Annotated in this window: 104 protein-coding genes and 1 other RNA gene (2 of these 105 cut by a window edge); 67 read left to right on the top strand and 38 right to left on the bottom strand. The window is 66.3% G+C overall.

Annotation, left to right across the window (positions count from 1 at the left end; translation table 11 throughout):
- Nucleotides 1-499: the 3' portion of a ZIP family metal transporter gene (locus tag AC0ZJQ_RS12795; RefSeq protein WP_458988541.1), read on the top strand. It extends 431 nt beyond the left edge of the window; only the last 499 of its 930 coding nucleotides appear in the window; its start codon lies beyond the left edge, outside the window; it ends in the stop codon at nucleotides 497-499.
- Nucleotides 500-508: 9 nt separating this feature from the next.
- On the opposite strand, the gene AC0ZJQ_RS12790 is transcribed toward AC0ZJQ_RS12795, so the two are convergent.
- The 3 genes from AC0ZJQ_RS12790 to AC0ZJQ_RS12780 form a co-directional block, all read right to left on the bottom strand.
- Entirely contained in the window at nucleotides 509-1,234 is a 726-nt protein-coding gene (locus AC0ZJQ_RS12790; RefSeq protein ID WP_237263189.1) for an OmpA family protein, read from the bottom strand.
- 1 nt (nucleotide 1,235) lies between these two features.
- Entirely contained in the window at nucleotides 1,236-2,045 is an 810-nt protein-coding gene (locus tag AC0ZJQ_RS12785) for a motility protein A (RefSeq protein ID WP_008570430.1), read from the bottom strand.
- Nucleotides 2,046-2,157: 112 nt separating this feature from the next.
- Nucleotides 2,158-3,144 (bottom strand): NAD(P)/FAD-dependent oxidoreductase, encoded by a 987-nt coding sequence (locus AC0ZJQ_RS12780; protein ID WP_102828934.1) that lies wholly within the window; start codon nucleotides 3,142-3,144, stop codon nucleotides 2,158-2,160.
- Nucleotides 3,145-3,461: 317 nt separating this feature from the next.
- Here AC0ZJQ_RS12780 and ffs point away from each other — a divergent pair.
- From ffs to efp, 3 genes are all read left to right on the top strand, one after another.
- Nucleotides 3,462-3,558, top strand: an RNA gene (ffs, locus tag AC0ZJQ_RS12775) — signal recognition particle sRNA small type.
- Between the two features lie 207 nt (nucleotides 3,559-3,765).
- The gene (gene earP, locus AC0ZJQ_RS12770; RefSeq protein ID WP_102828935.1) at nucleotides 3,766-4,905 is read left to right on the top strand and encodes an elongation factor P maturation arginine rhamnosyltransferase EarP; all 1,140 of its coding nucleotides are present in this window, start codon (nucleotides 3,766-3,768) and stop codon (nucleotides 4,903-4,905) included.
- 43 nt (nucleotides 4,906-4,948) lie between these two features.
- Complete coding sequence (efp, locus tag AC0ZJQ_RS12765) at nucleotides 4,949-5,515, top strand: elongation factor P (RefSeq protein ID WP_003289309.1); 567 nt, start codon at nucleotides 4,949-4,951, stop codon at nucleotides 5,513-5,515.
- 93 nt (nucleotides 5,516-5,608) lie between these two features.
- Here the strand turns inward: efp and AC0ZJQ_RS12760 are convergent, their stop codons facing one another.
- Entirely contained in the window at nucleotides 5,609-6,958 is a 1,350-nt protein-coding gene (locus AC0ZJQ_RS12760; protein WP_155550373.1) for a class II 3-deoxy-7-phosphoheptulonate synthase, read from the bottom strand.
- A 114-nt stretch (nucleotides 6,959-7,072) separates the two neighbouring features.
- Here AC0ZJQ_RS12760 and AC0ZJQ_RS12755 point away from each other — a divergent pair, with 114 nt between their 5' ends.
- On the top strand, nucleotides 7,073-7,822 hold the full coding sequence (locus AC0ZJQ_RS12755) for a spermidine synthase (RefSeq protein WP_008570423.1): 750 nt from the start codon (nucleotides 7,073-7,075) through the stop codon (nucleotides 7,820-7,822).
- A 297-nt stretch (nucleotides 7,823-8,119) separates the two neighbouring features.
- Nucleotides 8,120-9,790, top strand: coding sequence for a DEAD/DEAH box helicase (locus AC0ZJQ_RS12750; protein ID WP_155550374.1), 1,671 nt, complete (start codon nucleotides 8,120-8,122; stop codon nucleotides 9,788-9,790).
- Nucleotides 9,791-9,901: 111 nt separating this feature from the next.
- On the opposite strand, the gene xseA is transcribed toward AC0ZJQ_RS12750, so the two are convergent.
- Nucleotides 9,902-11,278: an exodeoxyribonuclease VII large subunit gene (gene xseA / locus AC0ZJQ_RS12745; protein ID WP_167137032.1), complete on the bottom strand. Its 1,377-nt coding sequence runs from the start codon at nucleotides 11,276-11,278 to the stop codon at nucleotides 9,902-9,904.
- A gap of 117 nt (nucleotides 11,279-11,395) precedes the next feature.
- Here xseA and AC0ZJQ_RS12740 point away from each other — a divergent pair, with 117 nt between their 5' ends.
- The 5 genes from AC0ZJQ_RS12740 (at nucleotide 11,396) to tadA (ending at nucleotide 17,437) form a co-directional block, all read left to right on the top strand.
- A complete protein-coding gene (locus tag AC0ZJQ_RS12740) occupies nucleotides 11,396-11,947 on the top strand; it encodes a sugar ABC transporter ATPase (protein WP_237263198.1) in 552 nt (183 codons plus the stop codon).
- Between the two features lie 125 nt (nucleotides 11,948-12,072).
- Complete coding sequence (guaB, locus tag AC0ZJQ_RS12735) at nucleotides 12,073-13,542, top strand: IMP dehydrogenase (protein WP_476476773.1); 1,470 nt, start codon at nucleotides 12,073-12,075, stop codon at nucleotides 13,540-13,542.
- A 94-nt stretch (nucleotides 13,543-13,636) separates the two neighbouring features.
- Nucleotides 13,637-15,217, top strand: a complete 1,581-nt coding sequence (guaA, locus tag AC0ZJQ_RS12730) for a glutamine-hydrolyzing GMP synthase (protein ID WP_476476772.1) — start codon at nucleotides 13,637-13,639, stop codon at nucleotides 15,215-15,217.
- Between the two features lie 347 nt (nucleotides 15,218-15,564).
- Nucleotides 15,565-16,935, top strand: coding sequence for a multicopper oxidase family protein (locus tag AC0ZJQ_RS12725; protein ID WP_155550378.1), 1,371 nt, complete (start codon nucleotides 15,565-15,567; stop codon nucleotides 16,933-16,935).
- 22 nt (nucleotides 16,936-16,957) lie between these two features.
- On the top strand, nucleotides 16,958-17,437 hold the full coding sequence (gene tadA / locus AC0ZJQ_RS12720; RefSeq protein WP_102829643.1) for a tRNA adenosine(34) deaminase TadA: 480 nt from the start codon (nucleotides 16,958-16,960) through the stop codon (nucleotides 17,435-17,437).
- 66 nt (nucleotides 17,438-17,503) lie between these two features.
- Here the strand turns inward: tadA and AC0ZJQ_RS12715 are convergent, their stop codons facing one another.
- The gene (locus AC0ZJQ_RS12715; RefSeq protein WP_314019248.1) at nucleotides 17,504-18,598 is read right to left on the bottom strand and encodes an ABC transporter ATP-binding protein; all 1,095 of its coding nucleotides are present in this window, start codon (nucleotides 18,596-18,598) and stop codon (nucleotides 17,504-17,506) included.
- Entirely contained in the window at nucleotides 18,595-19,515 is a 921-nt protein-coding gene (gene argF / locus AC0ZJQ_RS12710) for an ornithine carbamoyltransferase (protein ID WP_155550379.1), read from the bottom strand. The genes AC0ZJQ_RS12715 and argF overlap by 4 nt, the downstream gene beginning before the upstream one ends.
- A 264-nt stretch (nucleotides 19,516-19,779) precedes the next feature.
- Between argF and grxD the strand changes: the two genes are divergently transcribed.
- Entirely contained in the window at nucleotides 19,780-20,106 is a 327-nt protein-coding gene (grxD, locus tag AC0ZJQ_RS12705) for a Grx4 family monothiol glutaredoxin (RefSeq protein WP_008570413.1), read from the top strand.
- A gap of 118 nt (nucleotides 20,107-20,224) precedes the next feature.
- Here the strand turns inward: grxD and bfr are convergent, their stop codons facing one another.
- Entirely contained in the window at nucleotides 20,225-20,695 is a 471-nt protein-coding gene (bfr, locus tag AC0ZJQ_RS12700) for a bacterioferritin (protein WP_008570412.1), read from the bottom strand.
- A 195-nt stretch (nucleotides 20,696-20,890) separates the two neighbouring features.
- Nucleotides 20,891-21,109 carry a bacterioferritin-associated ferredoxin gene (locus AC0ZJQ_RS12695; RefSeq protein WP_008570411.1) on the bottom strand — a complete coding sequence of 73 codons (219 nt, stop codon included), beginning with the start codon at nucleotides 21,107-21,109 and terminating at the stop codon, nucleotides 20,891-20,893.
- A gap of 168 nt (nucleotides 21,110-21,277) precedes the next feature.
- On the opposite strand from AC0ZJQ_RS12695, the gene AC0ZJQ_RS12690 reads away from it, so the two are divergent.
- From AC0ZJQ_RS12690 to AC0ZJQ_RS12640, 11 genes are all read left to right on the top strand, one after another.
- Entirely contained in the window at nucleotides 21,278-21,817 is a 540-nt protein-coding gene (locus AC0ZJQ_RS12690; RefSeq protein WP_003289283.1) for a YaeQ family protein, read from the top strand.
- A 116-nt stretch (nucleotides 21,818-21,933) separates the two neighbouring features.
- Nucleotides 21,934-23,649, top strand: a complete 1,716-nt coding sequence (recJ, locus tag AC0ZJQ_RS12685; RefSeq protein WP_165594726.1) for a single-stranded-DNA-specific exonuclease RecJ — start codon at nucleotides 21,934-21,936, stop codon at nucleotides 23,647-23,649.
- A gap of 124 nt (nucleotides 23,650-23,773) precedes the next feature.
- Complete coding sequence (locus tag AC0ZJQ_RS12680; RefSeq protein ID WP_301618426.1) at nucleotides 23,774-25,867, top strand: molybdopterin oxidoreductase family protein; 2,094 nt, start codon at nucleotides 23,774-23,776, stop codon at nucleotides 25,865-25,867.
- Between the two features lie 95 nt (nucleotides 25,868-25,962).
- Nucleotides 25,963-27,072: an NADH:flavin oxidoreductase/NADH oxidase gene (locus AC0ZJQ_RS12675; protein ID WP_008570407.1), complete on the top strand. Its 1,110-nt coding sequence runs from the start codon at nucleotides 25,963-25,965 to the stop codon at nucleotides 27,070-27,072.
- 44 nt (nucleotides 27,073-27,116) lie between these two features.
- Nucleotides 27,117-27,839, top strand: a complete 723-nt coding sequence (locus AC0ZJQ_RS12670; protein ID WP_314019240.1) for a tellurite resistance TerB family protein — start codon at nucleotides 27,117-27,119, stop codon at nucleotides 27,837-27,839.
- A gap of 128 nt (nucleotides 27,840-27,967) precedes the next feature.
- Nucleotides 27,968-29,063, top strand: a protein-coding gene (gene prfB, locus AC0ZJQ_RS12665) for a peptide chain release factor 2 (RefSeq protein WP_213663758.1) whose coding sequence is annotated in 2 segments (ribosomal slippage) — nucleotides 27,968-28,039 and nucleotides 28,041-29,063 — 1,095 coding nt in all. Because the reading frame shifts where the segments join, the coding sequence is not laid out codon by codon here.
- A 63-nt stretch (nucleotides 29,064-29,126) separates the two neighbouring features.
- Nucleotides 29,127-30,629: a lysine--tRNA ligase gene (gene lysS, locus AC0ZJQ_RS12660; RefSeq protein WP_213663757.1), complete on the top strand. Its 1,503-nt coding sequence runs from the start codon at nucleotides 29,127-29,129 to the stop codon at nucleotides 30,627-30,629.
- A 122-nt stretch (nucleotides 30,630-30,751) separates the two neighbouring features.
- Nucleotides 30,752-32,047 (top strand): flavohemoglobin expression-modulating QEGLA motif protein, encoded by a 1,296-nt coding sequence (locus AC0ZJQ_RS12655; RefSeq protein ID WP_008570402.1) that lies wholly within the window; start codon nucleotides 30,752-30,754, stop codon nucleotides 32,045-32,047.
- 80 nt (nucleotides 32,048-32,127) lie between these two features.
- A complete protein-coding gene (locus AC0ZJQ_RS12650; RefSeq protein ID WP_102829634.1) occupies nucleotides 32,128-32,874 on the top strand; it encodes a TIGR00266 family protein in 747 nt (248 codons plus the stop codon).
- Between the two features lie 60 nt (nucleotides 32,875-32,934).
- Nucleotides 32,935-33,261, top strand: a complete 327-nt coding sequence (locus AC0ZJQ_RS12645) for a PA3694 family proteiin (protein ID WP_037020796.1) — start codon at nucleotides 32,935-32,937, stop codon at nucleotides 33,259-33,261.
- Nucleotides 33,258-33,761 carry an O-acetyl-ADP-ribose deacetylase gene (locus tag AC0ZJQ_RS12640; protein WP_008570398.1) on the top strand — a complete coding sequence of 168 codons (504 nt, stop codon included), beginning with the start codon at nucleotides 33,258-33,260 and terminating at the stop codon, nucleotides 33,759-33,761. The genes AC0ZJQ_RS12645 and AC0ZJQ_RS12640 overlap by 4 nt, the downstream gene beginning before the upstream one ends.
- Nucleotides 33,762-33,802: 41 nt before the next feature.
- Here AC0ZJQ_RS12640 and lptF read toward each other — a convergent pair whose 3' ends face one another.
- The 3 genes from lptF to AC0ZJQ_RS12625 form a co-directional block, all read right to left on the bottom strand.
- Nucleotides 33,803-34,585 carry a lipotoxin F family OmpA-related lipoprotein LptF gene (gene lptF / locus AC0ZJQ_RS12635; protein ID WP_043297258.1) on the bottom strand — a complete coding sequence of 261 codons (783 nt, stop codon included), beginning with the start codon at nucleotides 34,583-34,585 and terminating at the stop codon, nucleotides 33,803-33,805.
- A 48-nt stretch (nucleotides 34,586-34,633) separates the two neighbouring features.
- Nucleotides 34,634-35,026 carry a DUF4398 domain-containing protein gene (locus AC0ZJQ_RS12630; RefSeq protein ID WP_037020793.1) on the bottom strand — a complete coding sequence of 131 codons (393 nt, stop codon included), beginning with the start codon at nucleotides 35,024-35,026 and terminating at the stop codon, nucleotides 34,634-34,636.
- 196 nt (nucleotides 35,027-35,222) lie between these two features.
- Nucleotides 35,223-35,567, bottom strand: a complete 345-nt coding sequence (locus AC0ZJQ_RS12625) for a hypothetical protein (protein ID WP_008570395.1) — start codon at nucleotides 35,565-35,567, stop codon at nucleotides 35,223-35,225.
- Nucleotides 35,568-35,741: 174 nt separating this feature from the next.
- On the opposite strand from AC0ZJQ_RS12625, the gene ppc reads away from it, so the two are divergent.
- The gene (ppc, locus tag AC0ZJQ_RS12620; protein ID WP_476476771.1) at nucleotides 35,742-38,378 is read left to right on the top strand and encodes a phosphoenolpyruvate carboxylase; all 2,637 of its coding nucleotides are present in this window, start codon (nucleotides 35,742-35,744) and stop codon (nucleotides 38,376-38,378) included.
- Between the two features lie 17 nt (nucleotides 38,379-38,395).
- On the opposite strand, the gene AC0ZJQ_RS12615 is transcribed toward ppc, so the two are convergent.
- Nucleotides 38,396-38,626, bottom strand: a complete 231-nt coding sequence (locus tag AC0ZJQ_RS12615; protein WP_152414122.1) for a hypothetical protein — start codon at nucleotides 38,624-38,626, stop codon at nucleotides 38,396-38,398.
- On the opposite strand from AC0ZJQ_RS12615, the gene adk reads away from it, so the two are divergent.
- The 6 genes from adk (at nucleotide 38,625) to AC0ZJQ_RS12585 (ending at nucleotide 43,024) form a co-directional block, all read left to right on the top strand.
- Nucleotides 38,625-39,272 carry an adenylate kinase gene (gene adk / locus AC0ZJQ_RS12610; protein ID WP_008570394.1) on the top strand — a complete coding sequence of 216 codons (648 nt, stop codon included), beginning with the start codon at nucleotides 38,625-38,627 and terminating at the stop codon, nucleotides 39,270-39,272. The two genes, AC0ZJQ_RS12615 and adk, sit on opposite strands and share 2 nt — an antisense overlap.
- 163 nt (nucleotides 39,273-39,435) lie before the next feature.
- Nucleotides 39,436-40,113, top strand: a complete 678-nt coding sequence (gene tsaB / locus AC0ZJQ_RS12605) for a tRNA (adenosine(37)-N6)-threonylcarbamoyltransferase complex dimerization subunit type 1 TsaB (RefSeq protein ID WP_213663753.1) — start codon at nucleotides 39,436-39,438, stop codon at nucleotides 40,111-40,113.
- 88 nt (nucleotides 40,114-40,201) lie between these two features.
- Entirely contained in the window at nucleotides 40,202-40,549 is a 348-nt protein-coding gene (locus AC0ZJQ_RS12600) for a hypothetical protein (protein ID WP_037020791.1), read from the top strand.
- Between the two features lie 75 nt (nucleotides 40,550-40,624).
- Entirely contained in the window at nucleotides 40,625-41,422 is a 798-nt protein-coding gene (locus AC0ZJQ_RS12595; protein WP_256663180.1) for a DUF72 domain-containing protein, read from the top strand.
- Between the two features lie 62 nt (nucleotides 41,423-41,484).
- On the top strand, nucleotides 41,485-42,177 hold the full coding sequence (locus tag AC0ZJQ_RS12590) for an extensin-like domain-containing protein (protein ID WP_476476770.1): 693 nt from the start codon (nucleotides 41,485-41,487) through the stop codon (nucleotides 42,175-42,177).
- 73 nt (nucleotides 42,178-42,250) lie between these two features.
- Entirely contained in the window at nucleotides 42,251-43,024 is a 774-nt protein-coding gene (locus tag AC0ZJQ_RS12585) for a class I SAM-dependent methyltransferase (protein WP_476476769.1), read from the top strand.
- A 3-nt stretch (nucleotides 43,025-43,027) separates the two neighbouring features.
- Here AC0ZJQ_RS12585 and AC0ZJQ_RS12580 read toward each other — a convergent pair whose 3' ends face one another.
- Nucleotides 43,028-43,669 (bottom strand): TetR/AcrR family transcriptional regulator, encoded by a 642-nt coding sequence (locus AC0ZJQ_RS12580; protein ID WP_476476768.1) that lies wholly within the window; start codon nucleotides 43,667-43,669, stop codon nucleotides 43,028-43,030.
- A 95-nt stretch (nucleotides 43,670-43,764) separates the two neighbouring features.
- On the opposite strand from AC0ZJQ_RS12580, the gene AC0ZJQ_RS12575 reads away from it, so the two are divergent.
- Nucleotides 43,765-44,862 (top strand): efflux RND transporter periplasmic adaptor subunit, encoded by a 1,098-nt coding sequence (locus AC0ZJQ_RS12575; RefSeq protein ID WP_102829624.1) that lies wholly within the window; start codon nucleotides 43,765-43,767, stop codon nucleotides 44,860-44,862.
- A 5-nt stretch (nucleotides 44,863-44,867) separates the two neighbouring features.
- Nucleotides 44,868-47,948, top strand: a complete 3,081-nt coding sequence (locus tag AC0ZJQ_RS12570) for an efflux RND transporter permease subunit (protein ID WP_476476767.1) — start codon at nucleotides 44,868-44,870, stop codon at nucleotides 47,946-47,948.
- Nucleotide 47,949: 1 nt separating this feature from the next.
- Here the strand turns inward: AC0ZJQ_RS12570 and AC0ZJQ_RS12565 are convergent, their stop codons facing one another.
- On the bottom strand, nucleotides 47,950-48,522 hold the full coding sequence (locus tag AC0ZJQ_RS12565) for a TetR/AcrR family transcriptional regulator (protein WP_155550393.1): 573 nt from the start codon (nucleotides 48,520-48,522) through the stop codon (nucleotides 47,950-47,952).
- Between the two features lie 139 nt (nucleotides 48,523-48,661).
- Here AC0ZJQ_RS12565 and AC0ZJQ_RS12560 point away from each other — a divergent pair, with 139 nt between their 5' ends.
- The 3 genes from AC0ZJQ_RS12560 (at nucleotide 48,662) to AC0ZJQ_RS12550 (ending at nucleotide 51,552) form a co-directional block, all read left to right on the top strand.
- Complete coding sequence (locus AC0ZJQ_RS12560) at nucleotides 48,662-49,258, top strand: glutathione S-transferase family protein (protein WP_155550621.1); 597 nt, start codon at nucleotides 48,662-48,664, stop codon at nucleotides 49,256-49,258.
- 91 nt (nucleotides 49,259-49,349) lie between these two features.
- Nucleotides 49,350-50,066, top strand: coding sequence for an MBL fold metallo-hydrolase (locus AC0ZJQ_RS12555; RefSeq protein ID WP_155550622.1), 717 nt, complete (start codon nucleotides 49,350-49,352; stop codon nucleotides 50,064-50,066).
- Nucleotides 50,067-50,214: 148 nt separating this feature from the next.
- Complete coding sequence (locus tag AC0ZJQ_RS12550; protein WP_155550394.1) at nucleotides 50,215-51,552, top strand: GGDEF domain-containing protein; 1,338 nt, start codon at nucleotides 50,215-50,217, stop codon at nucleotides 51,550-51,552.
- 1 nt (nucleotide 51,553) lies between these two features.
- Here AC0ZJQ_RS12550 and AC0ZJQ_RS12545 read toward each other — a convergent pair whose 3' ends face one another.
- The 3 genes from AC0ZJQ_RS12545 to ccoG form a co-directional block, all read right to left on the bottom strand.
- Complete coding sequence (locus AC0ZJQ_RS12545) at nucleotides 51,554-51,895, bottom strand: FKBP-type peptidyl-prolyl cis-trans isomerase (RefSeq protein ID WP_054093294.1); 342 nt, start codon at nucleotides 51,893-51,895, stop codon at nucleotides 51,554-51,556.
- 75 nt (nucleotides 51,896-51,970) lie between these two features.
- Nucleotides 51,971-53,380 carry a GntR family transcriptional regulator MpaR gene (mapR, locus tag AC0ZJQ_RS12540; protein ID WP_155550395.1) on the bottom strand — a complete coding sequence of 470 codons (1,410 nt, stop codon included), beginning with the start codon at nucleotides 53,378-53,380 and terminating at the stop codon, nucleotides 51,971-51,973.
- Nucleotides 53,381-53,414: 34 nt separating this feature from the next.
- Entirely contained in the window at nucleotides 53,415-54,833 is a 1,419-nt protein-coding gene (gene ccoG / locus AC0ZJQ_RS12535; protein ID WP_476476766.1) for a cytochrome c oxidase accessory protein CcoG, read from the bottom strand.
- 298 nt (nucleotides 54,834-55,131) lie between these two features.
- Here ccoG and AC0ZJQ_RS12530 point away from each other — a divergent pair, with 298 nt between their 5' ends.
- The 8 genes from AC0ZJQ_RS12530 (at nucleotide 55,132) to mdoH (ending at nucleotide 65,299) form a co-directional block, all read left to right on the top strand.
- Nucleotides 55,132-55,497 carry a CidA/LrgA family protein gene (locus AC0ZJQ_RS12530; RefSeq protein ID WP_476476765.1) on the top strand — a complete coding sequence of 122 codons (366 nt, stop codon included), beginning with the start codon at nucleotides 55,132-55,134 and terminating at the stop codon, nucleotides 55,495-55,497.
- Nucleotides 55,494-56,204 (top strand): LrgB family protein, encoded by a 711-nt coding sequence (locus AC0ZJQ_RS12525; protein ID WP_043297239.1) that lies wholly within the window; start codon nucleotides 55,494-55,496, stop codon nucleotides 56,202-56,204. The genes AC0ZJQ_RS12530 and AC0ZJQ_RS12525 overlap by 4 nt, the downstream gene beginning before the upstream one ends.
- 72 nt (nucleotides 56,205-56,276) lie before the next feature.
- Entirely contained in the window at nucleotides 56,277-56,819 is a 543-nt protein-coding gene (locus AC0ZJQ_RS12520; RefSeq protein ID WP_476476764.1) for a DUF3087 domain-containing protein, read from the top strand.
- Between the two features lie 146 nt (nucleotides 56,820-56,965).
- Entirely contained in the window at nucleotides 56,966-57,664 is a 699-nt protein-coding gene (locus AC0ZJQ_RS12515) for a pirin family protein (protein ID WP_008570369.1), read from the top strand.
- Nucleotides 57,665-57,762: 98 nt separating this feature from the next.
- Nucleotides 57,763-58,362: an NAD(P)H:quinone oxidoreductase gene (gene wrbA / locus AC0ZJQ_RS12510; RefSeq protein ID WP_155550400.1), complete on the top strand. Its 600-nt coding sequence runs from the start codon at nucleotides 57,763-57,765 to the stop codon at nucleotides 58,360-58,362.
- Between the two features lie 297 nt (nucleotides 58,363-58,659).
- Nucleotides 58,660-60,948 (top strand): beta-glucosidase BglX, encoded by a 2,289-nt coding sequence (bglX, locus tag AC0ZJQ_RS12505; protein ID WP_237263620.1) that lies wholly within the window; start codon nucleotides 58,660-58,662, stop codon nucleotides 60,946-60,948.
- A 285-nt stretch (nucleotides 60,949-61,233) separates the two neighbouring features.
- A complete protein-coding gene (locus AC0ZJQ_RS12500) occupies nucleotides 61,234-62,751 on the top strand; it encodes a glucan biosynthesis protein G (RefSeq protein WP_476477779.1) in 1,518 nt (505 codons plus the stop codon).
- Nucleotides 62,744-65,299, top strand: coding sequence for a glucans biosynthesis glucosyltransferase MdoH (gene mdoH / locus AC0ZJQ_RS12495; protein ID WP_476476763.1), 2,556 nt, complete (start codon nucleotides 62,744-62,746; stop codon nucleotides 65,297-65,299). The genes AC0ZJQ_RS12500 and mdoH overlap by 8 nt, the downstream gene beginning before the upstream one ends.
- A gap of 114 nt (nucleotides 65,300-65,413) precedes the next feature.
- Here mdoH and AC0ZJQ_RS12490 read toward each other — a convergent pair whose 3' ends face one another.
- The 9 genes from AC0ZJQ_RS12490 to AC0ZJQ_RS12450 all read right to left on the bottom strand — a co-directional run bounded on the left by AC0ZJQ_RS12490 (nucleotide 65,414) and on the right by AC0ZJQ_RS12450 (nucleotide 73,061).
- Entirely contained in the window at nucleotides 65,414-66,088 is a 675-nt protein-coding gene (locus AC0ZJQ_RS12490) for a c-type cytochrome (RefSeq protein ID WP_155550403.1), read from the bottom strand.
- Between the two features lie 15 nt (nucleotides 66,089-66,103).
- Nucleotides 66,104-66,925: a copper resistance protein B gene (locus AC0ZJQ_RS12485; protein ID WP_165594746.1), complete on the bottom strand. Its 822-nt coding sequence runs from the start codon at nucleotides 66,923-66,925 to the stop codon at nucleotides 66,104-66,106.
- Between the two features lie 94 nt (nucleotides 66,926-67,019).
- Nucleotides 67,020-67,391: a hypothetical protein gene (locus tag AC0ZJQ_RS12480; protein WP_155550404.1), complete on the bottom strand. Its 372-nt coding sequence runs from the start codon at nucleotides 67,389-67,391 to the stop codon at nucleotides 67,020-67,022.
- Between the two features lie 11 nt (nucleotides 67,392-67,402).
- Nucleotides 67,403-69,163: a copper resistance system multicopper oxidase gene (locus AC0ZJQ_RS12475; protein ID WP_008570360.1), complete on the bottom strand. Its 1,761-nt coding sequence runs from the start codon at nucleotides 69,161-69,163 to the stop codon at nucleotides 67,403-67,405.
- A gap of 145 nt (nucleotides 69,164-69,308) precedes the next feature.
- Nucleotides 69,309-69,659 carry a DUF3147 family protein gene (locus AC0ZJQ_RS12470; RefSeq protein WP_008570359.1) on the bottom strand — a complete coding sequence of 117 codons (351 nt, stop codon included), beginning with the start codon at nucleotides 69,657-69,659 and terminating at the stop codon, nucleotides 69,309-69,311.
- 30 nt (nucleotides 69,660-69,689) lie between these two features.
- Nucleotides 69,690-70,136, bottom strand: coding sequence for a DUF411 domain-containing protein (locus AC0ZJQ_RS12465; RefSeq protein ID WP_008570358.1), 447 nt, complete (start codon nucleotides 70,134-70,136; stop codon nucleotides 69,690-69,692).
- 20 nt (nucleotides 70,137-70,156) lie between these two features.
- Entirely contained in the window at nucleotides 70,157-70,423 is a 267-nt protein-coding gene (locus tag AC0ZJQ_RS12460; protein WP_008570357.1) for a CopZ family metallochaperone, read from the bottom strand.
- A 63-nt stretch (nucleotides 70,424-70,486) separates the two neighbouring features.
- Nucleotides 70,487-72,754, bottom strand: a complete 2,268-nt coding sequence (locus AC0ZJQ_RS12455) for a heavy metal translocating P-type ATPase (protein WP_155550625.1) — start codon at nucleotides 72,752-72,754, stop codon at nucleotides 70,487-70,489.
- A gap of 103 nt (nucleotides 72,755-72,857) precedes the next feature.
- Nucleotides 72,858-73,061, bottom strand: coding sequence for a DUF2933 domain-containing protein (locus tag AC0ZJQ_RS12450; protein WP_314019202.1), 204 nt, complete (start codon nucleotides 73,059-73,061; stop codon nucleotides 72,858-72,860).
- A gap of 145 nt (nucleotides 73,062-73,206) precedes the next feature.
- Between AC0ZJQ_RS12450 and AC0ZJQ_RS12445 the strand changes: the two genes are divergently transcribed.
- Both AC0ZJQ_RS12445 and AC0ZJQ_RS12440 read left to right on the top strand, forming a co-directional pair.
- Nucleotides 73,207-73,890 (top strand): heavy metal response regulator transcription factor, encoded by a 684-nt coding sequence (locus tag AC0ZJQ_RS12445; RefSeq protein WP_003289221.1) that lies wholly within the window; start codon nucleotides 73,207-73,209, stop codon nucleotides 73,888-73,890.
- Nucleotides 73,887-75,251 (top strand): heavy metal sensor histidine kinase, encoded by a 1,365-nt coding sequence (locus AC0ZJQ_RS12440; RefSeq protein ID WP_476476762.1) that lies wholly within the window; start codon nucleotides 73,887-73,889, stop codon nucleotides 75,249-75,251. Before AC0ZJQ_RS12445 ends, AC0ZJQ_RS12440 begins: the two co-directional genes overlap by 4 nt.
- On the opposite strand, the gene AC0ZJQ_RS12435 is transcribed toward AC0ZJQ_RS12440, so the two are convergent.
- Together AC0ZJQ_RS12435 and AC0ZJQ_RS12430 are read right to left on the bottom strand one after the other, a co-directional pair.
- Complete coding sequence (locus AC0ZJQ_RS12435) at nucleotides 75,252-76,574, bottom strand: ATP-binding protein (RefSeq protein WP_476476761.1); 1,323 nt, start codon at nucleotides 76,572-76,574, stop codon at nucleotides 75,252-75,254.
- Nucleotides 76,571-77,248 carry a response regulator gene (locus tag AC0ZJQ_RS12430; RefSeq protein WP_476476760.1) on the bottom strand — a complete coding sequence of 226 codons (678 nt, stop codon included), beginning with the start codon at nucleotides 77,246-77,248 and terminating at the stop codon, nucleotides 76,571-76,573. Before AC0ZJQ_RS12430 ends, AC0ZJQ_RS12435 begins: the two co-directional genes overlap by 4 nt.
- Nucleotides 77,249-77,387: 139 nt before the next feature.
- Here AC0ZJQ_RS12430 and dsbD point away from each other — a divergent pair, with 139 nt between their 5' ends.
- The 3 genes from dsbD to dsbG are packed head-to-tail and all read left to right on the top strand — an operon-like array spanning nucleotide 77,388 to nucleotide 80,703.
- Entirely contained in the window at nucleotides 77,388-79,124 is a 1,737-nt protein-coding gene (gene dsbD / locus AC0ZJQ_RS12425) for a protein-disulfide reductase DsbD (protein ID WP_155550408.1), read from the top strand.
- Nucleotides 79,124-79,939: a TlpA family protein disulfide reductase gene (locus AC0ZJQ_RS12420; RefSeq protein ID WP_155550409.1), complete on the top strand. Its 816-nt coding sequence runs from the start codon at nucleotides 79,124-79,126 to the stop codon at nucleotides 79,937-79,939. The genes dsbD and AC0ZJQ_RS12420 overlap by 1 nt, the downstream gene beginning before the upstream one ends.
- The gene (gene dsbG, locus AC0ZJQ_RS12415) at nucleotides 79,936-80,703 is read left to right on the top strand and encodes a thiol:disulfide interchange protein DsbG (protein WP_476476759.1); all 768 of its coding nucleotides are present in this window, start codon (nucleotides 79,936-79,938) and stop codon (nucleotides 80,701-80,703) included. Before AC0ZJQ_RS12420 ends, dsbG begins: the two co-directional genes overlap by 4 nt.
- Before the next feature lie 119 nt (nucleotides 80,704-80,822).
- On the opposite strand, the gene AC0ZJQ_RS12410 is transcribed toward dsbG, so the two are convergent.
- On the bottom strand, nucleotides 80,823-81,494 hold the full coding sequence (locus AC0ZJQ_RS12410) for a DUF4197 domain-containing protein (protein ID WP_008570347.1): 672 nt from the start codon (nucleotides 81,492-81,494) through the stop codon (nucleotides 80,823-80,825).
- A 61-nt stretch (nucleotides 81,495-81,555) separates the two neighbouring features.
- Nucleotides 81,556-82,560 (bottom strand): AraC family transcriptional regulator, encoded by a 1,005-nt coding sequence (locus tag AC0ZJQ_RS12405; protein WP_476476758.1) that lies wholly within the window; start codon nucleotides 82,558-82,560, stop codon nucleotides 81,556-81,558.
- Between the two features lie 142 nt (nucleotides 82,561-82,702).
- Between AC0ZJQ_RS12405 and AC0ZJQ_RS12400 the strand changes: the two genes are divergently transcribed.
- From AC0ZJQ_RS12400 to AC0ZJQ_RS12390, 3 genes are read left to right on the top strand one after another with little or no spacing between them, the layout of a single operon-like run.
- On the top strand, nucleotides 82,703-84,304 hold the full coding sequence (locus tag AC0ZJQ_RS12400; RefSeq protein WP_476476757.1) for an FAD-dependent oxidoreductase: 1,602 nt from the start codon (nucleotides 82,703-82,705) through the stop codon (nucleotides 84,302-84,304).
- Between the two features lie 36 nt (nucleotides 84,305-84,340).
- On the top strand, nucleotides 84,341-86,071 hold the full coding sequence (locus AC0ZJQ_RS12395) for a thiamine pyrophosphate-binding protein (RefSeq protein ID WP_476476756.1): 1,731 nt from the start codon (nucleotides 84,341-84,343) through the stop codon (nucleotides 86,069-86,071).
- A gap of 10 nt (nucleotides 86,072-86,081) precedes the next feature.
- Nucleotides 86,082-87,245, top strand: coding sequence for an L-lactate dehydrogenase (locus AC0ZJQ_RS12390; RefSeq protein ID WP_476476755.1), 1,164 nt, complete (start codon nucleotides 86,082-86,084; stop codon nucleotides 87,243-87,245).
- A 1-nt stretch (nucleotide 87,246) separates the two neighbouring features.
- Here AC0ZJQ_RS12390 and plsB read toward each other — a convergent pair whose 3' ends face one another.
- Entirely contained in the window at nucleotides 87,247-89,751 is a 2,505-nt protein-coding gene (plsB, locus tag AC0ZJQ_RS12385) for a glycerol-3-phosphate 1-O-acyltransferase PlsB (protein ID WP_476476754.1), read from the bottom strand.
- A gap of 279 nt (nucleotides 89,752-90,030) precedes the next feature.
- Here plsB and edd point away from each other — a divergent pair, with 279 nt between their 5' ends.
- The 14 genes from edd to rluB all read left to right on the top strand — a co-directional run bounded on the left by edd (nucleotide 90,031) and on the right by rluB (nucleotide 105,407).
- Nucleotides 90,031-91,860: a phosphogluconate dehydratase gene (gene edd / locus AC0ZJQ_RS12380; protein ID WP_476476753.1), complete on the top strand. Its 1,830-nt coding sequence runs from the start codon at nucleotides 90,031-90,033 to the stop codon at nucleotides 91,858-91,860.
- A complete protein-coding gene (locus AC0ZJQ_RS12375) occupies nucleotides 91,857-92,819 on the top strand; it encodes a glucokinase (protein ID WP_476476752.1) in 963 nt (320 codons plus the stop codon). The genes edd and AC0ZJQ_RS12375 overlap by 4 nt, the downstream gene beginning before the upstream one ends.
- 58 nt (nucleotides 92,820-92,877) lie before the next feature.
- Nucleotides 92,878-93,600: a response regulator gene (locus tag AC0ZJQ_RS12370; protein ID WP_008570338.1), complete on the top strand. Its 723-nt coding sequence runs from the start codon at nucleotides 92,878-92,880 to the stop codon at nucleotides 93,598-93,600.
- Entirely contained in the window at nucleotides 93,597-95,066 is a 1,470-nt protein-coding gene (locus AC0ZJQ_RS12365; protein WP_043297214.1) for an ATP-binding protein, read from the top strand. The genes AC0ZJQ_RS12370 and AC0ZJQ_RS12365 overlap by 4 nt, the downstream gene beginning before the upstream one ends.
- A gap of 161 nt (nucleotides 95,067-95,227) precedes the next feature.
- Nucleotides 95,228-96,475 carry an ABC transporter substrate-binding protein gene (locus AC0ZJQ_RS12360; protein WP_213663723.1) on the top strand — a complete coding sequence of 416 codons (1,248 nt, stop codon included), beginning with the start codon at nucleotides 95,228-95,230 and terminating at the stop codon, nucleotides 96,473-96,475.
- 109 nt (nucleotides 96,476-96,584) lie between these two features.
- On the top strand, nucleotides 96,585-97,502 hold the full coding sequence (locus AC0ZJQ_RS12355; RefSeq protein ID WP_008570335.1) for a carbohydrate ABC transporter permease: 918 nt from the start codon (nucleotides 96,585-96,587) through the stop codon (nucleotides 97,500-97,502).
- Entirely contained in the window at nucleotides 97,495-98,337 is an 843-nt protein-coding gene (locus AC0ZJQ_RS12350) for a carbohydrate ABC transporter permease (protein WP_155550418.1), read from the top strand. The genes AC0ZJQ_RS12355 and AC0ZJQ_RS12350 overlap by 8 nt, the downstream gene beginning before the upstream one ends.
- A gap of 13 nt (nucleotides 98,338-98,350) precedes the next feature.
- On the top strand, nucleotides 98,351-99,574 hold the full coding sequence (locus tag AC0ZJQ_RS12345; protein ID WP_476476751.1) for an ABC transporter ATP-binding protein: 1,224 nt from the start codon (nucleotides 98,351-98,353) through the stop codon (nucleotides 99,572-99,574).
- A 111-nt stretch (nucleotides 99,575-99,685) separates the two neighbouring features.
- A complete protein-coding gene (locus AC0ZJQ_RS12340; RefSeq protein ID WP_476477778.1) occupies nucleotides 99,686-100,891 on the top strand; it encodes a carbohydrate porin in 1,206 nt (401 codons plus the stop codon).
- Nucleotides 100,892-100,963: 72 nt separating this feature from the next.
- A complete protein-coding gene (locus tag AC0ZJQ_RS12335; RefSeq protein ID WP_314019171.1) occupies nucleotides 100,964-101,155 on the top strand; it encodes a DUF1289 domain-containing protein in 192 nt (63 codons plus the stop codon).
- Nucleotides 101,156-101,339: 184 nt separating this feature from the next.
- The gene (gene zwf / locus AC0ZJQ_RS12330) at nucleotides 101,340-102,809 is read left to right on the top strand and encodes a glucose-6-phosphate dehydrogenase (RefSeq protein ID WP_008570328.1); all 1,470 of its coding nucleotides are present in this window, start codon (nucleotides 101,340-101,342) and stop codon (nucleotides 102,807-102,809) included.
- Entirely contained in the window at nucleotides 102,796-103,509 is a 714-nt protein-coding gene (gene pgl / locus AC0ZJQ_RS12325) for a 6-phosphogluconolactonase (RefSeq protein WP_008570327.1), read from the top strand. The genes zwf and pgl overlap by 14 nt, the downstream gene beginning before the upstream one ends.
- Before the next feature lie 17 nt (nucleotides 103,510-103,526).
- On the top strand, nucleotides 103,527-104,171 hold the full coding sequence (locus AC0ZJQ_RS12320; RefSeq protein WP_476476750.1) for a bifunctional 4-hydroxy-2-oxoglutarate aldolase/2-dehydro-3-deoxy-phosphogluconate aldolase: 645 nt from the start codon (nucleotides 103,527-103,529) through the stop codon (nucleotides 104,169-104,171).
- A 99-nt stretch (nucleotides 104,172-104,270) separates the two neighbouring features.
- Nucleotides 104,271-105,407 (top strand): 23S rRNA pseudouridine(2605) synthase RluB, encoded by a 1,137-nt coding sequence (gene rluB / locus AC0ZJQ_RS12315; RefSeq protein ID WP_476476749.1) that lies wholly within the window; start codon nucleotides 104,271-104,273, stop codon nucleotides 105,405-105,407.
- 79 nt (nucleotides 105,408-105,486) lie between these two features.
- Here rluB and AC0ZJQ_RS12310 read toward each other — a convergent pair whose 3' ends face one another.
- Together AC0ZJQ_RS12310 and AC0ZJQ_RS12305 are read right to left on the bottom strand one after the other, a co-directional pair.
- Nucleotides 105,487-105,933, bottom strand: a complete 447-nt coding sequence (locus tag AC0ZJQ_RS12310; RefSeq protein ID WP_476476748.1) for a DUF3597 domain-containing protein — start codon at nucleotides 105,931-105,933, stop codon at nucleotides 105,487-105,489.
- A 112-nt stretch (nucleotides 105,934-106,045) separates the two neighbouring features.
- The gene (locus tag AC0ZJQ_RS12305) at nucleotides 106,046-106,327 is read right to left on the bottom strand and encodes a peptidylprolyl isomerase (protein WP_476476747.1); all 282 of its coding nucleotides are present in this window, start codon (nucleotides 106,325-106,327) and stop codon (nucleotides 106,046-106,048) included.
- A 161-nt stretch (nucleotides 106,328-106,488) separates the two neighbouring features.
- Here AC0ZJQ_RS12305 and AC0ZJQ_RS12300 point away from each other — a divergent pair, with 161 nt between their 5' ends.
- Both AC0ZJQ_RS12300 and AC0ZJQ_RS12295 read left to right on the top strand, forming a co-directional pair.
- Nucleotides 106,489-106,716: a hypothetical protein gene (locus tag AC0ZJQ_RS12300; protein WP_476476746.1), complete on the top strand. Its 228-nt coding sequence runs from the start codon at nucleotides 106,489-106,491 to the stop codon at nucleotides 106,714-106,716.
- Nucleotides 106,713-106,994, top strand: coding sequence for a cell division protein ZapA (locus tag AC0ZJQ_RS12295; RefSeq protein WP_476476745.1), 282 nt, complete (start codon nucleotides 106,713-106,715; stop codon nucleotides 106,992-106,994). The genes AC0ZJQ_RS12300 and AC0ZJQ_RS12295 overlap by 4 nt, the downstream gene beginning before the upstream one ends.
- Here the strand turns inward: AC0ZJQ_RS12295 and glpD are convergent.
- The 4 genes from glpD to AC0ZJQ_RS12275 form a co-directional block, all read right to left on the bottom strand.
- Entirely contained in the window at nucleotides 106,975-108,525 is a 1,551-nt protein-coding gene (gene glpD, locus AC0ZJQ_RS12290; protein ID WP_476476744.1) for a glycerol-3-phosphate dehydrogenase, read from the bottom strand. The two genes, AC0ZJQ_RS12295 and glpD, sit on opposite strands and share 20 nt — an antisense overlap.
- 165 nt (nucleotides 108,526-108,690) lie before the next feature.
- On the bottom strand, nucleotides 108,691-109,449 hold the full coding sequence (locus tag AC0ZJQ_RS12285; RefSeq protein ID WP_008570320.1) for a DeoR family transcriptional regulator: 759 nt from the start codon (nucleotides 109,447-109,449) through the stop codon (nucleotides 108,691-108,693).
- Nucleotides 109,450-109,580: 131 nt separating this feature from the next.
- Nucleotides 109,581-111,089 carry a glycerol kinase GlpK gene (glpK, locus tag AC0ZJQ_RS12280; protein ID WP_476476743.1) on the bottom strand — a complete coding sequence of 503 codons (1,509 nt, stop codon included), beginning with the start codon at nucleotides 111,087-111,089 and terminating at the stop codon, nucleotides 109,581-109,583.
- Nucleotides 111,090-111,101: 12 nt separating this feature from the next.
- Nucleotides 111,102-111,392, bottom strand: the final stretch of a protein-coding gene (locus AC0ZJQ_RS12275; RefSeq protein WP_213663714.1) for an MIP/aquaporin family protein. The gene runs 591 nt beyond the window's last position; only the last 291 of its 882 coding nucleotides appear in the window; its start codon lies off the right edge, out of view — the gene reads right to left on this strand; its stop codon occupies nucleotides 111,102-111,104.

Raw genomic sequence — 111,392 nt, 5'->3', positions numbered from 1 at the left:
TTACTTCACCCCGCACGAGCACGAAAGCACGGGGCCCTGCGGGCCGGATTGCGAGCGGTTGAATCGCGTCTGGTTGTTCGTGCTGGCCATCGCCCTGCACAACATTCCCGAGGGCATGGCGATTGGCGTGAGTTTCGCCAATGGCGACCTCGGCGTGGGCGTGCCGCTGACCACGGCGATTTCCATCCAGGACATCCCCGAAGGCTTGGCCGTGGCGCTGGCGCTGCGTACCACCGGCCTGTCCGCGCTGGCCTCGGCGCTGGTCGCCGCGGCTTCCGGCCTGATGGAGCCGCTCGGTGCGCTGGTCGGTCTGGGCCTGTCCAGCGGTTTCGCCGTTGCCTATCCGGTCAGCATGGGGCTGGCGGCCGGCGCGATGATCTTCGTGGTGTCCCACGAGGTGATCCCCGAGACACACCGTAACGGCCACCAGACGCCGGCGACCATCGGCCTGATGATCGGCTTTGCGGTGATGATGTTCCTCGACACGGCGCTCGGCTGAGCGCCGCGCTCAGGGTGCGGACGGCTGGGTCTGCATCACCAGTTCGACCCGTCGGTTGCCGGCGCGGCCCTGGTCGCTGGTGTTGTCGCGTAGCGGGCGGGTTTCGGCGTAGCCGGTCGCACTCATCCGGCTGGCGGCGATGCCGCTGAACTGCAGGTAGCGCACCACGCTGCTCGCGCGGCTGGCGGACAATTCCCAGTTGGACGGAAAGCGCGTCGTCTGGATCGGCAGGTCGTCGGTGTGGCCTTCGACGATGATCCGGTGCGAGGTGGCGGCGAGTGTCGGGATCAGCCGGTCGAGCACGGCAAACCCGGCCTCCTCGAGTTCGGCCTGGCCGGAGCCGAACAGGATTTCGCTGCTGATGCGAAAGCTGATGCTGCCCTCGTTGACGATCACTTCGATGTCCTCGCCCAGGTCCGGCAGCGTCGGTGCCGGTTCGCGCGTCTGCTCCGGCAACGGCGGCGCGGGGGCAATCGCGGCAATCGCCTGCACTCCATCAGATGGCTGCGGCGTGCCGATAACGAGCGGTGCCTGCCCATCGGCAGCCTGTGCTGCGCTGGATTGCTGCGTCGCGCCGTCGCCCTGGCCGGCGAAGGCGAGCATCACCACCAGCATCACCAGCAGCAGGGTGATCATGTCCAGGTAGGTGAGCAGCCAGCCTTCCTGTTCTTCTTCGCCGCGAGGCTCGACGTGCCACCTGGCGAAGCGGCCGTTGCGTTGTGCGGAACCGTTCATTTCAGACGTCCGGCTGCGCGGCGCGTGGTTTGCGCGGGTTGCCGTCGCGAATCTCGTCGTCGTGATGGGCAATGAAGGACTTCAGCGTCTCGCGCATGTAGGCCGGGCTGCGCTTGTTGCACATCATCGCGATGCCCTGCATCACCAGGTTCATCAGCGCGACGCGCTGCTCGGTGCGCCGCTCCAGCTTCACCGCGACCGGCTTGAGCAGCAGGTTGGCCAGTAGCACGCCATAGAAGGTGGTCATCAGCGCGACCGCCAGGCTGCGGCCGATCTGCTGCATGTCGCCGCTGCCGAGCAGGAACATCAGGTTGATCAGCCCGACCAGCGTGCCGATCATGCCGAACGCCGGCGCGTAGCTGGCCATCGTGCGGAACAGCTGCGCCTCGGCGTTCTCGCGTGCGCGCAGCCGGGCGATGCGCCACTGCAGCAGGTCGATGATGTCTTCTTCGGGGGTGTTGTCGATCACCAGTTGCACGCCGGTGCGCAGGAACGGGTTCTTCACCTGCTCGACGGCCCGTTCCACGGCCGGCAGCTCGCCTGCGATCCACAGCCGGGAGATCTGCACCAGCTCTTCCAGGTCCTGGCGGGTGTACAGCCGTTCGTTGCGCAGCACCGTGCCGATCAGGCCGAACACACGCATTACCTCGCGCAGCGGGTAACTGATGAAGGTCGCGGCCAGCGTACCCACCAGCACGATGCCCAGACTGGGCAGGTCGAGATACAGCGCGGGATCGTGCGCGGCGAACAGCATGACCACCGCAAGCAGCGCGATGCTCGCGACGATACCGATCAGGGTTGAGGGGTTCATCGAAACTCCCGAGAGACAAAGACGTGCCGACCAAGGCGCGGCGTTCAATCGGGAGATTCGGCCGTTGCCGGCGCAACTTTAGCGAGCCGCGTGCCGACTCGCGCAGTCGTCGCTACAGATGCTCGAGCAGACGTCGGGCCGCTTCCTGACCGCTGAGCCAGGCGCCTTCGACCCGCCCGGAGAGACACCAGTCGCCACAGGCGTACAAACCCAGCCCCGCATCGGCGAGCGCGCCCCATTCATGCGGCTGCGCCGGGCGTGCGTATAGCCAGCGATGCGCCAGAGTGAACTCGGGAGCTGGCACGACACAGTCGATCAGCTCGGCGAACGCACCGAGCAACTGCTCGCTGACGGCCTCCTTGGACAGATCGAGGTGCTGGCGACTCCAGCTGTTGGTGGCATGCAGCACCCAGGTGTCCAGGTGTCCGTTGCGCCCGGGTTTGCTGCGCTCGCGTGCCAGCCAATCGAGGGCGTCGTCCTGTACGAAGCAACCTTCCACCTGGGTGGGCAGCGGCGTGGCGAAGCCCAGGGCGACGGCCCAGGTCGGTTCCATTGCGACGCTGGCGGCGACGGCCGCGAGCTTCGGTGCGGCAGCCAGCAGTGCACTGGCTTGCGGCGCCGGGGTGGCGACGATCACGTGGCTGAAGGGGCCATGACTGGCGCCGTCGGCATCCACCAGGGTCCAGAGTTCCTCGCCGCGAAACGCTTCGGTGATGCGGCAGCTGAACGTCACCGGCAGATCGCCGAGCAACGCCCGGGCGATCGACGCCATCTGCGGTGTGCCGACCCAGCGCGCCTGTTCGTCGGTCGATGGTTCCAGCTGGCCGGCGCGGGAAAGGTAGAGGTTGGGCGACCAGGGTGCGGCCCAGCCTTCCTCCTGCCAGTGCTGCAGTGCTTCGCGAAAGCGCCGATCGCGCGCGGTGAAATACTGGGCGCCGAGATCGAACGAGCCACTCTCGATCTGCTTGCTGGCCGTGCGCCCGCCGCAGCGGCGGCTCTTGTCGAACAGCTGGACGGCCTGACCCGCCGTGTGCAATGCCTGAGCCGCGGACAGCCCGGCGATACCGGTACCGATGATGGCGATGGGAGCCTTGCTCATGATTACCTCATTGCTGTTGCCATCCGCCGCGCCGCTATGAAGGGTTTCGCCGGCGCAGCATGTTTGCGTGACAGGCGTTCTACTCCAGCCGCGCACTTTCATCCTCGAACAGACGACCGGCTTTGGCTAGGGGCAATTCGTGCCATGCGGCTAACGGATGGCGCGCCTGATCCCTTGACTGACCGACGGTAGCGGCTGGCGTTCGCCACAGATGCGATCTTCTGCCCTGGCACCGCAGCTAGACAGCGGTTGTAACTTGTCGATAAGCCGGTACAATGGCGCCGCTCGCCGCCAGGCGGGTTCGTCATGGTGGGCTCTGTCGGTCCCCCCGCAACGATCAGCCGTGAACCCGGTCAGGCCCGGAAGGGAGCAGCCGCAGCGGTGACATTGTGTGCCGGGGTGTGGCTGGCAGGGCTCACCTCCATGACGCCTTCTCGCAGTTTCCTCCTTTGCCTTCCTGTCTGATTACGGCCTTTGTGTCGGGCATCCGCGTGCGTGGCGTTAGCCTCAGCGATAGATCAGCGACCGATTTGCAGGGCCGCCAATGATCCGTATCCTGCCCCGATTGGTTTGCGATGGGCGCCATGCACGGTGGCCAGCCTGCGTTCGAAGGAGTTCGGTTTGTCAGTGAAAGTTGCCTGGGACATCTTCTGTGTCGTGGTGGACAACTACGGCGATATCGGCGTGACCTGGCGCCTGGCGCGCCAGCTGGCCGCCGAGCATGGCCAGCGAGTGCGGCTCTGGGTCGACGATCTCGAGACGTTCGCCCGCCTGTGTCCCGGCACCAGCGCGAGCGCGGCGCAGCAGTGGCACGAGGGTGTCGACGTGCGCCATTGGTCGCGCGAGTGGGGCGGCGCCGAGCCGGCCGATGTGGTCATCGAGGCGTTCGCCTGCGAGCTGCCACCTGCCTATATAAATGCAATGGCCGCGAGCAGCCGGCGCATTCTTTGGCTGAACCTGGAATACCTCAGTGCCGAGGATTGGATCGTCGGCTGCCATGCGTTGCCGTCGCTGCAGTCCAGCGGGCTGCAGAAGTACTTTTTCTTCCCCGGTTTCGAGGCGAAAACCGGCGGGCTGATTCGCGAGGCGGACCTCGTTTCGCGCCGCGAAGCGTTCCAGGCCGATCCGGCACGCCGCGAGGATTTCCTTGCCAGTCTGGGTGTGGTGTTGCAACCCGGCGCGCGGCTGCTGTCGTTGTTTGCCTACGAGAATGCCGCCGTAGCTGGCTGGCTCGATGCGCTGGCCGCCGATACCCGGCCGAACCAGCTGCTGGTGCCTGAAGGTCGCGTGCTGGCGGATGTTGCAGCATGGCTCGGCGTACCGTCGCTGCAGCCGAGCGAACGCCATCAGCGAGGCGCGCTGCAGATCGCCGTGGTGCCGTTCATGACGCAGGACGAGTACGACCTGCTGCTGTGGAGCTGCGATTTCAACGCGGTGCGCGGCGAGGAATCGTTCATTCGCGCGCAGTGGGCGGGGCGTCCGCTGGTGTGGCACATCTATCCGCAGGAAGACGATGCGCACTGGGACAAACTGCATGCCTTCCTCGATCTGTACAGCCACGATCTGGCACCAGCCGCACGCGGCGCGCTGCAGGACTTCTGGCGGGCATGGAATGCCGGGGAGGGCGCCGGGCCCGCCTGGAGCGCGCTGCTGGATGAATATCCGGCGCTGCTGGCGCATGCCGAGGCCTGGCTGCACAAACAGGTGGCGAATGGCGATCTGGCTGGAAAGCTGGTGTTTTTTTACACAGATTGGCTATGATACGCCGCCTGTTTTTTGTCTCTAATTCCTATCGGATGTTCGTATGAAAACCGCACAAGAGTTCCGTGCCGGCCAGGTGGCCATCATCAACGGCGCACCCTGGGTCATCCAGAAAGCCGAGTTCAACAAGTCCGGCCGCAACAGTGCCGTGGTCAAGATGAAGCTGAAGAACCTGCTCAACGGTTCGGCGACCGAGACCGTATACAAGGCCGATGACAAGCTGGAGCCGGTAATTCTCGAGCGCAAGGAAGTGACCTACTCCTACTTCGCCGATCCGCTGTATGTCTTCATGGACGACGAATTCAACCAGTACGAGATCGAGAAGGCCGACCTCGAAGGCGTCATGACCTTCATCGAAGACGGCATGACCGACGTCTGCGAAGCCGTGTTCTACAACGACAAGGTGATCTCGGTCGAACTGCCGACCACCATCGTTCGTGAAATCGTCTACACCGAGCCGTCGGTTCGTGGCGATACCTCCGGCAAGGTGATGAAGACTGCCCGTCTGAAGAACGGTGCCGAGCTGCAGGTTTCCGCCTTCTGCGAAATCGGCGACTCGATCGAGATCGATACCCGCACCGGCGAGTACAAGTCCCGCGTCAAGGCCTGATCGCCTCCTCGCAGACTCGCAACGAAAAGCCCGGCCAAGTGCCGGGCTTTGTCGTTTCTGCGGTCTGTCGAACGACCGATCGTGTTCGCGCGCTCAGTTCTGACGCAGCTGTTTCAGCGTCTCGGCGATCATGAACGCCATCTCCAGCGACTGGTCGGCATTCAGGCGTGGGTCGCAGTGAGTGTGGTAGCGGTCGCTGAGCCCGGCTTCGGTGATCGCGCGCGAGCCGCCGATGCACTCGGTGACGTTCTGCCCGGTCATCTCGATGTGGATACCGCCCGGGTAGCTGCCCTCGGCCCGATGCACGTCGAAGAATTGCCGAACCTCGGCCAATACCCGCTCGAAATCGCGGGTCTTGTAGCCGCTTGAGGCCTTCATGGTGTTGCCGTGCATGGGGTCGCAGCTCCACAGCACCTGGCGTCCCTCCTGTTGCACCGCGCGGATCAGACGCGGCAGGCCGGCTTCGACCTTGTCGGCGCCCATGCGCACGATGAGGTTGAGGCGGCCGGGATCGTTCTGCGGGTTGAGGAGATCGATCAGACGGATCAGCTCTTCGCTGTCCATGCTCGGCCCGACCTTGACGCCGATCGGGTTGCCGACACCGCGCAGAAACTCCACATGCGCGCCGTCGAGCTGGCGGGTGCGGTCGCCGATCCACAGCATGTGCGCCGAGCAGTCGTACCAGCCGCCGGTGAGGCTGTCCTGACGCACGAAGGCTTCCTCGTAGTTCAGCAGCAGCGCCTCGTGAGCGGTGAAGAAGCTGGTTTCGCGCAGCTGCGGGGCGTCGCTCAGGCCGCAGGCACGCATGAAGCGCAGCGTTTCATCGATGCGCGCCCCAAGCTGGTGATACTTCTCGGCTAGCAGCGAGTTGGCGATGAAGTCCAGATTCCACTGGTGCACCTGGTGCAGGTCGGCAAAACCACCCTGGGCGAAGGCGCGCAGCAGGTTGAGGCTGGCAGTGGACTGGTGGTACGCCTGCAGCAGGCGCTCCGGGTCCGGCACGCGGCTCTTTTCGTCGAAGCCGATGCCGTTGACGATGTCGCCGCGGTAGGCCGGCAGCGTCACGCCGTCGATGGTTTCGTCGCCGGCCGAGCGTGGCTTGGCGAACTGCCCGGCCATGCGACCGACTTTCACTACCGGGCAACCGGCGGCGAAGGTCATGACGATGGCCATCTGCAGCAGCACCTTGAAGGTGTCGCGAATCTTGGTGGCGGAGAACTCGGCGAAGCTCTCGGCACAATCGCCGCCCTGCAGCAGGAACGCACGGCCCTGGGTGACTTCGGCGAACTGGCGCCGCAGTTCGCGCGCCTCGCCGGCGAACACCAGTGGCGGAAGGCCGGCCAGGGTACGCTCGACGCGGCCAAGGTGGTCGGCATCGGGGTATTCGGGTTGCTGCTGAATCGGTTTGCTACGCCAGCTCGACGGGCTCCAGGCGGTGGTCATGAGTGGGTATTCCATTCGCGAAAAAGTGCGGCGATGTTACCGCAAGCGCTGGCCGATGACTGATAGCGAGCGTCAATCGGCTGGTAAGATGCGCGCCTTCCGCGGGAGGGCGCAATGCAAGACGAAGAACGGCTGCTGGCCGAGGTGCAAGATGAGTTCGGTCTGATCCGGGTGTACGAGGTTGGCGACTATCGCTTCCTCGAATTCGGTGCGGCGGTGGAGCAGAGCTGTGTCTTCACGCCCGCTCCGAGCTGGCTGGAGTACGACTACACGCGTGCCATGCTGATTGGCGCGCTGTGCCATCCGGCACCGGAAACCGCGTTGTTCCTCGGACTGGGCGCGGGGACGCTGACCCAGGCCTGCCTGGAGTTCCTGCCGCTGGAGGATGTCGAGGCCATCGAGCTGCGCCCCGCGGTACCCGAGCTGGCGATGCGCTACCTGGGCCTGCAGAACGATGTGCGTCTGTACATTCGCATCGGCGATGCCGTGGAGCTGCTGGAGTCGGCGGAGTCGGCCGATCTGGTGTTCGTCGACCTGTATACCGATGTCGGTCCGGCGGCGGCGCACCTGGCCTGGAATTTCCTGAAGCGCTGTCAGGAGAAGCTCAATCCCGGTGGCTGGCTGGTCATCAATCAGTGGGGGACCGACGAGGGCAAGCCGTTGGGCGCGGCATTGTTGCGTGGATTGTTCCACCGCCATTACTGGGAGTGCTCGGTGAAGGAGGGTAACGTGGTGTTGCTGGTGCCGGCGGATCTCGACCAGGAGCTGGATTTCGACGGTCTGCGCCAGCGCGCCGAAACGCTGGCGCCACGTCTGGGCTATTCGCTCGACTACCTGATCGCGGCACTGCGTCCGGCGAGCTGATGGCGGTAGCCGTCGATCCGACGAGCCCCGGCGGTAAACCTTAATATGCAAAATTCACGCACAGCGGCCGTTATTCCGGTATAGTACGCGCCGGCTGAAACCCAGCCTGCGTTCAGGTACCGCAACACACGAAGCGCTGCTTCGGCTGCTGTCCGCTTCGAGCGGACTATCCTTGACGATTCATCATTCATACGTTTTCGCAACCCCGCCGACCAGGCTGCCAGGGTGACCTTCGGGTTTTGCACGGCATGCGCAGCTTCGGAACATGGGTCTTGCGGAGCATCAGAGACAAGACCCATGACCCAGGAAATCGGCGGCTTTGCCGCACTCGGTATTCATTCCGCTGTTCTGGCTGCCATCAGCGCAGTCGGCTACGAAGAACCTTCTCCCATTCAGGCCCAGGCGATCCCGGTGATCCTCGGTGGCCACGACATGATTGGCCAGGCGCAGACCGGCACCGGCAAGACCGCGGCCTTCGCGCTGCCGATCCTGTCCAAGATCGACCCGGCCAAGCGCGAGCCGCAGGCGCTGATCCTCGCGCCGACCCGCGAGCTGGCCCTGCAGGTCGCCACCGCGTTCGAGACCTACTCCAAGCAGATGCCGGGCGTCAGCGTCGTCGCAGTTTACGGCGGTGCGCCGATGGGCCCGCAGCTCAAGGCCATCCGCCAGGGCGCGCAGGTCATCGTCGCTACCCCGGGCCGCCTGGTCGACCACCTGAGCCGCAACAGCGAGCTGCTGTCGACCATCCGCTTCCTGGTTCTCGACGAAGCGGATGAGATGCTCAAGCTCGGCTTCATGGACGACCTCGAAGTGATCTTCGAGGCCATGCCGGAAAGCCGTCAGAGCGTGCTGTTCTCCGCCACGCTGCCGCACTCGATTCGCGCCATCGCCGAGAAGCACCTGCGCGAACCGCAACACATCAAGATCGCTGCCAAGACCCAGACCGTCGCTCGCATCGAGCAGGCGCACCTGATGGTCCACGCGGACCAGAAGATTCAGGCCGTGCTGCGTCTGCTCGAAGTCGAAGACTTCGACGCGCTGATCGCCTTCGTGCGCACCAAGCAGGCCACGCTGGATCTGGCCGCTGCGCTGGAAGCCAAGGGCTACAAGGCCGCTGCGCTGAACGGTGACATCGCCCAGAACCAGCGTGAGCGCGTCATCGAATCGCTCAAGGATGGCCGGCTGGACATCGTCGTGGCGACCGACGTCGCCGCCCGCGGTCTCGATGTGGCGCGTATCACCCACGTGTTCAACGTGGACATGCCCTACGATCCGGAATCCTACGTGCACCGCATCGGTCGTACCGGCCGTGCCGGCCGCGAAGGCCGTGCGCTGCTGCTGGTCACCCCGCGTGAGCGCCGCATGCTGCAGGTCATCGAGCGCGTGACCAACCAGAAGGTCGCCGAGGCGCGTCTGCCCAACGCCCAGCAGGTGCTGGATGCGCGCATCAAGAAGCTCACCAACAGCCTCGCGCCGCTGGTCGCCGATGCCGAAGCCACGCATGGCGATCTGCTCGACAAGCTGGTCGCCGACATCGGCTGCAGCCCGCGCGCCCTGGCCGCTGCGCTGCTGCGCAAGGCCACCAATGGCCAGGCGCTGACCCTGGCCGAAGTGGAAAAAGAGCAGCCGCTGGTGCCGGGCAGCGGCCCGCGCGAGCGTTCGGAGCGCCCCGACCGTCCGGAGCGTAGCGGTGACCGCGAGCGTCGTGCGCCGATCCCGCTGGCCGAAGGCCGTGCCCGCTGCCGCACGCCGCTGGGTGCGCGCGACGGCATCGCTGCGCGCAACCTGCTCGGCGCGATCCTCAACGAGGGTGGCCTGGCCCGCGAAGCCATCGGTCGCATCCAGGTGCGCGACAGTTTCAGTCTGGTCGAACTGCCGGAAGAAGGCCTCGAGCGTCTGCTTGGTAAGCTCAAGGACACCCGCGTGGGTGGCAAGCAGCTCAAGCTGCGTCGCTATCGCGAAGACTGAGCAGCAGAAATGCGCACAGGGGCGTAAACCGCCCCGAAGCCTCGATCAGAGCCAGCCGCAAGGCTGGCTTTTTCGTTTCAGGCAGCGCGGGCTTGGAGTCGGCTGGCGCGTTCAGAGCAGCGGTAGCGTCACCGGTTCCAGATGGTTGTCTTCCACGCGCACGTCCAGCTCACCTTCGCCCAGTTTCGCCTTCAGGCGTTGGCCGGCGTGTGTCTGGCTGGCGCTGCGAATCGCCTGGCCGCGCTCGTCCAGCAGGATGCTGTAGCCGCGGCCGAGGGTGGCCAGCGGGCTGACGATCTGTAGCGTCTGCGCCAACCCCTGCAGCTGCTGGCGTCGGCCCTTCATGGTTGCCTGCATGGCGCGCGGCAGGCGGCCGGACAGGTGTTCGAGGCGCTGGCGCAGCAGGTGCAGCGTGCGCCCGGGATGCTGCGCGGCGAGGTGGGCTTCCAGGCGCGCCAGGCGTTCCTGGCCGCCGCACAGGCGACGGTCGATCGCGCGCAGCAGGCGCTGTTCGAGGTCGTCGATGCGCTGTGCCTGCTGCTGCAGGCGTTCGCCCGGATGGCGCAGGCGCCGAGTCAGGCTCTCCAGGCGCATGGCGTCGCGGTGCAGGCGGTCGCGCATGCGCAGCAACAGTCGCTGATGCAGACCGCTCAGGCGCTGCTGCAGGTCGGCACTGCTCGGCGCCAGCAGCTCGGCCGCTGCCGAAGGCGTGGGGGCGCGCACGTCGGCGACGAAATCGGCGATCGATACGTCGGTTTCATGCCCCACGGCGCTGACGATTGGCGTGACACAGGCGTCCACCGCGCGCGCCACGGCTTCTTCGTTGAAGCACCAGAGGTCTTCCAGCGAGCCGCCGCCACGGGCGAGGATCAGCGCGTCGAAACCTTGCGCGTCGGCAAGCTGCAGTGCACGGACGATCTGCGCGGTGGCTTCGCGCCCCTGCACAGCGGTCGGAATCAGCGTCAGCTCGACCTGCGGTGCGCGGCGTTTGAAGACCGAGATGATGTCGCGGATCACTGCGCCGGTCGGCGAGCTGACGATGCCGATGCGCCGCGGATGGGCGGGCAGGGCGGCCTTGCGCTCGGCAGCGAACAAGCCTTCGCCGGCGAGTTTTTCCTTCAGTGCCTCGAAGGCCAGACGCAGTGCGCCATCGCCGGCCGGCTCCAGCGTGTCGAGGATCAGCTGATAGTCGCCGCGGCCTTCGAACAGCGACACCTTGCCTCGCACGCGCACCGCCAGACCATCGCGCAAGGACTGGCGTACCCGTGCGGCGTTCTGCCGGAACAGCGCGCAACGCACCTGGGCGTTCTTGTCCTTGAGGGTGAAATAGATGTGGCCGGAAGCCGGGCGGGCGAGGTTGGATATCTCGCCTTCGACCCAGACTTGCGCGAACACGTCCTCCAGCAGCAGCCGGGCACGGCCGTTGAGCTGGCTGACGGTGAGCACTTCGCGATCGAGATTGAGGCGTTCGAAGGGATCTTTGAGCATGGCGGCGATGATACGGGAAAACGCCCGGAGCAGCCGCCCTGCGACCAGTCGCGATTGACCTGAGCGATCCGCGCATTAAGCTGCCCGGCCGCCCATCGCCTTCCGACCGAGCCTTCCATGAGTCACAGCCAAGCCATCGTCGTGCCGCGCATTTCCACCTTTCCCGCGCATGAGGCCCGCGCGCGGATGATCCTGCGCTGGTTGGCCGAGCGGCGCATCGTCGAGGCGCTGCCGACCACCTGCGGTCGCGGTGCCCGTGGAATGGCCTATGCGATTGCGCCGGGTGCTCGCCGCGTCGTGCAGTACCCGGAGCGGCTGCCGTTCGGTGAGGCCGTCAACGGCCTGGAGGTGGTGACCAAGCGCTGCATCTATACGCCGACCCGTGACTTCGCCGAGGAGGCCGGCTGTCCCGAATGCCGTCGGGAGATCGGCGAGGCGCTGTTCGAGAGTCTGGATGAGTGGATGCCCGGACAGACCGACAATTTCACCTGCCCCGAATGCGGCTTCGAGGACGACATCAACGGTTTCCTGTTCATTCCGGCGTGTGGGTTCTCCAACCTGGGATTCATCTTCAACGGCTGGGGCGAGGCGGGGTTTCGTCAGGGCTTCCTCGAAGAGTTCGGCGAGCGGCTGGGGTTGAAGGTAGCGCTGGTCATCGATCAGGCGTGACCGTGCGGTCACTTCGTCGATGCGGCGCGCCGGAACGTGCGCAGCGGACCGCACAACCACGTTGAGCGCGAGAGGGTGCGTGGGTATAATGCCGCGCTTCCTTTTTCCCGCCTGGGAGCCCCGCCATGCTGCGTATCAGCCAAGAAGCCCTGACTTTCGATGATGTTCTCCTGATCCCGGGATATTCCGAGGTTCTGCCGAAGGATGTCAGCCTGAAGACCCGTCTGACCCGCGAAATCGAGCTGAACATCCCGCTGGTTTCCGCAGCGATGGATACCGTCACCGAGGCCCGCCTGGCCATCGCGATGGCGCAGGAAGGCGGCATCGGCATCATCCACAAGAACATGAGCATCGAGCAGCAGGCTGCCGAGGTGCGCAAGGTCAAGCGCCACGAGACGGCCATCGTGCATGACCCGGTCACCGTGACGCCGGAAACCAAGATCAGCGAGCTGCAGCGCAAGGCGCACGAGCTGGGCTTCTCCGGCTTTCCGGTAGTGTCGGGCAAGGAGCTGGTGGGCATCGTCACCGGGCGCGACCTGCGCTTCACGCCGAACGCTGGTGATTCCGTCGCCGCGATCATGACTCCCAAGGACAAGCTGGTCACCGTGCTCGAAGGCACCGGTCTGGAAGTGATCAAGACCAAGCTCTACGAGCATCGCATCGAGAAAATGCTGGTGGTCGACGGCAACTTCAACCTGCGTGGCCTGGTGACCTTCCGTGACATCGAGAAGGCCAAGACCTACCCGCTGGCGTCCAAGGACGGCCAGGGCCGTCTGCGCGTCGGCGCAGCCGTCGGCACCGGCTCTGACACCGCAGAGCGTGTCGAAGCACTGGCCGCCGCAGGTGTCGACGTCGTCGTGGTGGATACCGCACACGGACACTCCAAGGGTGTGCTCGACCGCGTGCGCTGGGTGAAGGACAACTTCCCGCAGGTGCAGGTGATCGGCGGCAACATCGCCACCGCCGAAGCGGCGCTTGATCTGGTCAAGGCCGGTGCCGATGCGGTCAAGGTCGGTATCGGCCCGGGCTCGATCTGCACCACGCGCATCGTCGCCGGCGTCGGTGTGCCGCAGATTTCCGCGATTGCCAATGTCTCCGCCGCGCTGCGAGGCACCGGCGTGCCGATGATCGCCGACGGCGGCATCCGCTTCTCCGGTGACTTGTCCAAGGCCATCGTCGCCGGCGCCAACGCGGTGATGATGGGCTCGATGTTCGCCGGTACCGAAGAGGCGCCGGGCGAGGTCGAGTTGTTCCAGGGCCGCTCCTACAAGGCCTACCGCGGCATGGGCTCGCTGGGCGCCATGGCGCAGGCGCAGGGTTCCTCGGATCGTTACTTCCAGGACTCCTCCGCCGGCGCCGAAAAGCTCGTGCCCGAAGGCATCGAAGGCCGCGTGCCGTACAAGGGTGCTTTGGCCGCGATCATCCATCAGCTGATGGGTGGCCTGCGCGCCTCCATGGGCTACACCGGCAGCGCCACAATCGACGACATGCGCAGCAAGCCGCAGTTCGTCCGCATCACCGGCGCCGGCATGGCCGAGTCGCACGTGCATGATGTGCAGATCACCAAGGAAGCGCCGAACTACCGCGTCGGTTAATCGAACTCTTCGCTGGAGGCTGGCGGCTGCAGGTTGAACGGATTGCGTTCGGCCTGCGGCCTTCAGCCTTCAGCCATTTCTCCAGGTGAAGAAAATGGCTCAACCTGATATCCACGCCCACCGCATTCTCATCCTCGACTTCGGCTCCCAGTACACCCAGCTGATCGCCCGCAACGTGCGCGAGATCGGCGTCTACTGCGAACTGCACCCGTGGGACATGAGCGAAGACGACATCCGCGCCTTCGCGCCACGCGGCATCATCCTTGCCGGTGGTCCCGAGTCCGTACACGAGGAAGGCAGCCCGCGTGCGCCGCAAGCGGTGTTCGATCTCGGCGTGCCGCTGTTCGGCATCTGCTACGGCATGCAGACCATGTCCGAGCAGCTCGGCGGCAAGGTGCAGGGCTCGGACGTGCGTGAGTTCGGCTATGCGCGTGTCGATCTGGTCGGCAAGTCGCAGCTGTTCGATGGCATCGAAGACCACATGGATGACGACGGCGTGTTCGGCCTCGACGTCTGGATGAGCCACGGTGACAAGGTCACCGAGATTCCGGCCGGCTTCCACATCATTGCCAGCACGCCGAGCTGCCCGATCGCCGCCATCGGTGACGAGACCCGTCATTACTACGGCGTGCAGTTCCATCCGGAAGTGACCCATACCCGTCAGGGCGGTCGCATCCTGTCGCGCTTCATCCTGGAGATCTGCGGCTGCGAAGCGCTGTGGACGCCGTCCAACATCGTCGAAGATGCCATCGCCCAGGTGCGTGCGCAGGTCGGCAATGCCAACGTGCTGCTCGGCCTGTCCGGCGGCGTCGATTCCTCGGTGGTTGCTGCGCTGCTGCATCGGGCCATCGGCGACCAGCTGACCTGCGTGTTCGTCGACAACGGCCTGCTGCGCCTGCACGAGGGCGATCAGGTGATGGCCATGTTCGCCGAGAACATGGGCGTCAAGGTGATCCGTGCCGACGCCGAAGCGCAGTTCCTGACCAACCTCGAAGGCGAGGCGGACCCGGAGAAGAAGCGCAAGATCATCGGCCGCACCTTCATCGACGTGTTCGATGCCGAGGCCAGCAAGCTGGATAACATCCAGTTCCTCGCCCAAGGCACCATCTACCCGGACGTGATCGAGTCGGCCGGCGCCAAGAGTGGCAAGGCCCATGTGATCAAGTCGCACCACAACGTCGGTGGTCTGCCGGAAGAGATGAACCTCAAGCTGGTCGAGCCGCTGCGCGAGCTGTTCAAGGACGAGGTGCGCAAGATCGGTCTCGAACTCGGCCTGCCGTACGACATGGTCTACCGTCACCCCTTCCCGGGCCCGGGCCTGGGTGTGCGCATCCTCGGCGAGGTGAAGAAGGAATACGCCGACCTGCTGCGTCGCGCCGACCACATCTTCATCGAGGAGCTGCGCAACTTCGACTGGTACCACAAGACCAGCCAGGCCTTCGTGGTGTTTCAGCCGGTGAAGTCCGTGGGCGTGGTCGGTGACGGCCGCCGCTATGCCTGGGTCGTCGCCCTGCGCGCGGTGGAAACCATCGACTTCATGACCGCGCGTTGGGCGCATTTGCCCTATGAGCTGCTGGAGAAGGTTTCCAACCGCATCATCAACGAAATCGAAGGCATCTCCCGCGTCACTTACGACGTGTCGAGCAAGCCACCGGCGACGATCGAGTGGGAATGATCGGGCGTCCGGCATCGACCGAGACCGACTGACAGCAAAGCCCGAAAGCCCGCGTAACTGCGGGCTTTCGGTTTTCTGACGCGGGCAAATCAATTCGACCGCTGGGGTTGGCTGTCCGGGGGCAGGGCGTCAGATGTCGTTCTGCTGCAGGAACCAGTCGCGGAAGCGGGGCCGGGCACGCTGGTGAGGGAAGTCGGCAAGCGGTGCGACATCCACAGCTGTCTCCGGGGCGGTGACGAGTGCCTGCCGGTCGGCGCGGCGACGGCGAAGACGCAGCTGCCGCGGTCGCACAATCACCGGCGTTAATGAGAAACTATGCCGTTTTCATCGCAAGGGAGTCCGGGCTCATGCTGTTCACCCGCAGACAGGTACTCACCGGCCTGGTCGGACTGGGCGTCGCCGGTGCCGGTATTGGCGGCGTGCGTTATTGGCTCGGACGGCCTGCCGATGTCACCACGCACGATTACGAGCTGATCGCCGCGCCGCTGGATGTCGAGCTGGTGCCTGGGCATGCCACGCCCGCCTGGGCCTATGGTGGCCAGGCGCCGGGCCTGGAGCTACGCGGGCGGCAGGGCGACTGGCTGCGGGTGCGCTTCATCAACCACCTGCCGCAGCCCACCACCATCCACTGGCACGGCATTCGCCTGCCGCTGGAGATGGACGGCGTGCCTTACGTCTCACAGTTGCCGGTGTTGCCCGGCGAGTTCTTCGACTACCGCTTCCCGCTGCACGATGCCGGCAGCTTCTGGTATCACCCGCACACCGCGAGCAGCGAGCAACTGGGACGTGGATTGGTCGGCCCGCTGATCGTCGATGAGCGTGAACCGAGCGGTTTCCGCCACGAGCGCACGCTGAGTCTGAAGAGCTGGCACGTCGACAAGCAGGGAGCATTCACCGCCTTCAGCGTGCCGCGCGAGGCGGCCCGCGGCGGTACGCCTGGCGTGCTGTCGACGGTGAACGGCCAGCACGCTCCGGTACTCGATCTGCCGGCCGGCCAGGTCGTGCGGCTGCGCGTGCTGAACCTCGACAATACGCTGACCTATCGGCTGAACCTGCCGGACGGCGAGGCGCGCATCTATGCGCTGGACGGCCATCCGATCGCGCCTCGACCGCTGGGCAAGGAATACTGGCTCGGCCCTGGCATGCGCATCGATCTGGCGCTGCGTGTACCAGCGGCGGGTACGCAGCTGTCGCTGCGCAACGGCCCCCTGCGTCTGGCGACGTTGCGCGCGGTCGCGCATGCCGGGGCGAGCGGCGACTGGCCACCGGCGCTGCCGGCCAATCCGGTGTTGGAGCCGGATCTGCAACGGGCTGAGACGCTGCGCTTCAACTTCGAGTGGGCTGGCAACCTGTCGGCCGATGTTGAGCAGGGTGGTGCCTATACGTTCTGGCAGATCAATGGCCAGGCATGGGACATCAATGACAAGAGCTGCGCCGAGCGCCCGATCGCGACGCTCAAGCGCAACGGTCACTACATCTTCGAGCTGCGCAACCTCAGCCAGTACCAGCATCCGATTCATCTGCACGGGATGGCCTTCAAGGTGCTTTCCTCGAACCGCCGGAAAATCGAGCCCTGGTTCACCGACACGTTCCTGCTGGGCCGCAACGAAACGGCGCGTATCGCGCTGGTGGCGGATAATCCGGGCGTGTGGATGTTCCACTGCCATGTCATCGACCACATGGAGACCGGGCTGATGGCGGCGATCGAAGTGGTCTAGTTCTGTGCACGGTTCCTATCTCATGAAGAAAACGCCAATCATCGATCGCAGCCAGGACGAGCATTTCATGCGCGAGGCGCTGGCGCTGGCAGAACAGGGCGCGGCGCTCGGCGAAGTGCCGGTGGGCGCCGTGCTGGTGCAGGATGGGCAGATCGTCGGGCGCGGCTTCAACTGCCCGATCTCCCGCCACGACCCCAGCGCCCACGCTGAGATGGTCGCCATCCGCGATGCCGCGCAGACCGTGGCGAACTACCGGCTGCCGGGCAGCACGCTGTACGTGACGCTGGAGCCGTGCAGTATGTGCGCCGGGCTCATCGTGCACTCGCGCATTCAGCGCGTGGTGTACGGCGCCACCGAGCCGAAGGCTGGCGTGGTGGTCAGCCGCGGGCAATTCTTCGCGCAGGAATTTCTCAACCACCGGGTGCTGGTCGAGGGCGGCGTGCTGGCGCAGGAGTGTGGTGAGGTGCTGCGCGAGTTCTTTCGCCTGCGCCGGCAGAAGTGAGGCCCGGCGGTCGCGCGGAACCTCAACGCCGATTTCTCAGGTGTCGCGGGCTACTGTAGGTCCCGTCTAGAGCGGCGCTGCGGCGAACGGCAGAGTCTGGCGGGCATCGATGCTGCCCTGGGCAGGAAACACCACCAGATGGTCGGCGGCGATGGCGATGCCGACTTCCTGGCCGGTGAGGTAGTCGTCGTGACTGGCGAAGATGGTCACCAGCTGGTTGCCGGTCGGCAGCTGCAGGCGATAGAGCGTCGAGGCACCAAGGAACGTCTTGCCGATAATCAGCGCGCGCAGCGGGCTGTCCGGGCTGTAGACGATGTCGTCCGGGCGCAGCAGGACGTCCACCGAGCTGCCGGCCGGCCAGGTATAGGCACGGTTGCCGTGAATCACGCCGAGCTCGGTCTGCACCGTTTCGGGGTCGATCAGCTGACCGCGAATGAAATACCCCTGGCCGATGAAGCTGGCGACGAACGGCGTCAGCGGCTCGTGATAGAGGTTGAACGGGGTGTCCCACTGCTCCAGGCGACCGTCATGGAAGACGCCGACCTGATCGCTGACGGCGAACGCTTCTTCCTGATCGTGGGTTACGAGGATGGCGCTGGTGCCGCGTGCCTTGAGGATGTCGCGCACTTCATGGCTGAGGCGGCGGCGCAGCTCGACATCGAGGTTGGAAAACGGCTCGTCGAGCAGCAGCAGTTCGGGTTCCGGTGCCAGTGCACGGGCCAGGGCGACGCGTTGCTGCTGACCGCCGGAGAGTTCGTGCGGATAGCGCCGGCCAAGCGCGGCAAGGTGCACCAGCTCGAGCATTTCCTCGACGATGCGCTGGCGCTCCGGGTGTTTGCGGATGCCAAAGGCGATGTTCTCGGCGACCGTCAGGTGCGGGAACAGCGCATAGTCCTGGAAGACCATGCCGATCCGACGCTTTTCCGGGGCGAGGGTGAAGTCGGCGCGGGAGATGACCGTCTCGCCCAGTCGGATCTCACCCTGATGGACCGGCTCGAAACCGGCGATGGCACGCAGGGTGGTGGTCTTGCCGCAGCCGGACGGACCAAGCAGGCAGCCGATGTCGCCGCGATTCAGGTGCAGGTTGAGGTTCTGCACGACGCGCTGCGCGCCGTAGCCGCAAGCCAGGTCGCGCAGGAGCAGCAGCGGCTCGTGCCTCATGCGTGGCGATAGGCCGGTTCGACGAGGAATTCGAGCAGGGCCTTCTGCGCGTGCAGGCGGTTTTCTGCCTGATCCCAGGCGACCGAGCGCGGATCGTCGAGCAGGTCTTGGCTGATTTCTTCGCCACGGTGTGCCGGCAGGCAGTGCATGAACAGCACATCCGCCGCCGCGCAGTCGAGCAGGGCGCGATCGACCTGGTAGGGACGGAAGGTGGCGAGGCGGGCTTCAGCCTCGTCTTCCTGGCCCATCGAGGCCCAGACGTCGGTGCTGATCAGGTGCGCACCGGCTGCCGCTTCGCGCGGGTCGCGGGTGATGCGTACGCGCTCGCCGGCCTGCGCAAGCAACGTCGCATCGGGCTCGTAACCCTGCGGGCAGGCGATGTTGAGCTGGAAGTCGAACTGGATCGCCGCTTCTATATAGGTGTTGCACATGTTGTTGCCGTCACCGATCCAGGCTGCCGTCTTGCCGGCGATGCTGCCGCGGTGCTCATGGAAGGTCTGCATGTCCGCCAGCAGCTGGCACGGATGCAGATCGTCGGACAGGCCGTTGATGACCGGGACGCGCGAGTGTGCGGCGAAATCGGTCAGGGTCGAGTGAGCGAAGGTGCGGATCATCACGGCGTCGAGCATGCGCGACATGACGATTGCCGAGTCGCCGATCGGCTCGCCGCGGCCGAGCTGGGTATCGCGCGGGGAGAGGAAAATCGCCTGACCGCCGAGCTGGATCATGCCTGCCTCGAACGACAACCGGGTGCGGGTGGAGGCCTTCTCGAAGATCATGCCCAGCACGCGGTTCTTCAATGGTTCGAACAGCACGCCGCGTTCGCGCAGTTCCTTCAGCTCGATGCCGCGGCGTACCAGGCTGTTCAGCTCCTGGGGCGTGCAGTCCATCAACGAGAGAAAGTGCCGTGCGCTCATATCAACTACCTTGCATGTCGCAGACCGTGAACCGTGGCTTTTTCCAAGGAAAACAGGGACCGGCGACAGGAGTCGCACGGTGACGCGACGAAACGGGGAAGGCGCGATCTTATCCACAAATCGCGGACTGGCGCAAATTCGCCGCCAGGCGGCTGGAGCGCTGCCCGGCCTGCTGGAGCGGCCTGCTAAAAGCCGAGTTGGCCACTCGGCTTTCGCGATGCAGTTCCGGTACAATGCGCGGCAACCGTCTAGCCGAGGTACCCCATGGACATCATCGAAACCATCAAAGAGCAGATCGCCAACAACCCGGTGCTGCTGTACATGAAAGGCTCCCCCAACGCTCCGCAGTGTGGCTTCTCTGCCCGCGCTACCCAGGCGGTGATGGGCTGTGGCGAAAAGTTCGCCTACGTCGACATCCTGCAGAACCCAGAAATCCGCGCCAACCTGCCGAAGTACGCCAACTGGCCGACTTTCCCGCAGCTGTGGGTCAACGGTGAGCTGGTCGGTGGCAGCGACATCATTCTGGAAATGTTCGAGAAGGGCGAGCTGCAGACGCTGATCAAGTCGGCTGTCGGCAAGAGCGAAGCCTGAGCGATCGGCTGAAAGACGGGCATCTCCAGCAGGTGTCCGCTTTCGGGAACCGATAAAGAAAAACGCCATGTCCCGGTCGGGGCATGGCGTTTTTTGTTGCGACTGCGGTGCGGTCGGGTCAGTCGTCCATCTGCGACTGCAGGTAGTTTTCCAAGCCCACCTTGTCGATCAGCCCCAGCTGGGTTTCCAGCCAGTCGATGTGCTCTTCCTCCGATTCGAGGATGTCTTCCAGCAGTTCGCGGCTTCCGTAGTCGCCGACGCTCTCGCAGTAGGCGATGGCCTCCTTGAGGTCCTGCAGGCCGCCCTGTTCCAGCTTGAGATCGCATTCGAGCATCTCGCGGGTGTTCTCGCCGATCAGCAGCTTGCCCAGATCCTGCAGGTTCGGCAGACCTTCGAGGAAGAGGATGCGCTTGATCAGCTTGTCGGCATGCTTCATCTCGTCGATGGATTCTTCGTACTCGTGCTTGCCGAGTTTCTCCAGCCCCCAGTCCTCGTACATGCGCGCATGCAGAAAGTACTGGTTGATGGCGACCAGTTCGTTGCCGAGAAGCTTGTTGAGGTGCTGGATGACTAGCTTGTCGCCTTTCATGTTCTAGCCCTGCCTGAGAATGTGAGTCGTTGCGGCAGTCTGGCCACGATGCCGGGGGCTGTCAAACCTAAGCCCTTGAATGCAAAAGGCTAAACCTGAATGCGAATGCTTTCATCGCGCATCGCGTTAGTAATGTATTGATTTGCAGGCATAAAAAAGCCGGGCAATGGCCCGGCTTGGAGGATTGGGTGCCGTTCAGGCGGGGGCGAAACTGGCCGGGTAGGCGAGGGCGGCCTGGGCGGTCTGGAGCTCGCCGAGGGTTTCGCGCACGACTTGCTTGGCCACGCAGGCGCACTTGCCGCACTGACTGGCGACGCCGGTGGCCTCGCGTACTTCTCGGTAGCTGCAGCAGCCTTCGTAGATGGCTTCGCGAAGCTGGCCGTCGGTGACACCCTGGCAAAGGCAAACGTACATGAGCAATACCCGTTGAGCCTGTTTGATGGCGCGATGCTAAACAGAATGAGAATGATTGTCAAAGTCCATCTGTCCGGTAGCTTCAACCTTCATTCACTATCGGGACCGGCGCGACCTCTACGGGCTTTGCGATAAACTGCGCGCCTTTTTTCCAACCGGAGGCCGCTCATGGCCCTGCAAGCCACGCCGTACAAGGTGGAACTGAATCTCACCGATCTGGATCGCGGGGTGTACGAGAACCTGCGTTTCACGGTCGCCCGGCATCCCTCGGAAACCGAGGAGCGCCTCGGCGTGCGCCTGATCGCCTACGCGCTCTGGTACAGCGAGCAGCTGGCGTTCGGTCGTGGCCTGTCCGATGTGGACGAGCCGGCGCTCTGGGAGAAGAGTCTCGACGGTCGCGTATTGCACTGGATCGAGGTCGGACAACCGGATGCCGAGCGTCTGACCTGGTGCTCGCGCCGTGCCGAGCGCACCAGCCTGGTGGCCTACGGCAACCTGCGCGTGTGGCAGGGCAAGGTGGTGGACGCCGTGCGCAACCTGAAGAACCTGTCCATCGTTGCCGTGGATTCCGAATCGCTTGCCGCACTGGTCAAGGATCTGCCGCGCAGTCTGCAATGGGGCGTGATGATCAGCGACGGCACCCTGTTCATCACCGACGAGCGTGGCCAGTTCGAGGTGTCGCTGGAGTGGCTGCTGGGCGAGCGTTGAACGGCACCGGTCGGCTGAATCGCGATTGGCGGCCTGCTGACGGTGCATTGCTGTATGCTTTTGCGCCGATTTTCTCCGGCGCCCGTGCCGAAGAGCCGTGACCGGAAAGCCAGCCGATGCGTATCGAACCCCGCCCTTTACCTGAAATCCTGCCCGAACTCGGCGATTTGCCGCCGCTGCTGACTCGTCTATATGCGGCGCGCGGCGTGCGCTCGGCCAGCGAGCTGGACAAGGCGCTGGCGCGGCTGATTCCCTACAACCAGCTCAAGGGCATCGACCGCGCAGTCGAGTTGCTGGTCGAGGCGCTGGATAAGCGCCAGCGCATCCTCTTCGTCGGTGATTTCGATGCCGATGGCGCCACCGCGAGCACCGTCGGCGTGCTCGGCCTGCGCCAGCTGGGTGCGGCGCATGTCGACTATCTGGTGCCCAATCGCTTCGAGTATGGCTACGGCCTTACCCCGGAAATCGTGGCCGTGGCGCTGCAGCGCGAGCCCGATCTGCTGGTGACCGTGGACAACGGCATCTCCAGCGTCGACGGCGTCGCGGCGGCCAAGGCGGCCGGGCTCCGGGTGCTGGTGACCGATCACCACCTGCCGGGTCACGAGCTGCCGGCGGCGGATGCGATCGTCAATCCGAACCAGCCCGAATGCGCCTTCCCGAGCAAATGCATGGCCGGTGTGGGGGTGATCTTCTATGTGCTGCTGGCACTGCGCGCGCGGCTGCGCGAACTGGACTGGTTCTCGCGCAACGGCTGGAACGAGCCGAATCTGGCCGAGCTGCTCGATCTGGTGGCGCTGGGCAGCGTCGCCGACGTGGTACCGCTGGACGCCAACAACCGCATCCTTGTGCATCAGGGGCTGGCGCGGATTCGTGCCGGGCGGGCGCGGCCGGGGTTGCGGGCAATTCTCGAAGTCGCCGGGCGCGATCATCGGCGCATCACTTCGACCGATCTGGGCTTCATCCTCGGCCCGCGCTTGAACGCCGCGGGGCGGCTAGATGACATGAGTCTGGGCATCGAGTGCCTGCTTTGCGAGGACGAGGCGCTGGCGCGCGACATGGCGACCCAGCTCGATCAGCTCAATCAGGACCGCAAAAGCATCGAGCAGGGCATGCAGCGCGAGGCGCTGGCGCAGCTCAAGGATCTGCCGCTGGAGGATCTGCCGTTCGGCCTGTGCCTGTTCGAGCCGGACTGGCATCAGGGCGTGATCGGCATTCTCGCGTCGCGGCTGAAGGAGCGTTATCACCGGCCGACCATCGCCTTCGCCGATGCGGGCGACGGCCAGCTCAAGGGCTCGGCACGCTCGGTGCCGGGCTTTCATATCCGCGACGCGCTGGATGCGGTAGCGGCGCGACATCCGGGGCTGATCAGCAAATTCGGCGGCCACGCGATGGCGGCCGGACTGTCGCTGCCGCAGGAAAATTTCGGCGCCTTCGCCGCTGCGTTCGACGCCGAAGTGCGCCGCCAGCTGAACGAGGACGATCTGACCGGTCGGCTGCTGACCGACGGCCAGCTCAGCATCGAGGAGTTCCATCTGGAGCTGGCGCGGGCGCTGCGCAACGCCGGCCCCTGGGGCCAGCATTTCCCCGAGCCGATGTTTCACGGCGTGTTCCAGCTGGTGCAGCAGCGCATCGTCGGCGAGCGTCACCTCAAGCTGGTGCTCAAAAGCGAGTGCGGTGCGCTGACCCTGGACGGCATCGCCTTCAACATCGACCGCGAACTCTGGCCGAACCCGACGGTGCGCTGGGCGGAGCTGGCCTACAAGCTGGACGTCAACGAGTACCGCGGCCAGGAAAGCGTGCAGCTGCTGGTCGCGCACATCGCCGCGCGCTGACCGTCCGGTCGTCGCCGATTGGCCGGCTGAATCCAGCGCCATTTCTCCGCAGACGTTCGATTGTTGCCCGTCCTGCCCGCGCCTACAGTGGCGGGACAACAACAGCGTCATGCGGGAAACCGAAATGAGCGAGACGACCGTCCATCACCGTGCCTGCCACCTGTGCGAAGCCATCTGTGGCCTGACCATCCAGACCGAGGGCGAGCGCATCCTCTCGATCAAGGGCGATCCGCTCGATCCGTTCAGCCGGGGCCATATCTGTCCCAAGGCGGTGGCCCTGCAGGATATCCAGAACGATCCCGACCGCCTGCGCCGGCCGATGCGCCGGCATGGCTCGCAGTGGCAGGCGATCGAGTGGGATGAGGCGTTCGCGCTGGTTGCCGAACGGCTCGCCGAGATTCGCGAACGTCATGGCAGCAACGCGGTGGCCGTCTACCAGGGCAACCCGAGCGTGCACAACTACGGGCTGATGACCCACAGCAACTACTTCCTCGGTCTGCTGAAGACGCGCAACCGCTTCTCCGCGACCTCGGTCGATCAGCTGCCGCACCACCTGACCAGCTACCTGATGTACGGCCACGGCCTGCTGTTGCCGGTGCCGGATATCGATCACACCGACTTCATGCTGATCCTCGGCGGCAATCCGCTGGCCTCCAACGGCAGCATCATGACCGTGCCGGACGTGGAAAAGCGCCTCAAGGCGCTGCGCGCGCGGGGCGGCACGCTGGTGGTGGTCGATCCGCGCCGCAGCGAGACCGCGGCGATCGCCGACCGTCATCTGTTCGTACGCCCGGGACAGGACGCGGCGCTGCTGTTCGGTCTGCTCAACACGCTGTTCGAGGAAGGGCTGACACGCGCCACACCGCTCCCGGTGGACGGTCTCGACGAAGTGCGCGCGGCCATCGCGCCTTTCGACGCCGAGGCGATGAGCGCGCGCTGCGGCGTGCCTGCCGAGACGATCCGCCAATTGGCGCGGGATTTCGCCGCCGCGGACAAGGCGGTCTGCTACGGCCGCATGGGCGTCTCGACCCAGGCCTTCGGCAGCCTGTGCCAGTGGCTGGTGCAGCTGATCAATCTGGTCACCGGCAATCTCGATCGGGTCGGTGGCGCCTTGTGCACCGAGCCCGCGGTGGACCTGGTCGAAACCACCACCGGCGGACACTTCGCGGCCTGGCGCAGCCGGGTTTCGCAGCTGCCGGAGTACGGCGGCGAACTGCCGGTGGCGGCGCTGGCCGAGGAGATGCTCGAGCCGGGAGAAGGGCAGGTGCGTGCGCTGATCACAGTGGCAGGCAATCCGGTGCTCTCCACGCCCAACGGGCGCAAGCTGGAGCAGGCGCTCGACGGCCTGGAATTCATGCTCAGCGTCGACTTCTACATCAACGAAACCACGCGCTACGCCGATCTCATCCTGCCGCCGACCGCGCCGCTGGAACACGATCACTACGACAGCACCTTCAACCTGCTCGCGGTGCGCAATGTCACGCGCTTCAACCGGCCGGTGCTGGCCAAACCGGACGGCGCGCTGGACGACTGGGAAATCTTCGTCGGGCTGGCCAAGGCCTATGCGGCGCGTACCGGCGTCGAGCTGAAACCGACGCTGGCGCCGCAGCAGATGATCGATCTGGCGTTGCGTCACGGCCCCTACGGCGATCGCTCCGAGCGCAGGCTGAGCCTGGCGGCGCTCGAGGATTACCCGCATGGGCTTGATCTAGGGCCGCTGCGACCGAACCTCGCGCGTCGCCTGAAGACGGCGAACCAGCGCATCCAGGCGGCGCCGCTGCTGCTTGTGGAAGACCTGCAGCGCTTCGCCCGGCAGCCGCAGGCGCCCGCCGATGCGTTGCTGCTGATCGGCCGTCGCCATGTGCGCAGCAACAATTCCTGGATGCACAACTATCCGCGACTGGTGAAGGGCAAGCCGCGTCACCAGTTGCTGATGCATCCGGCCGACATGGCGGCACGCCAGCTGCGCGATGGCCAGCGCGTGCGGGTTCGCTCGCGGGTCGGCGCGATCGAAGTGGAGGTGCTCGGCAGCGACGAGATGATGCCCGGCGTGGTCAGCCTGCCGCACGGCTGGGGGCACGCCCGCGCGGGTGTGCAGCTAGCGGTCGCCGCACAGCAGCCGGGTGTTAGCAGCAACGACCTGACTGACGAACAGGCGCTGGATGTCTCCGGCAACGCGGCGCTCAATGGCGTGCCGGTGCAGGTGAGCGCGGTCTGATCGGCGGCGCATTCTTGCTGTTGGGCTGGGCAGGGGCGCGGAAACAGTCTCTACTGAACACTGTCCAAACCGAAATTTCGACAGTCGAGGCCGCCATGTCCCAGCTATTCCAGCCGCTTACCCTGCGCCAGCTGACGTTGCCCAACCGGATCGCCGTTTCGCCGATGTGCCAGTACTCGGCCGAGGGCGGCATGGCCAATGACTGGCACCTCGTGCATCTCGGCAGTCGCGCCGTCGGCGGCGCCGGACTGGTGATCATCGAGGCGACGGCGGTGACGCCCGACGGGCGCATCTCCCCCGAAGACCTGGGCATCTGGTCCGACGAGCACGTCGAGCCGCTGCGCCGTATCACCCGTTTCATCGAGGCGCAGGGCTCGGTCGCTGGCGTGCAGCTGGCGCACGCCGGGCGCAAGGCGAGTACCTGGCGGCCCTGGCTCGGCAAGCACGGCAGCGTGCCGGTCGCCGAGGGTGGCTGGATTCCGGTGGGGCCGTCGACCATCGCCTTCTCGCCGGAGCACGCGGTACCTACCGCGCTGGACGAGGCTGCCATCGCCGCGGTGGTGCAGGCGTTCGTCGCTGGCGCCGAGCGCGCGCTGGCGGCCGGCTTCAAGATCGCCGAGGTCCATGCTGCGCACGGCTATCTGCTGCATCAGTTCCTCTCGCCGCTATCCAATCAGCGTCAGGACCGCTATGGCGGTTCGTTCGAGAATCGTATCCGCCTGTTGCTGGAGGTCACCGCTGCGGTGCGCGAGGTCTGGCCGCAAGAGCTGCCGCTGTTCGTGCGGCTTTCGGCGACCGACTGGGTGGAGGATGGCTGGAACCCGGATGAAACCGTGAAGCTGGCACTGCGGCTTAAGGAGGTGGGCGTCGACCTGATCGATGTTTCGTCCGGCGGCACTGCGGCCAATGCGGAGATTCCGGTCGGCCCGGGCTATCAGACCCAGTTCGCTGAGCGCGTGCGCAAGGAGGCGGATATCGCCACCGGTACCGTGGGCATGATCACCGAAGCGGTACAGGCCGAGCACATTCTGCGTACCGGCCAGGCCGATCTGATCCTGCTGGCCCGCGAGCTGCTGCGCGACCCGTACTGGCCGCTGCATGCCGCCGAGTATCTGGGCGATCGCGCGGTGCCCTGGCCGGCGCAATACGTGCGTGCTGCCCATCGCGACACGCCGATCCGCCAGTTGCCCGACACGCTCGATTGAGCGATCGTCCGCCGCATCCATCTTTCCCATTCAAAGGTATGTCGATGAAAACCAGTGGCCTTCTCGATCAACTGCTCAAGGCAGGGCAGGACCTGCTGAACAAGCCGCAAACCCCGGTGGCCGGCGGCAAGCCCGCTGCCGGCGGCCTGGGAGATCTGCTCGGCGGCAGCGCCGGCGGTTCGCTCGGTAACGTGCTGTCCGGCGCGGGTGGTGGCGCTCTCGCGGCCGGTGCGATCGGTCTGCTGCTGGGTAACAAGAAGGCCCGCAAGTTCGGCGGCAAGGCCGTGACCTATGGCGGCCTGGCCGCGCTCGGCGTGCTGGCCTACAAGGCCTACAGCAACTGGCAGGTGCAACAGGCCGGCGCACCGCAACAGCCGCCGCAGACCGTCGACCGTCTGCCGCCAGCGCAGGTCGAGGAGCACAGTCAGGCGATCCTCAAGGCGCTGGTGGCCGCGGCAAAGTCCGACGGGCATATCGACGCCCGCGAGCGCCAGCTGATCGATGCCGAAGTCGCCAAGCTGACCGATGATGGCGAGCTGCAGCGCTGGCTGGATGCCGAGCTGAACAAGCCGCTCGACCCGGCCGAGGTCGCCGCCGCGGCGAAGACGCCGGAAATGGCTGCCGAGATGTATCTGGCCAGCGTGCTGATGGTCGACGAAGAACACTTCATGGAGCGCGCCTACCTCGAGGAACTGGCGCGGCAGCTCAAGCTCGCTCCGCAACTGAAGGCGGAGCTGGAAAGCCAGGTACGCGCCGTCGCCGGGTGAGTCGGCGGCGCGCGCGGGCCAGCGGCAATTGTCTCGCATCCGGTTCGTCCCGGCGGGCTGTCAGCGCACGCCTGCTGGGTTTATAATCGCCGGCTTTTCGAACCGTCCGATTGCGAGTGCTGCCCACCATGGAAATCAACCCGATCCTCAACAGCATCAAGGACCTGTCCGACCGCACCCAGACCATTCGGGGGTATCTTTGACTACGATCAGAAGCATGATCGTCTCGTCGAAGTAAACCGCGAACTCGAAGATCCGAACGTCTGGAACAACCCCGAATACGCGCAGAATCTGGGCCGTGAGCGCGCCACCCTGGCGCAGATCGTCGAGACCATCGACGACCTCACCGGCAGCCTGACCGACTCGCGCGACCTGCTCGACATGGCCGTCGAAGAAGACGACCAGGGCGCGGTGGATGACGTCGCCGCCGAGCTGGAACGCCTGCGCGAAATTCTCGAGAAGCTCGAGTTCCGCCGCATGTTCAGCCACGAGATGGACCCGAACAACTGCTACCTCGATATCCAGGCTGGCTCCGGCGGTACCGAGGCGCAGGACTGGGCCAACATCCTGCTGCGTATGTACCTGCGCTGGGCCGACAAGCGTGGCTTCAATGCCGAGATCGTCGAACTGTCCGAGGGCGAAGTCGCCGGCATCAAGGGCGCCACCGTGCATATCAAGGGCGAATACGCCTTCGGCTGGCTGCGCACCGAGATCGGCGTGCACCGCCTGGTGCGCAAGAGCCCGTTCGACTCCGGCGCCCGTCGCCACACCTCGTTCTCGGCGGTATTCGTATCGCCCGAGATCGACGACAGGGTGGAGATCGAGATCAACCCGGCCGACCTGCGCATCGACACCTACCGCTCCTCCGGCGCTGGTGGTCAGCACGTCAACACCACCGACTCGGCGGTGCGTATCACCCACGTGCCAACCAATACCGTGGTGGCCTGCCAGAACGAACGTTCCCAGCACGCCAACAAGGACACCGCCATGAAGATGCTGCGGGCCAAGTTGTACGAGCTGGAAATGCAGAAGCGCAACGCCGCCTCTCAGGCGCTGGAAGACAGCAAGTCGGACATTGGCTGGGGCCACCAGATTCGTTCCTACGTGCTCGACGACTCGCGCATCAAGGATCTGCGTACTGGCGTGGAGCGCAGCGATTGCCAGAAGGTGCTCGACGGCGACCTCGACGGGTACCTCGAAGCTAGCCTGAAACAGGGGCTCTGAGAGCAGCTGCAAGCCTCAAGCCGCAAGCACCCCATTGAAACGATTTGACCGGGACGACCCGCAATGAGCGAACAACCGCTGAACCAGCACGCCATCCAAGAGGAAGAAAACAAGCTGATTGCCCTGCGCAAGGAAAAGCTTGCTGCCGTGCGCGAGCAGGGCAATGCCTTCCCCAATGACTTCCGTCGCGACAGCTATGCAGGCGACCTGCAGAAACAGTACGCCGAGAAGACCAAGGAGGAGCTGGAAGCGGCCGCCATTCCGGTCAAGGTCGCGGGGCGCATCATGCTCAATCGTGGCGCGTTCATGGTCCTGCAGGACATGAGCGGGCGCATCCAGGTCTACGTCGATCGCAAGACGCTGCCGGCCGAGCAGGTCGAGGCGGTCAAGCACTTCGACCTGGGCGACATCATCGCCGCCGAAGGCACCCTGGCGCGTTCCGGCAAGGGTGACCTGTACGTCTACATGAACAGCGTGCGTCTGCTGACCAAGTCGCTGCGCCCGCTGCCGGACAAGTTCCACGGCCTGACCGACACCGAGCAGCGCTATCGCCAGCGCTACGTCGACCTGATCATGAACGACGAGGTGCGCGAGACCTTCCGCGTGCGCTCGCAGGTGATTGCGCACATCCGCCAGTTCCTGCGCGAGCGCGACTTCCTCGAAGTGGAAACGCCGATGCTGCAGACCATTCCCGGCGGCGCCGCGGCCAAGCCGTTCGAGACGCACCACAACGCGCTGGACATGCCGATGTTCCTGCGCATCGCGCCGGAGCTGTACCTGAAGCGCCTGGTGGTCGGTGGCTTCGAGCGTGTGTTCGAGATCAACCGCAACTTCCGTAACGAAGGCGTTTCGACCCGGCACAACCCCGAGTTCACCATGCTCGAGTTCTACCAGGCCTACGCCGACTACGAAGACAACATGGACCTGACCGAGGAGCTGTTCCGCGAGCTGGCCCAGGCCGTACTCGGCACCACCGACGTGCCGTATGGCGACAAGGTGTTCCATTTCGGTGAGCCGTTCGCGCGGCTGTCGGTGTTCGACTCGATCCTCCAGTTCAACCCGGAAATCAGCGCCGACGACCTCAACGATCTGGAAAAGGCCCGCGCCATCGCCAAGAAGGCCGGCGCCAAGCTGCTCGGCCACGAGGGCCTGGGCAAGCTGCAGGTGATGATTTTCGAGGAGCTGGTCGAGCACAAGCTGGAGCAGCCGACCTTCATCACCGAGTACCCATTCGAGGTTTCGCCGCTGGCGCGCCGCAACGACCGCAATCCGAACGTTACCGACCGCTTCGAGCTGTTCATCGGTGGTCGCGAGATTGCCAACGCCTACTCCGAGCTTAACGATGCCGAGGACCAGGCCGAGCGTTTCCACGCCCAGGTAGCGGACAAGGACGCCGGTGACGACGAGGCCATGCACTTCGACGCCGACTTCGTCCGCGCGCTGGAATACGGCATGCCGCCGACCGCCGGCGAGGGCATCGGTATTGACCGTCTGGTGATGCTGCTGACCAATTCGCCGTCGATCCGCGACGTGATCCTCTTTCCGCACATGCGTCCGGAAGTCTGATCCGGACGGCACTCCCGCTGATGCCGGCGGGAGTGCTACGTCGTGCGGTGCGGTGCTGCGCCACCCGCAGCACCGGCGCGCGTCTAACCTGAACGCTACGATCCTTCGCTGGCGAGGTCTGGATGAATAACCGCAACACTCTCGATGAATATCAGACGATCGTGCGCGCGTTGTCCGATCGGCTCGTCGATGCGCAGACTCCGGTGCGCGTGCTCGATGCGGTGAAGTGGGACGACAGTATTCGTCAGGCATTTTTCGCGGCCGGCGGGCGCGAGCTGCCGCCGGTGGACCGCGCTTATTACGAGGCGCGACCGCTGGCCTACGACTCCGGCGCGAAGAAGCAGGAATTCCAGGATATCGAGCGCGACATCACGCGTCAGCTTGGCCAGTTCAATCCGGTCGGGCAGATCATGCGGCGCATGTGTCGCGAATACCGCATGGTCATCCGCATGCTCGAGGCGCGTGGCACGCCGGACTTCGGCATGATCTCGCAGGAACTCTACGGCGCCGCATCCGATGCCTTCCACGCCGGTGACCCGACGCTCGCCGACCTCGGGCTGATGCTCTCCGATTACCTGAACAACATCGCCGATCGCAGCGACCTGAAGGACGAACCCAAGACGCTGGACGCCAAGCAGGCGGTCGCCCTGCTGCAGAAGCGCCTCGATGCGGTGTTCGGCGAGGGCGAGGGCGTGATCCGCGTGTTCGAGTCCGATGGCATCCTCGCCGACGCCGCGGCCGGCGCCGACTACATCAAGATCCGCAGCGATGCGCTGTTCAACGAGCGCGACGTGCGCGCTCTGGAAGTCCACGAGGGGCTGGTGCACGTGGGCACCACGCTCAATGGGCTCAATCAGCCGATCTGTACCTTCCTCGCCAAGGGGCCGCCGTCTTCCACCGTGACTCAGGAAGGTTTGGCGATCCTGATGGAGGTGATCGCCTTTGCCTCCTATCCGACCCGTCTGCGCAAACTCACCAACCGCACGCGAGCCATTCACATGGCCGAGGAGGGCGCCGACTTTCTCGATGTGTTCGCCTTCTTCCGCGAGCAGGGTTATGCCGACGACGAGTGCTACAGCAATGCCAGTCGCGTGTTTCGCGGCTCGACGCCCGATGGCCTGCCTTTCACCAAGGACCTGTCCTACCTGAAGGGCTTCATCATGATCTACAACTACATCCAGCTCGCGGTGCGCAAAGGCCAGCTGGAGCAGATCCCGCTGCTGTTCTGCGGCAAGACCACGCTGGAGGACATGCGCACCCTGCGCCAGCTGGTGGACGAGGGCATGGTGGTGCCGCCGCGCTACCTGCCGCAGCAGTTCCAGGACCTCAACGCGCTGTCGGCGTGGATGTGCTTCTCCAACTTCCTCAACCACCTGAGCCTGGATCGCATCGAGGCGGACTACGCCAACATCCTCTGACGCAGCAAGCGCTTCCCTCCGCCAGCGCGGTGGGTCGGTGCAGTCCGATCCACCCGGCGCAACCCACCGAAGGTACTTCCATGCCCAGCCACCAGCTCGAATACGACATCCTCGGTCAGTCCGCACAGAGCGTGGAGATCATTCTCGACCCTGGTGAGACGGTGATCGCCGAGGCCGGCGCGATGAATTACATGACCGAGGGCGTGCGTTTCGAGACGCGCATGGGCGACGGTTCGGCCAGCGGTGTGCTCGGCAAGTTGTGGGGCATGGGCAAGCGCATGCTCACCGGCGAGTCGCTGTTCCTTACTCACTTCACCAATAGCGGCAAGGGCAAGGCACGGGTGGCATTTGCTGCGCCCTATCCCGGCACGGTAGTGCCGGTGGACCTCGCCGCGCTCGGCGGCCGACTGACCTGCCAGAAGGACAGCTTTCTCTGCGCGGCCTACGGCACCCGGGTCGGCATCGCCCTGAGCAAGCGCATCGGCGCCGGTTTCTTCGGTGGTGAGGGCTTCATCCTCCAGCGCCTGGAAGGCGACGGACTGGCGTTCCTGCATGCCGGCGGCACGGTGATTCGCAAGGAGCTGAAAGACGAAACCCTGCGCCTGGACACCGGTTGCCTGGTCGCTTTCAGCGATGGCATTGATTACGACATCCAGCTTGCCGGCGGCCTGAAAAGCATGCTGTTCGGTGGGGAGGGGCTGCTGCTGACCACCCTCAAGGGCACCGGCAGCGTCTGGATCCAGAGCCTGCCGTTCTCACGGCTGGCCGAGCGTGTCTACGCGGCGACCTGGCAGGCGCGCGGCGAAACGCGGGCCGGCGGCGACTGATCCGCGCCGCCGTCCGGCGAATTTGCCACAATGCACTCCTTTTGTTTCGACGAGGCCGAGATGTCCGAACGCAATGTCATTCCGCTGATTCTCACCGCCATCGGTAGCGTGGCCGGCACCGTTGCGGTGCTGTCCTTTTACGGCTATGTACACGTCGCCAAGCCGGAAGACGCGCTGCTGCTGGCCGACTACACCATGCTCAAGACCGTTCCCGGCGAGGACTACCGTGTATCGCTGAAGCCCGCGACCCAGGTCGCGCAGTGCATCGACGGTGTGCTGGTGCTGTTCGATACCGAGCAGAAGGGCCTGACCGGTGTGCTGGTGGATAACAAGAAGCGTGCGGTGCGCTGCATGGACGCACCGCCGCCGGCTGGCGCAGCGCAGTGACGCTCCGCGCCTGGCGCGGCGATATCACCGCACTGGCGGTGGACGCCGTCGTCAACGCCGCCAACAGCTCGCTGCTGGGTGGCGGCGGCGTGGATGGCGCGATCCATCGGGCTGCGGGCCCGCAGTTGCGCGAATACTGCAGCAAACTGGGCGGCTGTGCGGTCGGTGAGGCGCGGCTGTCGCCGGGCTTTGGCCTGCCGGCGCGCTACATCATCCATACCGTGGGGCCGATCTGGCGGGGCGGTGCGCAGGGCGAACCCGAGCAGTTGGCCGCGTGCTACCGCAACAGCCTTGCGCTGGCCGAGCAGCATCGTCTGCAAAGCCTCGCCTTTCCGGCAATCAGTTGTGGGATCTACGGGTATCCGCTGGAGGCGGCGGCGCGAATCGCCGTAAGTGAGCTGCGCAGCGGGCTGGATGCTGCGGCGCATGTGCGGGAGGTGCTGCTGGTGGCGTTTTCCGCCGAGCAGGACGAGCTCTATCGGCGCCTGCTGGGCGCCTGAAGACCGCAGCCATCGCGGCTGCGGTCGGCTGGTTGCGGCGTTCAGCGCATCGAGGAACGCGGCGCAACCGGACGGTCGTCGTCGGAGATGGTCACCTCGACGCGACGGTTCATGGCGCGCCCGGACGAGGTGCTGTTGCTCGCCACCGGATAGTCCTCGCCGTAGCCGTGGCTGACGACGCGCTGCGGATCAACGCCCATCTGCACCAGCGCCATGCGCACGGCGTTGGCGCGCCGCTCCGACAGGCTCAGGTTGTAAGCATCCGAGCCGTTGCTGTCGGTGTAGCCTTCGACGATCACCTTGCGCTCGGGGTTTTCATTGAGGAAGTCGGCCAGCTTCTGCACGCTGCGCATGCCGCCGGGCTTGAGTTCGGCGCGGTCGTAGTCGAACAGCACATCGCCGAAGGTCACCAGGGTGCCGCGCTCGGTCTGCTTGGCCTGCAGGCTCTCCTGCAACTTGCGGATTTCCGCTTCGCGCGATTCCAGGCGGGCTTCGGCACGCCGCGCCGAGGCTTTTTCCAGATCCGCCTCGGCGGTGCGCAGGGCGATGGTCTGTTCGGCCACTTCGATGCGGCGCTGGGCGAGGTAGGCGAGCTGATCGACCTGTTTCTCGTCGGCGTCGTCGAGGTACGCCTTGTTGGCCTGATCGAGGGCCTTGCCGGCATCCTGGGTTTCCAGGGCGGCGAGCTTGGAGGCGCGGGCGTCGGCCTGCAGCGACGAGAAGCTGCTACGGGCTTTCTCCAGCTGCGGATTGGGTTGGTTGGCGCAGGCCACCAGGCCGATGCTCAGCGCCAGCAGGGTCGGAAGGGTAACGAGCTTGTGCATGATGGTTTCATCCTTTTGCTGAGAATGGGGCGACGGTCATGACCGGAATCACTGGACGTTGCGCATACCTTCTTCGCGCAGCTCGTTGATTCCCTGCTCGGCGTCCTCGACGGCTTTCTGCGCCTTGGCCGCCTCGGCCTTGCGCTCGGCCACGCGGGCGTCCCACTCGGCCTGCTCGGCGAGGATGCGGGCGCGCTCGAAGTCCTCCTTCTGCATGGCCAGCTCAGCTTCCTTCCACTTCTCCTGCGCGGCGCGCATTTCCACTGCGGCATACTCCGGGCCGCCAGCGCTGACGGCGCTGCGCACGGCCGATTCAGTCACTGCGAATTGCTCCTTCGGCGGATTGCCGGCACAGGCCGTGAGCAGCAGGCTACCCAGCGCGACGGCGGCAAGCTTGGGCAGATGAATGCGCGAAGCGGGCATTGAGGTTTCTGTCTTCATGGGCTCTCTCCAATGGAATCGCCTGACACGTGCGAATGGTTCATCACCCGGCGGGCACGCCTCGTGGGCCATGACTGCTGACTGCCGGGTATGTTTTTGTGAGGCCCGCTAGCGCTAATCGTTCCGTCGGAATGCGATGCCAGAGCGTGCGGCGGCCGCGATTGGCCGCCTGGGAGAGGGGTACGGCGATGCGAAATCAGTTCGCCGGCGACGACTGCTCGGCCTGCATCCGTTGCAGATGCTTGCGCGACAGGGCGAGGAAGCGCGGCGTCGGTCCGACGTCCTCGTAGACCGGGTCGCCCTGCTCGTCGGTGGCGATCACCTGGTTGCCGCGCACATACGGCAGGCTGCTTTCCACCGCTTCCAGCGCGGCGCCGACCAGCTCGCCGAGCAGAGCCTCGGTGCTGCGCCTGGGATACATCTCCGCGAGCGCCGCCAGCCGCGCAGCGCTTTCGATATCCAGCGGGATGCTGTACTGCACCGAACTCAGTGCGCCCTTGGCGTCCTTCTCCCAGTGATTGACCAGTTCCGAGATCTTCATGGTGGTACCTCGCGCCGATGTGTCGAACAGCCTGGCGCCGCACGCCTTGTCAGCAGCGGGGGCGCTAGGCACTCTGGTTGCGGATATCTTGAGCGTAGCTGCTCGATCGTCGATGCACAGGCTGGCGCCGTCGACCGCCGGCGCCAGCCCGGCCCCCAATCAGGAGAACCGCTCATGGCGAAAATCGATGCGCGTCTGCGCGAGAACGTCCACCTGCTCGGCGAGCTGCTTGGCGACACCGTGCGTGAGGAGTTGGGCACTGCGTTTTTCGACAAGATCGAACGCATCCGCAAGGGCGCCAAGGCGGCCCGGCGCGGCTCGGCCGAAGGCGCGCAGCAGCTCGCCGAGACGCTGGACAGCCTGGACGAGAGCGAACTGCTGCCGATGACCCGCGCGTTCAACCAGTTCCTCAACCTCGCCAATATCGCCGAGCAGTACCACGCCGTGCGGCGTCGGCAGGAAGGCGAGCCGGCGCCGTGCGAAAGCGGCGTGCTGCCCGAACTGCTCGAACGCCTGCAACATGCCGGGCACGCACCCGAGGCGTTGGCGCGGCAGGTCAGCGAACTGGAAATCGAGCTGGTGCTGACCGCCCACCCGACCGAGGTGTCGCGCCGCACGCTGATCCAGAAGTACGACGCCATCGCCGCGCAGCTGGCCGCCCGCGATCACACCGACCTGACCACCGCCGAGCAGGCCGGCATTCAGCTGCGCCTGCAGCGGCTGATCGCCGAGATCTGGTACACCGAGGAAATCCGCCGCAACCGCCCGACGCCGGTCGAAGAAGCCAAGTGGGGCTTCGCCGCCATCGAGCATTCGCTCTGGCAGGCGCTGCCCAACGTGCTGCGCCAGACTGACGCGGCGCTGCGCGCCAGCACCGGGCGGCCACTGCCGCTGGAGGCCGCGCCGATTCGCTTCGCCTCCTGGATGGGTGGCGATCGCGATGGCAATCCGAACGTCACCGCACCGGTGAGCCGGGAAGTGCTGCTGCTGGCGCGCGCGATGGCCGCCGACCTTTACCTGCGCGATGTCGAGGCGCTGATCACCGCGCTGTCGATGCAGACAGCCAGCGATGAACTGCTGAGCCAGTCCGGCGATACCTCGGAACCCTATCGCGTGTTGCTCAAGCGCCTGCGCGAGCGTTTGCAGGCAACGCGTGACTGGGCAAACACGGCGCTGGAACACGGCCAAGCCGCGCCGCCGGCGGTGCTGCAGGACGTCGCCGAACTGCGCGCGCCGCTGGAGCTGTGCTACCGCTCGCTGCACGCCTGTGGCATGGGCGTGATCGCCGATGGCGCGCTGCTCGACTGCCTGCGCCGGGTGGCGGCGTTCGGTCTGCACCTGGTGCGCCTGGACATTCGCCAGGATGCCGCCCGGCATGCCGCGGCGCTCGCCGAGATCACCGAGTACCTTGGCCTGGGGCGCTACGACCAGTGGGATGAAACGCAGCGGCTGGACTTCCTGCAGCAGGAGCCGGACAACCGTCGGCCGCTGCTTTCAGTGCATTTCCGGCCGTCGCCGGACACTGCCGAGGTGCTGGCCACCTGCGCGGTGATCGCGGCGGCTCCGGCGGCGTCGCTCGGTTCCTACGTCATCTCCATGGCCCATGGCGCATCCGACGTGCTGGCGGTGCAACTGCTGCTCAAGGAGTCCGGCCTACGGCGGGCCATGCGCGTGGTACCGCTGTTCGAGACGCTGGAGGATCTGGACAACGCGGCGCCAGCCATCGACCGCCTGCTGAGCCTGCCGGGCTATCGCAGCCGGTTGCAGGGGCCGCAGGAGGTGATGATCGGCTATTCCGATTCGGCCAAGGATGCCGGCACCACTGCCGCCGCGTGGGCCCAGTACCGCGCGCAGGAAAGTCTGGTAGAAGTTTGTCGTGCCCACGGCGTCGAGCTGCTGCTGTTCCATGGCCGCGGCGGCACGGTCGGCCGCGGTGGTGGCCCGGCGCATGCGGCGATTCTCTCGCAGCCGCCGGGTTCGGTTTCCGGGCGTTTCCGCACCACCGAGCAGGGCGAGATGATTCGCTTCAAGTTCGGGCTGCCGGATATCGCCGAGCAGAACCTCAACCTCTATCTGGCCGCGGTGCTCGAAGCGACGCTGCTGCCGCCGCCGATGCCCGAGCCGGGCTGGCGCGAACTGATGGACCGGCTGGCCGCCGACGGCGTGGCGGCCTATCGCAGCGTGGTGCGCGACCACCCGCAGTTCGTTGCCTATTTCCGCCAGGCGACACCCGAACTGGAGCTGGGTCGCCTGCCGCTGGGCAGCCGGCCGGCCAAGCGTCGCGAAGGCGGCGTCGAGAGCCTGCGGGCGATTCCGTGGATTTTCGCCTGGACCCAGACGCGGCTCATGCTGCCGGCCTGGCTCGGGTGGGAGGCGGCGCTCGATGGTGCGCTGGCGCGCGGCGAGGGCGAGCAGCTGGCGCAGATGCGCGCGCGCTGGCCGTTCTTCAGCACCCGTATCGATATGCTGGAGATGGTGCTGGCGAAGACCGACGCCGACATCGCCGGACGTTACGACGAGCGTCTGGTCGAGCCGCAGCTGCTCGCCCTTGGCACAGATTTACGTGACCGATTGTCGCAGGTGGTGGCCGCCGTCAAGCGGTTGACCGGTCAGTCCGAGCTGCTGGCGCACAGCCCGCAGACCCAGGAGGCGTTCAGTCTGCGCAACACCTATCTGGACCCGCTGCACCTGATGCAGATCGAACTGCTGGCGCGCTCACGACAGCAGCAGAACCCGCCGGAAAGCCCTCTGGAACAGGCTCTGCTGGTCAGTGTCGCGGGCATCGCCGCGGGCCTGCGCAATACCGGCTGAGCCTGTTTTAAGGGGCGTCACGTGGTCCGTCCAACGGTCTTTTCAGGCTGTTCGGCGTGCCCGGTGGTGGCTCGTTCGGCACGCGGGATGGCGCGCGGGGGGATATCTTGTGCCCTCCCGGTGTGCTGTGTATCGTGTTCCACCTTTTGTCGCATGGCGGCAAACCAGAATTTTTGATTCGTCGGCGAACAAGGTGCGAGCGACCGGTCGGCGAAGTCCCCTTCCAAGAAAGTCGAGGATTCATCCATGCGCGTGATTCTGCTGGGAGCACCCGGTGCCGGCAAAGGCACTCAGGCCGGTTTCATTACCAAAAAATTCGGTATTCCGCAGATCGCCACCGGCGATATGCTGCGCGCAGCGGTCAAGGCCGGCACCGAGCTGGGCCTGAAAGCCAAGAGCGTGATGGATGCGGGCGGTCTGGTCTCCGACGACCTGATCATCAACCTGGTCAAGGAGCGCATCGCTCAGCCGGACTGCGCCAACGGTTTCCTGTTCGACGGTTTCCCGCGCACTATTCCGCAGGCTGAAGCGCTGAAGGAAGCCGGCGTGCGTATCGACAACGTGGTCGAGATCGCCGTCGACGACGAAGAAATCGTCGGCCGCATCGCCGGTCGCCGCGTGCACCCGGCATCCGGCCGGGTCTACCACACCGAGCACAATCCGCCGAAGGTCGCCGGCAAGGACGACGAGACTGGCGAAGAACTGATCCAGCGCGAAGACGACAAGGAAGAGACCGTGCGTCATCGCCTGTCCGTCTACCATTCGCAGACCAAGCCGCTGGTGGACTTCTACCAGAGCCTGGCCGCTGCCGAAGGCACGCCGAAGTACAGCCGTATCGAGGGTGTCGGCTCGGTGGAAGAAATCACCGCCAAGGTGCTCGCCGCGCTGAGCTGAGCGCCGTATCACCACGCTGGCTGATGAAGGGCTCGTATCGCAGATACGGGCCTTTTTCATTTTCGAGGCTGTGGCCGCGAGTCGGCGCGTCTGTCCGCGCCCGCAACCCGGCCCGCCGAATAGGCTAGAATCGGCGCCTTTTTGATCGACCGGAACCGCCACGATGACCACTCTGCTGGCCCTGGATACTGCCACCGAAGCCTGCTCTGTCGCCCTGCTGCATGATGGCCGGGTGCTGAGTCACTACGAGGTCATTCCGCGCCTGCACGCCCAGCGCATTCTGCCGATGATCCAGACCCTGCTCGCCGAGGCTGGCATCGCGTTGTCGGCGCTGGATGCCATCGCTTTCGGTCGCGGCCCGGGCGCCTTCACCGGGGTACGCATTGCGGTCGGCGTGGTGCAGGGCCTGGCATTCGCGCTGGAGCGACCGGTGCTGCCGGTTTCCACCCTGGCGACCATTGCCCAGCGCGCCTGGCGCGAACACGGTGCCACGCAGGTGGCGGCAGCCATCGACGCACGGATGGATGAGGTCTACTGGGGCTGCTACCGCGAGCATGCGGGCGAGATGCAGCTGTGCGGTAGCGAGGCCGTGCTGCCGCCGGAACAGGCTGGTTTGCCGCGCGATGCGGCCGGCTCGTGGTTTGGCGCGGGCACCGGCTGGGGCTACGCCGCGCGCATTCCGGTCACGGTGGGCCACATGGATGCGCAGCTGTTGCCGCATGCCGAAGACCTGCTGCGGCTGGCGACATTCGCCTGGCAGCGCGGCGAGGCGGTCGAGGCCGACCAGGCGCAGCCGGTCTACCTGCGCGACAACGTGGCGACGCCCAAAGCTGGCGTCTGATGGCGGCCCGGCCCGCACGCGTATAGCCGGGCATTGCCAAAGCCCCGGTCGGTCGCTAGAGTCGGCCGGCTTTCTTTCAGGTTGAATCATGCGCGTCAACGGTCTCTCCCCGTCTCCATACCCTCTGGATCGTACTGTCCGTCCTGGCAGTGCGCCGGTGCCGTATCGCGACAGCCAGCGCGCCGCCGAGCGCCCGCGTGAGATCGACGTCAGCCCGGCCAGCGAGCATTTTCAGCAGCGCACCGGCCGCGCGCAGCAGAGCACCAGTGAGTCCGTCGCCCTCGAGAACTACCGGCCGATCCGCTACAGCGAGGCGCAGGCCGAACGTCCGCTGTCCAGTCGCGTCGCCCAGGCGCTGGCCAGCTACACCAGCACCGCGAGCTTTCGCAGCGATCCCGATGCCGCCGAAGTGCTCGGCCTCGATCTCTACGCCTGAGGCCGGCCGGCCCCGGTGAGCATTCCCTATTTCCTCGGTTGTCCGTCCTGGAGCGAAAGCGCCTGGCTGGGCTCGTTGTATCCGCCGGGAACACCTCCCGCGCAATTTCTTGCGCAGTACTGTTCGGTGTTCAACAGCGTCGAGGGCAATACCACGCTGTATGCCTGGCCGGCGGGGCAGACGATCCGCCGCTGGGCGCTGCAGATGCCCGAGGACTTTCGCTTCTGCGCCAAGCTGCCGCGGGAGATCAGCCAGGCCGACGATTTGCGCGCGGCGCTGGAGCTGGCGCAGTCGTTCAAAACGCTGCTGGCGCCGCTTGGGCGGCGGGTCACGCCGTTCTGGCTGCAGCTGCCGGCCAGTTTCGGGCCGGCGCGGCTCGCTGAACTGGCGACGCTGATCGAGGATTTCGCCGCGCCGTTGGCGGTGGAAGTGCGCCATCCGGCGTTCTTCGACAAGGGCGCGGGCGAGCGCGCGCTGAATCGCCTGCTGCGCGATCACGCCGTGGAACGCATCTGTCTGGATGCGCGGGCACTGTTCAGCTGCCGCTCGCGCGAGCCGGCGCTGCTGCACGCGCAGAGCAAGAAGCCACGGGTGCCGGTGCGGCCGGCCGCGTTCAGCGCATCGCCGCAGCTGCGCTTCATCGGCCATCCGCAGCTGGAGGCAAACGACGTCTTCATGCAGCCGTGGCTGGAACGGGTCGCTGCCTGGATCGAGGCCGGCAAGTCGCCACACGTCTACTTGCATACACCGGACAATCACCGCGCACCGGAGCTGGCGTTGCGCTTTCACACGCAGCTGCGCGAGCGTCTGCCAGGGCTGCCGGCCTTGCGTCCGCTGTATCGCGCGCCACAGCTATCGCTGCTGGACGAATAGCGGCGTCGTACTTTCGCTGAAAATTGCACTCAACTTCGGGCCGCGGCCGTTGCCTGATAGGCATGACCTTCGGCCGAATTCTGCTTCTCGTACTGGTGCTGCTGGCCGCTCTGGCATTCGCCGTTCGCCAGCAGTGGATAGAGGTTCCGCCGTCCTGGAATCCCTGGGCGCCGCTGGATGTGCGCGAACCGCCGAACCTGCTGACTCCGTTCAAGCTGCGTCGCTTGCAGGATGACCGCGCGCTGTGCGAGCAAGCGCTGGCGAGTGCGCCGCTGCGTTATGTCGCCGTGCCCGACACGACGCCGGAACCTGGCTGTCCGGTGACAAATAGCGTGCGCGTGCAGGGCTCTGCAGTGCGTTTCACTGGCCCGTTTCTGGCGACCTGCCCGTTGGCGGCGGCCTATGCGCTGTTCGAGCTGCACGGCCTGCAGCCGGCGGCACAGCGCGTGTTCGGTCAGCCGGTGGTTCGTGTCGAGCATTTCGGCAGCTTCGCCTGTCGCAACATTGCCCGCAGCAACCGACGCAGTCAGCATGCCAGCGCCAATGCGCTGGACCTCGCCGGCTTCGGCTTGCGGGACGGCACGCGCATCACCGTGGCGCGCGATTGGGCAGGCGAGGGCGACAAGGCGCGTTTCCTGCGCGAAGTGCGCGATGCGGCCTGTGAGGTGTTCAACGTCACGCTGGGGCCGCAGTACAACGCGGCGCACCATGACCACTTGCACGTCGACATGGGTGGTTTCGGCATGTGTCGCTGAGCCGTCAGCATGGGCGCCTCGCCGACGCTCTGGCACAATGCGCCGCCTTTTCGTATCGCCCAGCGAGTCCGCCATGTCTGATCATCCCCGTGTTCGTGTCGAACCGCTCGCGCCCTCGTTTGCGGCGGCGGCGCATGACTGGGCCCTCCGTCTGGACCTGCCTGAGCACGACGAGGCTGCCGGGTTCGCCCTGCAGCTCGGTGAGACGGGATTGCAGTTGCAGGTGCTCGAAGCCCAGGCGCCCGGCCCGGTGCGGGTGGATTTCGTCGAGGGCGCGGCGGCGCATCGCCGGCAGTTCGGCGGCGGCAGTGGGCAGATGATCGCCAAGGCGGTCGGCGTGCAGCCGGGCGTGCGACCGCGCGTGCTGGATGCGACCGCGGGCCTTGGGCGCGATGCCTTCGTGCTGGCGACACTGGGTTGCACGGTGGAACTGATCGAACGCCAGCCGCTGATTGCCGCGCTGCTCGAGGATGGCCTCGCGCGCGCCGCGCAGGACGGCGAAGTCGCGCCGATCGCTGCGCGGATGACCCTGCGTCAGGGCAATGCCATCGAGCTGATGCGGCAATGGACGGGCGAGCCGCCGCAGGTCATCTATCTCGATCCGATGTTCCCGCATCGCGACAAGAGTGCGCTGGTGAAGAAGGAGATGCGGCTGTTCCGCCCCTTCGTCGGCGACGATCTCGATGCTCCGGCGCTGCTGGCGGCCGCGCTGGAACTGGCCAGCCATCGGGTGGTGGTCAAGCGCCCGCGCAAGGCGCCGATCATTGACGGCGCCAAGCCGGGCTACAGCCTGGAAGGCAAGTCCAGCCGCTACGACATCTACCCGAAGAAGAAACTGCAGGGCTGAGCGTCAGCGACCGTACGCGCGCAGGAACGTCGCGACCACGTCGCGCACATGCGCCTCGTCCGACCCTGCATCGGTATCGGTGGCTTCGACGTAGCCGATCAGCAGGCGGAAGTGCCGGGCGCCCTTGATCAGCGAGCAGAAGTGTTCGGCCGCGCGCAGCGGTTCGGCGATCGTCAGCAGACCGCGCGCGTCGACCTCGGCGAACATCCGTTGCAGATCGCTCAACAGCTGCTGCGGACCGGCGTCGAAGAACATCCGCACCAGCGCCGGATTCTGCGTGGCCATTCCCACCATCACCCGATGCAGACCGATCGACTCCGGGCTGTTGACCAGCGCGTTGAAGGCCAAGCCGATAGCCAGCAGCACTGCCTCGATCCGGCAGTCGTCGGCTAGCTGGAACAGGCGGCGCGGCAGCCGGGTTTCGCAGGTTGCCTTCACGGCCGCGCAGAACAGCGCCTCCTTGTCCTTGAAGTGGCTGTACAGCGTGAGCTTGGAAACGCCGGCCTCGTTGGCGATGGCGTCCATGCTGCTGCCCTCGTAACCCTTGGCGAGAAACAGCACCTGCGCCGCGGCGAGAATCGCCTCGCGCTTGGCCGGGTCCTTTGGTCGGCCGGGGCCGGGAGAGGGGGAATGGCTGTCTATCATGATCGCTTTTAATAGTGGACTGACTGGTTCGCTATTTTTACTATACCCGGCAGTTTAGTATTCCTGCCCGCCTCGTGACAGAGGGAGTCTGCATCGTGTTCCGACAAGCCATCTCCATCGCCTCCCTGGGGAGCGTTCTGCTGCTGGCCGCCTGCGGCAACGGCGAGCCCGAGCCGCCACCGCCGCGCCCGGTGCTGGTGGTGCAGCCGCAACCGGCCAGCGCGATGCGCGAAAGCTACCCCGGCGAGGTGCATGCGCGCTACGAGCCGGAGCTGGCGTTCCGTATCGATGGCAAGGTCAGCGAGCGGCTGGTCGAGGCGGGCGACCGTGTGCGCAAGGACCAGCCGCTGGCGCGGCTCGATCCGCAGGACGTGCGCCTGCAGCTGGACGGCATGCGCGCCCAGGTCACGGCCGCCGAGGCCAACCTGCGGGTCGCCAAGGCGGAGTACGACCGCTACCGGGCGCTGCTCGGTCGCCAGCTGGTCAGCCAGTCGCAGTTCGATAGCGCCGACAATGCCTACCGCTCCGCCGCGGCGCGTCTGCAGCAGGCGCAGGCGCAGTTCGACGTGGCCAGCAACCAGGTCGATTACGCGGTGCTGCGCGCCTCGCGCGATGGCGTCATCGCGCGCCGCAGCATCGAGGTCGGCCAGGTGGTGGCGGCCGGTCAGACGGCATTCGTCCTCGCCGCAGACGGTGAGCGCGAGGTGGCGATCAACCTGCCCGAGCAAGCGCTGGAGCGTTACCGCATCGGCCAGGAAGTCGAGGTTGAACTCTGGTCGCAACCGGGGCGGCGCTATGCCGGCCAGATTCGCGAGCTGTCGCCGGCGGCCGACCCGAACACCCGGACCTATTCGGCGCGGGTCGCCTTCAGCGATCAGGATGTCCCGGCCGACCTAGGCCAGAGCGCGCTGGTGACCGTGCGCCGCGCGGCGAAAGTGCCGCTGGCCGTGCCGCTGTCGGCGATCAGCGCCGAACGCGAGCAGGCCTTCGTCTGGCGTGTGCGCAACGACTCGACGTTGCAGCGGGTGGCGGTGCGCACCGGCCCCTATGGCGAGCGGCTGGTGCCGGTACTCGAAGGGCTGCAGGCCGATGACTGGATCGTCATGGCCGGCGTGCAGCTGCTCAGCGAAGGGCAGCCGGTGCGTCCGGTCGATCGCGACAACCGCCCGGTCGAGCTGGCCCCGCAGGAGTAGCCACGATGCGCTTCAACCTTTCCGCCTGGGCGTTGCACAACCGCCAGGTCGTGGTCTACCTGATGTTGCTGGTCGCCGTCGTCGGCGTGCTGTCCTACGGCAAGCTGGGGCAGAGCGAAGACCCGCCGTTCACCTTCAAGGCGATGGTGATCCAGACGCAGTGGCCGGGCGCCACCGCCGAGGAAGTGTCGCGCCAGGTCACCGAGCGCATCGAGAAGAAGCTGATGGAGACCGGCGAGTACGAGCGCATCGTGTCGTTCTCGCGCCCCGGCGAATCCAACGTCACCTTCATGGCGCGCGACTCGCTGCGCTCCAAGGACATTCCCGAGCTCTGGTACCAGATTCGCAAGAAGATCGGCGATATCCGCCACACCTTGCCGCCGGGCATTCAGGGACCGTTCTTCAACGACGAGTTCGGCACCACTTTCGGCAATATCTACGCGCTGACCGGCAAGGGCTTCGACTACGCCGTGCTCAAGGATTACGCCGACCGCATCCAGCTGCAGCTGCAGCGGGTCAAGAGCGTCGGCAAGGTCGAGCTGATCGGCCTGCAGGACGAGAAGATCTGGATCGAGCTGTCCAACGTCAAGCTGGCGACCCTCGGCGTCCCGCTGGAAGCGGTGCATCAGGCGTTGCAGGCGCAGAACGCGGTGAGCGCGGCGGGCTTCGTCGAAACGCCGAGCGAGCGCGTGCAGCTGCGCGTCAGCGGCAATTTCACCACCGCCGAGCAGATTCGCGATTTCCCCATCCGCTTCGAGGGCCGCACCTTCCGTCTTGGCGACGTGGCTGAGGTTCGCCGCGGCTTCAACGAGCCGCCGGCGCCGCGCATGCGGTTCATGGGCGAACCGGCGCTGGGGCTGGCGGTGTCGATGAAGGCGGGCGGCGACATCCTCATGCTCGGCGAGGCGCTGGAGCAGGAGTTCGCCCGGCTGCAGCAGGAGCTGCCGGTGGGCATGCAGCTGCGCAAGGTCTCCGACCAGCCGGCAGCGGTGAAGACCGGCGTCGGCGAATTCGTCCGGGTGCTGATCGAGGCGCTGGCGATCGTCCTGCTGGTGAGCTTCTTCTCGCTCGGCATGCGCACTGGGCTGGTGGTGGCGTTGTCGATTCCGCTGGTGCTGGCGATGACTTTCGCCACCATGCATTACCTGGACATCGGCCTGCACAAGATTTCCCTCGGCGCCCTGGTGCTGGCGTTGGGGCTGCTGGTAGACGACGCGATCATTGCCGTGGAGATGATGGCGATCAAGATGGAGCAGGGCTACGACCGGCTCAAGGCCGCGAGCTTCGCCTGGACCAGTACGGCGTTCCCGATGCTGACCGGCACGCTGATCACCGCCGCCGGCTTCCTGCCGATCGCCACCGCCAATTCCAGCACCGGCGAATACACCCGCTCGATCTTCCAGGTGGTGACCATCGCACTGGTCGCCTCCTGGATTGCAGCGGTGACCTTCGTCCCGCTGCTCGGCGACAAACTGCTGCCGGATCTCGCCGCGCGAGCCGCCCGCAAGCACGGCGCTGGCAGCGGCGGCCACGACCCGTATTCGACAGCCTTCTACCAGCGTGTGCGGCGCGTGGTGGCGCTGTGCGTGCGCCGGCGCAAGACGGTGATCGTGCTGACGCTGGCGGCGTTCGTCGCGGCGGTGGCGCTGTTCCGGCTGGTGCCGCAGCAGTTCTTTCCGGCGTCCGGGCGGCTGGAGCTGATGGTCGACCTCAAGCTCGCCGAGGGCGCGTCGCTGAAGGCCACCGAGGCGGAGGTCCGGCGGCTGGAGGCGATGCTCAAGGATCGTGCGGGAATCGACAACTACGTGGCCTACGTCGGCACCGGCTCGCCGCGCTTCTACCTGCCGCTCGACCAGCAACTGCCGGCGACCAGCTTTGCCCAGTTCGTCGTGCTGGCGCAGAGCATCGAGGCGCGCGAGGAGCTGCGCGGCTGGCTGATCGAGCGCCTGCGCGAGGATTTCAGCGCGCTGCGTGGGCGGGTGACGCGGCTGGAAAACGGCCCGCCGGTGGGCTATCCGGTGCAGTTTCGCGTAACCGGCGAACACATCGATGTAGTGCGCGCCCACGCCCGGCAGGTCGCGGCGAAGGTCGCGGAGAATCCGCACGTCGCCAACGTGCATCTGGACTGGCAGGAGCCGAGCAAGAAGGTGTTGCTCGACGTCGATCAGGACCGCGCCCGCGCGCTGGGTGTCAGCACCGCCGAGCTGTCGGAATTCCTGCGGCGCACCTTCATCGGCAGCAGCGTCAGCCAGTTCCGCGAGGACAACGAGCTGATAGAGATCCTGCTGCGTGGCACCGAGCGCGAGCGCCTCGAGCTGTCGATGCTGCCCAGCCTGGCCATTCCCACCGCCAGCGGCCGCAGCGTACCGCTGGCGCAGGTGGCAACGCTGGAGTACGGCTTCGAGGAGGGCGTGATCTGGCACCGCAACCGCCTGCCGACGGTCACGGTGCGTGCCGACGTGTATGGCGATCAGCAGCCGGCCTCGCTGGTGCGGCAGATCGAGCCGACGCTGGCGGACATCCGCGCGCAGTTGCCCAGCGGCTATCTGCTGGAGGTCGGTGGTACCGTCGAGGATTCCGAGCGCGGGCAGCGTTCGGTGAACGCCGGCCTGCCGCTGTTCGTGCTGGTGGTGGTGACGCTGCTGATGGTGCAGCTCAGGAGCTTCTCGCGCTCGGCGATGGTGTTCCTCACCGCGCCGCTGGGCATCATCGGCGTCACGCTGTTCCTGTTGCTGTTCCGTCAGCCGTTCGGCTTCGTCGCGATGCTCGGCACCATCGCGCTGTCGGGGATGATCATGCGCAACTCGGTGATCCTGGTGGACCAGATCGAGCAGGACATCGGCGCCGGGCACGACCGCTTCAACGCGATCATCGATGCCACCGTGCGGCGTTTCCGGCCGATCGTGCTGACCGCGCTGGCCTCGGTGCTGGCGATGATTCCGCTGTCGCGCAGCATCTTCTTCGGGCCGATGGCCGTGGCGATCATGGGTGGGTTGATCGTCGCCACGGCGCTGACGCTGCTGTTCCTGCCGGCGCTCTACGCGGCGTGGTTCCGCGTGCGCGAGACGGAAGCCAAACCCGCCTGATTCAGTCGGATGCGCGGATGCCGGCGGCTGCGAGCAGCTGCTCGGCCGCCACCCGGGCGTCCCGGGCCTGTTCGCCCGGCCCTTCGATGTGCGCCATGCTCAGCGCGCCTTCGAGCAGGTATTGCAGCTGGCGTGCAAGCTGCGCGGGCGCCGGTGCATCGAGGCGCTCCAGCAGCTCGCGCAGGTAGGTCTGCAGCTCGGCCTTGTAGGCGGCCGAGCGGCGGTGAATGGGGTGATCGCGGTCGTGATACTCCGCGGCGGCGTTGACGAACAGGCAGCCGCAGAAGCGCCCGTCGCCGTGGATCATGCCGTGCAGGCCATCGAATATTCCCAGCAGCGCCGCGCGCGGCGGCAGCTTCGCGGCCCTTTCCCGCAGGCGCGCGAGCATCGTCTCGTGGCGTGCGTCGAGCACGGCGACAATCAGCTCATCCTTCGATTTGAAGTGCTTGTACAGGGTCATCTTGGCCACGCCGGATTCGGCCAGAATCCGGTCGATGCCCGTGGCGTGATAGCCGTCGCGATAGAACAGGTCTTCGGCGGTGCTGAGCAGCTGGTCGCGCTTGTTCGATGCCATGAGTGCCTCCTTCGGAACGGCCATTATGCGCGAGCGTTCGCTGCGCGCTCCAGTTGCCATCCGTTGGTCATCTTTGTGCTTGAAGTGTACAGACAGGTCTGTCTATTATCCAGTGCACAACAACCGAGAGGGCATGACCATGAAACTCCACGACATGACGCTGTCCGGCAATTGCCACAAGGTGCGCCTGTTCCTCAGCCTGATCGGCCAGCCTGTCGAACTGATCCCGGTCGATCTGCTGAAGGGCGAGCAGAAGCAGCCGGCGTTTCGCACAATCAATCCGCGCGGGCAGGTGCCTGCGTTGGAAGATGGCGAGTTCCGCCTGGGCGATGCGCAGGCAATCCTGGTCTACCTGGCACGGCGCTATGCCGATGAGCGCTGGTACCCGCTGGATGCCGAGGCGCAGGGCAGGATCGCCGGCTGGCTGAGCTTCGCCGCCAATGAAACGCAGCACGGCCCGGCCACGGTGCGGGTGGGCAAGCTGTTCGGCATGCCGATCGATGCGGAGCTGGCGCAGGCCCGCGCGCTGAGCGCGTTGCGCGTCCTCGAACGGCATTTGGCCGTGCATAACTGGCTCGCGGAAACGGCGCAGTCGACCATCGCCGACATCGCTGTGTATCCCAACGTTGCGCTGGGCGGCGACGGCGGTCTGGACCTCAGCCAGTATCCGGCGCTGCAAGCCTGGTTCGCCCGCATCCGCGCGCTGCCCGGCTATGTCGGCATGCCTGGGTTGTAAGGCCGTGTTCGCGCGAAACGGCCGGGCGCCTGCCAAGCGCTACCGCTTGCCAACCGGGGCGGCACGGCTACTGGGGCTGCTTGCGGTGCTGATGTTCGGCCTGGTGGGCAGCGCGGCGGCTGCCGACGGGTTGCGCTTCAGCCTGGTCAAGACGGCGCAGAGCGACACCCGAAGCGAGTACTCCTGGCGTCGTGGCGGCTGGCAGCAGCCGCCGCCGGTCAACCACTTGGCGATCCTCATTGAGCATGGCCAGACTCGCTTGCTGTTCGGCACCGGGCTGGGGCGCCAGATCGACGCCCAGGTGGACGCCGAGGTGCCGTGGCGCAGCAAGCATTACGGCGAGGTGCACGCGGTACGCGATCAGCTCGAGCGCGACGGCCTGACGGTCGATCGCATTCTGCTCGGCTGCGTGCGCTGGGAGCACGCGTCCGGGCTGGCCGATTATCCGGAGGTGCCCGTCGCGGCCAGCGCCGACAGTCTGCGCTATCTGCGTGCGGCGACACCGCCTGCGGTGTTGCCGAGCCAGTTCCGTCACGCGGTTCGCTGGCAGACGCTGCAGTTCGAGTCCGGACCGTATCTTGGCTATGCGCAGAGCCTTGACCTGTTCGGTGATGGTGCGCTGGTGCTGGTGCCGCTGGAAGGGCACGGCGCGCTCGGGGTGTTCCTGACGTTGGCCGACGGTCGCCGGTTCTTCTTCCGGGGCGACGGCGAACCCGCGCAGCGACCTGAGGCGGCAGCGGCCGTTGCAGCGCTGGCGGACGGTCCTGCGCAGGCCGCACTGGGCTTCTATCCACGCTGGATCGAGTGAGGGCGGGGCACCATAAAAGAACCGCGCGAACAGCTTCCATTTAGGCAATGCGTTGCCCGGCGGATTAAGCCATGATGTGCCAAACGTGAAGACTGCGTCACAGTCTGATTGGCCAATCGTGCCGAAGAGCCGAAGCAGGTCTGCCGCGATGAAAACGGAAAACTACGAGCCGCTGGCGAGTGTCATCGATCTGTTGCTCGACGCCATCTGCGTCGTCGATGCGCAGGGCAATTTCGTTTTCGTCAGTGCGGCCTGCGAGCGCATCTTCGGCTATACGCCGGCGGAGATGCTTGGCAAGCGGATGATCGAGATGGTCTATCCCGAGGACCGGGCGCGTACCCTGGCCGCGGCGGAAGAGGTGATGGTCGGCCAGCCGCTGCTGCATTTCGAGAACCGCTACGTGCGCAAGGACGGCACGGTCGTGCACATTATGTGGTCGGCCTGCTGGTCGACCGACAACAAGCTGCGCATCGGCGTGGCGCGCGACATCACCCGGCGCAAGCAGTCCGAAGCGATGCAGGCGGCGCTCTATTCGATCTCCGAAGCGGCGCACGCGGCCAAGGACCTTGCCGCGCTGTATCAGCAGATTCACCTGACCGTGGCTCAGCTGCTGCCGGTCGACGATTTCATCGTCGCCATTCGTGATTCCGTCAGCGGCGAGCTGGGCTATCCCTATCAGGCGCTCGCCCCCGATTCGCTGGCCACACCGTCGGAGCCGGCGGCTTCCCTGTGTTTTTCCGTGCTGCACGGCGGCCAGCCGCTGCGCTTCAATGCGCAATCGGTGCCAATGCTGGTGCTGCCGTTGAACAGCGCCGATGCGGCCTGCTGGCTGGGCGTGCCACTCAACTCGAGCGAAGGCGTGATCGGCGTGCTGCTGCTGAAGAGCAAAGGCGTACCGTACACCGAGAAAGACCAGGAGCTGCTGCAGTTCGTGTCCACCCAGGTGGTCACCGCCATCGAGCGCAAGCAGCTGTACGCACGTCTGCAGCGCATGGCCCAGTACGACGAACTGACCGGCGTGCCGAATCGTGCCTGCTTCGCCGACCGCCTGGGCTCGGCGCTGGCACGGGTGCGGCGCAACGGTGGACGGTTCGCCTTGCTCTACATCGATCTGGATCGCTTCAAGCAGGTCAACGACAGCTTCGGCCACAGTGCCGGCGACCATCTGCTGCGGGCGGTCGCCGAACGCCTGGTGCACTGCGTGCGCGACAGCGATACGGTCGCCCGGCTGGGTGGGGACGAATTCGTGGTGTTGCTGGAAAGCATCGCGCATCCGGCGGATGCCGAGCGGGTCGTCGACAAGATTCGCGCCGCGTTCGAGCAGCCGGTTGACCTTGTCAGCCACCAGCTGGTTGCCGGTCTAAGCATCGGCATCGCGCATTACCCCGAGGACGGCGAGGCCGAGGCGCAACTGCTCAAGCAGGCCGACGACCGCATGTACCTGATAAAGGCGCGCCGTCGCCAGCAGCCGCTGGATTGCGCCTGACTCAATCGTCGCGGGTCAGCACTTCCAGCAGTTCGATCTCGAAGTGCAGATTCGAATTCGGCTTGATATGCGCGCCGACCTGGCGCTCGCCATAGGCCAGATGCGCCGGCACGAACAGCTTGCGCTTGCCGCCGACCTTCATGCCCAGCAGGCCGATATCCCAGCCCTTGATCACGCGACCGCTGCCGATCACGCACTGGAACGGCTTGCCGCGTTCGTAGGAGGAATCGAAGACGGTGCCGTCCTCCAGCGTGCCGCGGTATTGGGTGGTGATCAGCGCGCCCTTGACCACGGCCTTGCCATCGCCGGGCTGGATATCCTCGATCAGCAGCTCGTCGCTCATCGTCGTCTCGCAAACGTTGGGAAAGGGGCGGCTTTTTCGCAGGAATCGCGCGCTCTGGCAAGCGTGTCCGGGCGTTCAGAACGACTTGAGCATCCGCCCCAGCAGCGCCATTGCGTCTTCGCTGCGGGCGTCCCACGGGTGCCCGTGGTTCAGCCGCGCGCAGTTGCGAAAGCGCCGGGTCGCCGAGAAGATCGGCCCTGGTGCCAGGCTGATGCCCTGGGCTAGCGCCAGTTGCAGCAGCTGCAGCGAATCCACCTGCTCGGGAAACTCGAACCAGAGGAAATAGCCGCCGCTGGGCCGCGTGACCCGCGTGCTGGCCGGGAAATGCCGGGCGGCGGAGGCGAGCATTGCGCCCTGCTGCATTTCCAGCGCATGGCGCAGCTTGCGCAGATGGCGGTCGTAGCCGCCGTGCTGCAGGTAGTCGGCGATGGCCGCCTGCGCCGGCACCGAAGGCGAGATGGTGGTCATCAGCTTGAGCCGGGCGATCTGCTCGGCATAGCGCCCGCCGGCGACCCAGCCGACGCGGTAGCCGGGCGCCAAGCTCTTGGAGAACGAGCCGCAGTGCATCACCAGTCCGTCGCGGTCGTGGCTCTTTACCGGCCGCGGCGGCTCGCGGGTGAAGTACAGCTCGGCGTAGACGTCGTCCTCGATCAGCGGCACCTGATGGCGCTGCAGCAGCTCGTAGAGCTGCTGCTTCTTCGCCTCGCCCATGCTCGCGCCGAGCGGGTTCTGCAGGCTGCTCATGAACCAGCAGGCCTTGATCGGCAGGTGCGCCAGGCGGTCGGCGAGCACGTCCAGATCGATGCCTTCGCGCGGATGCACGGGAATTTCCACCGCCTTGAGCTTGAGCCGTTCCAGCACCTGGAGCGTGGCGTAGAAGGCCGGCGCCTCGATGGCCACCAGATCGCCCGGCTCGGTCACCACCTGCAGGCAGAGGTTCAGCGCCTCCATGGCGCCGGTGGTGATCACCAGCTCGTCCATCGGCAGCATCACGCCGCTGACCATGTAGCGCAGGGCGATCTGTCGGCGCAGATCGGGATTGCCGGCAGTCATCTCGGCGATCACCTCACGCGCCGGCATGTCGCGCACGCTCTGCGCCATCGAGCGCGCCAGGCGTGGCAGCGGAAACAGTTCGGGGCTGGGAAAGGCCGAACCGAACGGCACTGTGGCCGGGTCGCGCAGCGAGGCGAGTACCGAAAACACCAGTTCGCTGACGTCCACATCGGTGGTTTCCGCCGGGCGCGCGCCGATCTCCGGCTCATGCAGCGGCCGCTTGGCGTGTTCGCGGACGAAATAGCCCGAACGCGCCCGCGCCTGAATCAGCCCGCGATCCTCCAGCAGGTAGTAGGCCTGAAATACCGTGGACGGGCTGACACCGTAGGTGCGGCTGGCATGCCGCACCGAGGGCACCTTCTGTCCGGGGGCGAGCACGCCGCTGCGGATCAGTTCGGCAATCTCGTCGGCGAATTTTTCGTAGCGCTTCATCGGGGCCCTGACGGTGGCGGGTAGAGCGGCCAGTCTACTGGCGCAGCGCGGCGAGGGGAGCGACGAAGGTGCTCGGCGTGCGCACCCGGCTGGCCGGCTCGGCCAGGTCGTGGACCTCGAAGTGCAGTTCACGGCTGAATTCGCGCGTGCCGTCGAGCAGCGCGACGCTGACCGGCAGATCGGCGATCTCGCCCGCTGCCAGGCTGACTTCGTTCGGGCCGTGCAGGGCGAACGGACCATCCGTCAGCGTCAGTGCATAGCGGCGCGGCTGCTGCGTCTTGTTGATCAGCTTGAGGCGATACATGTTCTCGATCTGCCCCTGCATGTTCTCGCGGTACAGCGTACGGTCGCGGGTGACGTCCAGCTGCAGTTGCGGCCGCGCATCCAGCGCCCAGACGAAGGCACCGATCATCGCCATCAGCGCCACGGCATAGCCGACCAGGCGCGGCCGGAAGAAGCGCGTTGCGCCGCCGTTGAGCGCGCGTTCGGAGGTGTAGCGCAGCAGGCCACGCGCATAGCCCATCCGATCCATGACGCTGTCGCAAACGTCGATACAGGCGCCGCAGCTGATGCAGTCCAGCTGCAGGCCGTCGCGGATGTCGATCCCGGTGGGGCAAACCTGTACGCACAGCGTGCAGTCGATGCAGTCGCCCAGATTCTGCGCGCGCGGGTCGCTGTCCTTGCGCCGGGCGCCGCGGGCTTCGCCACGCGCGGCATCGTAGGAGACCAGCAGGGTGTCGGCGTCGAACATCACGCTCTGGAAGCGCGAGTACGGACACATGTGCAGGCACACCTGTTCGCGCAGCCAGCCGGCGTTGAGGTAGGTGGCGGCGGTGAAGAACAGCAGCCAGAAGGCGCTGGTGAGGCCGATATCCAGGCGTGTGAGGTCACCTACCAGTTCGCGCACAGGCGTGAAGTAGCCGACGAAGGTCAGCGCCGTGGCTAGGCTGATCGCCAGCCACAGCGCGTGTTTGGCGCTGCGGCGCAGCAGCTTGCCGGGCGACCAGGGCGCGGCGTCGAGCTTGATGCGTTGCAGGCGGTCGCCTTCGGTGACTTTCTCCGCCCACATGAACATCCAGGTCCAGCTGCTCTGCGGGCAGGCGTAACCGCACCAGACGCGACCGGCCAGTACGGTGATGAAGAACAGGCCGAACGCCGCGATGATCAGGAGCGCCGAGAGCAGGATGAAATCCTGCGGCCAGAAGGTCGCGCCGAAGATGTGGAACTGCTGCTGGCCGAGATCCCACAGCACCGCTTGGCGACCGTCCCAGTTCAGCCAGACGGTGCCGAAGTAGAGCAGCATGAGCAGGCCGCCGCCCAACAGGCGCAGGTTACGGAAATAGCCGCTGAAGCTGCGGGTGTGAATCGGCCCGCCACTCTGCGCGGGCGTGAGGCGGATCGGCATGCTCGCGTCGACGGTCTCGATGAGCTGTGCGGGGATGCGGTCGTTCATTTGGTGCTCGCCTCATGGGCAGTTCGGGCGAGCGGATGATCGGTGGCGCGACAGCTGCATAACAGACTCAGATGAAACGCATAAATGCGGATCAGATGGAGCTCAAGCGCGGTGGCCGGACCGTGCTGGCGCGCGCCTTTGACCTGTATCAGTACCCTGGTTTGTATACAGCTGATCCGCTTTTTTTGCGTGCATCTGATCCTGTTGCACGACGGTCGCTGCGTCCATAGTCGGAGCCTTTTGCATCGAGGAGGACGCCGGCAATGAACCAGCAACCGCGGCACGGGGAGGGCGCACGATGATTCTTCAGGGGTTGATTTGGCTGGTGCTGCTGCAGCTGCTTGGCCATGTGCTGAATCTCGTGCTGCTGCCGGCGTTGCCGGGACCGATTCTCGGCATGCTGTTGCTGTTCGTCCTGCTGCTGGCCCGGCGAGGGATTCCGCAGTCGCTGGAAAAGACCGCCGCGCTGCTGCTGCAGTACCTGCCGCTGCTATTGATCGTGCCGGCCGCCGGGATCATGACCAGCGGCTCGGCACTGCTCAATGACCTGCCGGCGATCGCCGCGGGGCTGGTGCTTTCGCTGCTGATTACCGTGCCGTTCTGCGGCTGGCTGATGCAGCGGCTGATCCGCCGTCAAGAGCGACGCGCGGAGGATCAGGTATGAGCGTGCTCGACTGGCGTCTGGCCTGGAATGACGTGCTGGCGCATTCGCTGTTTGCCGTGGTGCTTACGCTGATTGCCTTCCAGCTGGCGCTGATGCTGTACCGGCGCAGCGGCTGGTTGGTGTTGCAGCCGGTGATGATCGGCATGCTGCTGGTGGTCGCGACGCTGACGCTGGTCGGCGTGGAGTATCCGCGCTATCGCGAGGGCGCCGCGCCGATCGCCATGCTGCTGGGGCCAGCCACCGTGGCGCTCGCGGTGCCGCTGTACCGTCACCTGCGGCGCATTCGCCAGTTGTTCTGGCCGATCGTCATCACGCTGGTAGTCGGTGGGCTGCTCTGTGTGGCGCTCACCCTGGCCATCGCCTGGCTGCTGGGTGCCGAACTGCCGGTGCTGATGAGCCTGGCGCCGAAGTCCGCGACCATGCCGATCGCCATGCTGGTAGCCGAGGAGCTGGGCGGTCTGGCTTCGCTGGCGGCGGTGTTCGTCATGCTCACCGGCGTCATCGGTACCGCGCTGGGGCCGCTGCTGCTGCGCTGGGCCGGCGTCGAGCATCCGGCGGCGCGTGGCCTGAGCTACGGCATCAACGCCCACGCCATCGGCACCGCCAGGGCGCTGGAGGAGGGCGACGAGTGCGGCGCCTTCGCGGCGCTGGGCATGAGTCTGCTGGGCATTCTGATCGCGCTGCTGCTGCCGTTCGCGCTGGGGTGAGGAATGCCGAGCGGGGTGGGCGCATTTGTGGCGATAATTCACGCCCCGTCCGACCCCGCAAAGGAATCCGTCATGGTGGTTTTCGAGATCCAACCGATGAGCGCCGAGCGTTATCGGCAGCAGACGCGGCGCAGCACGATGGTAGTCATCGCGATCTTCGCCGTGCTGGCAATGGGGTTTGCCGCCGTGGCGGTGGCGTTGTTCGGCGAGCCGGGCGGCGACAATCTGCGCTGGAACATCGGTGGCGTGCTGGCTGGCCTGCTGCTCACCGTGACGCTGGTGCGTGCGCTTTTCTGGCAGCAACCCTGGATGGCGGCCGCCGCCTATGGCTGGCGGCTCAAGCGCAGCCTGATGAGCATCACCAACCTGATGCATCAGGTGCAGGCCGGCGTCGCTGCACGTGATCCGCAGGCCATGCAGCTGCTGCGTTTCTACCATCTGGGGCTTACCCAGATGCACCAGCTGGACGGTAACAGCGTCGCGCTCAGCGATGCGACGCGCGAGATCGACCAGCACCGCGAACTGATGGAGTCGCTGGGCATGGATATCGATCAGCGGCAGCTCGATAGCGCCTGGCTAGAAACGGTCAAACGCTTCCCGGCGGCGAAGAAGTAACGACTGCAAGGTGGTATTGATCGCCTATCTATCTATTTAATCGATATTTAGCGCGCGAAAATTGCACTCATTACTTCATTGAATCAATACATCATGGCTCCACATTCGCTGCGCCGGTCCTGTCGGGCAGCCTAGAGGAGATTGCCATGATCGAACTGCGTCCCCATGCCGGCCTCGGCCATGCCCATCACGGCTGGCTGAATGCCCGTCACCATTTTTCCTTCGCCGACTATCACGACCCGGCACGCATGCACTGGGGCCGGTTGCGGGTCTGGAACGACGACACCATCGCGCCGCAGTCGGGTTTCCCGGCACATCCGCACCGCGACATGGAAATCATCACCTACGTGCGCCAGGGTGCCATCACTCACGAGGACAGCCTGGGCAATCGCGGCCGCACGGTCGCCGGTGATGTGCAGGTCATGAGTGCCGGCACCGGCATCGTCCACAGCGAGTACAACCTGGAGGACGAGGAGACCCGCATCTTCCAGATCTGGATCTTCCCCGAGCGCTCCGGCCTGGCGCCGTCCTGGGGTACCCGGCCGTTTCCCCGCGGCGAGCGCGCCGGCGCGTTCGTCACGCTGGCCAGCGGTATGCCGGACGACAGCGAGGCGCTGCCGATCCGTGCCAATGCACGATTGGTGGCGGCGACGCTGGCGGCCGGGCAAAGCGCGGACTATTCCATAGGGAACGGCCGCAAGGTCTATCTGGTGCCCGCCAGTGGGCGCATCGAAGTCAACGGCGTGCAGGCCGCGACCGGCGACGGCGTGGCGGTGCGCGATGAAGCGCAGCTGACCGTCACGGCGTTGGAAGACAGCGAGATCGTGCTGGTTGACGTGACCTGAGCCGGATTGGCGGCTCGTTGTACCTGTTTCACCGGGTTGCCGGAACGATGGGCAACCCACGCTTTCAGAAACCCCGAACCCTCCCAGGAGATAGCAAGATGGCGAAGATTCTCGTGCTGTATCACTCGATGTACGGCCATATCGAAACGATGGCCAATGCCGTGGCCGAGGGCGCGCGCCGCGTCGCCGGTGCCGAGGTGACCATCAAGCGCGTGCCGGAAACCATGCCGGCTGAAGTATTCAAGAATGCCGGCGGCAAGACCGATCAGGCGGCGCCCGTGGCGAGCCCGGCCGAACTGCCCGATTACGACGCGATCATCTTCGGTACGCCGACCCGCTTCGGCAACATGTCCGGGCAGATGCGCAATTTCCTCGACCAGACCGGCGGCCTGTGGGCCAAGGGCGCGCTGCACGGCAAGGTCGCCAGCGTGTTCAGCTCGACCGGCACCGGCGGCGGCCAGGAGATGACCATCACCTCGACCTGGACCACCCTGGCGCACCACGGAATGATCATCGTGCCGATCGGCTATGGCACCAGCGAGCTGTTCGACATCTCCGAAACCAATGGCGGCACGCCCTACGGCGCCACCACCATCGCCGGCGGCGACGGCTCCCGCCAGCCGTCGCAGAAGGAGCTGAACATCGCCCGCTTCCAGGGCGAGCACGTCGCCAAACTGACCATGAAGCTCAAGGGCTGAAGCTGCGCCGCAGTTTCAATGCCGCGCGCCTGCGCGGCATTGCTGTACCCGCCGCGCCGGCTGCCCGCTGGTGCGGCGTTCCTTCCTGCTGAAAGCCGGGCGGGCGTCTGGCCGTTCGGTCCTTCTCCTGATTGGCGACGCCCCTCTGGTTTGTCCGGGGTCCGGCGCGTCATACTTCTGCGCCGAGCGCTCGGTGTGGTCGCATGCATCCTGCGGCGCCGAGGCCTCGCATAGCGGCCGTAGCGGTCGTACCTTCCCGCAGCAACGAGATTCCCGATGAAACCCCAACTGCCGTTGGTGAAAAGACTCCCTGTGTTCGGTCTGCTCGCCGGATTTTTCATGCACGCCGCCCTTGCCGCCGAGCCGCCCGCGCTGGACGACAAGCAGGCGTTCATCGACAGCCTGATCGAGCGCATGACCCTCGAGGAGAAGATCGGCCAGCTGCGGCTGATCAGCATCGGCGCCGACATGCCGCAGCCGAAGATTCTCGAGGAACTGCAGGCGGGCCACATCGGCGGCACCTTCAATAGCGTCACCCGCCATGACAACCGCCCCATGCAGGAAGCCGCGCTGCGCAGCCGCCTGGGAGTCCCGATCTTCTTCGCCTACGACGTGGTGCATGGGCACCGCACGATCTTCCCGATCGGTCTCGGCCTGGCGTCGAGCTGGAATCTGCCGACCATCGCCCGCAGCGGTCGTGTGGCGGCCATCGAAGCCAGTGCCGACGGCCTGGACATGACCTTCGCGCCGACCGTCGATATTTCCCGCGACCCGCGCTGGGGACGTACCTCCGAAGGCTTCGGCGAGGACCCGTACCTGGTGTCGGAAATCGCCCGCACGATGGTCAAGGCCTATCAGGGCGAATCCGTCGCGGCGCCGGACAGCATCATGGCGAGCGTCAAGCATTTTGCGCTGTACGGCGCGGTCGAGGGCGGGCGCGACTACAACGTGGTCGACATGAGTCCGATGCGCATGCACCAGGACTTCCTGCCACCGTACCGCGCGGCGGTGGAGGCGGGCGCCGGTGGTGTAATGGTCGCGCTGAACGCCATCAACGGCGTGCCGGCCAGCGCCAACAGCTGGCTGCTGCGCGACCTGTTGCGCCGCGACTGGGGCTTTCGCGGGATGACCGTCAGCGACCACGGCGCGATCAGCGAGCTACTGCGCCACGGCGTCGCGCAGGACGGTCGCCAGGCGGCGCGGCTTGCGCTCAAGGCGGGCATCGACATGAGCATGGCCGACTCGCTGTACCGCGACGAACTGCCCGGGCTGGTGCGCGATGGCGAAATCGAGATCGGCGAGATCAATGCCGCGGTGCGCGAGGTGCTGGGCGCCAAGTACGACATGGGCCTGTTCCACGATCCGCTGCGCCGCATCGGTGCAGCCGCCGACGATCCGCAGGACGTCAATGCCGAGAGTCGCCTGCACCGGGCGGAGGCGCGTGCGGTGGCGCGCGAATCGCTGGTGCTGCTGGAAAACCGCGCGCAGACGCTGCCGCTGAAGAAAAGCGGCACCATCGCGCTGGTTGGTCCGCTGGCCGATTCGCCGCTCGACATGCTCGGCAGCTGGTCGGCCGCCGGTGTTGCCGCGCAGGCTGTGACGCTGCGTCAGGGGCTGACCGCGGCACTGGCCGGCAAGGCGACGCTGCTGCATGCCCGCGGCGCCAATATCACCGACGATCCGCACCTCGTCGAATACCTGAACTTCCTCAACTGGGACACGCCCGAAGTGGTGCAGGACCCGCGCCCGGCCGCGCAAATGATCGCCGAAGCGGTCGCTGCCGCCGAACGCGCCGATGTGGTGATTGCCGCCGTGGGTGAATCGCGCGGCATGTCCCACGAGAGTTCGAGCCGCACCAGTCTGCAGATTCCAGCCAGCCAGCAGGCGCTGCTACGTGCGCTCAAGGCAACCGGCAAGCCGCTGGTGCTGGTACTGATGAATGGCCGGCCGCTGGAGCTTGGCTGGGCCAAGGCCAACGCCGATGCGATCCTGGAAACCTGGTTCAGCGGCACCGAAGGCGGTCACGCCATCGCCGATGTGCTGCTCGGCGACTACAACCCTTCCGGCAAGCTGCCAATCTCCTTTCCGCGCTCGGTGGGGCAGATTCCCACCTACTACAATCACCTGCGCGTCGGGCGTCCCTACGTCGAGGGCAAACCGGGCAACTACACCTCGCAGTACTTCGAGGAACCCACCGGCCCGCTGTACCCGTTCGGCTACGGCCTGAGCTATACCGATTTCGAGCTGTCGCACGTGTCGCTGTCGAGTGTCGAGCTGCGCCTGCCCGGCACCTTGCAGGCGAGCGTGAAGGTGAAGAACAGCGGTTCGCGTGACGGTGCTGCGGTGGTCCAGCTGTACATCCGCGATCAGGTCGCTTCGGTGATTCGCCCGGTCAAAGAACTCAAGGCGTTTCGCAAGGTCATGCTCAAGGCCGGCGAGGAACGTGAGGTTCGCTTCGATATCGGTGAAAAGGATCTGCAGTTCTTCAATGCCCAGCTGCGGCAGGTCGCCGAGCCTGGTGAATTCGAGGTGCAGATCGGGCTCGATTCGCAGCAGGTACACAGCGCGGCATTCACCTTGCGCTGAGTGACGGTGACGCCCGCCTGCCGCCGCTTCGCCGATGCGGCAGGCGCGGCGGAAGTGATGCGGCAGCTGGCCGCAGGTAAGGTGCGCGACCATCTATCCGGCCTGTGTCCGGCGTGGGATGATGCGCCGCCTCGATTGACCCGGCGCGGGAATCATTTAACCCGACGGCAGACCAACAGACAGACCGGCGCCGATCGATGGCCGGCATCATCGTGAAAATCAGGAGGGGATGTGTCACGAAACATTGGTTTCAGGGCAGGCACGCGTAGCGGACGCCTGCTGGGCATGGCGCTGGGCCTGTCCATCAGTCTGTTTGCCGGAAACGGCTGGGCATTCGACCTCGACGACGTGGCAAAGAAGGCCGAGGAGCTGGCGGCTGCCAACTACGCCGCGCCGCAGAGCAACCTGCCGGAAGTGTTCCGCAGCATGGCGTTCGCTGACTACCAGCAACTGCGTTTCCGTCCCGACAAAGCACTCTGGCACGACGCGAAGACTCCGTTCGAGGTGCAGTTCTACCACCAGGGCATGCATTTCAACGTGCCGGTGAAGATCAACGAGATCACCAGCAAGGGCGTCAAGGAAGTCCGCTACGACCCGCAGATGTTCGACTTCGGCCAGGTACAGATCGAACCTGCCGCTCTGGAGAACCTCGGTTTCGCCGGCTTCAAGGTGCTCTATCCGCTGAACGAGCCAAAAAAGGCCGATGAGCTGATCACCCTGCTCGGCGCCAGCTATTTCCGCGTCATCGGCAAGGGTCAGGTTTACGGCCTCTCGGCGCGTGGATTGGCCATCGACACCGCCTTGCCGAGCGGCGAGGAGTTTCCGAGCTTCCGTGAATTCTGGATCGAGCGGCCGCAGGCCGACCGGCGCAATCTGGTGATCTACGCGCTGCTGGATTCGCCGCGGGCCACCGGTGCCTATCGCATGGTGGTAACGCCGGGCAAGGACAGCACCGTCGACGTACAGGCGCGGGTCTACCTGCGCGAGCCGGTGGAAAAGCTCGGCCTCGGCGCGCTCACCAGCATGTACCTGTTCGGCGCCAACCAGCCGAGCGTGCAGCGTAACTATCGTCCGCAGCTGCACGATTCCGAAGGCCTGGCGATTCATGCCGGCAACGGCGAGTGGATCTGGCGACCGCTGAACAACCCTAAGCGCCTGAACATCAGCAGCTACAGCGTGGAGAACCCGCGTGGTTTCGGTCTGTTGCAGCGCACCCGCGATTTCGGCCGCTACGAGGATCTGGACGACCGCTACGAGCTGCGCCCAAGCGGCTGGGTCGAACCGACCGGCGACTGGGGCAAGGGGCACGTCGAGCTGATCGAAATCCCCACGCCGGACGAAACCAACGACAACATCGTCGCCTTCTGGGTACCCGAGCAGCGCCCGGAGCCCGGCAAGTCGCTGGACTTCGCCTACCGCCTGCATTTCACGATGGATGAACCGGCGCTGCACGATCCGGCACTCGCCTGGGTCAGCCAGACGCGTCTGTCCACCGGCGACGTCAAGCAGTCGAACCTGATCCGCCAGCCTGACGGCAGCATCGCGCTGATCGTCGATTTCGTCGGCCCCAACCTTGCGGCGCTGCCGGCCGATGCGCCGGTGAGCACCCGGGTGAGTACAGACGACAACGCCGAACTGGTGGAGAACAGCCTGCGCTATAACCCGGTGAGCAAGGGCTGGCGCCTGACGCTGCGGCTGAAAGTGCGCGACGCGGCACGCCCGGTCGAGCTGCGCGCCGCACTGGTGGAAGGCGAGAAGACGCTTTCCGAAACCTGGAGCTACCAGATTCCAATCCATGAATAACCTGGCGTCAGCGTCCCTCGGCGGACACTATCTCGATCAATTGCCGCTGGCCGACGCCGAACGCCAGGTGCTGGCCGATGAGGTCGCGCGCGAGGGCGGCACGCTCGACGACCTGCATCGCGTCCTCGCCCAGCAGACCCCGGATACTGCGCCCGGCGTGCCGCCTTCGGCCGGTGCGCTGGGCTCGGTCGCCGCGCGGCTGAAGCTTGGCTGGGGCGATACCTTCGAGCGTGGGCGTGCGCTGATGCGCGATCACCAGGCGCGCGTCTGCATCCGCTCGACGCCGCCGATCGTGCGTACCCGCATGGTGCCCGAGCCGTGGCACACCAACGTGCTGCGCCTGAGTTGGTGGCGCCTGCTGCGCAAGAAGAACCGCGCCGTGGAGGTGCCGCCGCCGGTCGAGCGCGACTCGCGCTGGCGCCAGGTGGTTGCCCTGCGCCGCACGTTGCTGCTGACGCTGATGCTGGTGCAGACCGTGATCGCCACCTGGCACATGAAATCCGTGCTGCCCTATCAGGGCTGGGCATTGGTCGATCTGCAGGAAGTCTTCCAGCAGCCGTGGCAGGAATCCGCGCGGCAGATCCTGCCTTACGTGGTGCAGACCAGCATCCTGCTGCTGTTCGCCTTGCTGTTCTGCTGGGTGTCGGTGGGCTTCTGGACGGCACTGATGGGCTTCTTCCAGCTGCTCAAGGGTCGCGACCGCTACAACATTTCCGCCAGCACGCTGGGCAACGAGCCGATCCCGCGCGAAGCGCGTACCGCGCTGGTGATGCCCATTGCCAACGAAGACGTGCCGCGGGTGTTCGCCGGTCTGCGCGCGACCTACGAGTCGCTGCTGGCCACCGGGCAGATCGAGCACTTCGACATCTTCGTGCTCAGCGACAGCAACGATCCCGACATCTGCGTAGCCGAGCAGAAAGCCTGGCTGGAGCTGTGTCGCGAGGTCGACGGCTTCGGCCATATCTTCTACCGCCGGCGCCGGCGTCGGGTGAAGCGCAAGAGCGGCAACATCGACGACTTCTGCCGGCGCTGGGGCAGCAGTTACCGCTACATGGTGGTGCTCGACGCCGACAGCGTGATGAGCGGCGATTGCCTGACCAACCTGGTGCGGCTGATGGAGGCCAATCCGTCCGCCGGCATCATCCAGACGGCGCCCACGGCGTCCGGCATGGACACCCTCTATGCGCGCATGCAGCAGTTCGCCACGCGGGTCTACGGCCCGCTGTTCACCGCCGGACTTAACTTCTGGCAGCTGGGCGAATCGCATTACTGGGGCCACAACGCAATCATCCGGGTCAAGCCGTTCATCGAGCACTGCGCGTTGGCGCCGTTGCCCGGCAAGGGCTCGTTCGCCGGTGCCATCCTCTCTCACGACTTCGTCGAGGCCGCGTTGATGCGCCGCGCCGGCTGGGGGGTGTGGATCGCCTATGACCTGCCGGGCAGCTACGAGGAACTGCCGCCCAACCTGCTCGACGAACTCAAGCGCGACCGCCGCTGGTGCCACGGCAACCTGATGAACTTCCGTCTGTTCCTGGTCAAGGGCATGCACACGGTGCACCGTTTCGTGTTCCTCACCGGTGTGATGTCCTACCTGTCGGCGCCGCTGTGGTTCATCTTCCTGGTGCTGTCCACCGGCCTGCTGGCGATTCACACCCTGATGGTGCCGGAGTACTTCCTGCAGCCTAACCAGCTCTATCCGTTGTGGCCGCAGTGGCATCCGGAAGAGGCCATCATGCTGTTCTCGGCCACGTTGACGCTGCTGTTCCTGCCCAAGCTGCTGAGCGTGCTGCTCATCTGGATCAAGGGCGCGAACGAGTACGGCGGACGGCTGCGGCTGCTGTTGTCGATGCTGCTGGAGTCGCTGTTCTCGATGCTGGCAGCACCGGTGCGCATGCTGTTTCATACGGTATTCGTCACCGCCGCGTTCCTCGGCTGGTCGGTGCAGTGGCAGTCGCCGCAGCGCGCCGACAACGCGACCCCGTGGAGCGAGGCCCTGCGCCGGCATGGTCCGCAGATTTTGCTCGGCGTGCTCTGGACGGCGCTGGTGGGCTGGCTCGACCCGGCGTTCCTGTGGTGGCTGGCGCCGATCGTCGGCTCGCTGATCCTCTCGGCGCCGGTGTCGGTGATCACCAGCCGTACCGGGTTGGGGCTGGCGGCGCTGCGGCGCAAGCTGTTCCTGATTCCCGAGGAATTCAACCCGCCGCAGGAGCTGGCTGCGACCGATCGCTACGCCCGCGAGAATCACGACAACGCCCTGCACGACGGCTTCATCGCCGCGACGGTGGACCCGTTGTACAACGCCCTGGTCTGCGGGATGGCGCGTGCGCGTCACGCCAAGGTGGTACCGGCCGCCGAGCAGTTGCGCGAGCAGCGCATGCAGCAGATTCTCGAAGCCGGCCCCGATGGTGCCGCTGAGGCGGCGCGCTGGCGTCTGCTCAACGACCCCAACGGCATGGCGCGCCTGCATCAGCGCATCTGGCAGGATCCGCGCTATCAGGCCTGGCACGACGCCTACCAGCGCTCCAGAGCATCGTCCGCCGGTTCCTGAAACCGCAACTGGTCACGTTGCCCGACAACGTGGCCAGTGTCTCCCGCGAACCCGCGCGCAACGGGTTCGCTTCGAAGAGTCAGGATGAGCTGGCTCGTCTTCTCGACCTTCTATTCAGTGCAGGTGCTGGCTGCCGTCGGCGTGCTGGTGCACGTTGCGCTGGACGGTGGTATCGGGTTCGTCAGCGACCGGGTGATGTGGGCTCTCGGCCGGTGCGTCGTGGCCGGAATGCTGGCTGCTGTGGTCGTGCATGTCGGGTTCGCCGCCGCCATGCTGGTGGCCTTCGCTCTGCGCGACCAGCGCGCGGTACTGCGCCGCGTCGAGTTGGGGCAGGCGTTCGAGAAACGCCACCATGCCCCAGATGTACGGGTCGCCCATGCTCTTGCCCCAGGCCGGCATGCCACTGGCCTTGATGCCGTGCTTGATGATCCAGAAGGCGCGCGCGGGGTCGCCGCCGGTGCCGAATTGACCAAGCTGGCGCGGCGCGGGGTAGAGGCTCGCGCTCAGCTCCGTGTCGCTCATGCCGGGTGCCAGATGGCAGCCGATGCACATGGCGTGGTAGTTGCCCGCACCGGAGCGGATCAGCGCCGCGTCGTTCAGATCAGGCACGTCGATGCTCCGGCTGCGCACGGCGATCGAGCGCTCACGAGCCATCTCCAGCAGTCGCTCGACCGGCTGCGAGTGCGGTGCATCGGCGGCGACGTTGATCGCGCCGGAATAGACGACGCCGGCAGCGACGACGGTCAACACGGCGCCGGTCAGCGCCAGAGTCTTGATTGTTGTTTTCATCGGGCGGGCTTTTGCTCAAAACCAGAATCGTATGCCGGCGACCAGGCGGGTGTCGCTGACATCCTCGTCTTCGTCACGCAGCAGGTCGGCGGTGTTGCCATAGGCGCGATTCCAGGTAACGCCGATGTAGGGCGCGAACTGGCGATTGATCTCATAGCGCAGACGCAACCCGAAGCCCGCATCGCTGAGTCCTGAACCGACGCCGCGGGCCTCGTCGTTGCGCCCGTGCAGGTTGAGTTCGGCGGTGGGTTGCAGCACCCAGCGCTGGCTCAGCAGGATGTCGTATTCGGCCTCCAGACGCAGCGCGCTCTGGCCACCTTCGCCAAGGAAAGCGGTGGCTTCGGTTTCCAGGCCGAACAGCGGCATGCCCTGCACGCCGAAGGCCGCCCAGGTCTGCGGCGAACCGGGCTTGAAGTCCTGGCGCACGCCGGCAACGGTTTCCCACCAGGGGCCGATGGCGTGGCTCCAGAGCAGCTGCAGCTCGGCTTCTTCGGTATGACCGTCCGTGCGCTCGCCTTCGGAACGGAAGGCCAGGCGGTCGATGTCACCGCCGTACCAGCCGGAAATATCCCAGGCCAGGGCGCTGCCGTCGTCGGCGTCCTGCCACTCTAGTTGATCGGCGAGGAACAGGAAGTTGCTTCCGCCCTGGTGCATGGCATGTGGCGGCAGGTCTGGGAAGGCGGCGGCGCGATCGGCATCACTGAGCGGCGGCACCGATGCAGCCGGTGACGGGGCGGTGACGGGCGGATGCGTCATCGAGCCGTGATCCATGCCGTCATGTTGCATCGGGCTGTGTTGTGCCGCGCCGGCAGGGGGGCCATGCGCGGAATGATCCATGCCCTGCTGCGCCTGTGCCGTCGCCGCCACCGCGCCGGTGGTCAGGGCGAGGACCAGCCTCGCCCCGGCAGCGCTGGCGATAGTCAGTCGTCGCTCAGCGGTCACGCGGCTTGTCCTTGGAGTTCCCCTTGGACGGGTTCTTGTCACGCTGGCTGTTCTCCATGTTGCGATGCTCCATGCCCTGACCCTGATTGACGTCACGGTGCTGCATGCTCTGGCCCATGTTGTCGTGGTCCATCATCTGGCCCTTGCCCATGTGCTCGTCGTGCATCTGCATCATGTTGCCCTGATCCATGCCTTGCTTGGCTGCGCCGCGTTGCGGCTTGACCTGGTTGGCTTGCGAGCTGGCCGGCGTTTTCTCCGGATGGTGGCCGTCGTGCTGGTTCTGCTGTGCCTGCACGGCGGTCAGCTGCAGGGCGGCAGCCAGGCCGCAGGCGATCAGGATGTTTTGCTTGAGCGTGTTCATAGGTTTCTCCTTCACTCTTCTACGCGGACTTCGCGGAACATCCCGAGGTCCATGTGCATCAGCATATGGCAGTGGTAAGCCCAGCGCCCGAGGGCGTCGGCGGTGACACGGTAACTGCGTTTCGCGCCCGGTGGCATGTCGATGGTGTGCTTGCGCACGAGAAAATTACCGTGTTCGTCCTCCAGGTCGCTCCACAGCCCGTGCAGGTGGATGGGGTGGTGCATCATGGTGTCGTTGACCAGCACGATGCGTACCCGCTCGCCGTACTTGAGGCGGATCGGCTCGGCATCGGCGAATGGGATGCCGTCGAACGACCAGGAGAAGCGCTCCATGTGGCCGGTCAGGTGCAGCTCGAGGGTGCGGCTCGGCTCGCGGCCGTCCGGATCGGCGAAGGTGCTGCGCAGGTCGGCATAGGTCAGCACGCGGCGGCCGTTGTCGCGCAGACCGATGCCCGGATCGTCCAGCTTGGGCACGGGCATCATGGTTTGCATGTCCACCAGCGGGTTGTTCGCCTCGCTGGCCGGGTGCGTCTGCATCACGGTTTCGGCGCTCGCACCGTGCCCCATGTCGGCGTGGTTCATCTGGCCGTGATCCATGCCGCCATGCTCCACGTCGCTGCCCGTGGAGGCGGCGCCATGCGCGGCGTGATCGCCGTGGCCCATGTCCTCCATGCTCAGTTCGGGGCGCGGATCGGGCTCGGGCACCGGTGCCTGCAGGCCTTGACGCACCGCCAGGGTGCCGCGAGAAAAGCCCGAGCGGTCCATCGCCTGGGCGAACAGCGTGTAGGCGTCCTGGCTGCCGTCCGGCTCGACGATCACGTCGAGCGTTTCGGCCACCGCCAGGCGCACTTCGTCGACGGTCACCGGTTCGACGTACTGGCCGTCGGCGGCGACCACGGTGAGCTTGAGGCTGGGGATGCTGAAGTCGAAATAGGTCATCGCCGAACCGTTGATCAGCCGCAGGCGAATGCGCTCGCCCGGCTGGAACAGCCCGGTCCAGTTGCCGTCCGGCGCCTGGCCATTGAGCAGGTAGGTGTAGGTGGCGCCGCTGATGTCGGCGAGATCGGTCGGCGACATGTTCATCTTCGCCCAGGCCCAGCGCTCGCTGAAGCTCTCGCGCCAGCCGTTGTCGGCGACATCGTCGATGAAATCGCCGAGGGTGCGGCGGCCCTGGTTGTAGTAGTCCGAACGCTTCTTCAGCTTGGCCAGCACCCGCGCCGGGCTCTCGTCGGTCCAGTCCGAGAGGAACACCACGTAGTCGCGCTCGTAGGCGAACGGCTCTGGCTCGAGGGGATCGATCACCAGCGGGCCATAGACCCCGAGCTGCTCCTGGAGCGCGGAATGGCTGTGGTACCAGTAGGTGCCGCTCTGCTTCACCTTGAAGCGGTACTCGTACATGCCGTCCGGCGCGATGCCGGCGAAGCTAAAGCCCGGTACGCCGTCCATGTTGGCCGGCAGCAGGATGCCGTGCCAGTGAATCGAAGTGTCGTGGGGCAGGCGGTTGCGCACGCGCAGGGTCACGCTGTCGCCCTCGCGCCAGCGCAGCAGCGGGCCGGGGATGCTGCCGTTGATGGCCATGGCGGTGCGGCGGCTGCCGGTGAAATCCACCGTCATCGAGTCGATGGTCAGATCGAACTCGGTGCCGCTGAGTGCCGTTGGCTCACCGGGGCTGGTCAGCGCCCAGACGGGCTGGCGCCACAGCCCGAGCCCGGCGAAGGCGCTGCCGGCGGCAAGGGTTTTGACGAAGGTGCGCCGCGAGCTGTTCGAGTGCATGCAGGTCCTGTTCGATGGTGGCTGTACGCGCTGCTCCAGTGGGCGCGCGAGGCAAACATGTCTGGTCATCATAACGGCGCTCAGCTGACCCGCAGCTGAGCTGCAGATTACCGTTCTGTCAGCTTGATGTGGCCCGCTTGCGGCGCTACAGCAGCTCGATGCCGAAGCGTCGCAGCACGAGCGCCAGCGCACCGAAGCAGATGACGGTCAGCACCGCGCACGCTAGCAGCGTCGGCCAGAAGCCGAGGCGTGGCAGCAGGCGGGGGAATACGAGAAACATCGGCAACGTCGGCAGCACGTACCAGAAGGTGTACCAGGCGTGGTTGGCGATCTTCTCGGTCGGCTGGCGCTCGATGTACAGCCAGATCAGGCTGAGCAGGGTGATCAATGGCAGCGCGGCCAGAAAGCCGCCCAGCTTGTCGCTGCGCTTGGCGGCTTCCGAAACCAGCACCACCACGGCGGCGGTCAGCAGGAACTTGGTGACGATCCAGGCCATGGGCCTCCCGACGACGCGCTGCCGCGAAACTCAGCGTACCGGCTGGCTGCCGAGATAATCGCCCATCACCACGTCACGGCCTTGTTCGGTCAGGCCAATCACTTGGTAGCGCTCATGCGGCTGGCCGTAATCCATGCCCGGCGAGCCGGCCGGCATGCCCGGCACCGCGACGCCGGCGAGATCGTCGCGCTGCTGCAGCTCACGGATCGCCGCGACCGGCACATGGCCTTCGACGAACTTGCCGTCGATCACCCCGGTGTGGCACGAGCCCAGGCGCGGCGCCACGCCCGCGCGCTGCTTGACTGCCGACATGTTGGCCTCGACGTGGTCGCGCACCTCGAAACCGTTGGCTTCCAGATACTTGATCCAGTCCTTGCAGCAGCCGCAGTTGGCGTCGCGATGTACGTCGATCACATCGGCGGCGTGTGCCGCACCGGAGATCAGCAGGGCGGCGAGGGCGGTGAGATAAGGCTTCATGTACGTCTCCAGATCAGGGTTCAGCGACAGCCGCAGCCACCGTTGCCGCCGCAGCCAGTCTGCGCGGCGGGGGTGGATGCGGCGGTGTTGATGGCGGCAGGATAGCCGGCTTCGTCGAGCGCGGCGATCAGCGCCGGACTGTCGGCCTGGCCGGCGACACGGGCGAGCCCGGCGGCCAGGTCGACCTCGACGGCGGTGACGCCGGACACGGCCTGCAGCGCTTCGCTGACATGCTTGACGCAATGGCCGCAGGTCATGCCGGTTACCTTGAGTTCGATGCTGTTCATGTGCGTCTCCCAGGATGGTTGCGTGAACGTGGTTGGATGTTCATCCCTGACATTGTGGCAAGGTCAAGCGCTGTCACCGTCGATGGCGGCGTTGCGCAGGCGCAGCGCGTTGAAGACCACCGAGGCGGAACTGACGCTCATCGCCAGCGCGGCGATCATCGGCGACAGCAGGTGACCGGTCAGCGGGTAGAACAGGCCGGCGGCCAGAGGTATGCCCAGGCTGTTGTAGAGGAAGGCGAAGGTCAGGTTCTGGTGCATGTTGCGCACCGTCGCCACCGACAGGCTGCGCGCACGCAGGATGCCCAGCAGGTCGCCCTTGACCAGGGTGACCTGGGCGCTGTTCATCGCCACGTCGGTGCCGGTGCCCATGGCGATGCCGACGTCGGCGCGCGCCAGCGCCGGCGCGTCGTTGATGCCGTCACCGGCCATCGCCACGCGGTGCCCGGCCTGCTGCAGGGTGGCGGCCAGGCGCTCCTTGTCCTGCGGCTTGACCTCGCCGTGCACCTCCTCGATGCCCAGCTCGCGGGCCACCGCGCGCGCGGTGGTCAGCCCGTCGCCGGTGGCCATGACCACCCGGACGCCATCGGCCTGCAGTCGCTCGACGGCCAGGCGCGAGGTCGGCTTGATCGGGTCGGCCACCGCCAGCAGCCCGGCCAGCGCGCCGTCGACCGCCAGGTACATGATGCTCACGCCATCGGCGCGCAGCGCTTCGGAGCGCTGGCGCAGCGCGCCGCTGTCGACGCCGCCTTCATCCAGCAGCGCGGTGTTGCCGAGCAGCAGCTGGCGGCCGGCGACACGCCCGCGCACGCCGATGCCCGAAGCCGACTCGAAGTGCTCGACCGGGCTCAGCTGCACGCCAGTCCCGCGGGCCCGTTCGACGATGGCGTGGGCCAGCGGGTGCTCGCTGCCCTGGTCGAGGCTGGCGGCCAGTTGCAGCACCTCGTCCTCGCCGAAGCCGGGTGCGGCGACCACGCTGTGGAAGGCCGGGCGGCCCTCGGTGAGGGTGCCGGTCTTGTCGACGATCAGCGTGTCGATCTTGCGCAGGTTCTCGATGGCGCTGGCGTCGCGGAACAGCACGCCGCTGCCGGCGGCCTTGCCGGTGGCGACCATCACCGACATCGGCGTGGCCAGGCCCAGCGCGCAGGGGCAGGCGATGATCAGCACCGCGACTGCGTTGATCAGGCCGAACACCCAGCTCGGCTCCGGGCCCCACAGGCCCCAGCCGAAGAAGGTCAGCATGGCGATGGCGATCACCACCAGCACGAACCAGCCGGCGATAAGGTCGGCCAGGCGCTGCATCGGTGCGCGGCTGCGCTGGGCCTGGGCGACCATCTGCACGATTTGCGCGAGCATGGTCGCCGCGCCGACCTTCTGCGCTTCCATCACCAGGCTGCCGTGGGTGTTCAGCGTGGCGCCGATCAGTGTGTCGCCTACGCGCTTGGTCACCGGCAGCGGCTCGCCGGTGAGCATCGACTCGTCCACTGCGCTTTCGCCCTCGAGCACGCGACCGTCCACCGGAACCTTCTCGCCGGGGCGCACGCGCAGGCGGTCGCCGAGGTGCACGTGGGTCAGGGCGATGTCCTCCTCGCTGCCGTCGGCGTTGATTCGCCGCGCGGTCTTCGGCGCCAGGCCGAGCAGCGATTTGATCGCCGCCGAGGTCTGCGAGCGCGCGCGCAGCTCGAGCATCTGGCCGAGCAGGGTCAGCGAGATGATCACCGCCGCCGCCTCGTAGTAGACGCCGATGCGCCCGTCCTCCAGGAAAGTCGCCGGGAACAGCTGTGGCGCCAGTGTCGCTGCCACGCTGTAGACATAGGCCGCGGCGGTACCCAGGCCGATCAGCGTCCACATGTTCGGGCTGCGCTGGCGGATCGACTGCACCCCGCGCACGAAAAACGGCCAGCCAGCCCAGAGCACCACCGGCGTCGCCAGCAGCAGTTCCACCCAGTTCTGCGTGGCGCCGTGGAACAGCGCCAGCGAATGCCCGGCCATCGCCAGCAGGGTGACGATCACCGTCAGCGGCAGGGTCCACCAGAAGCGCCGGGAAAAATCGCGCAGCTCGGGGTTTTCCTGTTCCTCCAGTTCGGGGATCACCGGCTCCAGCGCCATGCCGCACTTGGGGCAGGTGCCGGGGCCGATCTGGCGAATCTCCGGGTGCATGGGGCAGGTGTATTCGGCGCCCGCGTCGGCTTCGACCGGCGCCGCCGCAGCGGGCTCGGTGCCGGCATAGCGCTGCGGCTCGCTGATGAAACGGTCCAGGCAGCGCTGGCTGCAGAAGTGGTAATCGTGCCCGCCGTGGCTGGCATGCAGCGCACTGTCGCTGGCCACCGGCATGCCGCACACCGGGTCGTGCTCGGTCGCGGCTTCGGCGGCGTGCGCTGGGTGCGGGTGATTGTGGGCGGGGTGGTGATGCGCGTGGGAGTGGTTGCCGGGCTGGTCAGCGGTCGCCATCGTGGCCTCCGTGTCTGTGGCCGAACAGGTGCAGTAGCGGGCAGAGCAGCAGGATCAGGTAAGGCAGTGCTTCGGCGGTATGCGTCAGATGTTCGCGCACCAGGTAGAACAGCGCGATCGACGCCAGCATCAGCAGGGCGATGCCGGCGGGGCTGCGGCAGAAAGGCTGGGGAGTTCCGCTGCGTTGCATGGCCGGCCTCCGGAATGGGATGGTTTCACCATAGTCCTCGCCGCCTTACGCCGCGCTGATAGAAAGATTACGTTTCTGTCAGCTGATGGCGCGGCGGCCGTTGCGGCTGCCACACTTCGCCCATCGCCGAGCCGAGGAACGGGACATGAAACTGCTGGTCGCCGAAGACGAACCGAAAACCGGCACCTACCTGCAGCAGGGGCTGAGCGAGGCGGGTTTCACCGTCGACCGCGTCACCACCGGCACCGATGCTCTGCAGCACGCGCTGAGCTCGCCCTACGATCTGCTGATCCTTGATGTGATGATGCCGGGCCTGGACGGCTGGGACGTGCTGCGCCTGGTGCGCGCCTCGGGCAACGAGGTACCGGTGCTGTTCCTCACCGCGCGCGACCGCGTCGAGGACCGAGTCAAGGGGCTGGAACTGGGCGCCGACGACTACCTGGTCAAACCGTTCGCCTTTTCCGAGTTGCTGGCGCGGGTGCGCACGCTGCTGCGCCGCGGCAATGCGGCGACGCTGCAAACCCAACTCAGGATCGCCGATCTCGAGGTCGACTTGCTCAAGCGCCGCGCCACGCGCGCCGGCCAGCGTATTGACCTGACCGCCAAGGAATTCGCCCTGCTGGAGCTCTTGCTGCGCCGGCGTGGCGAAGTGCTGCCCAAGTCGCTGATCGCCTCGCAGGTGTGGGATATGAACTTCGACAGCGACACCAACGTCATCGAGGTGGCGATCCGCCGGCTGCGGGCGAAGATCGACGACGGCTTCGAACCCAAGCTGATCCACACCGCGCGCGGCATGGGCTACATGCTCGACGAGCCGGACGCACCATGACGCGGCTGTCGCTGACCGCGCGGCTGAGCCTGATGTTCATGCTCGCCGTCACCGGCGTACTGGCGGCGGCCGGCTACTTCTTCGGCCAGCTAAGCCGGCACCATTTCGACGAACTCGACCGCCACTCCCTGCACGAGAAGCTTGAGGCCGGGCGCCGCCTGCTCAGCGGGCTGGACGATCTGCAGGATTTCGAGCGGGTTCGCCCGCAGCTGCAGGCGCTGCTCGGCGGGCACAGCGAAATGCGTGGCTTCGTCTTCGATGAGACGGGCGCGCAGCTGTATCCCGAAGCGCGGCGCGCGTTGGCCGAACCACGGCTGCTGGAGCTGGTCGGGCAGCGGGCCGGCGAGCTGCAGCTGGATGGGCGCGTCTGGCGCGGCGAGGCGGGGCATGTGCTGATCGGCTCGCAGCGCCTGACCTTGCTGGTATTGCTGGATGTCACCGTGCACAAGGCGTTCTTCCATACCTTCAGCGGCTGGCTGTGGGGTGCGTTGGTGCTCTGCGCGGCGCTCAGCGGGTTGCTCGGCTGGCTGCTGGTGCGCCGCGGGCTGCAACCGCTGCGCGAGGTGACCCAGGTGGCCGCCTCGGTGTCGGCCCGCTCGCTGCGCGAGCGCATCCCCGATGAGTCGATCCCGGCAGAACTGCAGCAGCTGGTGCAGGCCTTCAACGCCATGCTGGCGCGGCTGGAGGATGCCTTCGTGCGGCTGTCGAACTTCTCCGCCGACATCGCCCACGAGCTGCGCACGCCGCTGAGCAACCTGATGACCCACACCGAGGTGGCGCTGACCCGCGCGCGCACGCTCGATCAGTACCAGGACAACCTGCATTCCAACCTCGAGGAGCTGCAGCGCATGTCGCGGATGATCGACGACATGCTGTTCCTGGCCAAGGCCGACAACGGCCTGATCGTCCCCGATGCGCAGCCGGTGGCGCTGGAAGCGCTGTGCGCGCAGCTGCTGGATTTCTACCAGCTCTCGGCAGACGAGCGCGGCATCCGCTTCGAGTTGAGCGGCGACGGCACCGTTCAGGGCGACTTGTCGATGCTGCGCCGGGCACTGTCCAACCTGCTGTCCAATGCGCTGCGCTACACGCCGGATGCCGGGGTGATTCGCGTGACCATCGAGCGCAGCGCCGATTGCGTGGTGCTTGAGGTGAGCAATCCCGGCACGACCATCGCGCCCGAGCATCTGGAGCGCCTGTTCGACCGCTTCTACCGGGTCGACCCGGCACGCCGCGAGGGCAGCCCGCGCAATGCCGGCCTGGGGCTGGCGATCACCCGCTCAATCGTGCAGGCCCATCGCGGTCGTATCCACTGCCGCTCCGAGCAGGGTTGGACGACTTTTCGCCTGGAGTTCCCCAGCTGATCAGCGCTGCAACGGCACCGTCAGCGATACGCGCAGGCCCTCGGCCTGGCTGTCGAAGGCGAGGGTGCAGTCGCAGCGCTGGGCGATCGCCTGGACGATGGCCAGGCCCAGGCCGCTGCCACTGCTGGCGGCGTGGCGCCAGAAGCGTCGGGTCAGGTGATCGCGATGTTCGGCGGCGATGCCTGGTCCCTGGTCGCGAACTTCGAAGCGCACGCGCGCGGCTTCAGCGTGCAGGGTCAGCGTGACGGCAGTGCCCGGCGCGGTGTGGCGCTGGGCGTTCTCCAGCAGGTTGCGCAGCGCGGCGATAGCCAGCAGCGGCGGCATCGCCAGCGGCGTGTCCGGCAGTTCTGCCGGGAGTTGCAACAGGATTGGCGCGCCGTCACCGCCACTGGCGTCCTGAATCGCCAGCCGCGCGACCTTGGCAGCCGAGCATTGCAGGCCATCGTCGAAATCCAGACTGCCTTCCACCCGGGCCAGCAACAGCAGCTGTTCCAGCGTGCGCTGCAGGCGATCGGCGCCCGCCTCGGCGTTGGCCAGTGCCTGTTCGGCGGCGGCGCCGTCGGTCATGCGCGCCACCTGCAGGTGGGTCTTGATCGCCGTTAGCGGGCTGCGCAGCTCGTGGGCGGCGTCGCCGGTCAGCCGGCGTTCGCGTTCGATTGCCTGGGCGATGCGCTGGAACAGCTGGTTCTGCGTCTGCACCAGCGGCAGCAACTCTGGCGGCAGGCCATCGACCGGCAAGGGTTCGAGGGAGTCGGCGCTACGTCGGGTCAGTGCCTCGCGAATCCGCCGCACGGGCGCCAGCCCACGGCCGAGGCCAAGCCAGAGCAGACCCAGGCTGCCGAGCAGAGCGACTGCCACCGGCAGCGCCGCCGCCAGCAACACCGAGCGCTTCAGCGCGGCACGCTCATCCAGGCGGTCGGCCGTGGTGATGCGCAGCTCGCCTTGCACCAGGGTGAAGCTGCGCCAGGGCACGCCGTCGATCAACTGGTCGCGAAAGCCGTTCTGCTCGGCATCCAGCTGCTGGTCGGGCGCAGTGTGGCTGCGCGCTAGGACTTCGCCACGCAGCGAGCTGACCTGGCAGGCCAGGCCATTGGGAATGCCCAGCTGTTCGGCGCTCAGACGTTGCGTCGGCCCGTCGCCGGGCAGCGGTTGCGGCAACTGCACCAGCAGGCCGGCGACCATGCGCGCCGAGGCGGCCAGGCGCTGGTCGAGCGAGAGCATCATCTGGCTGCGCAGATCGACCAGCATCCAGGTCGCGGCCAGCACCCAGAGCAGCACGAAGGCCGAGCCGAGCATCAAGGTCAGGCGCAGACGCAGGCTCATGGCGCCTCCTCGTCGTCTGCGAGGCCGAGGCGGTAGCCGAGGCCCCGCACGGTTTCGACGATGCCGCTGCCGAGCTTGCGGCGCAGGTGGTGGATGTGCACGTTGAGCGCGTTGCTCTCGACGTCGTCGGCAAAACCGTAGACCGCGTCCTTGAGCTGCTCGCTGCTGAGCACCCGGCCCTGATTGTTGAACAGCGCCTGCAGCAGTGCCTGTTCACGGCGCGACAGGTCGACCGGCTGGCCGTCCAGGCGCGCTTCGCAGCGGCTCGGGTCGTAGCTCAACCGGCCATGTTCGATGAGGTTGACGCTGCGCCCGGACATGCGCCGCATCAGCGTGTGCAGGCGCGCGGCCAGTTCGCGCAAGTCGAAGGGCTTGAGCAGGTAATCGTCGGCACCCGCCTGCAGGCCGGTGACCCGGTCGCTGACCGAATCGCGCGCGGTGAGCACCAGCACCGGCAGCTCCAGGCCCTGCTGGCGCAGGCGCTGCAACAGGGCGAGGCCGTCTTCGTCGGGCAGGCCGAGGTCGAGGATCAGCACATCGAAGTGCGCCGCACGCAGCAGGGCTTGGGCATTCGCCGCGGTCGCGGCATGGTCGACGGTCAGACCCTGGGCATTGAGCCCGGCGACGATGCCGCTGGCGATCAGCGCGTCGTCTTCGGCAAGCAGCACGTGCATGGGTAGGTTCCGGCGAAATAGCTCAAGGATGGACCTTAGCGATTAAGGCAGCGTTATGCAGCTCCGTGCGGCGGCGTTAATGGCGCGTTAATCCCGCGTCGGCATGCTGCCCGGCAGTCATTTATTGGTCAGGACTCGCATGCGCATATTGGTTCTTCTGCTGTTTCTGTTGGCGCCCGGCCTGGCGCCGTCGGCCGGTGGCCTGTTCGGCGGTGGTTCGCAGGGTGATTTTCTGCCGGTGGACGAGGCCTTCGCGCTGACGGTCAGCTCGCAGGAGAACGGCGCGACGCTGCTGCACTGGCGAATCGCGCCGGGCTACTACCTCTATCAACAGCGCCTGCAGTTCGACGGCCTGCCGCCCGAGCGTCGGCCGCCGCTGCCCGAAGGCGAGCCGTACAGCGACGAGTTCTTCGGCGATTCGCAGATTTACCGCGACAGCCTCGAACTGCTGATCCCGCCGGGCGCGGAAAAGAGTGTGCGTCTCGGCTGGCAGGGCTGCGCCGATGCCGGGCTCTGCTATCCGCCGCAGACTCGTGAGGTTTCGCTGAGCGGTACCGGCACCGCCTCGGTAGCCTCCGCGCAGGCCGAAGATCAGGCGCTGGTCAGCGGCCTTGAAACCCAGACGCTGGTCTGGAGCCTGCTGGTGTTCTTCGGTCTTGGTCTGTTGCTGGCCTTCACCCCCTGTTCGCTGCCGATGCTGCCGATCCTGGCGGGCATCGTGGTCGGCAGTGGCGCCACCTCGCGCCGTGGTTTCGCCCTGGCGGCGACCTATGTAGTCAGCATGGCGCTGGTCTATGCCGGGCTCGGCGTGCTCGCCGCGCTGCTCGGCGCCAACCTGCAGGCGGCGCTGCAGCAGCCCTGGTTGCTGACTAGTTTCGCCGTGCTGTTCGTGCTGCTGGCGCTGCCGATGTTCGGTTTGTTCGAGCTGCAATTGCCGGCGGTGTTGCGTGATCGTCTGCAGCGTGCCGGTGACCGCCAACGTGGGGGCAGCCTCGCCGGTGCTGGCGCGCTGGGCGTGCTCTCCGGCCTGCTGGTCGGCCCGTGCATGACCGCGCCACTGGCCGCCGCGCTACTGTTCATCGCACAGAGCGGCAGTGCGCTGCAGGGCGGTCTGGTGCTGTTCACGCTGGGGCTGGGCATCGGCACGCCACTGCTGTTGCTGGTGACGGTCGGCCAGCGCTTTCTGCCCAAGCCGGGCGCCTGGATGGACCGGGTCAAGGTGGTGTTCGGTTTCCTCTTTCTCGCAGCGGCGCTGTTCGTCGCGCGGCCGTTGCTGGCCGACTGGCTGTGGCTGGGCCTGTGGGGCGCGCTGCTGGTGGTCCTCGCCACCGCCCTGCTGCATGTGGCGCAGGCAGTGCAGCGCCAGCGCGTGCTCTGTCAGGCCAGCGGCGTTCTGCTGGGGCTGTGGGGCGCAGCGATGTTGCTGGGTGCCGCCGGCGGAGCGGACGATCCGCGTCGGCCGCTGGCGATCTATGCCGGCGGCGTGGCGACGGCCGCGGCTGTCGAAGCCCACGCGCTTGGTTTCAGTGATCCGGCGGTGCTGGATCGCGAGCTGGCGGCAGCCAAGGCGCAGGGCCAGTGGGTGCTGGTCGATTACTACGCCGACTGGTGCGTCTCCTGTAAGGTCATGGAGAAGGAAGTCTTCGGCAACGCCGAGGTGCAGGCGAGCCTGGACGGCGTGCGCGTGCTGCGCCCCGACGTGACCCGCAGCGACGCCGCCAGCCGCGAGCTGCTGGCGCGCTATCAGGTGCTCGGCCCGCCGACATTGCTGTGGATCGGCCCGGATGGCGAGGAGCGCCGTGAACGACGCATCACCGGCGAGGTCGGTGCCAGGGACTTTCTGCAGAACTGGAACCAGACCCGGGAGCGAGGTTGATGCTGACTGTGAATATCGGGCCGCTGGCCCTGGCGGTGCCCCATGTATTGCTGCTGGGCAGCCTGCTGCTGGCGACCCTGACCGGCTGGTGGATCGGCCGCCGCAGCGAGCGCAACCCGGAGCGCCAGCTGTTTCGCCTGCTGCTGGTGGCGCTGCTGGTGGCTCGCCTGGCCTTTGTCGCGCTGTACTGGGCGTACTACCGGGATGACTGGCTGAGCGTCATCGATATCCGTGACGGTGGCTTCATCGCCTGGCCGGGACTGTTCGCCGCGCTGGCGCTGGGCGTCTGGTGGAGCTGGCGCGACCGGGAGCTGCGCAAGCCGCTGGGCATCGCGCTGACGGTGGGCGTCCTCAGCTGGGGCTTCAGTAACCTGGCCTGGCATTCCCTTGAGCAGGGCACGCGCCTACCGGAAATGGCCCTGCGTGACAGCCAGGGCCGTTCGGTGGCGCTGGAGGATTACGCCGGACAGCCGCTGGTGGTCAATCTCTGGGCGACCTGGTGCCCACCGTGCCGACGCGAAATGCCGGTGCTCGCCGAGGCGCAGGCGCGCGAAAGCGACACGCTGTTCCTCTTCGTCAACCAGGGCGAAGGCGAGGGCGAGATCGGCCGCTTCCTGGAAACCGCAGGGCTGGCGCTGGACAACGTCCTGCTCGACAGCGGCGGGCGTCTGGGTCAGCACGTCGGCTCCACGGCGTTGCCCACCACGCTGTTCTACAACGCCGATGGCCGCCAGATCGGCAGCCATCTCGGCGAACTCTCGCACGCCAGCCTGGCGCGCGCGCTGGAAAAACTGAAAGAGGATGCTGCGCAGTGATTCGATTCAAGCCGTTACCTTACCTGCTGGCTGGCGTCAGCCTGCTGGCCCTGTCCGTGGCTCAGGCCGAGGAACTGCCGGAGGCGATCAAGGCCGTCGAGGCGCGTGGTGCCGAGGTCGTCGGCACCTTCGATGCGCCGGGCGGCATGAAAGGCTATGCCGCACGCTACAACGGCCAGGGTATGGCGCTGTATCTCACCCCGGATGGCGAGCACGTGTTGATCGGTAGCCTGCTCGATGCGAAGGGCGAGGACCTGACCCGCGCGCACCTGGAGAAGCTGGTTTACGAACCGCTCGCCAAGGAAATGTGGACGCGCATGGAGAACAGCACCTGGATCACCGACGGCAAGGCCGATGCGCCGCGCATCGTCTACATGTTCAGCGATCCGAACTGCCCCTACTGCAACATGTTCTGGAAGCAGGCGCGGCCCTGGGTCGAGTCAGGCAAGGTGCAGCTGCGGCACATCATGGTCGGCATGTTGCGCGCCGACAGCGCCGGCAAGTCCGCCGCGCTGCTCAGCGCCAGCAAGCCCGCGGCCGCGCTCAACGAGCACGAGGCGGCCGGCAAGGCGAGCAAGCTGAAGCCGTTGGAGAAAATCCCGGCAGCGCTGGAAAAACAGCTCACCGACAACCTGATGCTGATGAGCGAGCTGGGCGCCCAGGCCACGCCGGCGATCTTCTACCTCGACGCCAACGGCCGGCTGCAACAGCACCAGGGCGCGCCGCAGCCGGATGTACTGGAAACGATCATGGGGCCGCGCTGAGGCGGCGCTAGGGGATGCGTGGAAAAGCGCTGCGCGCGTTTTCCACCCTACGGGCGGGGTGATGAAGGTAGGGTGGATGGCCGAAGCCATCCACGCGGTAGGCGATTCGGAAGGACGAATCAAAGAACGCCGAACACCTTCTTCGCCAGGCTGGTGGCCGCCGCCGCCGGATTCTTGCGGATGCTCGCTTCCTGCTCGGCGATCACCGTGAACAGACCGTCCAGCGCCTGCTCGGTCACGTAGCTTTCGATATTGGCGTAACCGCCGGACAGGCCGGTCGGCACCTTCGCCGCCACTGCGTTGTATTGCTGCGCCAGGCCGACCTGATCGGTGGCCTGCTTGACGATGGGCAGGAACTTGGCGCGAATCTGCTCGCGGCTGGATTTGTTCAGGTATTGGGTAGCCGAGTCGTCACCGCCGGCGAGAATCGCCTTGGCATCCTGCACGGTCATCTTGCGTACGGCATCCAGCAGCAGTTGCTGGGCTTCCGGCACCGCCTTCTCGGCGGCGAGGTTCATGCTGTTTTCCAGCTGTTCGACCTGCGCGCCCATGCCGAGCATCTTCAGCATGCGCGAGGCCTTGCCGATGTTGCCCGGCAATTCGATGCGCACATCCGGGTCGCTGCTGAAGCCGCCTGGGCGGCCGAGCTGCTGCACCGCGACCTTGGCGCCCTGGCTGAGGGCATCCTTGAGGCCGGCGCTGGCGTCGCTCTGGGTCAGGTCCGAGAGCGACAGGGCAAAGGCGCCGGCAGACAGCAGCAGGCCGGCGGCAAAGGTGGCGATGCGAAGCATGGGTGGTTCCTCCGAATGGGTGACGGCGATCTTAACAGCTGCCGTGGCGCTTCGAGAGCGTTCAGCTGACGTCGAAGTTGCCCTTGCGCCACAGCTGCGGTGCCATCCCGCTCCAGCGCTTGAATGCGCGGGAGAACGCCGTTTCGTCAGCGTAGCCCAGGTGCAGCGCGAGATCGGTGATCGACTGGGCGGACAGCCGCAGCTGGTGGCGTGCCTCGGCATAGCGCACCTGGTCGAGCAGCCCGCGAAAGCTGTGCCCGTCGCGCTGCAAGGCAATCTGCAGGCTGCGCGGATGCTGACCGAGCAGGCGCGCGACCACCTCCAGCCGCGCCTCGCCGGTGGAGAGGATCGACTGCAACACGTAGCGAATCTGCTCGGCGAGGTCGGCCGGCAGGTGCCGGTTGTGATGGTACTGCTCGATCAAATGCGACTTGAGCTGATGCCGCTGCTCCAGCGGACGCAGGTCGAAGATGCTGCTGTCGGTGACGAAGCCGCTGCTGCGCTGCTCGAACCGCACCGGACAGGGAAATACCCGCGCGTAGTCGGCTGGCTCGCCCAGCGCCGCATGGCCGACCAGCAGCTCGCGTGGTTGCCAGCCGGCGCCGAACAGGCCGGTCATGGTTCGTTGCATCACCCCCAGGCCCAGCTCGCGCAGCTGGCGCAGGTCCACGGCGTCCTGCAGGTGCAGGCGGTATTCCACGTGCAGGCGCTCGCCTTCGCTGTGCAGATGCAGGGCGATGCCCTGGGCATGCAAATGCACGTATTGCTGGGTGAGCTTGAGCACCTCGGCGAAGCTCTCGGCCTGCGCCAGCAGCAGGCCGAACGGGCCGAACACCAGATAGTCGTGATACTCGCTCAACTGCAGGCCGAAGCTGGGCGCCGGTCCCTCGGCGGCGGCCAGATTGAGCGCGCAGGCGAAGCTGGCGTAAGGCACGTACAGGTCCGGCCGGCGCAGCACCAGTGGGTCGAGATCGCAGCGGCGCAGCAGCTCGTGCGGGTTCAGGTCGTAGCGCCGGCACAGGCTGTCGAAGCCGATGAACACGGCGCTGCGGGCGATCTGGGTCATGCTCGGCATCCGTTGGGCGACGGGTGCATTGCGGGCGTTGATTCGCAATATGTCAACCAGGCGTTCGTGAAAAGTCAGGCTGCCAGCACGGCGCTTGCCTAGGCTGGGGGCATTGAATCGCACTTCTGCCAGGAGGCCGGACATGCAGCCTACGCATCATCGTTGTGAAACCCTGGTGATCGGCGCGGGGCTGGCAGGCATCAGCACGGCGCTGGAGCTGCTCGAGCGCGGCCGCCAAGTGCTGCTGCTGGACGCCGCTCCGCGCAGCCAGTGCGGCGGTCAGGCCAACGATGCGTTCGGTGGCATGTTGCTCTGCGGCACGCCGGAACAACGACGCAACAAGGTGCACGACTCGCCCGAGCTGCTGCTGGAAGATTGGCTGCGGGTCGCCGCCTTCGACGCCGACGACCACTGGGGCCGGCGCTGGGCCGAGCACTATGCCGAGCGCAACAAGGCCGACATCTACGACTGGCTGCGCCAGCGCGGCGTGAGCTTCTTCCCGGCGGTGCAGTGGGTCGAGCGCGGCAACTTCGGCGACGGCAACGCGCTGCCGCGCTATCACGTGGCCTGGGGCTGCGGCCGCGGCGTGGCGCAGACGCTGGCGCGGCGGATGTTCGAGCATGCCGGCCTGAGCTGCCTGTTCGAGCATCGTGTGCTGGGCCTGGAGACGCGTAACGGCGCCGTGGTGGGCTGCCACGGCCGCAGCGGCGCGGGCGAGTTTCGCATCGACGCCGAGCACGTCGTGGTGTGCAGCGGCGGCATCAATGGTGACCTGGCCAAGGTGCGTCAGCGCTGGGACCCGTTGTACGGCCCATATCCCGAGAACATCCTCAACGGCACCGACCCGCGCGCCGACGGCGAACTGCATGGGCAGGTGCAGGCCGCCGGCGGCCAGGTGGTCAAGCTCGGACGCATGTGGAACTACGCCGCCGGCATCGCCCATCCCGAACCGCAGTATCCGCAGCATGGCCTGAGCCTGATTCCCTCGCGTTCGGCGCTCTGGCTCGATGCCAGCGGCCGGCGTATCGGCCCGCAGCCGCTGGTAGGCGGCTTCGACACTCATGACCAGTGCAAACGCATCGGCCACCTGCCCGGTCAGTACGGCTGGCAGCTGCTCAACTGGCGCATCGCGATCAAGGAGCTGGCGATTTCCGGCACCGACAGCAATCCGCATTTTCGCGACCGCAAACTGTTGCCGCTGCTCTGGCAGCTCGCCACCGGCAACCGCGACCTGGTGCGCTGGATGATCGAGCGTTGCCCGGATGTGCTGGCGGCCGACACGCTGCCGGAACTGGCTGAAAAGATGGCCGCGCTGACCGCCGATGGCCGTCTCGACCCTGACCTGCTGGCCGCAACGCTGGAACGCTACGACGCCGGAATCCGCCGTGGTCCGGCGTTGTACAACGACGAACAGCTGCGCCGCCTGCAGCAACTGCGGCAGTGGCGCGGCGACCGGGCGCGCACCTGCGCGCCGCGGCCGATCCTCGCAGCCGGCAGCGGGCCGCTGATCGCCATCCGTACCCGCTTGATCAGCCGCAAGAGCATGGGCGGGATGCTCACCGACCTGCATTCGCGGGTACTCGACGCCCACGGCGAGCCGCTGCCGGGCCTGTATGCGGCTGGCGAGGCGGCCGGCTTCGGCGGCGGCGGCATCAGCGGCATCCGCTCGCTGGAAGGCACTTTTCTCTCCAACTGCATCCTCAACGGTCGCCGCGCCGCGCAGACCATCGCCGGCGACGCCTGACCCTCAAGAACAAGCATAAGAACAAGGAGAACCACGATGAAGAAGACCGGCGCCGCACTCGCACGCTTCGCCCTGGAACAGCTGGGCGTCAGCCACACCTTCGGCATTCCCGGCGTGCACAACACCGAGCTGTACGACGAGCTGAACGCTTCGTCCAGCATCCAGCCGGTGCTGGTGACGCACGAATGCGGCGCGGCCTTCATGGCCGATGCGTTCAGCCGCACCGGCTCGAGCATCGGCACGCTGGTGATCGTGCCGGCCGCCGGCGTCACCCACGCCGCCAGCGGCATCGGCGAGGCGGGGCTGGATGGCATTCCCATGCTGATTCTTTCCGGCGGCATCCACAGCGAAAGCGGCCGGCAGTTCCAGTTGCACGACATCGACCAGCACGCGCTGCTGGCGCCGATCACCAAGGCGAGCTTTCGCATCCTCAGTCACGCCGAGGTGATTCCCACGCTGTATGAGGCCTATCGCATCGCCACCACTGGCGAGCCGGGCCCGGTGTTCGTCGAGCTGCCGTACAACATCGGCAACTTCCTCGGCGAGGTGGAGGAGATGCCGGCCTTCACCGCCGAACCACCGGCCCCGCAGCTCGATCCGGCGCTGCTGCGCCAGGCCGCGCGATTGCTGGTCGACGCGCGTCAGCCCGGGCTGTTTCTCGGCTGGGGCGCGATGGGCGCGCAGGCCGAGCTGATCCAGCTGGCCGAACTGCTCGCCGCGCCGGTGTGCACCACCCTGCAGGGGCTCAGCGCCTTCCCGGCCACGCATCCGCTGCATGTCGGCATGGGCTTCGGCGATTACGCGGTGCCGGCCGCGGCCAATGCCTTCGCCGATTGCGACTGCCTGCTGGCGGTGGGCACGCGCTTCGCGGAAATCCCCACCGGCAGCTACAGCATGCCGGTGCCGGCGAAGTTGATTCACCTGGACATCAACCCGCAGGTGTTCGGCGCCAACTACCCCACGCGCGTCGCCCTGGCCGGCGCGGCCGAGCAGCTGATTCCAGCGCTGCTGGCCGAGGTCCGCGCCATACGCAGCGCGCCGCCGCGCAACGAGCTGGCGCAGCGGATCGCCATCGACAAGGCCGCGTATGTGAAGGAGTGGCTGCAGCACGACAGCCACGGGCGGGTGAATCCGGCGGTGTTCTGCCAGGCACTGCGTGCGCAGCTCAGCGACCAGGCGATCGTGGTCGCCGACGACGGCAATCACACCTTCCTGCTGGCCGAGCTGATGCCGATCCACGCGGCGCGCGGTTTCATCTCGCCCAGCGACTTCAATGCGATGGGTTACTGCGTGCCAGGCATGATCGGTGCCAAGCTGGCCAATCCGCAGCGTCAGGTGGTCGGCGTGGTCGGCGACGGCGCGCTGCGCATGACCGGCCTCGAGCTGGTGACCGCCAGCAGTCTGGGGCTCGATCTGGTGCTGTTCGTGTTCAACGATGGCGAGCTGTCGCAGATCGCCCAGGCGCAGGAGATTCCCTACAACCGCAAGACCTGCACCGTGCTGCGGCCGCTCAACCTGGCCGCGCTGGCCGAAACCACCGGCGCGGCGTTCGTCGCCATCGAGAGCAACGAGCAGTGTGCCGACGGCATCACCCGGGCGATGACGCTGGCCGGCGAGGGCCGGCCGGTGCTGGTGGATGTGCGCATCGACTACAGCAAGCGCACGCGCTTCACCGAGGGCGTGGTCAAGGCCACGCTCAAGCGCTTCACCCCGCGCGACAAGCTGCGCGTGGTGAGCCGGGCGCTGTGGCGACGGGTGACCGGTTGAGGAGCACGCCATGAATCTTGCGTCCTACCGCCTGGCCGCCAGCTGCACCGACTACCGGCGCCTGGCCCGGCAGCGCCTGCCGCGCTTTCTGTTCGATTACATCGACGGCGGCGCGAACGACGAGCAGACCCTGCGCGCCAACTGCGAGGATATGCAGCGCCTCAACCTGCGTCAGCGCGTACTGCGCGACGTGGACAACCTCGACACCCGCTGCGAACTGCTCGGTCAGGCCGCCAGCATGCCGCTGGCGCTGGCCCCGCTGGGCATGGCCGGCCTCTATGCGCGCCGCGGCGAGGTGCAGGCGGCGCGGGCAGCGGCGGCGGTCGGCGTGCCGTTCAGTCTGTCCACGGTGGGGATCTGCTCGCTGGCCGAGGTGCACGCGGCAACTGCGCAGAAGTGCTGGTTCCAGCTTTACATGCTGCGTGACCGCGATGCGGTGCAGGGGTTGTTGCAGCAGGCGCGTCGCAACGGCTGCGACACGCTGCTGTTCACCGTCGACCTGCCGGTCGCCGGCATCCGCCGGCGCGACATACGCAACGGCATGCTCGACGCCAGCTGGCGCGGTCGGCTCGCCAAGGCCACGCAACTGGCGCAGCGTCCCGGCTGGCTGCTCGACGTGGGGATTCGCGGCAAGCCGCATCACTTCGGCAACCTCAGCGACCGCGTGGCCGATCCCAGCGACCTGCGCGCCTTCAAGGTCTGGCTGGATGCGCAATTCGACCCGCGCGTGAGCTGGGACGACATCCGCTGGCTGCGCGCGCAATGGTCGGGGCGGCTGGTGCTCAAGGGCATCATGGAAGCGGACGACGCCTTGCGCGCGCTCGATTGCGGCGTCGATGCCATCGTCGTCTCCAACCACGGCGGCCGTCAGCTGGACGGCGTGGCCTCGACCATCCGGCAGCTGCCGGCGGTCGCCGCGGCGCTCGGCGGGCAGCTGCCGATCCTGCTCGATGGCGGCATTCGCAGCGGCGTGGATGTGCTCCGGGCGCGCGCCCTGGGTGCGCAGGGCGTGCTGATCGGCCGCCCCTGGGCCTGGGCGCTGGCGGCCGGCGGCGAGGCGGCGGTGGTGCGGCTGCTGACCAGCCTGCGGGCCGAACTGGCCACGGCGATGGCGCTGTGCGGCGTCAATCGCCAGGAACAGATCGACGCCGGTCTGCTGGAGCGCCGCGACTGAGCTAGTCACGCTGATCGGCATCCGGCTGCGGCGTCACCTCGTCCTCGTGGCGCTCCAGCGCCACCTGGCGGATCGACAGGCGCAGCTCCGCCGGCAGCACGCGCTTGGCCACGCCTTCGGCCACCTCGCCGAGGTCGTCGTGGTAGCCGAGCTTGCCGTTGGCATCGGCGCTCAGCACGTTCTGCTCCAGCAGGCCCTGGATGAAATGGCGGAACAGGCTCTTGTCGAAGAACTCCGGCGCGTTCAGCCCGTGCAGGATCGACAGGCGCTGGGCCATGACCGTGCAGAGGTTTTCCAGCTCCTCGGCAGTCAGGCTGTGCTGGCCGCTGTTGAGCAGCAGCGAGGTGGCCATGTAGAAGCGCTGCAGCGTCTGCACGATCACCCGCGAGAGCAGCGTGAGCAGGACGAACTGCCGCGAACTCGGCGCCGGCCGCACATAGCTTTCGCCGTCCACCTTGAGCAGCCCCTGCTCGACGAACGCCGCCAGCCACTGGTCGATCACCGCTGCGAGTTCGTCCACTTCCCAGCGCATGAACAGCTCGGCGCGCAGGTAGGGGTAGAGCGCCTCGCTGTAGCTCAGGATCTGCGCGCGGCTGATGCGCGAACTGCTCTGGAAGAAGCTCGCCAGCAGCGCCGGCAGGGCGAAGATATGCATCACGTTGTTGCGGTAGTAGGTCATCAGCACCGCGTTCTGCTCGTCCAGATAGAGGATGTCGCCCAGCGCATCCTTCTGTTCGGCGATCAGGTCGAGGCTTTTCACATAGTCGATCAACGCGGCGCCATCGCCTTCCGGCAGCGTGGTATGCGGCGAGTAGGGCACGGCGCGCAGCAGCCGCTGGTAGAGATCGAGAATCCGTGCCAGCGAACGGCGATCCAGCGCCTGGCGGCTGGTGGAGAGCATGGCCAGCGCCACCAGATTCACCGGATTGACCGCTGCCGCCTCGTTCAGGCGCTGGGCGATGCGTTCGGCCAGACGGTTGGTCGTCGCGTTGAGCCAGTCGGGGCGAAACTCCGGCGCATGGTTCTGCTGGCGCCAGCCCGGTTGTTCCTGATCGAGAAACTCGTTGAGCTTGAGCGGTTCACCAAAATTGACCCAGACCTGGCCGAAGCGCTGCCGGAGCGCACCGATGACCTTGAAGATGTCGAAGATCGATTCCTTCTTCTTCGCCGCCCCGCGCAGCTCGCCCAGGTAGGTGCGGCCCTCCAGCACGCGCTCGTAGCCGACATACACCGGCACGAAGAGAATCGGCAGGCGCGAGGAGCGCAGGTAGCTGCGCAGGGTCAGCGCCAGCATGCCGGTCTTCGGCCGCAGCATGCGCCCGGTGCGCGAGCGCCCGCCCTCGACGAAGTACTCCACTGGAAAGCCGCGGCTGAACAGCGTGTGCAGGTATTCGTTGAACACCGCGGTGTACAGCGGGTTGCCTTTGAACGAACGGCGCATGAAGAACGCGCCGCCGCGGCGCAGCAGGCCGCCGATGACCGGCATGTTGAGGTTGATGCCGGCGGCGATGTGCGGCGGCGTCAGGCCGTTGCGGAACAGCAGGTAGGACAGCAGCAGATAGTCGATGTGGCTGCGATGGCAGGGCACATAGATCACCTCGTAGCCGCGCACGGCGTCCTGCAGCGGCTCGATATGGCTGACGCGGATGCCGTCGTAGATCTTGTTCCAGAACCAGGACAGCACCACCTCAAGAAAGCGCACGGCGGTGTAGGCATAGTCCGAGGCGATCTCGTTGGCGTAGCGCAGCGCGCGGGCTTCGGCCTTGTCGACGGCGATATTCTCGCGCGCGGCTTCCTCTCGGATCGCCTCGCGCACCTGCGGGCCGTGTACCAGTCCCTTCACCAAGTTGCGCCGGTGCGACAGGTCCGGGCCGATCACCGCAGTCTTCTGATTGCGGAAGTGCACGCGCAACATGCGGTGCACCATGCGCAGCGTGCGTTCGTGGCCCTTGTTCAGCGCCACCAGTTCGTTGAGCTGGATCGGCGCGGAGAACTGCACGCGCGTCTTGCGCCCCAGCACCAGGATGCTGAGCAGCTTGCGCAGCCGCCCGGTGACCGCCCAGCTGTCGGCGAACAGCAGCTTCCAGGCGCTGGTTTCGCGGTTCGGCGACTGACCCCAGAACACGCTGACCGGGATGATCTGGGCATTCTCCACCGCGTTGTGCTCCAGCGCGCCGACCAGCCGCACCAGGGGCGGCGGGGCGACCAGCCGGGCACGCCGGCCGAACCAGCTGGCCGCCGGATTGAGAAAGAAGAACGCCGCCGGCTCGACATGATCGCCCACCGCTACATCGGCCACCGGGCGCGGCAGTCCGGCCTTGGCACACTCCACATCGAGCACCGCCAGATCGCTCAGCGACGCCTGTTGCAGCACGTAGAACACCGGCTTGCTGCGATCGAGCTTGAGGGTGAAGGCGGACTGGTTGATGGTTTCCGAACGCACCCAGAGGTACAGCAAGCGGCGCAGCGCGGAGAAGATCAGACGGCGAACGGGGGAGCGGGTCATGCGTTGGATTCGACTGTGGAAAGGGGCCAGGCCCTCGAAGGGCGCAAGTGTGACGCATGCGGTGATGGCGGGCAAAACGTCGTCGAATCCGCGCGACCCGGAAGCGAACCGGCGGGATCGGTCCGGCGTCGGTGGTGGGGCGCTTGCGTTCGGCGCCGGCCCTACGACAACCTACCGCGAAGAACCCGTAAGGACTCACCTTCCCATCGCCTCGGAACTTCCACCGCCCGCGGATGGTTTATGGTTGTCGGAATCCTCAATTCGCAACGGGAGTAAGGCATGCATCCACGAGTTCAGCAGGTCACCGAGCGCCTGGTGGAGCGCAGTCGCAAGACCCGCGAGCGCTACCTGGCGATGATGGCCGCGGCGGCCAGCGAAGGTCCGCAGCGCGGCAAGCTGCAGTGCGCCAACTTCGCCCACGGCGTCGCCGGTTGCGCTTCGAGCGAAGACAAGCAGCGCCTGCGCCTGATGAACGAGGCCAACGTCGCGATCGTCTCGGCCTACAACGACATGCTCTCCGCGCATCAGCCCTACGAGCATTTTCCCGAGCTGATCAAGCAGGCACTGCGCGAGATCGGTTCGGTCGGCCAGTTCGCCGGTGGCGTGCCGGCGATGTGCGATGGCGTGACCCAGGGCGAGGCGGGCATGGAGATGAGCCTCGCCAGCCGCGAAGTGATTGCCATGAGCACGGCGGTGGCGCTGTCGCACAACATGTTCGATGCCGCGCTGCTGCTCGGCATCTGCGACAAGATCGTGCCTGGCTTGATGATCGGTGCGCTGCGCTTCGGCCACCTGCCGACCATTTTCGTACCCGGTGGGCCGATGCCGTCGGGTATTCCCAACAAGGAAAAGGCCGAGGTGCGCCAGCGCTACGCCGAGGGCAAGGCCAGTCGCGAGGAGCTGCTGGAGTCGGAGATGAAGTCCTACCACAGCCCCGGCACCTGCACCTTCTACGGCACCGCCAACACCAATCAGGTGGTGATGGAGATCATGGGCCTGCACCTGCCGGGCTCGTCGTTCGTCAATCCGTACACACCGCTGCGCGATGCGTTGACCCGCGAAGCGGCGCGGCAGGTCGTCCGCCTGACCCACCAGGGCGGCAGCTACACGCCGCTGTGCCAGATCGTCGACGAGAAGGCCATCGTCAACTCGGTGGTTGCGCTCAACGCCACCGGTGGCTCGACCAATCACACCCTGCACATCCCGGCATTCGCCCGCGCCGCCGGTATCCAGCTGACCTGGCAGGACATGGCCGAACTCTCCGAGGTGGTGCCGACGCTGGCCAAGGTCTACCCCAACGGCCAGGCTGACGTGAACCATTTCCATGCCTGTGGCGGGGTGCCGTTCATGGTGCGCACGCTGCTCGACGCCGGGCTGCTGCACGAGGACGTGCACACCGTGGTCGGCAAGGGCCTGCGCCGCTACATCCAGGAGCCGTTCCTCGACGGCGAGCAGCTGGTCTGGCGCGACGGCCCGGAGCAGAGCCTGGACGAAAATATCTTGCGCCCGGCAGAGCGGCCCTTTTCGCCAGAAGGCGGCTTGCGCGTGCTGGAGGGCAACCTCGGGCGCGGCGTGACGAAGATTTCCGCCGTGGCACCGGAGCATCGCGTGGTTGAGGCGCCGGCGCGGGTGTTCATCGATCAGAGCGAACTGGCCGCGGCATTCAAGGCCGGCGAGCTGGAGCGCGACTTCGTCGCCGTGGTGCGCTTCCAGGGGCCGAAGGCCAACGGCATGCCGGAACTGCACAAGCTGACGCCGTTTCTTGGTGTGCTGCAGGACCGCGGCTATAAGGTCGCGCTGGTCACCGACGGGCGCATGTCTGGAGCTTCGGGCAAGGTGCCGGCGGCCATTCATGTCTGCCCCGAGGCGCTGGACGGCGGGCCGCTGGCGCGGGTGCGCGATGGCGACATCATCCGCGTCGATGGCGAAACCGGCGCGCTGCGTGTGCTGGTCGAGCCGCTCGAATGGGCGGCGCGCAGGCCGGCCACGCGCCCGGAAGATCTGGGCATCGGCTGCGGTCGCGAGCTGTTCGGCTTCATGCGCGCGGCGTTCAGCAGCGCGGAGCAGGGCGCCAGCGCCTTCACCAGCGGGCTGGAGGCGTTGCAGTGAAGACGGCACTGGTCGGCGATATCGGCGGTACCAATGCGCGCTTCGCGCTCTGGCGCGATCAGCGCGTCGAGCAGATCCGCGTGCTGCCCACGGCGGATTACGCCTGTCCCGAGCTGGCGATCCGCGCCTACCTGGCGGCGGTCGACCAGCCGCTGGAAACGCTCGAGGCGGTCTGCCTGGCATGCGCCGGGCCGGTGGGCGGCGATGTATTCCGTTTCACCAACAACCATTGGCAGCTCAGGCGCGCGGCATTCTGTGCGGATCTCGGGCTTGCGCAGCTGCTGCTGATCAACGACTTCACCGCCATGGCGCTGGGCATGACGCGCCTGCATGAGGGCGAACGCATCACGCTTTGCCCAGGCGAGCCCGAACCCGGCCGGCCACGTCTGGTCATAGGGCCTGGCACGGGCCTGGGTGTCGCCACGCTGTTGCCGCTGCAGGGCGGCGGCTGGCGGGCGCTGCCGGGCGAGGGCGGGCACATCTGCCTGCCGGTGGGCAGCGAGCGCGAGGCCGCGATCTGGGCCCATCTGCACCGCCAGCTCGGTCACGTGAATGCCGAAGCGGTGCTCAGCGGGCCGGGGCTGCTGGCGCTGTACCGCGCCAGCTGCGGGCTGGACGGTCGCGCGGTGACGGTCGATTCGCCGGCTGCGGTCACCGCCGCTGCACTGGCGGGCGAGCCCTATGCGGTCGAGGTGCTGCAGCAGTTCTGCCGCTGGCTCGGGCGTGTGGCCGGCGACAACGTGCTGACCCTGGGCGCGCGGGGCGGGGTGTACATCGTCGGTGGGGTGGTGCCACGCTTCGCCGAGTTCTTCCTCGCCAGCGATTTCCAGCAGAGCCTGCGTGACAAGGGGCGCATGAGCGGCTATTTCGATCAGCTGCCGGTGTGGCTGGTGACAGCGCCGTATCCGGGGCTGGAAGGTGCCGGCGTCGCCCTGCAACCATTGTTGGAGGGCGCCTGAGGCGCGGCACCAGGGACGCAACCGGGTGACCGGATAACAACAAGAAAAGGGATGCGATGTGAGTCAGACGGGAAAACAGCTGCTGCTGGTCGACGACGATCAGGAAATTCGCGAGCTTCTGCAGGCCTACCTCAGCCGCTCCGGCTTCCAGGTGCGTACCGTGGCCGATGGCGCGGCGTTCCGCCAGGCGCTGTGCGAGCAGCCGGCGGATCTGGTGATCCTCGACGTGATGCTGCCCGACGAGGACGGCTTCAGCCTCTGTCGCTGGGTGCGCGAACACGAACGCCTGGCCTCGATGCCGATCATCATGCTCACCGCCAGTTCCGACGAAGCCGATCGGGTGATCGGCCTGGAGCTCGGCGCCGACGACTATCTCGGCAAACCCTTCAGCCCGCGTGAACTGCTGGCGCGGATCAAGGCGCTGCTGCGCCGGGTGAGTTTCGCTCAGGAGCGCGGCAGCGATGTGCTGGCCTTCGATGACTGGCGGCTCGACATGGTCAGCCATCGCCTGTTCCACGCCGATGGCGAGGAGGTGTTCCTCTCCGGCGCCGACTTCGCCCTGCTCAAACTGTTTCTCGACCACCCGCAGCAGATTCTCGACCGCGACACCATCGCCAACGCCACCCGCGGCCGCGAGGTGATGCCGCTGGAGCGCATCGTCGACATGGCGGTCAGTCGCCTGCGCCAGCGCCTGCGCGATACCGGCAAGTCGCCGCGGCTGATCCGCACCGTGCGTGGCTGCGGCTATCTGCTGGCGGCCCAGGTGACGTCGCAATCATGAATTTGCGGACCGGGCGGCGCCGGTTGTTGCCGGTGCCGCGCTCGCTGCTGGGACGCATGCTGGCACTGACCCTGCTGGCGGTATTGCTCGCCCAGGGACTGTCGAGTCTGATCTGGCTGTCACAACTGCGCGCCAGCCAGACCGAAGGGCTGACCACCACCGCGCGCAGCCTGGCGCAGTCGATGGCCGCCAGCGTCGGCTACTTCCGTTCGCTGCCGTTGGGGTATCGGCCGCTGGTGCTCGATCAGCTGCGCAGCATGGGCGGCACGCGTTTCTTCGTCTCGCTCAACGACCGGCCGTTGCAAATGCAGATCCTGCCCGAAACGCCGCGCAAGCGGTTGGTGCTCGGTGAAGTCGATCGGGTGCTGCGTCAGCGCCTCGGCAGCGCGGTGGACCTGACGGTCGAGTTCGTCAGCCCGGAAGATCTGCGCATCTTCAACAGCGGCATCGCGCTCGACGAGCTGCCGCGTTCCTGGGCGCACTATGCGCTGAGTTTCGAACCGCTGGCACCGCCGGTGCTGGTGACGCAAATCCAGATCGCGCCCGGTGAGTGGCTGTACCTCGCCACACTGATGCCGGCGCCGTACGTCAGCCTGGAAGACGAGGGGCTGCCGGTGCAGCAGCTGTGGTTCATCGTGCTCACCACGGTGTTTCTGCTGTCGTTCATCGGCCTGCTGGTGCGCTGGCAGAGCCGTCCGCTCAAGCGTCTGGCCAAGGCCGCGCGAGACATGGCGGTGGGCGGGGAGATGCGTCCGCTCGCCGAGGTGGGAGCCAGCGAGGTGGTGGAGGTCAGTCGCGCTTTCAACAGCATGCGCGAACGCATCAACCGCTACCTGAGCGAACGGGGCCAGCTGTTCAGCGCGATTTCCCATGACCTGCGCACGCCCATCACCCGCTTGCGTCTGCGCGTCGAACTGCTCGACGACGAAGCCGTGCAGGCCAAGTTCAGCCGCGACCTCGACGAGCTGGAGCTGCTGGTCAAAGGCGCCTTGCAGTGCGTGAAGGACACCGACATCCACGAGAACATCGAGGCGGTCGATCTGAACGTGCTGCTCGAACATATCGTCGAGCCCTATCAGGCCAGTGACCCTGACTGCGTGACGCTCGCCGGCCGCGCGCTGCGGCCCTATCCGGGCAAGCCGCTGGCGCTCAAGCGCTGCATCGGCAACCTGCTGGATAACGCGCTCAAGTACGGCGGGCGTGCCCATCTGCGTCTGGAGGACAGCGCCGAGCTGCTGGTGCTGCATGTCGACGACGAGGGCCCGGGCGTGCCGGAACAGCGCCTGGAGCAGGTATTCGAGCCGCACGTGCGGCTGTCCGGGCAGCAGCAGGGCTACGGCCTGGGGCTGGGTATCGCACGCAACATCGCCCACGCCCACGGTGGCGAGCTGGGCATGCGCAACCTGCCGGAAGGGGGCCTGCGGGTCACCCTTACGCTGCCGCGCCAGGCCTCCAGCGATGACTGAAACGCGCCGTTTCCGTGGTGCGTGACATTTCACCGAGGTTTGTAACCGGACGGTGACCATTGCCTATCCCTTCGTTACCCAGCGCCCCTTGCGGCGCGCATAGACTCGGATCAACGCAAGCGACCACGCCTTGCCCGATAAAAACAAGAAGGTGCCCAGACATGAAAGCGTTCCATCACCTCGCTCTTTCCATTTCCCTTGCCCTGCCGCTCGCCGCCCATGCCGGCGAGGTCGAGGTGCTGCACTGGTGGACGTCCGGTGGCGAAAAGCGCGCCGCCGACACGCTGCAGAAACTGGTAGAGAAGAAAGGCCACAGCTGGCGTGATTTCGCCGTGGCCGGTGGCGGCGGCGAGGCGGCCATGACGGTTCTGAAAACCCGTGCCGTGTCCGGCAATCCGCCGGCGGCTGCGCAGATCAAGGGGCCGGACATTCAGGAATGGGGTGAGCTGGGCCTGTTGGCCAACCTCGACGAAACCGCCAAGGCGGACAAGTGGGAAGAGCTGCTGCCCAAGCAGGTGACCAAGATCATGCAGTACGACGGCTCCTACGTCGCCGTGCCGGTCAACGTGCACCGGGTCAACTGGCTGTGGATCAACCCCGAGGTGTTCGAGAAGGCCGGCGCCACGCCGCCGAAAACCCTAGACGAATTCTTCGCCGCCGCCGACAAGCTCAAAGCCGCGGGTTTCATCCCGGTCGCCCACGGCGGCCAGCCCTGGCAGGACGGCACCGTATTCGAGGACTTCGTGCTGAGCATTCTCGGCCCGGAGGATTACCACAAGGCCTTCGTCGAGCTGGATGAGGACACGCTCACCGGCGAGAAGATGGTCCAGGCGTTCGCCGCCCTGAAGAAGCTGCGCGACTACATCGATGCCGATGCCGCGGGCCGCGAATGGAACCGCGCCACCGGCATGGTCATCGACGGCAAGGCCGGCATGCAGATCATGGGCGACTGGGCTAAGAGCGAGTTCACCGCTGCCAACCAGGTGGCCGGCAAGGACTACCAGTGCCTGCCGTTCCCCGGCACCCAGGGCAGCTTCGCCTACAACATCGACTCGCTGGCGATGTTCAAGCTCAGCGACGAGGAAAACCGCAAGGCCCAGGTCGATCTGGCGCGCACGGTGCTGGAGCCGGAGTTCCAGACGTTCTTCAACCAGAACAAGGGCTCGATCCCGGTTCGCCAGGACATGGACATGAGCGAGTTCGACGCCTGCGCGCAGCAGTCGATGAAGGACTTCAAGGCGGCCGCACAGGACAGCGGTCTGCAGCCCAGCCTGGCCCACGGCATGGCGGCGTCGAGCTACGTGCAGGGCGCGGTGTTCGACGTTGTGACCAACTTCTTCAACGACCCCAAGGCCGACCCGCAAAAGGCGGCCAAGCAACTGGCGGCGGCGATCCAGGCCGTGCAGTAACGCTACGGGCGGATAGCGCCGCCCGATTCCCGAAACGTGCGTCCCCGGTACATGCCTTGGCATGTGCCGCGGGCGACGACATCCCGGATTTCCATGAGGGATCACACCCATGAGCTCCATCGCGCTTCAAGCTAGGCCCGCCAAGGCTTCGCCGCTCGACGCCCTGCAGCGCTGGCTGCCGAAACTGGTGCTGGCGCCGAGCATGCTGATCGTGCTGGTCGGCTTCTACGCCTACATCGGCTGGACCTTCCTGCTGTCGTTCACCAATTCGCGCTTCATGCCCAGCTACAAATGGGCCGGCCTGCAACAGTACGAGCGCCTGTGGGACAACGACCGCTGGTGGGTCGCCAGCCAGAATCTGCTGGTGTTCGGCGGCCTGTTCATCGCCATCAGTCTGCTGATCGGCGTAGTGCTAGCCGTGCTGCTGGACCAGCGCATCCGCCGCGAGGGGCTGATCCGCACCATCTACCTGTACCCGATGGCGCTGTCGATGATCGTCACCGGCACCGCCTGGCAGTGGCTGCTCAACCCCGGCCTGGGCCTGGACAAGCTGCTGCGCGACTGGGGCTGGGAGGGCTTTCGCTTCGACTGGCTGGTGGACCCCGACCGGGTCATCTACTGCCTGGTGATCGCCGCCGTGTGGCAGGCCTCGGGCTTCGTCATGGCACTGTTTCTCGCCGGTCTGCGCAGTGTCGACCAGTCGATCATCCGCGCCGCCCAGGTGGACGGTGCCAGCCTGCCGACCATCTACCTGCGCATCGTGCTGCCGAGCCTGCGCCCGGTGTTCTTCAGTGCGCTGATGATCCTCGCCCACATCGCGATCAAGAGCTTCGACCTGGTGGCGGCGATGACCGCCGGCGGGCCGGGCTACTCCAGCGATCTGCCGGCGATGTTCATGTACGCCCACACCTTCACCCGCGGCCAGATGGGCCTGGGCGCGGCGAGCGCCATGCTGATGCTCGGCGCGGTGATGGCGATCATCGTGCCGTACCTGTATTCCGAGCTGAGGACCAAGCGCCATGTCTGACTTCGCGCAACCGCGCCTGACCCTCGGGCGCCTGACCATCCACGCCACGCTGCTGCTGGCCTGCGCCGTCTACCTGATACCGCTGATCGTGATGCTGCTGACCAGCTTCAAGACGCCGGACGACATCCGTACCGGCAACCTGCTGAGCTGGCCGGACGCGTTCACCGCCATGGGCTGGCTGACCGCCTGGGACAGCATCGGCGGCTACTTCTGGAACTCGGTGAAGATCGTCATTCCGGCGGTGCTGATTTCCACTGCGCTCGGCGCCATCAATGGCTACGTGCTGTCGATGTGGCGCTTCCGCGGCTCGCAGCTGTTCTTCGGGCTGCTGCTGTTCGGCTGCTTTCTGCCGTTCCAGGTGATCCTGCTGCCGGCGTCGTTCACCCTCGGCAAGCTCGGTCTGGCCAATACCACCGCCGGCCTGGTGCTGGTGCACGTGGTCTACGGGCTGGCCTTCACCACGCTGTTCTTCCGCAACTTCTACGTCAGCGTGCCGGATGCGCTGGTGCGGGCGGCGCGGCTCGATGGCGCCGGCTTCTTCACCATCTTCGGGCGCATCCTGCTGCCGATGTCGGTGCCGATCATCATGGTCTGCCTGATCTGGCAGTTCACCCAGATCTGGAACGACTTCCTCTTCGGTGTGGTGTTCGCCAGTGGCGACACCCAGCCGGTCACCGTGGCGCTGAACAACCTGGTGAACACCAGCACCGGCGCCAAGCAATACAACGTCGACATGGCCGCCGCGATGATCGCCGGCCTGCCCACGCTGGTGGTCTACGTGATCGCCGGCAAGTACTTCCTGCGCGGGCTGACTGCCGGCGCCGTCAAGGGTTGAGGAGAAAAACAACATGGCATCCCTGGAACTGCGCAACGTCCAGAAAACCTACGGCAACGCCAAGGTCGAAACGCTGAAGAACATCGCGCTGAAGATCGACGCAGGAGAGTTCCTGATCTTGGTCGGGCCGTCGGGCTGCGGCAAATCCACCCTGATGAACTGCATCGCCGGGCTGGAAAACATCACCGGCGGCGAGATTCTGGTCGACGGCGAGGACATCAGCCAGGCCAGCCCGAAGGATCGCGACATCGCCATGGTGTTCCAGTCCTACGCGCTGTACCCGACCATGAGCGTGCGCGACAACATCGCCTTCGGCCTGAAGATGCGCAAGGTGCCGGCCGCACAGATCGAGGAGGAGGTGGCGCGGGTCGCCAAGCTGCTGCAGATCGAGGCGCTGCTCGAGCGCAAGCCGTCGCAGCTCTCCGGCGGCCAGCAGCAGCGCGTCGCCATGGGGCGGGCGCTGGCGCGGCGGCCGAAGATCTACCTGTTCGATGAACCGCTGTCGAACCTCGACGCCAAGCTGCGCGTGGAGATGCGCACCGAAATCAAGCTGATGCATCAGCGCCTGAAGACCACCACCGTTTATGTCACCCACGACCAGATCGAGGCGATGACCCTCGGCGACAAGGTCGCGGTGATGAAGGACGGCGTCGTCCAGCAGTTCGGCACCCCGCACGAGATCTACAACGACCCGGCCAACCAGTTCGTGGCCAGCTTCATCGGCTCGCCGCCGATGAACTTCGTCCCCGTGCGCCTGCGCCAGCAGAGCGGGCGTTGGGTCGCCGTGCTCAACAGCGATCAGGCGAGCTGTGAAATTCCGCTGGCGTTGCCGGCCGATGCGCAGTGGCACGCGCGTGACGTGATTCTCGGCATCCGCCCGGAGCAGATCGGCCTGGCCGACGGCGCGGGCAACGACTGCTCGCTGCGCTGCCAGATCGAGGTGATCGAGCCCACCGGGCCGGACACCCTGGTGTTCTTCAGCCTGAACGAGGTCAAGGCGTCGTGCCGTCTGGCGCCGGACCAGGCCCCGCGCGCCGGTGAAACCCTCGAGCTGCAGTTCGATCCGCACAAGGTGCTGCTGTTCGATGCGCACACCGGCGAGCGGCTGGACCACCAGGCTGCCCGCCCGGCGGGCGGCGGGCGGCTCGGTGTGGTCGAGACCTTGCCGAACGGCCGCACGCCTGGCGAACGAGGCGTGCCTTACAGCGGGCGTGAGCGCAGCGGTAGCGCCCGCTAGGGCGCGCGCAGCGGCCCGACCCAGGCAGCGCTTGTCGCCGTGCTGACCTGCAGATAACGAATAACAACAACAGCGAACGGAGTGGACATGAAAACAACAATATCCGCAGGAATGAGTCTGGCTGCCGCCGTGGCGTGCGCCGTGCTGCCGCTGAGCGGTCAGGCGCTGGAGTTTTCCGGCTACCTGCGCAGCGGCGTCGGCGACTCGGTAGAGGGCGGGACGCAATCCTGCTTCCAGTTGCCCGGCGCGCCGAGCAAGTACCGTCTCGGCAACGAGTGCGAGCAGTACGCCGAGCTCGATCTGCGTCAGGATCTCTACACCTTTGCCGATGGCTCGGTGCTCAGCCTGGAAGGCATGGCGGCGCTGTACAACCAGTACGGCCACACCCCGGAATTCACCGGCGATCACGGCTGGGCGCGGATGGTGCAGGCCTATGCCGAGTGGAGCAAGGTGCCGGCGCTGTACAACGGCTCGCTGTGGGCCGGGCGGCGCTTCTACAAGCGTAACGACATCCATATCTCCGACTTCTACTACTGGAACCAGAGCGCCACCGGTGCCGGCGTGGAAGATATGGAGATCGGCGGCCTGAAGTACAGCTACGCCTTTTCACGCAAGGACGGAGTGTTCCAGAAGGACTACATCAATCGCCACGACTTCAACGTCGGCGGCTTCGACAGCAATCCTGGCGGCGAGCTGGAATTCGGCGTGAGTTACATCGACAAGCCCGACAGCGAGGACGCCCACAGCGGCTGGGCGGTGACCGCACAGCACAAGCAGGACGGCTTTCTCGGCGGCAGCAACACCCTGGCACTGCAGTACGGCGAAGGCCCGGGGACCGGTCTGGGCTACACCGGCGATGTCACGCTGGACGACAGTGCCCGCAGCTGGCGCGTGGTCGAGTATTTCGACTGGCAGCTGACGCCCCGTTTCGGCGGGCAGTTCCAGGTGGTCTACCAGAAGGACAAACGTGTCGACGGCGGCGACCAGGATTGGTGGTCGGTCGGGGTACGTCCGACCTATGCCTTCACCGAGCAGTTCAAGCTGGTCACCGAGCTCGGTCACGATCAGATCGACGCCGCCGACGGTACGCGCAAGCTGAGCAAATTCACCGTTGCGCCGACCTGGTCGCCGGCCGGCCCGGCGTTCTGGGTGCGGCCGGAAGTACGCCTGTATTACACCTATGCGCAGTGGAACGACGCCGCGCAGCGGGCCGCGAATCTGATGGCTGCCGGCTCGGCACTCTCGGACAGCGGGGCCTTCGGTGATGCCCAGCACGGTTCCAACTTCGGCGTGCAGGTGGAGTACTGGTGGAAATGATCGGTTGAGCGCGCAACACTGACGCCGGCCGGCCTTGCGCAACGCGAGGCCGACCGGCGCGTCGGAGGTGTCGTGGGCGGCAAGGTAGACAATCCCTGCGTGGATCTGTGCAAGCTCAAGGACGACATCTGCGTCAGCTGCGGTCGTAGCCGCGACGAGATCAAACGCTGGAAGAAACTCAAGAACAAGGAACGCAAGGTCGTCAGGCAACAGGCGGCCGAGCGTCTCGCCAACCTCGGCAAGGCGAACAAGCGCAAACCGTGATGGCGCGGCCGTCCAGCACCGTGCATCGTCGGGACAGAATTTTTTCCGATTCGCGCGAGTCTTTTGCAACGATCTCTGTCTGTTGCTGAAGGGGCGCCGTGCCGCGCAGCACGGAATGACCGCGAGCCGGTGCCCGGCCATTCGAGCGGCGCCGAAGCCCACACTGCACTGACCACGAGCGTTTATGCCTGCGATCAACGTTGAACCCAATACCTTTGCCCTGTTCGGCGCGCTGGGCGATCTGGCGCTGCGCAAGCTGTTTCCCGCGCTTTATCAGCTCGACCGCGCCGCCCTGTTGCACGCCGATACGCGGCTGCTGGCACTGTCACGCGAGGGCGGCGAGCCGGACGAGCAGATGGCGCGGATCGATCAGGCCCTGCGCCGCTACATCCCGCCGCACGAGCTGGACGATGCCGTGCTGCAGCGCTTTCTGGCGCGTCTGTGCTGTCTGCGCATGGATTTTCGCCGCGGCGAGGATTACGCCGTGCTGGCACAGAACGTCAGCGCCGAGCTGCCGCTGATCGCCTATTTCGCCACGCCCGCCGCGGTATACGGTGCGATCTGCGAACACCTGGCAGGCGCCGGGCTGGCCGCGCAGGCGCGGGTGGTGCTGGAGAAACCCATCGGCCATGACCTGGCGTCGTCGCGGGTGATCAACGATGCGGTCGCGCAGTATTTCGCCGAGAGCCAGATCTATCGGATCGATCATTACCTGGGTAAGGAAACCGTCCAGAACCTGATTGCCCTGCGTTTCGCCAACAGCCTGTTCGAGACGCAGTGGAACCAGCACCACATCTCGCATGTGGAGATCACCGTGGCCGAAACCGTCGGCATCGAGGGGCGCTGGGGTTACTTCGACCAGGCTGGCCAGTTGCGCGACATGATCCAGAACCACCTGCTGCAGCTGCTCTGCCTGATCGCCATGGACCCGCCGAGCAACCTCACCGCCGACAGCATCCGCGATGAGAAGGTAAAAGTGCTCAAGGCGCTGGCGCCGATCACGCCGGACATCCTCAGCCAGCGCGTGGTGCGCGGCCAGTATTCGGCCGGGATCGCCGGCGGCAAGCCGGTGCCGGGCTATCTGGAGGAAGAGAACTCCAATGCCACCAGCAGCACGGAAACCTTCGTCGCCCTGCGCGCCGACATTTGTAACTGGCGCTGGTCCGGCGTGCCGTTCTACCTGCGCACCGGCAAGCGCATGGCGCAGAAGCTGTCGCAGATCGTCATCCACTTCAAGGAACCGCCGTTCTACATCTTTGCGCCCGAGCAGCGCTCGCTGATCAGCAACCGGCTGATCATCCGCCTGCAGCCGGACGAGGGCATTTCCCTGCAGGTGATGACCAAGGAGCAGGGGCTGGACAAGGGCATGCACCTGCGCAGCGGGCCGCTGCAGCTGAATTTTTCCGAGACCTACAAGAGCGCGCGCATCCCCGATGCCTACGAGCGGCTGCTGCTGGAGGTGATGCAGGGCAATCAAAACCTGTTCGTGCGCCGCGACGAAGTCGAATACGCCTGGCAATGGTGCGATCAGCTGGTCGACGGCTGGACCCGTATTGGCGACAGTCTCAAACTCTATCCTGCCGGCTCCTGGGGGCCGGTGGCTTCGATTGCCTTGATTACTCGTGACGGGAGGTCCTGGTATGGCGATTTCTGAACTCGACCTGCCTACCGGCGTGGTTGCCCACAGTCTGGCCGACGCCGCTGGGCAGGCGCGGCTGATGGCTGACGACGCGGCCAAGGTGCTGAACTACGCGGTGCGCACCCACGGCGTGGCCAGCCTGGTGGTATCCGGCGGGCGCAGCCCGGTGCCGTTCTTCGAGGAACTGTCGCGCCGCGAGCTGGATTGGTCCAGGGTGCAGATCAGCCTGGCGGACGAGCGCTGGGTGCCGCCAAGCGATGCGGCCAGCAACGAGGGGCTGGTGCGTCGTCATCTGTTGCAGAACGCCGCGGCCGTGGCGCAGTTCATCGGTTTGTATCATCCGGCGGCCACCCTGGAGGAAGCCGCGCAACTGGCGGACCGACGTCTGGCCGAACTCGGTCAGCCGATCGATGTGCTGGTGCTGGGCATGGGCGACGATGGCCACACCGCGTCGTTGTTTCCCGACAGTGCGCGTCTGGACCATGCACTGCGGGCCGATTGCCCGGATCGCTGCGTGGCGATGTGCGCGCCGACCGAGCCGCGCGAGCGCCTGAGCATGACCTATCCGCTGCTGGCCTCGGCGCGCATGCAGTGTCTGGCGATCCAGGGCATGACCAAACTGGAGACTCTGCGCCAGGCCTTGAACGCCGATGCGTTGCGGATGCCGATTCGCGCGTTCATTCACTCTCCGCTGGAAATCTACTGGTGTCCCTGACGCCCTGAGGATTGCCCATGACCATGCAACTGAAGAACGACCTGATCGAGCAGCTGTGCGTGAATGCGCGCATCCTGCCGGTGATCACCATCGGTAGCGAGGAGCAGATCCTGCCGCTGGCCGACGCCCTGGCGGCGGGCGGCCTGCGCACGCTGGAAATCACCCTGCGTTCGGCGCATGGGCTGACGGCGATCCGCCGGCTGCGCGAGGAGCGTCCCGAGCTGTGCATCGGCGCCGGCACCGTGCTCGACCACCGCATGATGGATCAGGTGGAAGCGGCCGGGGCGCAGTTCGTGGTCACCCCCGGCGCCAGTCGGGAAGTGCTGGAAGCCGGCGTGCAATGTGCGGTGCCGGTGCTGCCGGGCATCGCCACGGCAACGGAAATCATGGAGGGCTATGCGCTGGGCTATCGCCGCTTCAAGTTGTTCCCGGCCGAAGTCTGCGGGGGCATCGCCGCGCTCAAGGCGTTCGGCGGACCGTTCGCGGACGTGCGCTTCTGCCCGACCGGCGGCGTCAACGCCGGCAACGCCGCGCAATACCTGGCGCTCGGCAACGTGATGTGCGTCGGCGGAACCTGGATGATCGATGCGGCCAGCCTCGCCAGTGGCGACTGGGCGCGTATCCGGCAGGCCACCGCCAATGCGCTCGCCGCTCTCGGCTGAGCGGTCGGTGCATCCGTGCGCAAACGGTGCGTGCGGACGTCGATGCGCGTATGATTCGCGCCCTTTCAATCGGAACTGACACACCGGGAGGTGCCCAGAATGACCGAGCATGACGATTCCACCCCTCACGTCGCCCATGGCGAAAAACTGCAGAAGGTCCTGGCCCGCATGGGGCTGGCTTCGCGACGTGATATCGAACAATGGATCAGCGAAGGCCGGGTCAAGGTCAACGGCGCGGTGGCCAGCCTCGGCCAGCGCGTGGACCGGCTCGACGCCATCGCCGTCGACGGCCGCCTGATCAAGCGCGAAGAAGCCGCCGTGGTGCGGCGCGTGCTGATCTACAACAAGCCCGACGGCGAAATCTGTACCCGCAACGATCCGGAAGGTCGTCCGACCGTATTCGACCGCCTGCCGCGGCCGAAGGAAGGCCGCTGGATCAACATCGGCCGGCTGGACATCAACACCACCGGCCTGCTGCTGTTCACCACCGATGGCGAACTGGCCAACCGGCTGATGCATCCGTCCTACGAGATGGACCGCGAATACGCGGTGCGCGTGCGCGGCGAAGTCGACGACGAGATGATCGAGCGCCTGAAGACCGGCGTCATGCTGGAAGACGGCCCGGCGCGCTTCACCGACATTCAGGAAGCGCCCGGCGGCGAAGGTTTCAACCACTGGTATCACTGCGTGGTGATGGAAGGCCGCAACCGTGAGGTGCGCCGCCTGTGGGAATCCCAGGGGCTGGTGGTCAGCCGGCTGAAGCGGGTGCGTTTCGGTCCGGTGTTCATGACCTCCGATCTGCCGATGGGCCGCTGGCGCGAGATGTCGCAGGCCGAGGTGGACATCCTCAGTCAGGAGGTCGGCCTGACGCCGGTCGCGCTGCCGGAGATGAAGGCCCGCGCCAAGGAGAAGATCGACCGTCTGCAGCGCAAGGTGGCCAAGCCGCTGGCGCGTGGCGAGCGCCGCCCGCGTGTGCTGCGTCCGGCCGGTGAAGCCGACCTGCCGCGCATCGGCGACAAGCCGCGTGGCGAGCAGCCGGCGCGCAAGCCGCGTCCGGCCGAGCAGGGCCGTGGTACGCCGGTTGCCGAGCGTCCGAGCGATGTGAATCGCAAGCGTGGTAAGCGCCCCGAAGGCGCCGGCGGCGACAAGCCGGCTCCGGCCAAGCGGCGCGGCCCGCCGGCGGGTGAAGGGCAGCGCCCCGGCTTCGGCCGTAGTGATCGCCCCAAGCGGCCCTGACCGCAGCGAGCGCCGGTAACGAAAAAGGCTGCCACCGTCATGCGGGGCAGCCTTTTTTATTGGCCGGCATTCGCCGGCGTCAGTGCAGCAGCTCCGGCGGCACATTGCCGCCGTGAGTGGCGAGCTTTTGCATGATGGCCTTGTGCAGCCAGATGTTCATGGTGCCGGAGTCGGTCATCTTGTCCTGCGGGCAGTGCAGTTCGTTGGCCAGCTCCTTGCGCGCGTCCAGACTGCTATCGAGACCGAGCAGCTTGAGCAGATCGACGATGGACGTGCGCCAGTTGAGCTGCTCGTGGTGACTGGCGGCCATGGCGTCGAGCTTCGTCGCGATGTCGACCTGCGACATCGCCGGGGCGTCGGTGTGGGTGGTCGCATTGGCGGTAGCGGTGGGGCGGCCGGAATCCAGCGTGACGCCTTCGGCGCTGGTACTGGCGGCATCCGCCGGTGGGGTGGAAACCGGTTTCTGCGCCTCATTGGAGGCATCGCCGAAGCCGAGTTTTTCCTTGATTCTGTCGAACAGTCCCATGGCACATACCTCTTGATTTGGTCGTGCCGTATTGGACCGCCGCTTGGCGGAAACCATCCGCGATGGTGGAAAAAATACTGCGTCCCCACGCCGAAGCGTGGGGCGGGCAGGATCAGTCTTCGCGGCTGGTGACTTCCAGCAGGTGATAGCCGAACTGGGTCTTCACCGGACCCTCCACGACGTTGAGCGGCGCGCTGAAAACGACGGTGTCGAATTCACGCACCATCTGTCCCGGGCCGAAGGAGCCGAGGTTGCCGCCGTCACGGCTGGACGGGCAGCTCGAGTTCTCGCGGGCGACCTGGGCGAAATCGGCGCCGCCTTCGATGGCAGCCTTCAGTTCGTTGCACTTGGCTTCGCTGGAAACCAGGATGTGGCGGGCGGTGGCGCGGGCCATGGGTGACTCCTGTGATGCGTTTGGATGGGCTGCCGAGGCTACCGCAATCGTCTTTGCTTTGGCGACCGCCAGTCGTGGCAATGCGCTCGCCAATGCAGGCCCCCCGCCAGCAGCGCTTTTGCTATCCTCGCGCGCCTTTTCACCGGCTCCGGATACCTCTCATGCTTGAAACCGCTCTCGTCCAGCTCGAACGCGTCATCGCCGACCTGCTGCAGCAGAATCAGTCCCTGCGCGAAACCGCCGCGCTGCTCGAACAGCAGCTGCAGCAGGCCCACGAGGAGAACGACAACCTGCAGCTGGCCGCGCTGGAGCAGGAGGAAAAGCAGGGCGCGACGCTGGCCCGGTTGCAAGCGCTGATCGAGCGCGCCGCTGCCGGCAGTGCCGCATGAGTGCCGCCGACATTCAGGTGCTGAACATTCTCGGGCGCGAGTATTCGATTCGCGCCGGCGAAGGACAGGCGGCGCTGTTGTCCGACGCGGCGGCGCTGCTGCAGGAGCATCTGGCGACCAGCCGCCGTCAGTTCCCCGATGCCAGCGCCGACAAGCTGCTGGTACTGACCGCGCTCAACCTCTGCGCGCCGTTGCTGCAGCAGGGCGAGCAGCTGCGCGCGGCCGAGCAGCGCCTCAATTCCAGCCTGGAGCGCGTCACTAGCCAGCTGCGCGGCTAGCCAGGGGCGGCACGGCGGCCTCGTCGAGTTCCGTGTCGCTGTCCAGATAGCGCTGCAGGCGTTCCTTCTCCTGCGCGGTGAAGCTCAATCCGAGCTTGGTGCGACGCCAGAGAATGTCGTCCGCCTCGCATGCCCATTCGTGATCGCGCAGATAGTCCACCTCACGGCTGTAGAGCTGCGCAGCGAGTGGCTGGCCAAGCTGCTGCAGCGTGTGGGCATCGCCGAGCATCTGCCACACACGGCTGCCGTAGGTGCTGGCCCAGCGTTGCGCCAGCGCCGGTTCGATGCCTTCGATGCGCGCCTCGATGTCCCGGGCCAGCTGCTGCGGCGAATCCATCTCCTCGCCACCGGGGAGCGCGGCGCTGGCCGTCCAGCTCGGCCCCAGTGCGGGAAAGAACGGCGCCAGCAGCGTCATCGCCGACTCGGCGAGCTTGCGGTAGGTGGTCAGCTTGCCGCCGAAGACCGAGAGCAGCGGCGCCTGTTGCGGGTCCGCCGCCAGCGCGAGGGTGTAATCGCGGGTGACGGCAGCGGGGTTGTCCGATTCGTCATCGCACAGCGGCCGCACGCCGGCAAAGCTGTGCAGGATGTCGCTTGGCGCCAGCTGCCGGCGGAAGTGCGCATTGGCCACGCCGAGCAGGTAGCCGGTCTCCTCCTCGCTGATGCGCACCTGCGCCGGGTCGCCCTGGTACTCGCGGTCGGTGGTGCCGATCATCGTGTAGCGCCCGAGGTAGGGGATGGCGAACACGATGCGGCGATCCTCGTTCTGCAGGATGAACGCCTGCTCGCCGTCGTACAGCCTGGGCACGATGATGTGGCTGCCCTGGATCAGGCGGATGCCGTAGGGCGAGCGTTGCTGCAGCCCCTCGCCGATGAACTGCGCCACCCACGGCCCGGCGGCATTGACCAGCGCCTTGGCGCGCAAGGAAAAGCGGCTGCTGTCCTGGCGCTGTAGCTCGACATGCCAGATGCTGCCGGCGCGCTTGGCGCTCAGGCATTGGGTGCGGGTGTGGATATGCGCGCCTTTCTCGCGTGCCGCCATGGCGTTGAGCACCACCAGCCGCGCGTCGTCCACCCAGCAATCGGAGTACTCGAAACCACGGCGGATATGCGCCTTGAGCGGACTTTCGGCCGAAAAGCGCAAGCCGCGCGAACCCGGTAGCTTCTCGCGCTTGCCGAGGTGGTCGTAGAGGAACAGCCCGGCGCGGATCATCCACGCCGGACGCAGATGCGGGCGATGAGGCAGCACGAAGCGCATCGGTTTGACGATGTGCGGAGCCTTCGCCAGCAGCACTTCGCGCTCGGCCAGCCCCTCGCGAACCAGGCGGAATTCGTAGTGTTCCAGATAGCGCAGCCCGCCATGGATCAGCTTGCTGCTGGCTGATGAGGTGTGGCTGGCGAGGTCGTCGCGTTCGCAAAGGAACACCGACAGGCCGCGGCCGGCGGCATCGGCCGCGATACCGACGCCGTTGATACCGCCGCCGATCACGGCAACGTCATAGAGCTCGGAGACGGGCTGGACGGAATGGGGCACGGGCTTCTCCTCGAAAACGAAAGATCATGTTCGGTTTTGAACATGCTATGCGCAGAAGAATCCATGCGAAAGCAAAAATGTTCGAAATCAGATAAAAGGGAACATTTTCGAAAAAGACGTTGCTGAAATCGCATCCGCAGTTGGCTGGCGGCGCGCGAGAAGCCGTTATTCGGCGATCTCCACCTGCACCTTGTGGCGCGCAAGCAGTTCGGCGAAGACCTCGGACGGCGGCGCATCGGTGAACAGGTAGTCGATCTGCTCCAGCGAGCCCAGGCGCGTCATGGCGCTGCGGCCGAACTTGCTCGAATCGGCTGCCATGAAAACCTTGCGGGCGTTATGGATGATCGCCTGCGAGACGCGCACTTCTTGATAGTCGAAGTCGAGCAGGGTGCCGTCCTCGTCGACGCCGCTGATGCCGATCAGCGCGAAGTCCACCTTGAACTGGCTGATGAAATCGGCGGTGGCCTGGCCGACGATGCCACCGTCGCTGCGCACGCTGCCGCCGGCGATCAGCACCTCGAAATCCTCCTTGGTACTGAGAATGCTCGCCACGTGCAGGTCGTTGGTGATGATCTTCAGGTCGCGGTGGTTCAGCAGCGCCTGCGCGATGGCTTCGGTGGTTGTGCCGATGTTGATGAACAGCGAGGCCTGATCGGGAATCCGAGCGGCCACGGCGGCGGCGATACGCAGCTTCTCGTCGCGCATTTGCCGCGCGCGCTGGCTGTAGGCGGTGTTCTGCACGCTGGAATCATAGGCGGCGCCGCCGTGATAGCGGCGCAGCAGCCCGGCTTCGCCCAGCTGATTGATATCCCGGCGGATGGTCTGCGGCGTGACCGCGAAATGCCGGGCCAGCTCGTCGATGCTGACGTAGCCGCGCTCGCGCACGAGATCCAGGATGTTCTGCTGTCGGGGCGCCAGGCTCATGGGGCTTCCTTATGGGCTGTTTGCCCCGAAGCATGCCGCAGTCTGGCGTTCGATTAAAGCGCGGAGCGTTCGGATTCGCACATGCCGCGCCTGCTTGCGAACGCTCGCTGGGCAGGCGCGGCAGCGTTCGATCAGTCCTCGGCCCAGTTGCGCGTGCGGTCGACCGCCTTCTGCCAGCCACGATAGAGCGCTTCGCGCTGTTCGCTTCCGCACGCCGGTTCGAACACGCGCTCGATACTGCTCTTGCTGCGCAGTTCGTCGAGATCGCTCCAGAACCCGGTCGCCAGTCCGGCCAGATAGGCGGCGCCGAGGGCAGTGGTTTCCTTCATCTGCGGCCGTTCCACCCGGGTGCCGAGCAGGTCCGCCTGGAACTGCATGAGGAAGTTGTTGGCCACCGCGCCGCCGTCCACCCGCAGGGCACGCAGGCGCTCGCCGGCGTCCTGCTGCATGGCGTCGAGCACGTCGCGGGTCTGGTAGGCGATGGATTCCAGCGCTGCGCGGATCAGGTGGTCGACTTTCACGCCGCGGGTCAGACCGAACAAGGCGCCACGGGCGCGCGGGTCCCAGTAGGGCGCGCCGAGGCCGGTGAAGGCCGGCACCAGATAGATGCCGTTGCTGTCCGGTACCTTGGTGGCGAAGTACTCGGAATCCAGCGATTCATTCAGCACCTTCAGCTCGTCGCGCAGCCATTGCACGGTGGAGCCGCCATTGAAGATGGCGCCTTCCAGCGCGTAGTTCACCTCGCCGCGCGGGCCGCAGGCGATGGTGGTCAGCAGGCCATGTTCGGACTGCACCGCCTTGGTGCCGGTGTTCATCAGCAGGAAGCAGCCGGTGCCATAGGTGTTCTTCGCCTGGCCCGGCTCGACGCACATCTGGCCGAACAGCGCGGCCTGCTGGTCGCCGGCGATACCGGCGATCGGAATGCCGGTGCTTTGGCCGGAGCCGATGTAGGCGTGGCCGTAGACCTCTGACGAGGAGCGCACTTCCGGCAGCATCTCGCGCGGGATATCCAGCGCTTCGAGCATCACCGGGTCCCAGTCCAGCTTGTGAATGTCATAGAGCATGGTGCGCGAGGCGTTGGTGTAGTCGGTGACGTGGGCCTTGCCCTGGGTCATCTTCCAGATCAGCCAGCAGTCGACGGTGCCGAACAGCAGCTCGCCTCGGCGGGCGCGCTCGCGGCTGCCTTCGACGTGATCGAGAATCCACTTGATCTTGGTGCCGGAGAAATAGGGGTCGATCACCAGGCCGGTGGTCTTGCGGATGTGATCGTTCATGCCGTCACGCTTGAGCTGGTCGCAGATCGGCGTGCTCTGGCGGCTCTGCCAGACGATGGCGTTGTAGATCGGCCGGCCGGTGACCTTGTCCCAGACGATGGCGGTTTCGCGCTGGTTGGTGATGCCGATCGCCGCCACCTGCTCGTTGGTGATGCCGGCCTGAGCCAGGGCCTCGACGAACACGCCGCTCTGGGTTGCCCAGATTTCCATGGGGTCATGCTCAACCCAGCTCGGCTGCGGGTAGATCTGCGCGAACTCGCGCTGGGCGATGGTCACCACGTTGGCGTTGCGATCCAGCACGATGGCGCGCGAGCTGGTGGTGCCCTGATCGAGGGCGACGATGAATTGCTTGTTCTGGTTGCTCATGGCGTCGTTTCCTTAGCGAACTTTGCTGATGTCGGGCTGGGCGGAGCCCATTTCGGCAGAGGCCATTTCCTTGGGTTTCGGTGCATCGCAGGCGGCCGAGCCTACCCCTGGCAGGTGCCGGCAGATCAGCGCCTTGTATCCGGCGGCACCCAGGCAGGCGCCAAGGATCGGCGCGAAGATCGGCACCAGGAAATACGGAATGTCCCGCCCGCCGGAAAAGGCGACATCACCCCAGCCGGCGAAGAAGGTCATCAGCTTGGGCCCGAAGTCCCGTGCCGGATTCATTGCAAAGCCGGTCAGCGG

Source organism: Stutzerimonas sp. 21-1, from assembly GCF_056336065.1.
This window is presented reverse-complemented; position numbering and strand designations above follow the sequence as displayed.

Coding starts and splice junctions, on each gene's coding strand:
- lptF (WP_043297258.1), bottom strand. CDS start 34,585: ATGCACAAGCTCGTTACCCTTCCGACCCTGCTGGCGCTGAGCATCGGC.
- AC0ZJQ_RS12400 (WP_476476757.1), top strand. CDS start 82,703: ATGCAGCCTACGCATCATCGTTGTGAAACCCTGGTGATCGGCGCGGGG.
- AC0ZJQ_RS12655 (WP_008570402.1), top strand. CDS start 30,752: ATGAATAACCGCAACACTCTCGATGAATATCAGACGATCGTGCGCGCG.
- AC0ZJQ_RS12480 (WP_155550404.1), bottom strand. CDS start 67,391: ATGAACACGCTCAAGCAAAACATCCTGATCGCCTGCGGCCTGGCTGCC.
- AC0ZJQ_RS12530 (WP_476476765.1), top strand. CDS start 55,132: ATGATTCTTCAGGGGTTGATTTGGCTGGTGCTGCTGCAGCTGCTTGGC.
- ppc (WP_476476771.1), top strand. CDS start 35,742: ATGGCGAAAATCGATGCGCGTCTGCGCGAGAACGTCCACCTGCTCGGC.
- AC0ZJQ_RS12560 (WP_155550621.1), top strand. CDS start 48,662: ATGAAACTCCACGACATGACGCTGTCCGGCAATTGCCACAAGGTGCGC.
- xseA (WP_167137032.1), bottom strand. CDS start 11,278: ATGCTCAAAGATCCCTTCGAACGCCTCAATCTCGATCGCGAAGTGCTC.
- plsB (WP_476476754.1), bottom strand. CDS start 89,751: ATGACCCGCTCCCCCGTTCGCCGTCTGATCTTCTCCGCGCTGCGCCGC.
- AC0ZJQ_RS12365 (WP_043297214.1), top strand. CDS start 93,597: ATGAATTTGCGGACCGGGCGGCGCCGGTTGTTGCCGGTGCCGCGCTCG.
- AC0ZJQ_RS12715 (WP_314019248.1), bottom strand. CDS start 18,598: ATGAGGCACGAGCCGCTGCTGCTCCTGCGCGACCTGGCTTGCGGCTAC.
- AC0ZJQ_RS12450 (WP_314019202.1), bottom strand. CDS start 73,061: ATGCAACGCAGCGGAACTCCCCAGCCTTTCTGCCGCAGCCCCGCCGGC.
- zwf (WP_008570328.1), top strand. CDS start 101,340: ATGCCTGCGATCAACGTTGAACCCAATACCTTTGCCCTGTTCGGCGCG.
- glpK (WP_476476743.1), bottom strand. CDS start 111,089: ATGAGCAACCAGAACAAGCAATTCATCGTCGCCCTCGATCAGGGCACC.
- guaA (WP_476476772.1), top strand. CDS start 13,637: ATGGCTCAACCTGATATCCACGCCCACCGCATTCTCATCCTCGACTTC.
- AC0ZJQ_RS12585 (WP_476476769.1), top strand. CDS start 42,251: ATGTCTGATCATCCCCGTGTTCGTGTCGAACCGCTCGCGCCCTCGTTT.
- AC0ZJQ_RS12580 (WP_476476768.1), bottom strand. CDS start 43,669: ATGATAGACAGCCATTCCCCCTCTCCCGGCCCCGGCCGACCAAAGGAC.
- dsbD (WP_155550408.1), top strand. CDS start 77,388: ATGCGCATATTGGTTCTTCTGCTGTTTCTGTTGGCGCCCGGCCTGGCG.
- AC0ZJQ_RS12310 (WP_476476748.1), bottom strand. CDS start 105,933: ATGGGACTGTTCGACAGAATCAAGGAAAAACTCGGCTTCGGCGATGCC.
- AC0ZJQ_RS12410 (WP_008570347.1), bottom strand. CDS start 81,494: ATGCTTCGCATCGCCACCTTTGCCGCCGGCCTGCTGCTGTCTGCCGGC.
- AC0ZJQ_RS12550 (WP_155550394.1), top strand. CDS start 50,215: ATGAAAACGGAAAACTACGAGCCGCTGGCGAGTGTCATCGATCTGTTG.
- AC0ZJQ_RS12295 (WP_476476745.1), top strand. CDS start 106,713: ATGAGTGCCGCCGACATTCAGGTGCTGAACATTCTCGGGCGCGAGTAT.
- AC0ZJQ_RS12625 (WP_008570395.1), bottom strand. CDS start 35,567: ATGAAGATCTCGGAACTGGTCAATCACTGGGAGAAGGACGCCAAGGGC.
- AC0ZJQ_RS12320 (WP_476476750.1), top strand. CDS start 103,527: ATGACCATGCAACTGAAGAACGACCTGATCGAGCAGCTGTGCGTGAAT.
- AC0ZJQ_RS12435 (WP_476476761.1), bottom strand. CDS start 76,574: ATGAGCCTGCGTCTGCGCCTGACCTTGATGCTCGGCTCGGCCTTCGTG.
- AC0ZJQ_RS12345 (WP_476476751.1), top strand. CDS start 98,351: ATGGCATCCCTGGAACTGCGCAACGTCCAGAAAACCTACGGCAACGCC.
- AC0ZJQ_RS12300 (WP_476476746.1), top strand. CDS start 106,489: ATGCTTGAAACCGCTCTCGTCCAGCTCGAACGCGTCATCGCCGACCTG.
- AC0ZJQ_RS12455 (WP_155550625.1), bottom strand. CDS start 72,754: ATGCCGGTGGCCAGCGACAGTGCGCTGCATGCCAGCCACGGCGGGCAC.
- AC0ZJQ_RS12675 (WP_008570407.1), top strand. CDS start 25,963: ATGTCCCAGCTATTCCAGCCGCTTACCCTGCGCCAGCTGACGTTGCCC.
- AC0ZJQ_RS12350 (WP_155550418.1), top strand. CDS start 97,495: ATGTCTGACTTCGCGCAACCGCGCCTGACCCTCGGGCGCCTGACCATC.
- AC0ZJQ_RS12785 (WP_008570430.1), bottom strand. CDS start 2,045: ATGAACCCCTCAACCCTGATCGGTATCGTCGCGAGCATCGCGCTGCTT.
- AC0ZJQ_RS12760 (WP_155550373.1), bottom strand. CDS start 6,958: ATGACCACCGCCTGGAGCCCGTCGAGCTGGCGTAGCAAACCGATTCAG.
- AC0ZJQ_RS12405 (WP_476476758.1), bottom strand. CDS start 82,560: ATGACCCAGATCGCCCGCAGCGCCGTGTTCATCGGCTTCGACAGCCTG.
- AC0ZJQ_RS12360 (WP_213663723.1), top strand. CDS start 95,228: ATGAAAGCGTTCCATCACCTCGCTCTTTCCATTTCCCTTGCCCTGCCG.
- AC0ZJQ_RS12680 (WP_301618426.1), top strand. CDS start 23,774: ATGAGCGAGACGACCGTCCATCACCGTGCCTGCCACCTGTGCGAAGCC.
- AC0ZJQ_RS12340 (WP_476477778.1), top strand. CDS start 99,686: ATGAGTCTGGCTGCCGCCGTGGCGTGCGCCGTGCTGCCGCTGAGCGGT.
- AC0ZJQ_RS12430 (WP_476476760.1), bottom strand. CDS start 77,248: ATGCACGTGCTGCTTGCCGAAGACGACGCGCTGATCGCCAGCGGCATC.
- wrbA (WP_155550400.1), top strand. CDS start 57,763: ATGGCGAAGATTCTCGTGCTGTATCACTCGATGTACGGCCATATCGAA.
- ccoG (WP_476476766.1), bottom strand. CDS start 54,833: ATGAACGACCGCATCCCCGCACAGCTCATCGAGACCGTCGACGCGAGC.
- AC0ZJQ_RS12570 (WP_476476767.1), top strand. CDS start 44,868: ATGCGCTTCAACCTTTCCGCCTGGGCGTTGCACAACCGCCAGGTCGTG.
- tsaB (WP_213663753.1), top strand. CDS start 39,436: ATGACCACTCTGCTGGCCCTGGATACTGCCACCGAAGCCTGCTCTGTC.
- AC0ZJQ_RS12420 (WP_155550409.1), top strand. CDS start 79,124: ATGCTGACTGTGAATATCGGGCCGCTGGCCCTGGCGGTGCCCCATGTA.
- AC0ZJQ_RS12740 (WP_237263198.1), top strand. CDS start 11,396: ATGAGTCACAGCCAAGCCATCGTCGTGCCGCGCATTTCCACCTTTCCC.
- recJ (WP_165594726.1), top strand. CDS start 21,934: ATGCGTATCGAACCCCGCCCTTTACCTGAAATCCTGCCCGAACTCGGC.
- tadA (WP_102829643.1), top strand. CDS start 16,958: ATGAAGAAAACGCCAATCATCGATCGCAGCCAGGACGAGCATTTCATG.
- AC0ZJQ_RS12690 (WP_003289283.1), top strand. CDS start 21,278: ATGGCCCTGCAAGCCACGCCGTACAAGGTGGAACTGAATCTCACCGAT.
- bfr (WP_008570412.1), bottom strand. CDS start 20,695: ATGAAAGGCGACAAGCTAGTCATCCAGCACCTCAACAAGCTTCTCGGC.
- AC0ZJQ_RS12590 (WP_476476770.1), top strand. CDS start 41,485: ATGACCTTCGGCCGAATTCTGCTTCTCGTACTGGTGCTGCTGGCCGCT.
- pgl (WP_008570327.1), top strand. CDS start 102,796: ATGGCGATTTCTGAACTCGACCTGCCTACCGGCGTGGTTGCCCACAGT.
- AC0ZJQ_RS12755 (WP_008570423.1), top strand. CDS start 7,073: ATGCAAGACGAAGAACGGCTGCTGGCCGAGGTGCAAGATGAGTTCGGT.
- mdoH (WP_476476763.1), top strand. CDS start 62,744: ATGAATAACCTGGCGTCAGCGTCCCTCGGCGGACACTATCTCGATCAA.
- AC0ZJQ_RS12565 (WP_155550393.1), bottom strand. CDS start 48,522: ATGGCATCGAACAAGCGCGACCAGCTGCTCAGCACCGCCGAAGACCTG.
- AC0ZJQ_RS12645 (WP_037020796.1), top strand. CDS start 32,935: ATGTCCGAACGCAATGTCATTCCGCTGATTCTCACCGCCATCGGTAGC.
- AC0ZJQ_RS12695 (WP_008570411.1), bottom strand. CDS start 21,109: ATGTACGTTTGCCTTTGCCAGGGTGTCACCGACGGCCAGCTTCGCGAA.
- argF (WP_155550379.1), bottom strand. CDS start 19,515: ATGAGCGCACGGCACTTTCTCTCGTTGATGGACTGCACGCCCCAGGAG.
- lysS (WP_213663757.1), top strand. CDS start 29,127: ATGAGCGAACAACCGCTGAACCAGCACGCCATCCAAGAGGAAGAAAAC.
- AC0ZJQ_RS12445 (WP_003289221.1), top strand. CDS start 73,207: ATGAAACTGCTGGTCGCCGAAGACGAACCGAAAACCGGCACCTACCTG.
- grxD (WP_008570413.1), top strand. CDS start 19,780: ATGGACATCATCGAAACCATCAAAGAGCAGATCGCCAACAACCCGGTG.
- AC0ZJQ_RS12305 (WP_476476747.1), bottom strand. CDS start 106,327: ATGGCCCGCGCCACCGCCCGCCACATCCTGGTTTCCAGCGAAGCCAAG.
- efp (WP_003289309.1), top strand. CDS start 4,949: ATGAAAACCGCACAAGAGTTCCGTGCCGGCCAGGTGGCCATCATCAAC.
- AC0ZJQ_RS12725 (WP_155550378.1), top strand. CDS start 15,565: ATGCTGTTCACCCGCAGACAGGTACTCACCGGCCTGGTCGGACTGGGC.
- adk (WP_008570394.1), top strand. CDS start 38,625: ATGCGCGTGATTCTGCTGGGAGCACCCGGTGCCGGCAAAGGCACTCAG.
- AC0ZJQ_RS12545 (WP_054093294.1), bottom strand. CDS start 51,895: ATGAGCGACGAGCTGCTGATCGAGGATATCCAGCCCGGCGATGGCAAG.
- AC0ZJQ_RS12600 (WP_037020791.1), top strand. CDS start 40,202: ATGCGCGTCAACGGTCTCTCCCCGTCTCCATACCCTCTGGATCGTACT.
- mapR (WP_155550395.1), bottom strand. CDS start 53,380: ATGAAGCGCTACGAAAAATTCGCCGACGAGATTGCCGAACTGATCCGC.
- AC0ZJQ_RS12650 (WP_102829634.1), top strand. CDS start 32,128: ATGCCCAGCCACCAGCTCGAATACGACATCCTCGGTCAGTCCGCACAG.
- AC0ZJQ_RS12520 (WP_476476764.1), top strand. CDS start 56,277: ATGGTGGTTTTCGAGATCCAACCGATGAGCGCCGAGCGTTATCGGCAG.
- AC0ZJQ_RS12460 (WP_008570357.1), bottom strand. CDS start 70,423: ATGAACAGCATCGAACTCAAGGTAACCGGCATGACCTGCGGCCATTGC.
- AC0ZJQ_RS12555 (WP_155550622.1), top strand. CDS start 49,350: ATGTTCGGCCTGGTGGGCAGCGCGGCGGCTGCCGACGGGTTGCGCTTC.
- AC0ZJQ_RS12475 (WP_008570360.1), bottom strand. CDS start 69,163: ATGCACTCGAACAGCTCGCGGCGCACCTTCGTCAAAACCCTTGCCGCC.
- guaB (WP_476476773.1), top strand. CDS start 12,073: ATGCTGCGTATCAGCCAAGAAGCCCTGACTTTCGATGATGTTCTCCTG.
- rluB (WP_476476749.1), top strand. CDS start 104,271: ATGACCGAGCATGACGATTCCACCCCTCACGTCGCCCATGGCGAAAAA.
- AC0ZJQ_RS12285 (WP_008570320.1), bottom strand. CDS start 109,449: ATGAGCCTGGCGCCCCGACAGCAGAACATCCTGGATCTCGTGCGCGAG.
- AC0ZJQ_RS12485 (WP_165594746.1), bottom strand. CDS start 66,925: ATGGATCATTCCGCGCATGGCCCCCCTGCCGGCGCGGCACAACACAGC.
- AC0ZJQ_RS12790 (WP_237263189.1), bottom strand. CDS start 1,234: ATGAACGGTTCCGCACAACGCAACGGCCGCTTCGCCAGGTGGCACGTC.
- AC0ZJQ_RS12395 (WP_476476756.1), top strand. CDS start 84,341: ATGAAGAAGACCGGCGCCGCACTCGCACGCTTCGCCCTGGAACAGCTG.
- AC0ZJQ_RS12525 (WP_043297239.1), top strand. CDS start 55,494: ATGAGCGTGCTCGACTGGCGTCTGGCCTGGAATGACGTGCTGGCGCAT.
- AC0ZJQ_RS12750 (WP_155550374.1), top strand. CDS start 8,120: ATGACCCAGGAAATCGGCGGCTTTGCCGCACTCGGTATTCATTCCGCT.
- AC0ZJQ_RS12440 (WP_476476762.1), top strand. CDS start 73,887: ATGACGCGGCTGTCGCTGACCGCGCGGCTGAGCCTGATGTTCATGCTC.
- AC0ZJQ_RS12630 (WP_037020793.1), bottom strand. CDS start 35,026: ATGAAGACAGAAACCTCAATGCCCGCTTCGCGCATTCATCTGCCCAAG.
- AC0ZJQ_RS12355 (WP_008570335.1), top strand. CDS start 96,585: ATGAGCTCCATCGCGCTTCAAGCTAGGCCCGCCAAGGCTTCGCCGCTC.
- AC0ZJQ_RS12670 (WP_314019240.1), top strand. CDS start 27,117: ATGAAAACCAGTGGCCTTCTCGATCAACTGCTCAAGGCAGGGCAGGAC.
- AC0ZJQ_RS12780 (WP_102828934.1), bottom strand. CDS start 3,144: ATGAGCAAGGCTCCCATCGCCATCATCGGTACCGGTATCGCCGGGCTG.
- AC0ZJQ_RS12490 (WP_155550403.1), bottom strand. CDS start 66,088: ATGAAAACAACAATCAAGACTCTGGCGCTGACCGGCGCCGTGTTGACC.
- edd (WP_476476753.1), top strand. CDS start 90,031: ATGCATCCACGAGTTCAGCAGGTCACCGAGCGCCTGGTGGAGCGCAGT.
- AC0ZJQ_RS12615 (WP_152414122.1), bottom strand. CDS start 38,626: ATGGATGAATCCTCGACTTTCTTGGAAGGGGACTTCGCCGACCGGTCG.
- AC0ZJQ_RS12515 (WP_008570369.1), top strand. CDS start 56,966: ATGATCGAACTGCGTCCCCATGCCGGCCTCGGCCATGCCCATCACGGC.
- AC0ZJQ_RS12465 (WP_008570358.1), bottom strand. CDS start 70,136: ATGAAGCCTTATCTCACCGCCCTCGCCGCCCTGCTGATCTCCGGTGCG.
- AC0ZJQ_RS12390 (WP_476476755.1), top strand. CDS start 86,082: ATGAATCTTGCGTCCTACCGCCTGGCCGCCAGCTGCACCGACTACCGG.
- AC0ZJQ_RS12500 (WP_476477779.1), top strand. CDS start 61,234: ATGGCGCTGGGCCTGTCCATCAGTCTGTTTGCCGGAAACGGCTGGGCA.
- AC0ZJQ_RS12470 (WP_008570359.1), bottom strand. CDS start 69,659: ATGGCCTGGATCGTCACCAAGTTCCTGCTGACCGCCGCCGTGGTGGTG.